The 115,343-nt window shown below is 73.2% G+C and carries 86 protein-coding genes, 1 tRNA gene and 7 pseudogenes (2 of these 94 cut by a window edge); 46 read left to right on the top strand and 48 right to left on the bottom strand.

Going from position 1 to position 115,343, the window contains the following annotated elements:
• Window positions 1-378: the end of an aspartate-semialdehyde dehydrogenase gene (locus tag QC282_RS09370; protein WP_279548787.1), read on the top strand. 639 nt of this gene lie to the left of the window's left edge; the window shows 378 of its 1,017 coding nt (coding positions 640-1,017); its start codon lies off the left edge, out of view; its stop codon occupies window positions 376-378.
• A gap of 233 nt (window positions 379-611) precedes the next feature.
• Window positions 612-3,179 carry an aminopeptidase N gene (pepN, locus tag QC282_RS09365; protein ID WP_279548786.1) on the top strand — a complete coding sequence of 856 codons (2,568 nt, stop codon included), beginning with the start codon at window positions 612-614 and terminating at the stop codon, window positions 3,177-3,179.
• 90 nt (window positions 3,180-3,269) lie between these two features.
• On the opposite strand, the gene QC282_RS09360 is transcribed toward pepN, so the two are convergent.
• Window positions 3,270-4,799, bottom strand: a complete 1,530-nt coding sequence (locus QC282_RS09360; RefSeq protein WP_279548785.1) for a PQQ-dependent sugar dehydrogenase — start codon at window positions 4,797-4,799, stop codon at window positions 3,270-3,272.
• A 332-nt stretch (window positions 4,800-5,131) separates the two neighbouring features.
• Here QC282_RS09360 and QC282_RS09355 point away from each other — a divergent pair, with 332 nt between their 5' ends.
• Window positions 5,132-5,758, top strand: coding sequence for an NADPH-dependent F420 reductase (locus tag QC282_RS09355; RefSeq protein WP_279548784.1), 627 nt, complete (start codon window positions 5,132-5,134; stop codon window positions 5,756-5,758).
• Window positions 5,759-5,806: 48 nt separating this feature from the next.
• On the opposite strand, the gene QC282_RS09350 is transcribed toward QC282_RS09355, so the two are convergent.
• The 3 genes and pseudogenes from QC282_RS09350 to QC282_RS09340 all read right to left on the bottom strand — a co-directional run.
• A complete protein-coding gene (locus QC282_RS09350) occupies window positions 5,807-6,712 on the bottom strand; it encodes a LysR family transcriptional regulator (protein ID WP_279548783.1) in 906 nt (301 codons plus the stop codon).
• A 9-nt stretch (window positions 6,713-6,721) separates the two neighbouring features.
• Window positions 6,722-7,666 (bottom strand): DMT family transporter, encoded by a 945-nt coding sequence (locus QC282_RS09345; protein ID WP_279548782.1) that lies wholly within the window; start codon window positions 7,664-7,666, stop codon window positions 6,722-6,724.
• A 173-nt stretch (window positions 7,667-7,839) separates the two neighbouring features.
• A pseudogene (locus QC282_RS09340) lies at window positions 7,840-8,688 on the bottom strand (EamA family transporter); the annotation flags it as partial.
• Window positions 8,689-8,897: 209 nt separating this feature from the next.
• Here QC282_RS09340 and QC282_RS09335 point away from each other — a divergent pair.
• Window positions 8,898-9,428 carry a MarR family winged helix-turn-helix transcriptional regulator gene (locus tag QC282_RS09335; RefSeq protein WP_279548781.1) on the top strand — a complete coding sequence of 177 codons (531 nt, stop codon included), beginning with the start codon at window positions 8,898-8,900 and terminating at the stop codon, window positions 9,426-9,428.
• Window positions 9,429-9,662: 234 nt separating this feature from the next.
• Here QC282_RS09335 and QC282_RS09330 read toward each other — a convergent pair whose 3' ends face one another.
• The 3 genes from QC282_RS09330 to QC282_RS09320 form a co-directional block, all read right to left on the bottom strand.
• On the bottom strand, window positions 9,663-9,920 hold the full coding sequence (locus QC282_RS09330) for a hypothetical protein (protein ID WP_279548780.1): 258 nt from the start codon (window positions 9,918-9,920) through the stop codon (window positions 9,663-9,665).
• A gap of 291 nt (window positions 9,921-10,211) precedes the next feature.
• Window positions 10,212-12,320 (bottom strand): 4-alpha-glucanotransferase, encoded by a 2,109-nt coding sequence (gene malQ / locus QC282_RS09325; RefSeq protein ID WP_279548779.1) that lies wholly within the window; start codon window positions 12,318-12,320, stop codon window positions 10,212-10,214.
• A complete protein-coding gene (locus QC282_RS09320) occupies window positions 12,321-12,623 on the bottom strand; it encodes a hypothetical protein (RefSeq protein WP_279548778.1) in 303 nt (100 codons plus the stop codon).
• A 295-nt stretch (window positions 12,624-12,918) separates the two neighbouring features.
• On the opposite strand from QC282_RS09320, the gene QC282_RS09315 reads away from it, so the two are divergent.
• From QC282_RS09315 to QC282_RS09300, 4 genes are all read left to right on the top strand, one after another.
• The gene (locus tag QC282_RS09315) at window positions 12,919-15,810 is read left to right on the top strand and encodes a beta-N-acetylglucosaminidase domain-containing protein (protein WP_279548777.1); all 2,892 of its coding nucleotides are present in this window, start codon (window positions 12,919-12,921) and stop codon (window positions 15,808-15,810) included.
• A 96-nt stretch (window positions 15,811-15,906) separates the two neighbouring features.
• Window positions 15,907-16,440, top strand: coding sequence for a PadR family transcriptional regulator (locus QC282_RS09310; protein ID WP_279548776.1), 534 nt, complete (start codon window positions 15,907-15,909; stop codon window positions 16,438-16,440).
• Entirely contained in the window at window positions 16,437-17,147 is a 711-nt protein-coding gene (locus tag QC282_RS09305) for an ABC transporter ATP-binding protein (protein WP_279548775.1), read from the top strand. The genes QC282_RS09310 and QC282_RS09305 overlap by 4 nt, the downstream gene beginning before the upstream one ends.
• Window positions 17,144-18,490 (top strand): FtsX-like permease family protein, encoded by a 1,347-nt coding sequence (locus tag QC282_RS09300; protein ID WP_279548774.1) that lies wholly within the window; start codon window positions 17,144-17,146, stop codon window positions 18,488-18,490. The genes QC282_RS09305 and QC282_RS09300 overlap by 4 nt, the downstream gene beginning before the upstream one ends.
• A gap of 93 nt (window positions 18,491-18,583) precedes the next feature.
• On the opposite strand, the gene QC282_RS09295 is transcribed toward QC282_RS09300, so the two are convergent.
• Window positions 18,584-19,120 (bottom strand): HNH endonuclease, encoded by a 537-nt coding sequence (locus QC282_RS09295; RefSeq protein WP_279548773.1) that lies wholly within the window; start codon window positions 19,118-19,120, stop codon window positions 18,584-18,586.
• A gap of 328 nt (window positions 19,121-19,448) precedes the next feature.
• Between QC282_RS09295 and QC282_RS09290 the strand changes: the two genes are divergently transcribed.
• The 9 genes and pseudogenes from QC282_RS09290 (at window position 19,449) to QC282_RS09250 (ending at window position 31,151) form a co-directional block, all read left to right on the top strand.
• Window positions 19,449-20,546 (top strand): mechanosensitive ion channel family protein, encoded by a 1,098-nt coding sequence (locus tag QC282_RS09290; protein WP_279548772.1) that lies wholly within the window; start codon window positions 19,449-19,451, stop codon window positions 20,544-20,546.
• Window positions 20,547-20,783: 237 nt separating this feature from the next.
• Complete coding sequence (locus QC282_RS09285) at window positions 20,784-21,995, top strand: ROK family transcriptional regulator (RefSeq protein ID WP_279548771.1); 1,212 nt, start codon at window positions 20,784-20,786, stop codon at window positions 21,993-21,995.
• A gap of 1 nt (window position 21,996) precedes the next feature.
• Window positions 21,997-22,186 (top strand): annotated as a pseudogene (locus tag QC282_RS09280) (carbohydrate ABC transporter permease); the annotation flags it as partial.
• A 7-nt stretch (window positions 22,187-22,193) separates the two neighbouring features.
• Complete coding sequence (locus QC282_RS09275; RefSeq protein WP_279548770.1) at window positions 22,194-23,459, top strand: 6-phospho-beta-glucosidase; 1,266 nt, start codon at window positions 22,194-22,196, stop codon at window positions 23,457-23,459.
• The gene (locus QC282_RS09270) at window positions 23,450-24,418 is read left to right on the top strand and encodes an N-acetylglucosamine kinase (RefSeq protein WP_279548769.1); all 969 of its coding nucleotides are present in this window, start codon (window positions 23,450-23,452) and stop codon (window positions 24,416-24,418) included. Before QC282_RS09275 ends, QC282_RS09270 begins: the two co-directional genes overlap by 10 nt.
• A gap of 218 nt (window positions 24,419-24,636) precedes the next feature.
• Window positions 24,637-26,088: a hypothetical protein gene (locus QC282_RS09265; RefSeq protein ID WP_279548768.1), complete on the top strand. Its 1,452-nt coding sequence runs from the start codon at window positions 24,637-24,639 to the stop codon at window positions 26,086-26,088.
• A 14-nt stretch (window positions 26,089-26,102) separates the two neighbouring features.
• Window positions 26,103-27,149, top strand: coding sequence for a glutamate ABC transporter substrate-binding protein (locus tag QC282_RS09260; protein ID WP_279548767.1), 1,047 nt, complete (start codon window positions 26,103-26,105; stop codon window positions 27,147-27,149).
• A 59-nt stretch (window positions 27,150-27,208) separates the two neighbouring features.
• Window positions 27,209-28,543, top strand: coding sequence for a hypothetical protein (locus QC282_RS09255; RefSeq protein ID WP_279548766.1), 1,335 nt, complete (start codon window positions 27,209-27,211; stop codon window positions 28,541-28,543).
• A gap of 22 nt (window positions 28,544-28,565) precedes the next feature.
• A complete protein-coding gene (locus QC282_RS09250; RefSeq protein WP_279548765.1) occupies window positions 28,566-31,151 on the top strand; it encodes a serine/threonine-protein kinase in 2,586 nt (861 codons plus the stop codon).
• Here the strand turns inward: QC282_RS09250 and QC282_RS09245 are convergent.
• Entirely contained in the window at window positions 31,127-31,306 is a 180-nt protein-coding gene (locus tag QC282_RS09245; protein ID WP_279548825.1) for a hypothetical protein, read from the bottom strand. The genes QC282_RS09250 and QC282_RS09245 overlap by 25 nt on opposite strands.
• Here QC282_RS09245 and QC282_RS09240 point away from each other — a divergent pair.
• The 3 genes from QC282_RS09240 (at window position 31,284) to QC282_RS09230 (ending at window position 36,032) form a co-directional block, all read left to right on the top strand.
• Window positions 31,284-32,783: a PP2C family protein-serine/threonine phosphatase gene (locus QC282_RS09240; RefSeq protein WP_279548822.1), complete on the top strand. Its 1,500-nt coding sequence runs from the start codon at window positions 31,284-31,286 to the stop codon at window positions 32,781-32,783. The genes QC282_RS09245 and QC282_RS09240 overlap by 23 nt on opposite strands.
• 120 nt (window positions 32,784-32,903) lie before the next feature.
• Window positions 32,904-34,250, top strand: a complete 1,347-nt coding sequence (locus tag QC282_RS09235) for a VWA domain-containing protein (protein ID WP_279548764.1) — start codon at window positions 32,904-32,906, stop codon at window positions 34,248-34,250.
• Window positions 34,251-34,391: 141 nt separating this feature from the next.
• Window positions 34,392-36,032: an FHA domain-containing protein gene (locus QC282_RS09230; protein WP_279548763.1), complete on the top strand. Its 1,641-nt coding sequence runs from the start codon at window positions 34,392-34,394 to the stop codon at window positions 36,030-36,032.
• Between the two features lie 33 nt (window positions 36,033-36,065).
• Here the strand turns inward: QC282_RS09230 and QC282_RS09225 are convergent, their stop codons facing one another.
• Window positions 36,066-37,061, bottom strand: coding sequence for a methyltransferase domain-containing protein (locus tag QC282_RS09225; RefSeq protein WP_279548762.1), 996 nt, complete (start codon window positions 37,059-37,061; stop codon window positions 36,066-36,068).
• A 110-nt stretch (window positions 37,062-37,171) separates the two neighbouring features.
• Here QC282_RS09225 and QC282_RS09220 point away from each other — a divergent pair, with 110 nt between their 5' ends.
• Window positions 37,172-37,585 carry a globin gene (locus tag QC282_RS09220; RefSeq protein WP_279548761.1) on the top strand — a complete coding sequence of 138 codons (414 nt, stop codon included), beginning with the start codon at window positions 37,172-37,174 and terminating at the stop codon, window positions 37,583-37,585.
• Window positions 37,586-37,635: 50 nt separating this feature from the next.
• Here QC282_RS09220 and QC282_RS09215 read toward each other — a convergent pair whose 3' ends face one another.
• Both QC282_RS09215 and QC282_RS09210 read right to left on the bottom strand, forming a co-directional pair.
• Window positions 37,636-38,271: a hypothetical protein gene (locus QC282_RS09215; protein ID WP_279548760.1), complete on the bottom strand. Its 636-nt coding sequence runs from the start codon at window positions 38,269-38,271 to the stop codon at window positions 37,636-37,638.
• Window positions 38,268-40,559 carry a hypothetical protein gene (locus tag QC282_RS09210; protein WP_279548759.1) on the bottom strand — a complete coding sequence of 764 codons (2,292 nt, stop codon included), beginning with the start codon at window positions 40,557-40,559 and terminating at the stop codon, window positions 38,268-38,270. Before QC282_RS09210 ends, QC282_RS09215 begins: the two co-directional genes overlap by 4 nt.
• A gap of 379 nt (window positions 40,560-40,938) precedes the next feature.
• Here QC282_RS09210 and QC282_RS09205 point away from each other — a divergent pair, with 379 nt between their 5' ends.
• The 3 genes from QC282_RS09205 (at window position 40,939) to QC282_RS09195 (ending at window position 48,281) form a co-directional block, all read left to right on the top strand.
• Window positions 40,939-44,202: an FtsX-like permease family protein gene (locus QC282_RS09205; protein WP_279548758.1), complete on the top strand. Its 3,264-nt coding sequence runs from the start codon at window positions 40,939-40,941 to the stop codon at window positions 44,200-44,202.
• A 1-nt stretch (window position 44,203) separates the two neighbouring features.
• The gene (locus QC282_RS09200; protein WP_279548757.1) at window positions 44,204-47,083 is read left to right on the top strand and encodes an FtsX-like permease family protein; all 2,880 of its coding nucleotides are present in this window, start codon (window positions 44,204-44,206) and stop codon (window positions 47,081-47,083) included.
• A 244-nt stretch (window positions 47,084-47,327) separates the two neighbouring features.
• Window positions 47,328-48,281 (top strand): ABC transporter ATP-binding protein, encoded by a 954-nt coding sequence (locus QC282_RS09195; protein WP_279548756.1) that lies wholly within the window; start codon window positions 47,328-47,330, stop codon window positions 48,279-48,281.
• Between the two features lie 32 nt (window positions 48,282-48,313).
• On the opposite strand, the gene QC282_RS09190 is transcribed toward QC282_RS09195, so the two are convergent.
• From QC282_RS09190 to QC282_RS09155, 8 genes are all read right to left on the bottom strand, one after another.
• Window positions 48,314-48,994 (bottom strand): hypothetical protein, encoded by a 681-nt coding sequence (locus tag QC282_RS09190; RefSeq protein ID WP_279548755.1) that lies wholly within the window; start codon window positions 48,992-48,994, stop codon window positions 48,314-48,316.
• Window positions 48,991-49,401 carry a thioesterase family protein gene (locus QC282_RS09185; protein ID WP_279548754.1) on the bottom strand — a complete coding sequence of 137 codons (411 nt, stop codon included), beginning with the start codon at window positions 49,399-49,401 and terminating at the stop codon, window positions 48,991-48,993. Before QC282_RS09185 ends, QC282_RS09190 begins: the two co-directional genes overlap by 4 nt.
• Before the next feature lie 4 nt (window positions 49,402-49,405).
• On the bottom strand, window positions 49,406-51,070 hold the full coding sequence (gene ettA, locus QC282_RS09180) for an energy-dependent translational throttle protein EttA (protein ID WP_279548753.1): 1,665 nt from the start codon (window positions 51,068-51,070) through the stop codon (window positions 49,406-49,408).
• 137 nt (window positions 51,071-51,207) lie between these two features.
• Window positions 51,208-51,552, bottom strand: coding sequence for an SCO4225 family membrane protein (locus QC282_RS09175; protein WP_279548752.1), 345 nt, complete (start codon window positions 51,550-51,552; stop codon window positions 51,208-51,210).
• Window positions 51,553-52,014: 462 nt separating this feature from the next.
• Complete coding sequence (locus QC282_RS09170; RefSeq protein ID WP_279548751.1) at window positions 52,015-53,424, bottom strand: Cys-Gln thioester bond-forming surface protein; 1,410 nt, start codon at window positions 53,422-53,424, stop codon at window positions 52,015-52,017.
• A gap of 261 nt (window positions 53,425-53,685) precedes the next feature.
• A complete protein-coding gene (locus QC282_RS09165; protein WP_279548750.1) occupies window positions 53,686-54,171 on the bottom strand; it encodes a single-stranded DNA-binding protein in 486 nt (161 codons plus the stop codon).
• Window positions 54,172-54,429: 258 nt separating this feature from the next.
• Window positions 54,430-56,655, bottom strand: coding sequence for a YfjP family GTPase (locus tag QC282_RS09160; protein ID WP_279548749.1), 2,226 nt, complete (start codon window positions 56,653-56,655; stop codon window positions 54,430-54,432).
• Between the two features lie 3 nt (window positions 56,656-56,658).
• Window positions 56,659-58,260 (bottom strand): dynamin family protein, encoded by a 1,602-nt coding sequence (locus QC282_RS09155; RefSeq protein ID WP_279548748.1) that lies wholly within the window; start codon window positions 58,258-58,260, stop codon window positions 56,659-56,661.
• A 320-nt stretch (window positions 58,261-58,580) separates the two neighbouring features.
• Between QC282_RS09155 and QC282_RS09150 the strand changes: the two genes are divergently transcribed.
• The 3 genes and pseudogenes from QC282_RS09150 to QC282_RS09140 all read left to right on the top strand — a co-directional run bounded on the left by QC282_RS09150 (window position 58,581) and on the right by QC282_RS09140 (window position 60,645).
• A tRNA-Arg gene (locus QC282_RS09150) sits at window positions 58,581-58,653 on the top strand.
• Window positions 58,654-59,246: 593 nt separating this feature from the next.
• A pseudogene (locus tag QC282_RS09145) lies at window positions 59,247-60,132 on the top strand (transposase).
• A 294-nt stretch (window positions 60,133-60,426) separates the two neighbouring features.
• On the top strand, window positions 60,427-60,645 hold the full coding sequence (locus QC282_RS09140; protein ID WP_279548747.1) for a hypothetical protein: 219 nt from the start codon (window positions 60,427-60,429) through the stop codon (window positions 60,643-60,645).
• Between the two features lie 270 nt (window positions 60,646-60,915).
• On the opposite strand, the gene QC282_RS09135 is transcribed toward QC282_RS09140, so the two are convergent.
• The 10 genes and pseudogenes from QC282_RS09135 to QC282_RS09090 all read right to left on the bottom strand — a co-directional run.
• The gene (locus QC282_RS09135) at window positions 60,916-61,197 is read right to left on the bottom strand and encodes a hypothetical protein (RefSeq protein WP_279548746.1); all 282 of its coding nucleotides are present in this window, start codon (window positions 61,195-61,197) and stop codon (window positions 60,916-60,918) included.
• 283 nt (window positions 61,198-61,480) lie between these two features.
• Window positions 61,481-61,762: a hypothetical protein gene (locus QC282_RS09130; RefSeq protein WP_279548745.1), complete on the bottom strand. Its 282-nt coding sequence runs from the start codon at window positions 61,760-61,762 to the stop codon at window positions 61,481-61,483.
• 317 nt (window positions 61,763-62,079) lie between these two features.
• The gene (locus QC282_RS09125) at window positions 62,080-62,361 is read right to left on the bottom strand and encodes a hypothetical protein (protein ID WP_279548744.1); all 282 of its coding nucleotides are present in this window, start codon (window positions 62,359-62,361) and stop codon (window positions 62,080-62,082) included.
• 786 nt (window positions 62,362-63,147) lie between these two features.
• Window positions 63,148-63,651 (bottom strand): DUF5949 family protein, encoded by a 504-nt coding sequence (locus QC282_RS09120; protein ID WP_279548743.1) that lies wholly within the window; start codon window positions 63,649-63,651, stop codon window positions 63,148-63,150.
• Between the two features lie 303 nt (window positions 63,652-63,954).
• A pseudogene (locus QC282_RS09115) lies at window positions 63,955-65,152 on the bottom strand (IS110 family transposase).
• 706 nt (window positions 65,153-65,858) lie between these two features.
• Window positions 65,859-66,476, bottom strand: a complete 618-nt coding sequence (locus tag QC282_RS09110) for a vitamin K epoxide reductase family protein (protein ID WP_279548742.1) — start codon at window positions 66,474-66,476, stop codon at window positions 65,859-65,861.
• On the bottom strand, window positions 66,476-66,976 hold the full coding sequence (locus tag QC282_RS09105) for a DUF5949 family protein (RefSeq protein WP_279548741.1): 501 nt from the start codon (window positions 66,974-66,976) through the stop codon (window positions 66,476-66,478). The genes QC282_RS09110 and QC282_RS09105 overlap by 1 nt, the downstream gene beginning before the upstream one ends.
• Window positions 66,977-67,103: 127 nt before the next feature.
• Window positions 67,104-67,388 carry a hypothetical protein gene (locus QC282_RS09100; protein ID WP_279548740.1) on the bottom strand — a complete coding sequence of 95 codons (285 nt, stop codon included), beginning with the start codon at window positions 67,386-67,388 and terminating at the stop codon, window positions 67,104-67,106.
• A gap of 185 nt (window positions 67,389-67,573) precedes the next feature.
• Complete coding sequence (locus QC282_RS09095) at window positions 67,574-68,248, bottom strand: hypothetical protein (RefSeq protein WP_279548739.1); 675 nt, start codon at window positions 68,246-68,248, stop codon at window positions 67,574-67,576.
• Between the two features lie 251 nt (window positions 68,249-68,499).
• Window positions 68,500-68,670 (bottom strand): annotated as a pseudogene (locus tag QC282_RS09090) (chaplin); the annotation flags it as partial.
• Window positions 68,671-68,885: 215 nt separating this feature from the next.
• Between QC282_RS09090 and QC282_RS09085 the strand changes: the two are divergent.
• From QC282_RS09085 to QC282_RS09050, 8 genes are read left to right on the top strand one after another with little or no spacing between them, the layout of a single operon-like run.
• Window positions 68,886-70,085 (top strand): glycosyltransferase family 4 protein, encoded by a 1,200-nt coding sequence (locus QC282_RS09085; protein ID WP_279548738.1) that lies wholly within the window; start codon window positions 68,886-68,888, stop codon window positions 70,083-70,085.
• Complete coding sequence (locus QC282_RS09080; RefSeq protein WP_279548737.1) at window positions 70,082-71,503, top strand: sugar transferase; 1,422 nt, start codon at window positions 70,082-70,084, stop codon at window positions 71,501-71,503. The genes QC282_RS09085 and QC282_RS09080 overlap by 4 nt, the downstream gene beginning before the upstream one ends.
• A 3-nt stretch (window positions 71,504-71,506) precedes the next feature.
• Complete coding sequence (locus tag QC282_RS09075) at window positions 71,507-72,856, top strand: O-antigen ligase family protein (RefSeq protein ID WP_279548736.1); 1,350 nt, start codon at window positions 71,507-71,509, stop codon at window positions 72,854-72,856.
• The gene (murJ, locus tag QC282_RS09070; RefSeq protein WP_279548735.1) at window positions 72,853-74,805 is read left to right on the top strand and encodes a murein biosynthesis integral membrane protein MurJ; all 1,953 of its coding nucleotides are present in this window, start codon (window positions 72,853-72,855) and stop codon (window positions 74,803-74,805) included. The genes QC282_RS09075 and murJ overlap by 4 nt, the downstream gene beginning before the upstream one ends.
• Entirely contained in the window at window positions 74,789-75,565 is a 777-nt protein-coding gene (locus QC282_RS09065) for a polysaccharide deacetylase family protein (RefSeq protein WP_279548734.1), read from the top strand. The genes murJ and QC282_RS09065 overlap by 17 nt, the downstream gene beginning before the upstream one ends.
• Window positions 75,562-76,713 (top strand): glycosyltransferase, encoded by a 1,152-nt coding sequence (locus QC282_RS09060; RefSeq protein WP_279548733.1) that lies wholly within the window; start codon window positions 75,562-75,564, stop codon window positions 76,711-76,713. Before QC282_RS09065 ends, QC282_RS09060 begins: the two co-directional genes overlap by 4 nt.
• Window positions 76,710-77,366, top strand: coding sequence for a lipopolysaccharide biosynthesis protein (locus QC282_RS09055; protein ID WP_279548732.1), 657 nt, complete (start codon window positions 76,710-76,712; stop codon window positions 77,364-77,366). The genes QC282_RS09060 and QC282_RS09055 overlap by 4 nt, the downstream gene beginning before the upstream one ends.
• A complete protein-coding gene (locus QC282_RS09050) occupies window positions 77,363-78,469 on the top strand; it encodes a GNAT family N-acetyltransferase (RefSeq protein ID WP_279548731.1) in 1,107 nt (368 codons plus the stop codon). Before QC282_RS09055 ends, QC282_RS09050 begins: the two co-directional genes overlap by 4 nt.
• 1 nt (window position 78,470) lies before the next feature.
• Here QC282_RS09050 and QC282_RS09045 read toward each other — a convergent pair whose 3' ends face one another.
• The gene (locus QC282_RS09045) at window positions 78,471-79,751 is read right to left on the bottom strand and encodes a glycoside hydrolase family 26 protein (RefSeq protein ID WP_279548730.1); all 1,281 of its coding nucleotides are present in this window, start codon (window positions 79,749-79,751) and stop codon (window positions 78,471-78,473) included.
• Between the two features lie 129 nt (window positions 79,752-79,880).
• Here QC282_RS09045 and QC282_RS09040 point away from each other — a divergent pair, with 129 nt between their 5' ends.
• Window positions 79,881-81,161, top strand: a complete 1,281-nt coding sequence (locus QC282_RS09040; protein WP_279548729.1) for an ATP-grasp domain-containing protein — start codon at window positions 79,881-79,883, stop codon at window positions 81,159-81,161.
• 201 nt (window positions 81,162-81,362) lie between these two features.
• Here the strand turns inward: QC282_RS09040 and QC282_RS09035 are convergent, their stop codons facing one another.
• From QC282_RS09035 to QC282_RS09010, 6 genes are all read right to left on the bottom strand, one after another.
• Entirely contained in the window at window positions 81,363-82,259 is an 897-nt protein-coding gene (locus tag QC282_RS09035) for a chaplin (RefSeq protein WP_279548728.1), read from the bottom strand.
• Between the two features lie 321 nt (window positions 82,260-82,580).
• Window positions 82,581-84,506, bottom strand: coding sequence for an AMP-dependent synthetase/ligase (locus QC282_RS09030; protein ID WP_279548727.1), 1,926 nt, complete (start codon window positions 84,504-84,506; stop codon window positions 82,581-82,583).
• Between the two features lie 126 nt (window positions 84,507-84,632).
• Window positions 84,633-86,129 carry a VWA domain-containing protein gene (locus QC282_RS09025; RefSeq protein WP_279548726.1) on the bottom strand — a complete coding sequence of 499 codons (1,497 nt, stop codon included), beginning with the start codon at window positions 86,127-86,129 and terminating at the stop codon, window positions 84,633-84,635.
• A 167-nt stretch (window positions 86,130-86,296) separates the two neighbouring features.
• Window positions 86,297-87,178, bottom strand: a complete 882-nt coding sequence (locus QC282_RS09020) for an ABC transporter permease (protein ID WP_279548725.1) — start codon at window positions 87,176-87,178, stop codon at window positions 86,297-86,299.
• Complete coding sequence (locus QC282_RS09015) at window positions 87,175-89,826, bottom strand: CocE/NonD family hydrolase (protein WP_279548724.1); 2,652 nt, start codon at window positions 89,824-89,826, stop codon at window positions 87,175-87,177. The genes QC282_RS09020 and QC282_RS09015 overlap by 4 nt, the downstream gene beginning before the upstream one ends.
• A gap of 122 nt (window positions 89,827-89,948) precedes the next feature.
• Window positions 89,949-91,349, bottom strand: a complete 1,401-nt coding sequence (locus QC282_RS09010; protein WP_279548723.1) for an APC family permease — start codon at window positions 91,347-91,349, stop codon at window positions 89,949-89,951.
• Between the two features lie 455 nt (window positions 91,350-91,804).
• Here QC282_RS09010 and QC282_RS09005 point away from each other — a divergent pair, with 455 nt between their 5' ends.
• Entirely contained in the window at window positions 91,805-91,981 is a 177-nt protein-coding gene (locus QC282_RS09005) for a hypothetical protein (RefSeq protein WP_279548722.1), read from the top strand.
• Between the two features lie 50 nt (window positions 91,982-92,031).
• Here QC282_RS09005 and mmsA read toward each other — a convergent pair whose 3' ends face one another.
• The 3 genes and pseudogenes from mmsA to QC282_RS08990 form a co-directional block, all read right to left on the bottom strand.
• Window positions 92,032-93,534, bottom strand: a complete 1,503-nt coding sequence (gene mmsA / locus QC282_RS09000; protein ID WP_279548721.1) for a CoA-acylating methylmalonate-semialdehyde dehydrogenase — start codon at window positions 93,532-93,534, stop codon at window positions 92,032-92,034.
• Window positions 93,531-93,719: pseudogene (locus QC282_RS08995) on the bottom strand (hypothetical protein); the annotation flags it as partial. The pseudogene QC282_RS08995 and the gene mmsA, both read right to left, overlap by 4 nt.
• A 26-nt stretch (window positions 93,720-93,745) precedes the next feature.
• Window positions 93,746-93,854, bottom strand: a pseudogene (locus tag QC282_RS08990) (5-deoxy-glucuronate isomerase); the annotation flags it as partial.
• A gap of 475 nt (window positions 93,855-94,329) precedes the next feature.
• Between QC282_RS08990 and QC282_RS08985 the strand changes: the two are divergent.
• Window positions 94,330-94,530, top strand: coding sequence for a MerR family transcriptional regulator (locus QC282_RS08985; protein ID WP_279548720.1), 201 nt, complete (start codon window positions 94,330-94,332; stop codon window positions 94,528-94,530).
• A gap of 78 nt (window positions 94,531-94,608) precedes the next feature.
• On the opposite strand, the gene QC282_RS08980 is transcribed toward QC282_RS08985, so the two are convergent.
• Together QC282_RS08980 and QC282_RS08975 are read right to left on the bottom strand one after the other, a co-directional pair.
• Window positions 94,609-95,652: a zinc-dependent alcohol dehydrogenase family protein gene (locus tag QC282_RS08980; RefSeq protein WP_279548719.1), complete on the bottom strand. Its 1,044-nt coding sequence runs from the start codon at window positions 95,650-95,652 to the stop codon at window positions 94,609-94,611.
• A 265-nt stretch (window positions 95,653-95,917) separates the two neighbouring features.
• Complete coding sequence (locus QC282_RS08975) at window positions 95,918-98,137, bottom strand: MMPL family transporter (protein WP_279548718.1); 2,220 nt, start codon at window positions 98,135-98,137, stop codon at window positions 95,918-95,920.
• Between the two features lie 187 nt (window positions 98,138-98,324).
• Between QC282_RS08975 and QC282_RS08970 the strand changes: the two genes are divergently transcribed.
• The 3 genes from QC282_RS08970 (at window position 98,325) to QC282_RS08960 (ending at window position 101,728) form a co-directional block, all read left to right on the top strand.
• Window positions 98,325-98,999 carry a TetR/AcrR family transcriptional regulator gene (locus QC282_RS08970; RefSeq protein WP_279548717.1) on the top strand — a complete coding sequence of 225 codons (675 nt, stop codon included), beginning with the start codon at window positions 98,325-98,327 and terminating at the stop codon, window positions 98,997-98,999.
• A 102-nt stretch (window positions 99,000-99,101) separates the two neighbouring features.
• Window positions 99,102-99,341, top strand: a complete 240-nt coding sequence (locus QC282_RS08965; protein WP_279548716.1) for a heavy-metal-associated domain-containing protein — start codon at window positions 99,102-99,104, stop codon at window positions 99,339-99,341.
• Between the two features lie 122 nt (window positions 99,342-99,463).
• Entirely contained in the window at window positions 99,464-101,728 is a 2,265-nt protein-coding gene (locus tag QC282_RS08960; RefSeq protein ID WP_279548715.1) for a heavy metal translocating P-type ATPase, read from the top strand.
• A 584-nt stretch (window positions 101,729-102,312) separates the two neighbouring features.
• Here the strand turns inward: QC282_RS08960 and QC282_RS08955 are convergent.
• The 3 genes from QC282_RS08955 to QC282_RS08945 form a co-directional block, all read right to left on the bottom strand.
• Window positions 102,313-103,602 carry a citrate synthase gene (locus QC282_RS08955; protein WP_279548714.1) on the bottom strand — a complete coding sequence of 430 codons (1,290 nt, stop codon included), beginning with the start codon at window positions 103,600-103,602 and terminating at the stop codon, window positions 102,313-102,315.
• A gap of 219 nt (window positions 103,603-103,821) precedes the next feature.
• Window positions 103,822-106,089 (bottom strand): ATP-dependent RecD-like DNA helicase, encoded by a 2,268-nt coding sequence (locus QC282_RS08950; RefSeq protein ID WP_279548713.1) that lies wholly within the window; start codon window positions 106,087-106,089, stop codon window positions 103,822-103,824.
• Between the two features lie 85 nt (window positions 106,090-106,174).
• Window positions 106,175-106,390 (bottom strand): hypothetical protein, encoded by a 216-nt coding sequence (locus tag QC282_RS08945; protein ID WP_279548824.1) that lies wholly within the window; start codon window positions 106,388-106,390, stop codon window positions 106,175-106,177.
• 98 nt (window positions 106,391-106,488) lie between these two features.
• On the opposite strand from QC282_RS08945, the gene QC282_RS08940 reads away from it, so the two are divergent.
• From QC282_RS08940 to rbsD, 5 genes are all read left to right on the top strand, one after another.
• Window positions 106,489-107,550: a LacI family DNA-binding transcriptional regulator gene (locus QC282_RS08940; RefSeq protein ID WP_279548712.1), complete on the top strand. Its 1,062-nt coding sequence runs from the start codon at window positions 106,489-106,491 to the stop codon at window positions 107,548-107,550.
• Window positions 107,547-109,136 (top strand): sugar ABC transporter ATP-binding protein, encoded by a 1,590-nt coding sequence (locus QC282_RS08935; RefSeq protein ID WP_279548711.1) that lies wholly within the window; start codon window positions 107,547-107,549, stop codon window positions 109,134-109,136. The genes QC282_RS08940 and QC282_RS08935 overlap by 4 nt, the downstream gene beginning before the upstream one ends.
• The gene (locus QC282_RS08930) at window positions 109,126-111,081 is read left to right on the top strand and encodes a substrate-binding domain-containing protein (RefSeq protein WP_279548710.1); all 1,956 of its coding nucleotides are present in this window, start codon (window positions 109,126-109,128) and stop codon (window positions 111,079-111,081) included. Before QC282_RS08935 ends, QC282_RS08930 begins: the two co-directional genes overlap by 11 nt.
• A gap of 73 nt (window positions 111,082-111,154) precedes the next feature.
• On the top strand, window positions 111,155-112,057 hold the full coding sequence (locus tag QC282_RS08925; RefSeq protein ID WP_279548709.1) for a ribokinase: 903 nt from the start codon (window positions 111,155-111,157) through the stop codon (window positions 112,055-112,057).
• The gene (gene rbsD / locus QC282_RS08920) at window positions 112,054-112,443 is read left to right on the top strand and encodes a D-ribose pyranase (protein WP_279548708.1); all 390 of its coding nucleotides are present in this window, start codon (window positions 112,054-112,056) and stop codon (window positions 112,441-112,443) included. The genes QC282_RS08925 and rbsD overlap by 4 nt, the downstream gene beginning before the upstream one ends.
• 336 nt (window positions 112,444-112,779) lie before the next feature.
• Here rbsD and QC282_RS08915 read toward each other — a convergent pair whose 3' ends face one another.
• The 3 genes in view from QC282_RS08915 to QC282_RS08905 are tightly spaced (at most 29 nt apart) and all read right to left on the bottom strand, a layout consistent with a single transcriptional unit that may run on beyond the window.
• Window positions 112,780-113,577, bottom strand: coding sequence for a sugar phosphate isomerase/epimerase (locus QC282_RS08915; RefSeq protein WP_279548821.1), 798 nt, complete (start codon window positions 113,575-113,577; stop codon window positions 112,780-112,782).
• A gap of 29 nt (window positions 113,578-113,606) precedes the next feature.
• Complete coding sequence (locus QC282_RS08910; RefSeq protein ID WP_279548707.1) at window positions 113,607-114,761, bottom strand: dihydrodipicolinate synthase family protein; 1,155 nt, start codon at window positions 114,759-114,761, stop codon at window positions 113,607-113,609.
• Window positions 114,758-115,343 carry the 3' portion of a Gfo/Idh/MocA family oxidoreductase gene (locus QC282_RS08905; RefSeq protein WP_279548706.1) on the bottom strand. Its footprint extends 566 nt past the window's final position, so only the last 586 of its 1,152 coding nucleotides appear in the window; its start codon lies beyond the right edge, outside the window; it ends in the stop codon at window positions 114,758-114,760. Before QC282_RS08905 ends, QC282_RS08910 begins: the two co-directional genes overlap by 4 nt.

Here is a 115,343-nt window from a genome sequence, read left to right as displayed (position 1 = left end):
GAGACGGACGAGGAGCAGAAGCTCCGCCACGAGTCCCGCAAGATCCTGGAGATCCCGGGCCTGAAGGTGTCCGGCACCTGTGTGCGCGTGCCGGTCTTCACCGGTCACTCCCTCCAGGTCAACGCCCGCTTCGCCCGGCCGATCAGCGCCGAGCGCGCGAAGGAGCTGCTGGCCGGCGCACCCGGCGTGGCCCTGACCGACGTGCCGACCCCGCTGCAGGCCGCCGGCCAGGACGCGTCGTACGTCGGCCGCATCCGCGAGGACGAGACCGTGGACAACGGCCTCGCCCTGTTCGTCTCCAACGACAACCTCCGCAAGGGCGCGGCCCTGAACGCGGTGCAGATCGCGGAGCTGGTGGCGGCCGAGCTCAAGAAGTAGAACCGCCGCACACATCGCAGGGGCGCCCACCGGCTGACGGTGGGCGCCCTTCTTCGCGCTCCGAGGGCCAGGTGCCGCCCGCAGTGCCGAGTCGATCCCGCCATGCGCCGGCGCGGGACCGAGCCGACCTGGAACGGGTGGAACCGGGCCCTGGTCCGACCGATGTGGCCACCCCGGTCGGCCCGCGTACATGGAAGGATGTCCGAACCCACACATAACGAGGAGATGACCGCGTGCCTGGCACAAACCTGACTCGCGAAGAGGCGCAGCAGCGGGCGAAGCTGCTCGCCGTTGACTCGTACGAGATCGATCTCGACCTCTCCGGCGCGCAGGAGGGCGGTACCTACAGGTCCGTGACCACGGTGCGCTTCGACGTCGCGGAGGACGGGGCCGAGTCCTTCATCGACCTGGTCGCCCCGGCCGTCCACGAGGTGGTCCTGAACGGCGACGCCCTCGACCCCGCCGACGTCTTCAAGGACTCGCGGATCGCGCTTCCCGGCCTGCTCCGGGGCCGCAACGTGCTGCGCGTGGTCGCGGACTGCGCGTACACCAACACCGGCGAGGGCCTGCACCGCTTCGTCGACCCGGTCGACGACCAGGCGTACCTCTACACCCAGTTCGAAGTGCCCGACGCCCGCCGGGTGTTCGCGAGCTTCGAGCAGCCCGACCTGAAGGCGACGTTCCGGTTCACCGTGCGCGCGCCGGAGGGCTGGACCGTCGTCTCCAACTCGCCGACGCCCGAACCGCGCGACTGCGTCTGGGAGTTCGCGCCGACGCCGCGGATGTCGACGTACGTCACGGCACTGATCGTCGGCCCCTACCACTCGGTGCACAGCGTGTACGAGAAGGACGGCCAGTCCGTGCCGCTCGGCATCTACTGCCGGCCCTCCCTCGCCGAGCACCTCGACTCGGACGCCATCTTCGAGGTCACCCGGCAGGGCTTCGACTGGTTCCAGGAGAAGTTCGACTACGCGTACCCGTTCGAGAAGTACGACCAGCTGTTCGTGCCGGAGTTCAACGCGGGCGCGATGGAGAACGCGGGCGCGGTGACCATCCGCGACCAGTACGTCTTCCGGTCGAAGGTGACGGACGCGGCGTACGAGACGCGCGCCGAGACCATCCTGCACGAGCTGGCCCACATGTGGTTCGGCGACCTCGTGACCATGGAGTGGTGGAACGACCTGTGGCTGAACGAGTCGTTCGCCACCTACACCTCCATCGCCTGCCAGGCCGCCGCGCCCGGCTCGCGCTGGCCGCACTCGTGGACCACGTTCGCCAACTCGATGAAGACGTGGGCCTACCGCCAGGACCAGCTGCCGTCCACGCACCCGATCATGGCGGACATCCGCGACCTGGACGACGTGCTCGTCAACTTCGACGGCATCACGTACGCCAAGGGCGCCTCCGTGCTGAAGCAGCTCGTCGCCTACGTCGGCGAGGACGAGTTCTTCCGGGGCGTGCAGGCGTACTTCAAGCGGCACGCGTTCGGCAACACGCGCCTGTCCGACCTGCTGGGCGCCCTGGAGGAGACCTCCGGCCGCGACCTGAGGACGTGGTCGGAGAAGTGGCTGGAGACGGCGGGCATCAACGTCCTGCGCCCGCGGATCGAGACCGACGGGGCCGGTCTCATCACCTCCTTCGCCGTCCGCCAGGAGGCCCCGGCGCTCCCGGCCGGCGCGAAGGGCGAACCGACGCTGCGCCCGCACCGCATCGCGATCGGCTGCTACGACCTCGACGCGGGCGGCAAGCTGGTGCGCGGCGAGCGCGTCGAGCTGGACGTGGACGGCGAACTGACGTCCGTGCCGCAGCTGGTGGGCAAGCCCCGCCCGGCCGTGGTCCTGCTCAACGACGACGACCTGTCGTACGCGAAGGTCCGCCTGGACGAGCAGTCGCTGGCCTTCGTCACCGAGCACCTGGGCGACTTCACGGAGTCCCTGCCCCGGGCCCTGTGCTGGGCGTCGGCCTGGGACATGACGCGGGACGCGGAACTCGCCACGCGCGACTACCTCTCCCTCGTCCTGTCGGGCATCGGCAAGGAGTCCGACATCGGTGTCGTGCAGTCGCTGCACCGCCAGGTGAAGCTGGCGATCGACCTGTACGCCGACCCGGCCGCCCGCGAGACGCTGCTCACCCGCTGGACGGACGCCACGCTCGCCCACCTGCGGACGGCGGACGCCGGCAGCGACCAGCAGCTGGCGTGGGCCCGCGCGTTCGCGGCGACGGCCCGTACGCCGGAGCAGCTGGACCTGCTGGAGGCGCTGCTGGACGGCTCGCAGACGATCGAGGGCCTGGCCGTCGACACGGAGCTGCGCGGGGCGTTCGTGCAGCGGCTCGCGGCGGTCGGCCGGTTCGACGAGGCGGAGATCGCCGCCGAGTACGAGCGGGACAGGACGGCCGCCGGTGAGCGCCACGCGGCGAGCGCGCGCGCCGCCCGCCCGACGCCGGAGGCCAAGGCGGAGGCGTGGGCGTCGGTCGTCGAGTCCGACAAGCTGCCGAACGCCGTCCAGGAGGCCGTCATCGCCGGCTTCGTCCAGACGGACCAGCGCGAACTCCTGGCCCCGTACGCGGAGCGGTACTTCGAGGTGGTCAAGGACATCTGGGACTCCCGCTCCTACGAGATGGCCCAGCAGATCGCGGTCGGCCTCTACCCGTCGATCCAGGTCTCCGAGGACACCCTGGACCGCACGGACGCCTGGCTCACGTCGGCCAACCCGAACGCGGCCCTGCGCCGCCTGGTCTCGGAATCCCGCTCGGGCGTGGAACGCGCACTGCACGCCCAGTCGGCCGACGCGGGGGCCTGACCGGCAGTCGAACACGAGAAGGGGCGCCCGGCGGCGAATACGCCGGGCGCCTCTGCGGTTCCCTCGGTCACGGGTCCGCCGTGCCCCCGCTCAGCGGCCCACCGCGCACGCGTCCCCGTTCAGCATGAAGCGCGGCGGCGGCGACGTGTCGCCCGTGTGTTCGGCGAGGTAGCCGAGGGTGATGCTCGCGCCGGGAGCGATCGTCGCGTTGTGCGAGGCGTTGGTCGCCGTGATCACGTTGCTCAACTGGGTGAGGTCCGTGTTCCAGTCGGAGACGATCGTCTGGCCGAAGGCGATCGGGAATTCCAGGGTCCAGCCGTTCACCGGGGTGCTGCCGGTGTTGGTGACGGTGAGGTCGACCGTCTGGCCGGTGCCCCAGGTCTTCACGGTGCGGTCCACCCGGCAGGTGGGTTCCTCCTTCGCGAACGACACCCGGTGCAGTCCGCCCGGCAGGTCGTTGACCACGTAGAACTCCCCGGCGGCGGTCGTGCCGATCGTCGTCACCTGGGTGGGCATCCTGCCGATCTCGGCCTGCTCGTAACCGCCGTTGCCGTCGGGGCGCAGCGCCCAGACCGTGGACGAGCAGTAGTCGGTGGCGATGTACGTGCCGCCGACCAGGTCGGCGTACTGCCGGCCCCGGTAGACGTGGCCGCCGATGACCGAACAGCCGCCGGTGTACGGCGAGTAGGTGAAGACCGGCTTCGTGTACGTCTCACCGGGCACGCAGTCGCCGCCCTCGAACTTCTCCAGGCCCTCGTAGCAGGACCAGCCGAGGTTCAGCCCGCCCCGTCCGGGTGCGATGTGGTCGACCTCCTCCCAGTGCCCCTGGCCCACGTCGCCGATCCACATCGAGCCGTCGGCCGCGTCGAAGGAGAACCGCCACGGGTTGCGCAGCCCGTACAGCCAGATCTCCTCGCGGGCGCCGGCCTTGCCCACGAAGGGGTTGTCGGCGGGGACGCAGTACGGCAGCGGGTCGCAGCGGCGGCTGACGTCGATGCGCATGATCTTGCCCAGCAGCGTGTCGAGACGCTGCCCGGCGTCGAAGGGGTCGCCGGAGCCGCCGCCGTCGCCGATGCTCCAGTAGAGCTTGCCGTCGGGGCCGAAGGCGAGCTGGCCGCCGTTGTGGTTGCTGTACTGGGCGTGCTCCTGGGAGAGCAGAACTTCGAGGCGGGACTCGTCCAGCCGGTAGCGGGCGAGCGTGACCGCGCCGTCGGGCCGTGCCGTGTACGCCAGGTACAGGTCCTGGCTCTCGGCGAAGTCGGGCGGCAGCGCGATGCCGAGCAGGCCGCGCTCGTTGCCCGACTCGTCCACGGCCGAGGTGATGTCGGCCAGCGGGGTCGAGGCCAGGCCGGTGTCCGGGTGGTAGACGCGTACGGTGCCGGGCTTCTCGGTGATGAACAGCCGGTCCGTGCCGTCGTCCGGGGCGACCAGGGCGGTGGGTCGTTTCAGCCCGGAGGCGACCTGGGTGGTGGTCGCGGTGAGCGACGGCAGGGGCGTGGTCGCCGCGGCGGAGGACGCGGTGGCGGTCTCGGCGGAGGTCTCGGTCGCGGCGGCGGGCAGTGGGGAGAGGGCGGTCAGCAGGAGGGCGAGCAGGGGACCGATCCAGCGGCGTCGTGGCATGTCGGCTCCAGAACAGAACGAGGACGCTTGCGTGGCGGTGTGCTTGCGGGGCGGTCGCATGAGGGCAATCGTCTTGAGGGCGGTCGTCTTGAGGGGGCCGGCGGGCTGCGCGAGCAGCTTTATGGCATGACTATGACAAACACCCCATGGGAGCGCTCCCGCGTCTCCAGGCTGCGCGCCGCGCACCCGGGCGGCAACGGTTGAACGCGCCACTTTCGCGCCGCATGGCGCGAACGATGCGATCACCGACCTCCGGCCTAGGTCTCAGGTGCCGGTCCGTGCGGGCCCGTGGCCCGATCCGCCGGGCGCCCGCCCGCGGTTAGCGTCGCGGCATGCGCATAGGAATCCTTGGCACCGGCAATGTCGCCCGAGCACTGGCCCACGGCTGGAAGGGCGCGGGGCACGACGTACTCCTCGGCTCCCGCCATCCGGAGGACCGGGCGGACCTCGGCCTCCCCGTCGCGGGCCTGAGCGAAACGGCGGCCCAGGCGGAGGTCCTGGTCAACGCGACCCCGGGCACCGTGTCCGTGGAGCTGCTGCACTCCATCGGGGCCCCGGCCCTGGCCGGCATCCCCCTGATCGACGTGGGCGTCGGCCTCTCCGACGACTACACCGAGCTCTCCCACCCCAACAGCAGCCTCGGCGAACAGATCCAGGAGGCGTTCCCGCTGACCCCCGTCGTCAAGACGCTGTGCACGATGGACTCCACGGTGATGATCGCCCCGAACGATCTGGCGGGCCCGAGCACCGTCTTCCTGTCCGGCGACGACCCCGGGGCCAAGCGCACCGCCGGCCGGCTGCTCACCGACCTCGGCTGGCCCCCGGAGTCCCAGCTGGACATCGGCGGCATCACCACCGCGCGCGGCCAGGAGCACTTCGCCCTGCTGTTCATGGGCATCGCGGGCGGTCTGGGCGCCCACGCGTTCAACATCAACGTGGTCACGCGGCCGTCGGCCTAGGGTCCGGGAGCGGTCAGGGCAGGTCGGTCAGGGCGGACGCCACCGCTGTCACCCACCGGTCCGCCCCGCGGCCGTCCGCAGCGCCGCCAGCACCCTCGCCGCGGCCGTACCCTCCTCCGCGCCCCTGCGCACGGCCGCGACGACGTGCCGGACGGGGCGGTCCCGCCTCAACTCCCGCATGACCACGCCCTCCCGGCGCTCCGCCGCCATGCGCGGGACCAGCGCGACGCCCATGCCCGCCTCCACCATGGCCAGGATCGCCGTCCAGCCGGCCGCCGCGTGTCCCTGGTGGGGACGGAAACCGGCCGCCTCGCACGCCCCGCGCGTGATGTCGGACCAGGGCCCGCTGCCCCCGAAGATCCACGGTTCGCCGGCGAGGTCGGCCAGGCGGAGTTCGGCCGCGCCGGCCAGCCGGTGGTCGTGGGGAAGCGCGACATCGAGGGGGTCCGCGAACAGCGGGAGCCGGGTGAAGCGCGCATCCGCCGCGGTCGGGGCCTGCGCCGCCAGCGACAGGGCGAGGTCCGTCTCCCCGGTCGCCAGCAGCTCGTACGCCTCCTGTGCCTCGGCCTCCCGCACCCGCACGGTGATCCCGGGGTGCGTCGCCCGCAGTGCCGTCACCGCCGGTACGACGAGGGCGGGGACGGCGGTGGAGAAGGCACCAACCCGGACCTCGCCGGCCTCGCCGTGCACGTAGGCCGCCAACTCGGCGTCAGCACGCTCCAGTTGCTCGAACACCGCCTCGGCGTGCCGCAGCACCAGTCGCGCCGCGTCCGTGAGCCTGACCCGGCGTCCGTGCGCCTCCAGCAGGGGCACCCCGAGCTGCTTGGACAGGTTCGTCAGCTGCTGGGACACCGCCGACGGCGTCATGCGCAGCGCCTCGGCCGTCGCGGTCACCGTGCCCCGCTCCCGCAGTGTCCGCAGGATGTGCAGCTTCCGGATGTCCCACTCGGCCATGGCGGCAACTTATCGGCGGGGCGCCCGCCTCACCGGCGCGCCCCCCGCGCCGAGCATGACCCCGCCCAGGATCAGCGTCATGCACAGGGCCTGTGTCCAGCCGGTCGGCTCGGCCAGCAGCGCCCAGGACAGCAGGGCCACGCACACGGGCTGGAGGTAGTAGACGATGCCGGCGCGGGTCGGGCCGATCAGGGCGATCGCCTTGTTCCAGGCGAAGAAGGCGACCGCGGAGGAGGCGATGCCGACGTAGAGCAACGGACCGACCGTCCCCGGCGTCGGTGTGAAGCCGCCCTGAACGGCGAGGCTCAGGGCCTGCGCGGGCAGCAGCAGGACCGTTCCCACCAGAAAGGCCGTGAAGAGGAACGCGACGCCGTCCAGGCCGGCCGGCCTGTGCCGCAGCAGCGCGCTGTAGCCGCCGAAGCAGCAGGCCGCGGCGATCATCCACAGGTCGCCGGCGCCCACGGCCGTCGCTCCTCCGCCGACCAGCAGCACCACGCCCGCGCACGCGATGAGCAGTCCCGCGACGCGCCGGGCGCCCAGCCGTACGCCGCCCACCCGTTCATGGACCGCCATCAGCACCGGCGACGCCGCCATGATCATGCCCATGTTGGCGGCGGGGGTGGTGAGGCCCGCCTGGTTGACGAAAGTGTTGTAGGCGGTGACGCCGAGCAGCGAGGCCGGCAGCACGAAGCCGAGGTGACGGCGGATCACCGCGCGCCGTCGCCAGGCCCGCCGGGCACCGAAGGGGGCGACGACGGCGAGCGCCACGACCCAGCGCCAGAAGGCGTGCTGGACCGGCGGGACGCTGTCGGCTAGGGCGCGTGAGGTGACGAAGCTGCCGGACCAGACGAGCGTGGCGAGTGCGGCGAGCAGGATCCCGAGGGCGGCGCCGTTCGTCGCCCCCGGGGCGGGGGTGGAGGTGGGGCGTGTCCGGCTGTCGGCGGCTGCGGCCACTGAGGTCCTTTCGCTGGTCGGTTGGCCCGGGAGCCCGGGAACCTACCGTCGCAGCGCCGGAACCGTGAGGTCCATCGAATCTTTTCGACCGTTCTTTTCAGGAGAAGTGAACGGTTTTCCGGCCTTCGGCGACCCGGGGGCGGCAGCGTCCGCCCTCGTCCCCCACCCGGCCCCAGCTGACCGAACACCGTCGCCCCGAACGCCACCGCCATCCCCGCCAGCTGAACCGGCGTCAGCGCCTGCCCCAGGGCCGCCCAGCCCACGGTCGCCGCGGTGAGCGGGGAGAGCGGGCCGAGGAAGGTGACCTGGGTGGCGGTGAGGCGGCCGATGCCGCGGAACCAGAGCCAGTACGCCACCGCCGTGTTGGCCAGCGCCAGGTACAGGTAGCCGCCGACCGCCCCGCCGTCGAGCTCGGGCGGCGCGCCCTCGACGAGGAGGGCCAGCGGGGCGATCAGGAGGCCGCCCGCGGTCAACTGCCAGCCGGTCAGGGCCAGTGGGCCCACGCCGTCGGGACGGCCCCAGCGCTTGGTGAGGACCGTGCCGGTGGACATGGACGCCGTGGAGGCGAGGGCCGCGAGCACGCCGACCGCGTCCAGCGCGCCGGCCGCCTTCAGCACGACCAGGCTGACACCGAACGCGGCGGCGACACCCGTGAGCAGCGTCCGTACCGTCGGCCGCTCCCCCAGCAGCAGCGCGCCCAGCCCCGCGACGAACAGCGGCCCGATCGAGCCGACGACCGCGGCCATGCCGCCGGGCAGCCGGTACGCCGACAGGAACAGCAGCGGGAAGAACGCGCCGATGTTCAGCGCGCCGAGCACCGCGGCCTTCCACCACCAGGCGCCGCGCGGCAGCACCCGTGCGAGCGCGAGCAGCAGCAGACCGGCGGGCAGGGCGCGCAGGAGCCCGGTGAACAGGGGGCGGTCGGCGGGGAGGAACTCGGTGGTGACCGCGTAGGTGGTGCCCCAGGAGACCGGGGCGAGGGCAGTGAGGGCTATGAGGGCGGGGCGGCTGGTGGTGGCCATGGGACGCACCCTTCGAGGAAGGCCGCGGAGGCTGCCGCGGAGCAGGCCGGGAGCAGGCCCAGGCCCGGGAGCGGGCCGGGAGCAGGCGGTGGTCAGTAGGGTCAGGAGGAGTAGAGCAAGAGGGTCAGCAGTAAGTAGCTTAGCTCTAAGCTACTTACCGTCAAGCCGCTTTCTTGCGTGCGACCATTGCCGCGGCCGATACTCGGCACATGAGTGCACGTCCCGAGCGGCGCGAGGACCGGCGCCAGGACCCCGTCGACGCGATCGTCGGCCAGTGGGCGGCGGTGCGGCCCGATCTCGACACCCGCGCGATGGAGGTGTTCGGGCGGATCTTCCGCCTCTCCCGCGCGATGGGCGACCGCATGGAGAAGGCGTACGCCCCCTTCGGGATCTCGCGCGGCGAGTTCGACGTCCTGGCGACGCTGCGCCGCTCCGGCGAGCCGTACACGCTCTCGCCGCGGCAGCTCTCGGCGACGCTCATGCTCACCACCGGCGGGATGACGGGCCGCCTCGACAAGCTGGAGCGCGCGGGGCTGCTGCGCCGCTCCCCCGACCCGCACGACCGCCGCGGCCTCCAGGTGACGCTCACCGAGAAGGGCCTCGGCCTCATCGACCAGGCGGTCGGCGCCGGTCTCGCCGCGCAGACGGCCGCGCTGGCCACCCTCGACGACGAACAGGCCGGTCAACTGGCCGACCTGCTGCGGGCGTTGCTGACGGGTACGCCGGGCGCCGATCACTGAGGCAGCGGCGGCTCCGCGTCACCCCACGCGACCGCCGCCCCGGGCGCACCCCACGCGACCGCCGTCCCGGGCGCGCGCACGGCAAAGGCGCCGCCCTCGTCGTCGTACGGCGCGTTCCCGGCGCGATGGCGCGCAGGCGTGCGTACGGCGGCGAGGACGGCGCCCTCGGGCGGGTGTGCCGGGCCGCGGCGCGGTCCGGGCCGGGCCCCGGGCGGGTGCCGGGACCGGGCGGTGTCAGGCCTGGGCCTTGGCCTTCGGCTTGGTGTGGCGGATGGTCGACCGGTCCAGGACCATCACGGCGGCCGTGATGACCAGGAACAGCGCGATGGGGGCGACGACGAACCAGCCCAGCGTCTCGATGACGCTCAGGCCCGGCCCGGGGTCGTCACCGTCGTCGCGCGTGACAGCGAGCGCGGGGGACGACATGAGCAGCATCATCAGCGCCGTACCGGCTGCCAGGGCGCCGGCGCGCAGGGCGTTCTTCTTGTCCACGGTGCAAAAGTAGCGAACGCCCGAACGGGGCGCGCGCCCGGGGTGCCGTACGAGGCCGGCCCGGGGTTTTGCGAGCGGTTCCCCAGCCGGTTTCCGGGCCCCCGACCTGCCCCGTCGCGGCCCGCGGACCGCCGACCCGCCCCGTCGCCGCCCGCGGACCGCCGACCCGCCGACCCGCCCCGTCGCCGCCCGCGGCCCGCGGACCCGCCCCGTCGCGGCTCCGCCCCGTCGCGGCCCCGTCCCGTCGCGGCCCGGCGGGCAGCCGGGCCCGGGCCGCCGGGACGGCAGGCCTCACCGGGAGCGGTCCGGCCCGTCCGCGGACGCCCCTTCCCGCAGCACGTCCGTCAGCGCGTGCAGGCGGGGCGATGCCGCGAGTTCCTCCAGCGTCACCGGCCGCCCCTCGGAGTCGGCTATGGGCAGGCGCCAGTTCGGGTACTGGTCCCACGTGCCGGGCAGGTTCTGCGGGCGGCGGTCGCCCACGCCGTCCGGGAGCCAGACGCCGACCATGCGGGCCGGGGTGCGCAGCAGGAACCGGTGGACGGCCTGGATCTCGATCTCCTCCCGGGTGGTGCCGTGCCCGACGCCCGTGCCGCGCAGCAGCCCGAGTTCGGCGAGCCGGTCGAGCCACTCGCCGATGTCGGCCGCCGCCTCGGCGCGTTCCTCCTCGAAGGGGCGGGTGAGCAGGCCGAGCCGGTCGCGGAGTTCGACGTGCTCGCCGGTGAGGCGGGCGGCGGTGGGCGGCAGGTCGTGCGTGGTGGCGGTGGCGAGGCAGTCGGCGCGCCAGCGGTCGGGCGGCAGGGGGCGGCGGTCGCCGTCCCAGTCCCGCTCGAACCACAGCACCGACGTGCCGAGCACCCCGCGCTCGCGCAGCGCCTCGCGCACCCCGGGTTCAACGGTGCCGAGGTCCTCGCCGACGACGACGGCTCCGGCGCGGGAGGCCTCCAGGACGAGGACGGCGAGCATGGCCTCGGCGTCGTAGTGGACGTAGGTGCCCTCGGTGGGGGGCCGATCGTGCGGCACCCACCAGAGCCGGAACAGGCCCATGACGTGGTCGATGCGCAGCGCGCCGGCGTACCGGAACAGGGCGCGCAGCAGGCGGCGGAAGGGCTCGTAACCGGATGCGGCGAGCCGGTCCGGGCGCCAGGGCGGCAGACCCCAGTCCTGGCCGCGGGCGTTGAAGGCGTCCGGGGGCGCGCCGACGGACATGCCGGCCGCGAAGTGGTCCTGCTGGGCCCAGGCGTCGGCGCCGCCGGGGTGCACGCCGACGGCGAGGTCGTGCACGATCCCGACCGGCATGCCGGCCTCACGGGCGGTGCGCTGCGCGGCGGTGAGCTGGGCGTCGGTGAGCCAGGCGAGCCGGGAGTGGAAGTCGACGCGGTCCATCAGCTCGGCGCGGGCGCGCGCGGTGTCGGCGGAGCGGGGGTCGCGCAGTCCGGCGGGCCAGCGGTGCCAGTCGGGTCCGTGCACCTCGGCGAGGGCGTACCAGGTGGCGTGGTCCTCCAGGGCCTGGCCCTCCTCGGCGAGGAAGTCGCAGTAGGCGGCGCGCCGGCCGGGGCCGAGGGGCACGTCGCGGATCAGTTCCAGCGCCTCCCGCTTCAGCTCCCACACGGCGTCGCGGTCGATGAGGGCGCCCTTGCCGAGGACGGCCTCGCGCAGCCGGGCGGCGCGTTCCAGCAGGCCGCGCACCCGGTCGGGGTCGGCGACGTGGGCGAACTCGGGGACGTCCTCGACGCGCAGGTGCACCGGGTCGGGGAAGCGCCGGGAGGAGGGGCGGTACGGGGAGGGGTCGGTGGGGGCACCGGGCACGGCCGCGTGCAGCGGGTTGACCTGCACGAATCCGGCGCCGACGACGCGTCCGGCCCAGGCGGTCAGCTCGCCGAGGTCACCGAGGTCGCCCATGCCCCAGGAGCGGCGGGACAGCAGGGAGTACAGCTGGACGAGGAGCCCGTAGCAGCGGCCCCGGGGCGTGGGCAGCCGGGGCGGGGCGGCGATCAGGTGGGCGGTGGCGGTGCGCCCGTCGGGGGCGGTGGCGGTCAGCCGGTGGACGCCGGGCGGGAGGTGGTCGGCGGCGGCGCGGGTCTCGCCCTGTTCGGTCTCGATGCGCAGCCGGGTGCCGTCGGGCAGCGCGGCCAGGGCGGCCGGTGCCGCGGTGCCCCAGCACACCACGGTCGGCGGCAGCAGCCGTCCGCGCAGTTCCCGTTCCCGGTCGGCGAGCGCGGCGCGCACGGCCGCGGGGCCGCTCGCGTCGACGCCGAGGGCGCCGAGCGCGGCCGTGAGCGCGGTGGCCGAGGCGGTGACCGTACGGTCCGGGGAGGGGCTGTAGGAGGTGGCGACGCCGTGCAGGTCGGCGAGCCGGGACAGTTCCTCGGCGGGGGGCTCGGCCGGCTGGGGCGCGGTCATCTAGGGCTCCGGGCGGAAGAGGTCCGGGGTGTCGGGGAAGTCCTGGTAGTCGTGGCCCGGGTAGTCCGGGTACGACGCCGCCGGGTAGGTGTCGGGTTCGCTGGCCAGCGGGGCGACGTCGGCCAGGGGCGGCTCACTGGTGAGGGGTTCGGCGTCGGGCAGCGGCGGCTCGCTGGTCAGCGGGGCCTCGGCGCAGGTTCCCTCCGCGCTGAACACGCACAGGCGTGCGGTGTCGGGTTCGGCGGACGACTCCGCCACGGGTTTGGACGGGGCGGGAATCGGAACGTGTACCGGTACAGCCACGGGGGCCTCCTTGTGGGGCACGGCGCGTGTGCGGGGTCGATGCAGCCCTACCCAGTGCGCGCGAAGGCAGGCACGTTGAGACGGACATCGTGTTCCTGGTCACATCCTTCAGCCTTGCCCACCTCGCAGGCCGGGGCAAACAACCCACAACGGCCACTGTCGTTGACACCTTCACCGCGCGGATGGTGGGCTCGGTGCTCTGTGTCCCTGTGAGTGCTCTCTGTGACGCGGACACGTACGTCGAGGTGACGCGGACACGCACGTCGGGCAACGTAGAGCGACCAGGAGGGGGCCCGTGCAGTTCGGACGCAGGAAGAGGGCCGCCGCCCTCGCGTTCGCCGTCGTCGCGGGCGCTCTAGGTGCGACGCCCGCCGCCGTCGCGGCGCCGCCGGCGCCCGGTACGGCCACGTCCTCTCCTGACTCGGCCGGGCCGGATGTCGCGGTGTGGCCGCGTCCCCAGTCGCTGCGGGCGAACGGCGCGCCGGTCGCGGTCACCGAGGAGGTCGCGCTGGTCGCGGACGGGACGGCGGACCCGTACGCCGTCGAGGCGCTGCGGGCGCTGCTGCGGGAGGCGGGCGCGCGCCGGATCACGGCCGTCGCCGCGGGCGAGCCGCTGCCCGCGGGCGCGCTGGTGGTGCGGGCGGGCCGGGAGAGGTCCCGCGGGGACGCGCGGCACGAGCTGCCGTCCGGGGGCTACCGGCTGACCGTCGGCAGCGGCGGCGTCATGCTGTCGGGGGCCGGTCCTGACGGGTTGTTCCACGCCGTGCAGACGCTGCGTCAGCTGGTGCGCGAGGACGGCACGATCTCGGCCGTCGAGGTGCGCGACTGGCCGGGCACCGCCGTGCGCGGCATCACGGAGGGCTTCTACGGCACCCCGTGGACGCACGCGCAGCGCCTGGCGCAGCTGGACTTCATGGGCCGCACGAAGCAGAACCGGTATCTGTACGCCCCCGGCGACGACCCGCACCGGCAGGCGCGCTGGCGTGAGCCGTACCCGACACAGCGGCGCGCGGAGTTCCGGGAACTGGCCGAGCGGGCCCGCAGCAATCACGTGACGCTGGGCTGGGCGGTGGCGCCGGGGCAGGCGATGTGCTTCGCGTCGGACGAGGACGTGCGGGCGCTGACGCGCAAGCTGGACGCGATGTGGGCGCTGGGCTTCCGCGCCTTCCAGCTGCAGTTCCAGGACGTCAGCTACAGCGAGTGGCACTGTGACGCGGACGCCGGGACGTTCGGGTCGGGGCCGCGGGCGGCGGCGCGGGCGCAGGCGCGGGTGGCGAACGCGGTCGCCCGGCACCTGGCGGACCGTCACCCGGAGGCGGCGGCCCTGTCCTTGATGCCGACGGAGTACTACGAGGACGGCGCGACGCCGTACCGGAACGCGCTGGCCGGGGAGCTGGCGGCGGGCGTCGAGGTGGCGTGGACCGGCGTGGGCGTGGTGCCGCGGACCATCACGGGTCGCGAACTGGCCGAGGCGCGGCGGGTGTTCGGCCGGCATCCGCTGGTCACGATGGACAACTACCCGGTCAACGACTACGCGCCCGGCCGGGTGTTCCTGGGCCCCTACCAGGGCCGCGAGCCCGCTGTCGCGACCGGTTCGGCCGCCGTGCTGGCCAATGCGATGGAGCAGCCGGAGGCGTCCCGCATCCCGCTGTTCACGGCCGCCGACTACGCCTGGAACCCGCGCGCCTACCGGCCGCAGGAGTCCTGGCGGGCGGCGATCGACGACCTGTCGGCGGGCGACGACCGCCGCGAGGAGGCCCTGGCGGCGCTGGCCGGGAACGACGCGTCGTCGGTGCTGGGCGCGGACGAGTCGGCGTATCTGCGTCCGCTGATGGCGGCGTACTGGCAGGCGCGCGCACAGGCGGCGGACCGCGCGGGCACCCCCGAGGAGCGCCGTCTGCGGGATACCTTCGGCGTGCTGCGGGACCTACCCGAGCGGCTCTCCGGCACGGCCCTGGGCCGGGAGGTCGCGCCGTGGGCCGAGCAGTTGGCCCGGTACGGCGAGGCCGGCACGACGGCGCTGGACATGCTGCGGGCGCAGCGCTCCGGGGACGCGGCGGCGGCCTGGACGGCGTACCGGAGGCTCGGGGAGCTGCGGGAGCGGCTGGGCTCGGCCCGGGTGACGGTCGGCAAGGGCGTGCTGGACCCGTTCCTCGCCCGCGCGCAGAAGGCGTACCGGACGTGGACGGGCATCGACCGCGAGCCGGTGACGACGGCGGGCGACGCGGCGGACGCGCACACGGTCCGTTTCCCGCAGGCCCGGTCCCTGTCGGCGGTGACGGTGCTGGCCGAGCCGGGCACCGAGGGCGACGTCGAGATCCATGTGCCGGGCGAGGGCTGGCGCCGGGTGGGCCGGCTGGACGGGGCGGGCGCCACCGAGGCGTCGGCGGGGCTGCGCGCCGACGCGGTCCGGGTGACCGGCACCGGCCCCGGCGGCGTGCGGCACGTGGTCCCGTGGTTCGACGACTCCCCGGACGCGGCGCTGGAGCTGACGCGGGAGCGGGCGGACGTGGAGATCGGCGGCGGGGAGCGGCTGACGGCGCGTCTGAGGTCGCTGCGTCCGGCCGACGTGCGCGGCAGGCTCACCGCCGAGGCGCCCGAGGGCGTCCGGGTGCGGCTTCCCGAGGACCCGTTGACGCTGCCGCGCGGCACGACCGTGGACGTCCCGGTCGAGGTGAGTGTGGCGGCGGGGACACCGGCCCGGTCGTACGACGTCCGGATCGGGTTCGGCGGGGTGACCCGCACGCTCACCGTGCGGGCGTTCCCGCGCACCGGGGGGCCGGACCTGGCGCGCACCGGCACGGCGCGTTCGTCGGGCGACGAGACGCCGGACTTCCCGGCGTCGGCGGCGAACGACGGCGATTTCGGGACGCGTTGGTCGTCGCCGGTGGAGGACGGTGCCTGGTGGCAGCTGGAGCTGCCCCGCCCGGTGCGGCTCGGCCGGGTGGTGCTGCACTGGCAGGACGCGTACGCCGCCGCGTACCGCGTCCAGGTGTCCGCCGACGGCCGCCGCTGGCGCACGGCGGCGACCGTGCGGGACGGCCGCGGCGGCCGGGAGTCGGTCCGGATGGACGAGCGGGACGTGCGGTACGTACGCGTGCAGGGCGACAGGCGAGCCACCGAGTACGGGTACTCGCTGTGGTCGGTGGAGGCGTACGCCGTCGCCGAGCAGCCCGCGGCCGACTGAGGCCCACACCCCGGGGAGCCATCGCGGGACTTTCTCGCCGACTTTCTCGCCGCCGACTATTCACTCAGTACATGTACTCAGTACATACTGATCTTCATGAGCACCCGCCACATCCTGCTGGGGCTGCTCGCCTCGGGGCCGAGCCATGGCTACGACCTGAAGCGACGGCACGACGAACGCTTTCCGCAGGCCCGCCCGCTGGCCTACGGGCAGGTCTACACGACCCTGCAACGCCTGGTCCGGGACGGCCTCGCCGAGGTCGACGGCACCGACTCCGACGGCGGCCCGGAGCGGACGGTGTACCGGCCGACGCCCGACGGCGCCCGCGAACTCGCCCGCTGGGCCGCCGAGATCGCGCCGCCCGCGCCCTTCGTGACGAACGAGATCTTCGCCAAGGTCGTCGTCGCGATCCTCGGCGGCGGCGACCCCGCCGCCTACCTGCGGGCCCAGCGCGCCGCCCACATGGCGCGGATGCGCGAGCTCACGGCGGTCAAGACCGCGGGCGGCGCCGACCTGGCGACCGTGCTCTCGGCGGACTACGCCCTCAACCACCTCGACGCCGACCTCCGCTGGATGAACACCACGGCGGCCCGGCTGTCCACCCTGACCGCGGAGGTCGACGCAGCATGAACGACGTGGACACCAGGGAGCCGCTCCTCGCGGCCCGGGACCTGGTCAAGACGCACGGCAGGACGCAGGCCCTGCGCGGCGCCTCGGCCGACCTGCGGGCGGGCGAGGTCCTCGCCGTCACCGGCGCCAGCGGCAGCGGGAAGTCGACGCTGCTGCACTGCCTCGCCGGCATCGTCCGCCCGGACGGCGGCTCGGTGACGTACGACGGGCAGCGCCTCGACACGCTGCCGGAGAAGCGGCTGAGCGAGCTGCGCCGCACCGAGTTCGGGGTGGTCTTCCAGTTCGGGCAGCTCATCCCCGAGCTGACCGCCCTCGACAACGTGGCCCTGCCGCTGATGCTGGCCGGCACCTCCCGGGCGCGGGCGCGGGAGCGGGCCGGTGAGTGGCTGGAGCGGTTCGGGGTGCGCGGGCAGGGGGACCTGCGGCCGGGCGAGATGAGCGGCGGTCAGGCGCAGCGTGCGGCGCTGGCGCGGGCCCTGGTGACCGGCCCGAGGGTGGTGTTCGCGGACGAGCCGACGGGCGCCCTGGACTCGCTGGCGGGCGAGCAGGTGATGACGGCGCTGGTGCGCACGGCCCGGGAGGCGGGCACGGCGGTGCTGCTGATCACGCACGACGCGCAGGTGGCGGCGTACGCGGACCGTGAGGTGTCGCTCATGGACGGCACGGTCGTGGCCGAGGGCGCGGCGGCGACGGGGGTGACCCGGTGACGGCGGACCTGCGGCTGGCCTGGCAGCTGGTGCTGGGCTCCGACCGGCGCGAGTGGTGGCGCATCACGCTCACGGGGGTGGGCGCGCTGCTCGCGACGGGGTTCGCGCTGGCGGCCGTGGCGGTCGCCTCGCTGCGCGGGTATCACCCGGTCCCCTTCGCGAGCGGTCTGCTGGACCGGCCGGGCGAGCGGCGGGGCGTGGTCGCGGCGCTGCTGCTCCTGCTGGTGCCGGTGCTCGGTTTCCTCGGCCAGTGCGCCCGGATCGGGGCCGTCCACCGGGACCGGCGGCTGGCCGGGCTGCGGCTGGCGGGGGCCACGCCCTGGCAGGTGCGGCGGATCGCCGCCGCCGAGGCGGGACTGACCTGCCTGGCGGGCTCGGCCCTCGCGACGGTGTTCTGCGCGGTGCTCCTGCTGCGCCTGTGGGACGAGGCGCCCGGCACCGCGTGGGCGGGATTCGCGGCGGTGCTGGTGGCGGTGCCGGTGCTCGGCGCGCTGGTGAGCGTCCTGGCGCTGCGCCGGGTGGTCGCCTCGCCGCTGGGCCGGGTGCTGCGGCAGCGGTCGCGGCGTCCGGGACGGGCGTTCCTGTGGGCGGTGCTGATGTTCCTGGCCCTGTCGGCCCTCGCCTACGCCGTGACGCACAGCGGTCCGCGGGAGCCCGGGCCCGGCTCGGCGCCGGTGCTGGTGGTCCCCGTGATCGTCCTGACGGGGGCCCTCGCGCTGTGGCTGGTGGGCGCGACGGCCCGGCTGACCGGCGGGGTGCTGGCCCGGCGGACGGGCGATCCGGCGGTGCTGATCGCGGCGGAGCGGCTGCGCGACGACCCCTGGGCGCCGGCCCGCACGCACGCGGCGGTGCTGCTGGTGACGATCGTCGGAACCGGTTTCGCCGGCGTCCGGCAGGTGCTGCTGGAGGTGCTGCACTCGGACAAGCACCTGGCGGAGAGCCGGTCCTTCTACACCACCGGCATCGATCTGACGGCCGCGGCGATCGTCGTCGCCCTCGCGATCACGCTGTCCGGTCTCGCCGTCGGCACCGCCGAGTCGCTGGCCACCCGCCGCCGGGGCCTGGCCGCGCAGGCCGCGGCCGGGGTGCCGCGCGCGGTGCTGGGCCGGGCACTGCTGCTGGAGACGGCGTTGCCGCTGGCTCCGGCGGTGCTGGTGGCGGGCGCCGGAGGCATGGCGATCGGCACCGGCTACGCCACGCTCGCCGACGGCGGCGGCTGGTCGATGCCGTGGGCCGCGCTGCTGGTCCCGGTCGCGGTGTACGCCGCCTGTCTGCTGGCCGCGGCGACCGCGCTGCCCCTGCTGCGCAGGTCGGTGCGGCCGGCGGAGCTGCGCCACGCGTGAGGGCGTGACGGCGCGGCCCCGGGGGCACGGGGGACCCCCGGGGCCGCGGCGGGCGTCGGGCACGCCGCGGCAGTACGAAGGCCCGGATCGTCGTCAGGCGGAAATGCCGTCGATCCGGGCCAGGGCGTCGTCCGCGCCGAACGGCTGCAAGTACGGCAGCCAGCGCGGGTCCCTGTGGCCCGTTCCGATGATGCGCCAGGCCAGGCCCGTGGGCGGGGCGGGTTTGTGGCGCAGCCGCCAGCCCAGCTCGAAGAGGTGCCGGTCGGCCTTCACGTGGTTGCAGCGGCGGCAGGACGCCACCACGTTGTCCCAGACGTGTTTGCCCCCGCGGCTGCGCGGGATGACGTGGTCGACGCTGGTTGCGACGCCACCGCAGTACATGCACCGGCCCCCGTCGCGGGCGAACAGCGCCCGACGGGTCAGAGGAACGGGCCCCCGGTAGGGAACCCGGACGAATCGCTTGAGCCGGACCACGCTGGGTGCGGGGACTGTGACGGTCGCGCTGTGCAGGTAGGCGCCGGACTCTTCAAGGCATACGGCCTTGTTCTCCAGGACGAGGACGAGCGCGCGGCGGAGCGGTACGACGCCGAGCGGCTCGTACGACGCGTTGAGGACCAGGACATGCGGCACGGATGCCTCCTTGTACGCCGGCGGCGCGTGGCTCGCGCCGGGACGATTTCGTAGTCAGTCTCCCCTCATGCCTGGTGGAAGCGCCACCATGTCCCGGTAACGGGCTGGGAGTGTTTTCGACCACACCTGATGCATCCCCAGGTTCACGTGGTTTTCATCCCGCCTGTTCATCCCGCGGATGGGCACGGACCGTCCCCGGAACATGACGGGGATTCGCACACGATGCCCCGTTAGTGTGGTGAACCTGCCCTCTCGGTGACCTTTCCGTGACCTGGACCACCGTGGCCCCCCCCGCGCCGGAGGCAGACCGCACCTGGAGGTACCCGCCGTGTCCCTGTCCGCCGTCCTGTCGGCCGCCGGTTCTTCGCCGTCGCCGTCCCCGTCCCCGTCCGAGAGCTCGACACCGGCGGTGCCCTCGTTCCAGGACGCCCAGGAGAGCGCGACGAACGCCGCGAGCTGGGTCGAGCAGAACTGGTCGACGTGGCTGGCGATCGGCCTGCGGGTGGTGCTGATCATGGCGATCGCGGCGGTGCTGCGCGTGATGGTGCGGCGCGCGATCACCAAGCTGATAGACCGCATGAACCGCACGGTGCAGGCGGTGGACGGCACGGCGCTCGGCGGTCTGCTGGTGAACGCCGAGCGGCGCCGGCAGCGCTCGCAGGCCATCGGTTCGGTGCTGCGCTCGGTCGCCAGCTTCGTGATCATGGGTACGGCCGCGCTGATGGTGCTGGGCACGTTCCAGATCAACCTCGCGCCCCTGCTGGCGTCGGCGGGTGTCGCGGGCGTGGCGATCGGTTTCGGCGCCCGGAACCTGGTCACGGACTTCCTCTCCGGCGTCTTCATGATCCTGGAGGACCAGTACGGGGTGGGCGACTCGATCGACGCGGGCGTGGCCTCCGGCGAGGTCATCGAGGTGGGCCTGCGCGTGACGAAGCTGCGCGGCGACAACGGCGAGATCTGGTACGTCCGCAACGGCGAGGTGAAGCGGATCGGCAACCTGTCGCAGGGCTGGGCGACGGCCGGCGTCGACGTGACGGTCCGCTCCGACGAGGACCTGGACAAGGTGACGGCCACGCTCACCGAGGTCGGCGGGACGCTGGCCAAGGAGGAGCCCTGGAACGAGCTGCTGTGGGGCCCGGTCGAGGTGCTCGGCCTGGACAGCGTGCTGCTGGACTCGATGGTGGTCCGGGTCTCCGCGAAGACCATGCCGGGCAAGTCCCTGACGGTGGAGCGGGAGCTGCGCTGGCGCATCAAGCGGGCGTTCGACGCGGCCGGCATCCGGATCGTGGGCGGGCCCACCGCGGTCGAGGACGCGGCCGCGGTCGACCCGACGGCCGGGATGGCGGCCCCGTCGGCCTACGCCAGCACGGTGTCGCCGCAGTCGGTGGCGGCGTCCCCGCTGACTCCGCCGAGCACGACGAAGTAGCCGACGCGCGCCCGAGGGGCGGCTCCCGGATCTCTCCCGGGAGCCGCCCCTCACGCGTGCGCGCCCCTTCCCCCTTGACGGCCCGTTCACGGCGGGCCTACGTTCCTCCCACCAACAGGAAAGTTTCCTAACAGAGCGATCCCTTGACGAGCACCGGGCGCCGCCCCGCACCCCGGTGGACGCACGGCCGATCACCCTGGAAAGCTGAGCAGCGGAAAGGCAGGTGGACAGACGGACATGGCAGGAACCGCCGGCACGCCGGGCACCCCGCGCGTCCTGCGCGCCATGAACGACCGTGCCGCCCTGGACCTCCTCCTGGAGCACGGCCCGCTCTCCCGCACCCGGATCGGCAAGCTCACCGGCCTGTCCAAGCCGACCGCCTCCCAGCTCCTGGCCCGCCTGGAGTCCGCCGGCCTCGTCCTCGCGTCCGGCACGAGCGAGGGCCGCCCCGGCCCCAGCGCCCAGCTGTACGAGGTCAACCCGGCCGCCGCGTACGCCGCCGGCCTCGACGTCACCCCGGAACGCATCGTCGCCGCCGTCGCCGACATCACCGGCCGCACGGTCGGCCGCCACGAGCTGGCCACCCCCCGCCGGCGCACCGGCACACCCGTCGTACGGCAGGTCACCGACGCCCTCGACGGCGCCGTCAAGGCCGCCGGACTGACCCGCGCCGACATCCACCGGCTCGTCATCGGCACGCCCGGCGCCTTCGACCCGAGCACCGGCCGGCTGCGCTACGCCTCGCACCTGCCGGGCTGGCACTCCCCCACGCTCCTCGGCGAACTCGCCGCCGCGCTGCCGATGCCGGTGGAGTACGAGAACGACGTGAACCTCGCCGCCGTCGCCGAGCAGCGCCTCGGCGCGGCACGCGGTCACGCGGACTTCGTCCTGCTGTGGAACCAGGAAGGCCTCGGCGCCGCCCTCGTCCTCGGCGGCCGGCTGCACCGCGGCTGGACCGGCGGCGCCGGCGAGGTCGGTTTCCTGCCCGTCCCCGGCGCGCCCCTGGTCCGCCAGGTCACGCGGGCCAACAGCGGCGGCTACCAGGAACTCGCCGGCTCGCAGGCCGTCCCGGCGCTGGCCCGCGAGCTCGGCATCGAGGACATCCCCAGGGGTTCGCACGCCGAGGTCGCCGCCGCCCTCGTCGAGCGGGCCGCCGGACGGGACGACGAGCGGCACCGGCAACTGCTGCGGACGTACGCGACGAGGCTCGCCACCGGTCTCGCCTCCCTCGTCTCCGTCCTCGACCCCGAACTCGTCGTCCTCGGCGGTGCCTGCCTCACCGCCGGCGGCGAGACGCTGCGCGATCTGATCCGGGCCGAACTGGAGGAGCTGGCCGCCTCCCGGCCCCGGCTCGTCGTCGGCGGCGTCGCCGCGGACCCCGTGCTGCGCGGGGCGCTGGAGAGCGCGCTGGCCGCCACCCGCGACGAGGTCTTCGACACCTCCCGCTGACGGCCCGCAGATCCACGCCTGCGAGCGTCCCGGCGCCTGGACGCTCCCCTACGGCCCGGAGTCGTCCAAGGGCGCCCGCCACACCGACTGACCATGGCCGCGACCGTGCCGGTCATGACCCCCGTGATCCTCGTGTTCCTCTTCGCCAGAAGGCGTTCGTCGAGGGCGTCACGCTCACCCGAGTGAAGGGCCAGCGACATGAAACTCACCGTGGTCGGCGCAGGCTCGACCTACACCCCCGAACTCGTCGACGGCTTCGCCCGCCTGAGGGACACGCTGCCCGTCGAGGAACTGGTCCTGACCGACCCGGCGACGGACCGCCTGAACCTGATCGGAGCCTTCGCCCGCCGCATCCTGGCCCGCCAGGACCACCCGGCCGAGGTCACCACCACCTCCGACCTCGACGCGGCGGTCGACGGCGCGGACGCGGTGCTGCTCCAGCTGCGCGTGGGCGGCCAGACGGCCCGCCGGCAGGACGAGACCTGGCCCCTGGAATGCGGCTGCGTGGGCCAGGAGACGACGGGCGCGGGCGGCCTGGCGAAGGCGCTGCGCACGGTCCCGGTGGTCCTGGACATCGCCAAGCGGGTCCGCCGCCGCAACCCGGACGCCTGGATCATCGACTTCACCAACCCGGTCGGCATCGTCACCCGCGCCCTCCTGCGGGCCGGCCACCGGGCGGTCGGCCTGTGCAACGTGGCGATCGGCTTCCAGCGCAGGTTCGCCGCGCTCCTGGGCACCGACCCCGCCGACGTCCACCTCGACCACGTGGGCCTGAACCACCTCACCTGGGAGACGGGCGTCCGCCTGGGCGGCCCGGAGGGCGAGAACGTCCTGCCGGAGCTCCTGGCGGGACACGGCGACGCGATCGCGCGGGACCTGCACCTGCCGCGCGCGCTCCTGGACCGCCTGGGCACGGTCCCCTCGTACTACCTGCGCTACTACTACGCGCACGACGAGGTGGTGGAGGAACAGCGCACCAAGCCGTCGAGGGCGTCCGAAGTGGCCGCCATGGAACGGGAGTTGCTGACGCTGTACGCGGACCCGGCGCTGGACGAGAAGCCCGCGCTGCTCGCCCGGCGGGGCGGCGCCCACTACTCGGAGGCGGCGGTGGACCTGGCGGCCGCGCTGCTGGGCGGCGGCGGACCCCCGTACCAGGTGGTCAACACGTACAACCGGGGCACGCTGCCCTTCCTCCCGGACGACGCGGTGATCGAGGTGCAGGCGGCGGTGGGCCGCACGGGAGCGGCCCCGCTCCCCGTCGGCCGCGTGGACCCCCTGTACGCGGGTCTGATGGCGAGCGTCACCGCCTACGAGGACCTGGCCCTGGAGGCGGCGCTGCGCGGCGGCCGGGACCGCGTCTTCCGCGCGCTGCTGGCCCACCCGCTGATCGGCCAGTACACGTACGCGCAGACCCTGACGGACCGGCTGATCGCCCACAACCGGGAGCACCTGGCGTGGGCGTGACGCTCCTGGCGGTCGACGCGGGCAACAGCAAGACCGACGTGGCGGTCGTGCGGGGCGACGGCACGGTCCTGGCCACGGCGCGCGGAGGCGGCTTCCGTCCGCCGGCGGTCGGCGTGGAGAAGGCGGTGGACGCGCTCGCCGCCCCCGTCACCCGCGCCCTGGCCGCGGCCGGAGCCGCACGCGTCGACCACCTGTCGGCCTGCCTGGCGAACGCGGACTTCCCGGCCGAGGAGGAGGAACTCACCGCGGCCCTGCGGGCACGCGCGTGGGCGGAGACGGTGACGGTCCGCAACGACACGTTCGCCATACTCCGCGCCGGCATCCCCGAGCCCCGCGGCGTGGCGGTCGTCTGCGGCGCCGGCATCAACTGCGTCGGCATGCGCCCCGACGGCCGCACGGCCCGTTTCCCGGCGCTGGGCCGCATCTCCGGCGACTGGGGCGGAGGCTGGGGCCTCACCGAGGAAGCGCTGTGGCACGCCTCGCGGGCGGAGGACGGCAGGGGCGGGCGGACGCGCCTGGCCGAGACGCTCCCCGCCCACTTCTCCCTGCCGTCCGTGTACGCCCTCGTGGAGGCCCTGCACCTGAACCGCATCCCCGGCGCCCGCCGCCACGAGCTGACGCCGGTGCTGTTCGGCACGGCGGCGGAGGGCGACGAGGTGGCCCGCGGCCTGGTGGACCGGCTCGCCGACGAGGTGGTGACGATGGCCGCGGTGGCCCTGACCCGCCTCGATCTGCTGGACGAGGAGACGCCGGTCCTGCTGGGCGGCAGCATCCTGGCCGCCCGTCACCCCCTGCTGGACGACGGCATCACGGCCCGTCTCGCCGCGCGGGCCCCGAAGGCCACCCCCAGGGTCGTGGCCGAACCCCCGGTCCTGGGCGCGATCCTCCTGGGCCTGGACGACATGGGCGCGCCGGACCCGGCACGGGCCAGGGCGAGCGCGGCCTACGCGACCCCCTGACACCGCGCGCGCCGGCGGCCGGAGGAGGCCGGGCCGGACGTCGGCGCGGGTCCGCCGGTGGAACCGAACGGCTTCCCCCGGCGTATTCGTGACGGGGGCCCCACCGAATCCACGGGGGAACCGCGCTGCGATCCGCACAAGATCCAGTGAAGCCCGGTGCGGATGCCGGTCCCGGCAGCGATACTTGCCGCGACGGATGACCATGGGGGAGGTCAGCAGTGACGCAGCCGCCGACGAACGGCACGGCACCACCGGGCCCGGCACACCCGGACCGCGCCGCCGGCGCGCCCACCCTGCCGGCCGTCCCTCCCCAGCGCACCGGCACCCCGGGCGGCCACCTCACCCCCACCGCCCGCCGCCGCACCGCCTTCGTCGAGGGCGCGGACCGCCTCCGCGCGGCCGCGACCACCGAACCCGGCCGACTGCGCGTCATCGGCGCCGTGCTCGCCGTCCTCGTCGTCGCCTTCGGCGCGGTCACCGCCTGGCAGACCGACGACCGCGCCTCCGCCGCCGACGCCGTCCTCAACCGCAGCCAGCCCCTCAGCTCCGACGCGGCCGACATCTACCGCTCCCTCGCCGACGCCAACACCGCCGCCTCCAGCGGCTTCCTCGCCGGCGGCCAGGAGACCAAGGCCTCCCGCGACCGCTACGAGAAGGACATCCGCACGGCGGCCGACAAACTCGTGGGCGCCGCGGCGAACTCGGAGCCCGGCTCCCCCTCCGCGCGGACGATCGCCCGCCTCAACCGCCTCCTGCCCGAGTACAAGGGCCTCGTGGAGCGGGCCAGGACGTACAACCGCCAGGGCTTCCCGGTCGGCGGCGCCTACCTCCGGTACGCCAACGAGAAGATGCAGAAGCAGATGCTCCCGGCGGCGGAGGACCTCTACACGAGGGAGAACCAGCGCCTGCGGGCGGACTACGCGCACGCCACCCCCTACCCGTGGGCGGCGATCGGGCTCGGCGTGACCGCGCTGGCCGCCCTCGCCTGGGCCCAGCACCGCACCTACCGCCGCACCCACCGCGTCCTGAACCACGGCCTGGTCGCGGCCACGGCCACCGCGACGGTGGCCCTGCTGTGGCTGGTCGTCGGCCACACCGTCGCCCGTGCCTCCCTCGACGACTCCTACGACCACGGCGTCCGCTCCCTGAACGTGCTGCACGACGCCCGCATCGCCTCCCTCAAGGCCCGCGGCAACGAGAACCTGACGCTGGTGGCGCGCGGCGCGGAGACGGTCAGGGTCGGCGCGGAGACGTTCGACGCCTACGACCACGACTTCCGCACGGAGATGGGCGTCCTCGGCAAGGGCCTGGCCGAGGCGCGGCGCCTCGCGGACGACCGCTCGGGCGAACAGCCGGTGGCGACGGCCGTGGGCAACATGGCGGAGTGGCACAAGCGCCACGCCGCCGCCCGCGAGCAGGACGAGAACGGCAACTACGACGCGGCGCTGGACAAGGTGATCGGCGCGAAGGACGCGACCGGCGAGTGCTTCGACAGCGTGGACGCCAACCTCGCCCGGGCCCTCGGCCACGAGACGGAAGAGTTCAGGTCGGCGGCCGGTGACGGCCTGGACGCGCTGGCGGGCCTGCCGGTGGGCGCCGGCGCGCTCGCCGTGCTCGGCGCGGCGGGGGCCGTGCTGGGCATCGGCCGCAGGCTGTCGGAGTACCGGTGAAAGGGGGCGTGACGATGCGTGCGCGACGTCTGCGGGCCGGCCTCAAGGGCTGGGGCGGGGTGGGTGCGATGGCGGTCGTCTGCGCCCTGACGGTCGTCTTCGCGCTGCTGCTGCCGCACGTCGGGCGGACCGGCGAGGACGGCGGGACGGCCACCGGCGGTTCCGGCGTGGCCCACGGCAGCCGCATCCGGGCGGCGGACGACTGCACGGACCCGGAGAAGCAGACGCTGTCCCCGTCGGACGCGGACGGCCCGACGATCGACGCGATCAAGAACCGGCAGGGCGAGAAGCGCAAGCTGGTCGTCGGCGTCGACCAGAACAGCTACGGCTGGGGTTACCGCAACCCCAACCGGGGCAGGTCCGGCGACCTGGAGGGCTTCGACATCGACCTGGTGCACCGCATCGCGCGGGACATCCTCGGCGACGCCGACGCGGTGCAGTTCAAGGCCATACCGACGGACCAGCGCATCCCGGCGATCCAGGACGGCCGCGTCGACATGGTCGTGCGCACCATGACGATCAACTGCGCGCGCATCCAGGACGTCGCCTTCTCCGCGCCCTACTTCAAGACGGGCCAGCAGGTCCTGGCCCCCAGATCGTCGCCCGTCACGGGCTACGACGACTCGCTCGCGGGCCGCCGGATCTGCACGGCGGCGGGCTCCACCGCGTACTCGACGCTGGAGCAGGGGCGCGAGACGGGCGAGCTGCCGGCCTCCGCCGACATCTCCACCACCGTCCCCAACCAGCTGGACTGCCTGGTGCGGCTGCAACTCGGCGAGGCCGACGCGGTGGTGACCGACGGCGCGCTCGCGGCGAGCCAGGCGGCGCAGGACCCGACGGTGGAGCTGAAGGGCGACGCGTTCACCACCGAGTACTACGGCGTCGCGATGAAGAAGGACGCCGACGATCTGGTCCGCCGCGTCAACCAGATCCTCGTGGACTACCGCAAGGACACCTCGAACGGATGGCAGGCGTCCTACGACAGGTGGCTGTCGGCGACACTGGAGGAGGACTCGGCGAAGTCGGAACCGCCGGCCCCGCAGTACCGGCGTCCGAGCTGACGGCACGCCCACGGACCGAGGAACAACCGCCAGTCAACTACAGCAGCGAGAGGTGATCGATGGGCGTCACGGGACCCACCGGGCCGGTAATGGACCGGGACGAGGTGGACCGTGCGCTGGCGCGGCTCGGCGCGGAGCACGAGGCGATCGAGACCTCACTGCTCGCCCTCCAGGACCACGCGGGCCGCAGACTCCTCGAAGGAGCCGACCTCACCGGCGTCACCAAGGAACGCTGGGCGGCCACCGAGGCGGCCATCACGCTGCTGTGGACGTACTTCGACGCGTACGCGGGCGCGCTGCGCACCGCCCGTGAGATCCGCGCCCGCCGCCGCTGGTCCAGCCGCGAGGACCTGGCGGAGCTGACCGAGCTGCTGAGCGGCGAGTCGGTCACGCTCGCGGGCAGCGCCACGGCGACCGCCAACGCGCCCGCGCCGGACGGCGGTCCTGGCCGGCTCACCGAGCGGTACTCGCTCACCACGCTCGTGGACCGCATGAACGAGCTGTACGCGAGCTCCCTGGACATGGTCGTCGCCGCCGACGCGGTCTGGTCGGCGCTGCCGGCCCGGATCGATTTGCTCGCCGCCGAACTCCAGCGCACCCGGCAGCTCGCGCACTCCGTCGGCGTACGCCCCGGCGAGCACCCGGCGGGCGACGACCTGGAGCGCATCACGCGCACGCTGACGCGGCTGCGCGAGGAGGTGGTGTCGGACCCGCTGGCGTTCTGGAAGCCCGCCGAGGGCAGTTCGGCGCCGGGCGGCGGCAGGCCGGACACCACCGTGTACGACCGTGAGGCACGCGCGCTGGAGGACGTGCGCCGCGAGATCGACGCCGTGCTGGAGGTCCGCAAGGACGCGGAGGTGCGGATCGTACGGCTGCGGGACCTGCTGTCCCGCGCCGACCGCACGCTCGCCGAGGCCCGCACCGCGCGCGGCGAGGTCCTGGCGAAGATCGCCGCGACGGAGGTGCCGGTGGTGAGCGGCCCGCCGACGGTGCTCCAGGAGCAGCTGGCGACGGCCGCCGAGTACCGCAGGAACGCCCAGTGGCACCGCCTGTCGCCGCTGCTGGAGTCCCTGGAGGAGAAGGCGGAGGACGAACTGCTGCGCGCCCGCGAGTCGTTGACCGCGGTCACCGCGCCCCTGGCGATACGCGCCGAGCTGCGCGGCCGTCTCGACGCGTACAAGGCGAAGGTCGCCCGGCACGGCCTGGCGGAGGACCCCGAGCTGGTCGAGAAGTACGAGAAGGCCCGCCGCATGCTGTGGAGCGCGCCCTGCGACCTGCGGGTCGCCGAGCAGGCGGTGCTGCGCTACCAGCACGCGGCGGCCGATCTGCTCGGCGGTGCCGCGCGGGTGCCCGGTCAGGGCGGGTCCGAGGACCACAGGGGGGCGGGCGCGTGAGCGAGCAGGGGGAGGCGGCGGGATGAGCGGGGCGGGGAACCGGGCGGGGAGTCCGGCCGGGCAGAGCTGTCAACGGCCCGGCTGCGAGGGCGCGTACGAGGACGTGGGCGGCGGCGAGCTGTACTGCGACACGTGCGGTCTGGCGCCGGTGGTCTCCTCGACCGGCCTGGTGGGCTCGGCGCCGACCGGGGTCACGGTCGGTGCGCGGAACTCCAAGGGCTCCTCGGGCAGCGGCCGGTCACGCTCCGGCAGCCGCAGCTCCCGTACGTCGTCGCAGTCGTCGAGGTCGCGGCGTTCGGTGTCGGGCCGGCTGTCGCGTTCCCGGTCGGGGCGGTCGACCGGCCGTTCGGTGTCGGTGCGCAGCTCCGGTTCCGCGGCCGGTTCGTCCTCGCGGGGCCGGCTCGGCGCCGGTCTGGTGCAGGTGCCGCCGATCCCGCGGCCCGACCCGCGCGCGATGGTGCTGGACGACCCGGAGGTGCCCGAGCGCAAGCGGTTCTGCTCGCGTTCGGACTGCGGTGCGCCGGTCGGGCGGGCCCGTGGCGACCGGTCGGGGCGCACGGAGGGCTTCTGCACCAAGTGCGGCCACCCGTACTCGTTCGTGCCGAAGCTGCGGGCCGGTGACGTGGTGCACGGCCAGTACGAGGTGGTGGGCTGTCTCGCGCACGGCGGGCTCGGCTGGATCTACCTCGCCGTGGACCGCGCGGTCTCCGACCGGTGGGTGGTCCTCAAGGGCCTGCTCGACACCGGCGACCAGGACGCCATGGCGGCGGCGATCTCCGAGCGGCGGTTCCTCGCGGAGATCGAGCACGCCAACATCGTGCGGATCTACAACTTCGTGGAGCATCTCGACCAGCGCACCGGCTCCCTCGACGGCTACATCGTCATGGAGTACGTCGGCGGCAAGTCGCTGAAGGAGATCGCCAACGCCCGCCGCAGCCCGCAGGGCCGGCGCGACCCGCTGCCGGTGGAGCAGGCCTGCGCGTACGGCATCGAGGCCCTGGAGGCGCTCGGCCATCTGCACAGCCGCAACCTGCTGTACTGCGACTTCAAGGTCGACAACGCCATCCAGACCGAGGACCAGCTGAAGCTGATCGACATGGGCGCGGTGCGCAGGATGGACGACGACGAGTCGGCCATCTACGGCACGGTGGGCTACCAGGCGCCGGAGGTGGCGGAGGTCGGCCCGTCGGTGGCGTCCGACCTGTACACGGTGGGCCGCACGCTCGCCGTCCTCACCTTCGACTTCCAGGGCTGCACGAACGTCTTCGTCGACTCGCTGCCCGACCCGGACCACATCGAGGTCTTCCGGCAGTACGAGTCGTTCTACCGGCTGCTGGTGCGGGCCACGGACCCCGATCCGGCGCGCCGGTTCGCCTCCGCGCAGGAGATGGCCGAGCAGCTGACGGGTGTGCTGCGGGAGATCGTGTCCCTGCAGACGGGCCGCGCCCGGCCCGCGCTGTCGACGCTGTTCGGTCCCGAACTGAAGGTGACCGACAGCGAGTTGTTCCCAAAGCTGGACGGCGAGGTGTCCCGGCTGGGCGCGCGGACGACGAACGGCCGAGGCAGACGTGTAAGCAGAGGCAGAGGCAGAGGCAGGACGACGGTGTCCGCGCCGCCCGCTTCCGTGCCCGGCGGGGCCGCCGCGCCCGCGCCCGCCGCTGCCCCGAGCCTCGTCAAGCCCGTCGCCACGCCCGCCGCCGGGCTCGCGCTGCCGGTGCCGCGGGTCGACCCGTCCGACCCCAACGCCGGTTTCCTGGCGGGCCTGATGACGTCCGCGCCGGGCGAGCTGCTGGGCGCGCTGGCGGCGGCGCCGTCGCCGTCCGTCGAGACCCGCCTGCGGCAGATCCGCGCCTGGCTGGAGCACGGCGACTCCTACACCGCGCTGGAGGCCCTGCGGCACGTGGAGGAGGAACGGCCCGACGACTGGCGGGTCGTCTGGTACCGGGGCGTGGCCTCGCTGGTCACCGGCGACCACGAGGGCGCCGCGCTGGCCTTCGACGCGGTGTACGACGCCTTCCCGGGCGAGCCCGCGCCGAAGCTGGCCCTGGGCCTGTGCGCGGAGGTGCTGGGGCAGTTGGACAACGCCGCCGAGTACTACCGCCTGGTGTGGGCGACCGACCCGAGCTGTGTGAGCGCCGCGTTCGGCCTCGCGCGCGTGCGGCTCGCGGCCGGGGACCGGCGCGGCGCCGTGCGGACGCTGGAGTCGGTGCCGGAGTCGTCCATCCACTACACGGCGGCCCGGGTGGCGGCCGTGCGGGCCCGGCTGCGGCAACGGACGGCCACCGCCGGTGACGTACCGTTCCTGGACGACCTGTCGGCCGCCGCCGGGCAGGTCGAGGCGCTGGACGCGTACGGGCTCGACCCGGCGCGCCGCGAGCAGTTGTCGGTGGAAGTCCTCGGTTGCGCCCTGGACTGGGTACTCTCCGGTGGCCAGGGTTCCGCCCCGGCCGCCCGGCGAGTGCTGCTCGGCAGCGAGCTGGACGAGCGGGGCCTGCGCTTCGGTCTGGAGCGCTCGTACCGCATGCTGGCCCGGCTCGCGCGAGGCGGCGAGGAGAGGATCGACCTGGTGGAACGAGCCAACCGTTACCGCCCCCGGACGTGGGTGTAGTTGATGTCGCAGATGCCCCAGTTGTCCGCCTGCCCGAGCTGCGAGGAACCGCTCGAGTCGGGCGACCGTTTCTGCGGTGCGTGCGGATACGACCTGTCCGCCGTACCGACACGGCCGGACGACGACCCGACGGTGACCTTGAACAGCACGTCCACGCCGCCGGCGGCACCGGTGACTCCGCCGCCGGGCGCCGGCGCGTCGCCGGTTCCGCCGCCACCGCCGGGCGCGGCCCCCGTGGCCGCTGCGCCGGGTGCGGGTGCCGCATCGGTGCCGGGTGCCGCACCGGTGCCGGGTGCCGCACCGGTGCCGGGTGTGGGTCCTTCGGTCCCGCCTCCGCCGTCTCCGGTGCCGGGCGCCGGCCCCTCGGTCCCGCCTCCCCCGTCTCCGCCGCCGCCCGCGCCGTCGGTGACGCCGGGTGCCGCGCGGTCCGCGGCGCAGCCGGCCGCCGTGCCTCCGCCACCCGGGCCTCCCCCGGCGGCTCCCGCGGCCCCGGCTGCCCCGCCCCCGGCGGCTCCCGCGTCCGCCGCGTCTGCCGGTGGCGTCCGTTTCGACCGGCCGTCGGACGGCGGCGAGTCCGGCCCTCCGTCGGCCGCCGGGCAGGAAGGCGTGCCGCACGCCGGACCCGGTGACGCGGACACCCCCACCCCTCCCGACGAGTACGCGCTCCAGGCGCCCGATCCCCGGATCGCCGCCGACCTGGCCGCGCAGGCCCCGGCCGCCAAGGTGTGCGTGGCCTGCCGCGCCGGGCGGGTCGACAGCGACGGCTACTGCGAGAACTGCGGGCACGCCCAGCCCCGCGAGCGCGACCACATGGAGCAGGACGCCGGCCCGGTGGCCGCCGTGAGCGACCGGGGCCTGCGCCACCACCGCAACGAGGACGCCTTCGCGGTCGCGAGCACCGCGCTGCCCGACGGCTCCCCCGCCACCGTGGCGATCGTCTGCGACGGCGTCTCCTCGGCGACCCGCCCCGACGACGCCTCGCTCGCCGCGTCCCGCGCCGCGAGCGACGCGCTGCTCACCGCCCTGCCGCAGGGCACACACCCGCAGCAGGCCATGCACGAGGCGATCGTCGCCGCCTCACGCGCCGTCAACTCCCTCGCGGCGGAACCCGCGACGGCCCTGGAGCAGGGCCCGCACCAGAACGCCCCGGCCTGCACCCTGGTCGGCGCCGTGGTCACGCCCGGCCTCCTCGTCGTCGGCTGGGTCGGCGACAGCCGCGCCTACTGGGTCCCGGTGGACCGCGGCGCGCCCCCGGCCCGCCTCACCGAGGACGACTCGTGGGCCGCGCAGATGGTCGCCGCCGGCCTGATGAACGAGGCCGAGGCCTACGCCGACGAGCGCGCCCACGCGATCACGGGCTGGCTCGGCGCCGACGCGTACGAACTGGAGCCGCACACCGCTTCGTTCAAGCCGGACCGGCCGGGTGTCGTGGTGGTCTGCACGGACGGCCTGTGGAACTACGCGGAGGCCGCCGAGGACATGGCCCGGGTCGTCCCCCTCGACGCCGCGACCCGCCCGCTGCACAGCGCCCAGGTGCTGGTCGGTCACGCCCTGGACGGCGGGGGCCACGACAACGTAACAGTGGCCGTCGTGCCGTTCCCCGCCGTGCGGCAGGGGGCAGGATCGGCCTGAGGCCACTGCTTCCCGACGGGGGCGGGCTCGGCCTGCGAAGGCACAGGGGCCGGAGGGGACCGGTCCTGCGGACAGCCGTCGCCCCACCCGGTGGGGCGTTCTAGGGGGATCGGATCAGGCATGGCCAATTTCGCGAAGTCGAACGTGCCGCAGTTCTCGGTGGACGTGTACCAGAACGAGTACCTGCCGGAAGGCGGCCGCGAGGTCAACGCCATCGTCACCGTGACCGCCACCGGCGGCGGCACGGTCGGCGGCGCGGTCACCGGGCCGCACCTGTACGCGGCCGGCCGGGGCCCCTCGGCGGCCGTGGTGATCATGGTCGACTGCTCGGGTTCGATGGACTACCCGCCGACCAAGATGCGCAACGCCCGCGACGCGACGGCCGCCGCGATCGACACCCTGCGCGACGGCGTGCACTTCGCCGTCGTCGGCGGCACGCACGTCGCCCAGGAGGTCTACCCGGCCGGTGGCCGCCTCGCGGTCGCCGACGCCACGACCCGCGAGCAGGCCAAGCAGGCGCTGCGCAGGCTCAGCGCGGGCGGCGGCACGGCGATCGGCACCTGGCTGCGGCTCGCCGACCGCCTGCTGTCCTCGGCGGACGTCGCCATCCGGCACGGCATCCTGCTCACGGACGGCCGCAACGAGCACGAGTCGCCGCAGGATCTGCGCGCGGCGCTGGACGCGTGCGCCGGACGGTTCACGTGTGACGCACGCGGCGTGGGCACCGACTGGGAAGTGAAAGAAGTCACAGCGATCGCCTCGGCCCTGCTCGGCAGCGCGGACATCGTCGCCGACCCGGCCGGACTGGCCTCCGACTTCACGCAGTTGATGGAGACGGCGATGGGCAAGGAGGTCGCGGACGTCGCGCTGCGGCTGTGGACGCCCGTCGGCACGACCGTGGAGTTCGTCAAGCAGGTCGCGCCCACCGTCGAGGAGTTGACCGACCGCCGCACCGAGGCGGGTCCGCGGGCCGGTGACTATCCCACCGGCTCCTGGGGCGACGAGTCCCGTGACTACCACGTCTGCGTGCGGGTACCGCCCGCGGAGCTCGGCCAGGAGATGCTCGCGGCCCGGGTCTCGCTGGTGGTCCCGCAGCCCGACGGCGGCGTCCGCAACCTCGGCGCACAGGGTCTCGTACGGGCCGTCTGGACGGACGACATGGTCGCGTCCACGTCGATCAACCCCCAGGTCGCCCACTACACCGGGCAGGCAGAACTGGCGCAAGCCATCCAACAGGGCCTCGATCTTCGCAAAGTGGGCGATATGGGTGGAGCAACGGCCAAACTGGGCCGCGCCGTTCAGCTCGCGAGCGCCTCCGGAAACGCGGACACCGCCAAACTGCTCGCGAAGGTGGTGGACGTGGTCGATGCCGCGACGGGTACTGTGCGACTGAAGACGAAGGTCGAGGAGGCCGACGAGATGACTCTCGAGACTCGGTCGACCAAGACTGTTCGTGTAAAGAAGTGACGTAAGAAGACCCGGAGCCGGGTCCGGAAGAAGACTCCGGAGCCGGGGCCGGAAGAAGATCCGGACCACAGCGAGCCCGACCCCCTGGGGGTTGGAGAAATCCGGCCGTGCGGCCGGAAAAGGAGAGGGGGAAGCGCCGACATGCCGACCTGCCCGAACGGACATCAGTCGGGTTCCGACGACTGGTGCGAGGTCTGCGGTCACCGCATGGCCGGTGCCGTGCCTCCGCCCCCTCCGCCGCCCCCGCCCGGCGGCTACGGCTTCCCGCCGCCCGGCCCGCCGCCGCCCGGTGGCCACGGCGGTCCTGGTGGACCCGGCGGTCCTGGTGGACCCGGTGGCCCCGGTGGCCGGCCCCAGCCGGAGCTCTGCCCGCAGTGCCGCACGCCCCGTGAGGGCGGCGCGCCGTTCTGCGAGGAGTGCCGGTGGAACTTCCTCACGAACACGGCGACGTCGTACACCCCGGCCGCTCCGCCCCCGCCGGCATCCGGCCCGGGCGTGCGCTTCCAGCAGCAGCCGCCCGGTCCGTCGTACGGCGGCCACGACTCGTTCGACTACCAGGGCTCGCGCCCGTCGCAGATGAACCGCCCCGCCGAGCCGATTCCCCCGGGCCCGCCCTTCGGCGGCGACCCGTCGGGCCCCGGCGGCCACGGTGGCCCCGGCGGTCCGGGTGGCCCCGCGCGCCCCGGCGGCCCTGGTGGCCCCGGCGGACCGTCCGGCCCTGGTGGTCCCGGCGGACCGGGTGGCCCCATGGGTCCCGGTGGACCGGGCGGTCCCGGCGGACCCGTGCATCCCGGCCCCGGTGGCCCGGGCGGACCCGCGGGTCCGGGCGGCCCGGGTGGGCCCGGCGGTCCCGGTGGTCCCGGTGGCCATGACGGCCCTTCCGGTTTCGGTGGCCCGTCCGGCGTCGGCGGCGGACCGGGCGGCCCCGGCGGTCAGCAGGGCCACGGCGGTCCGGGCGGCCCCGGTGGTCAGCAGGGTCCCGGCGGTCCCGGTGCCCAGTCCGCCTTCGGCGGGCCGGGTGGGCAGGGTGGACCGGGTGCCCCGTCGCCCTTCGGCGACCCGTCGCGTCCCATGCCGCCCCCGCCCGGCCCCACTCCGCCCGCCGGTCCCGGTGGCGGCCCGGGTGGCCCTGGCGGTCCCGGCGGCGGCCCTCAGGCGTTCCAGCAGTCCGGCCCTCCGGCCCCGCCCGGCTTCCCGCAGGAGACGCACCGGCAGCAGCCGGGCGGCCCGGCGGGCGGCGGGGAGGACGACTGGACGCTGCCCCCTCCGTCGAACGGCCCCGGCGGCCCCGGCGGCCCGCAGGGCGGCGGCTACGGCTACCCGCCCCCCGGCGCGACCCAGGCACCGCCCGGCGGCCCGGCCTTCGGGCAGGGACCGACGACGTGGCTGGCGACCATCGGCCCGGACCGTGAGTACTTCATGGCGATGATGCAGCGCTCCGGCCCCGAGGCCGCGGGCCTGAACCTGCCCGCGTACTCCCCGGAGCAGCAGCGCACGCTCACCGGCAACCAGGTCACCATCGGCCGCCGCCGCCACTCCACCGGCGAGACCCCCGACATCGACCTGTCGGTGCCGCCGGAGGACCCGGGCGTCTCGCACCAGCACGCGGTGCTGGTGCAGCAGCCGGACGGCAGCTGGGCCGTGGTCGACCAGAACTCGACGAACGGTACGACGGTCAACGGCTCGGACGAGCCGATCCAGCCGTTCGTGCCCGTGCCGCTGCAGGACGGCGACCGGGTGCACGTCGGCGCGTGGACGACGATCACGGTCCGGCGCGGCTGAACCACGGCACCGGCTGCCTCGCGGGGCGGCCGGTCAGTCCGGGAGGGGCCAGGCGTACGGCCCCTCCGGGTCGTCCAGCCAGGCCCACTGGGACGCGCCGCCGCCGGTGACCGTGACCCCGTACCGCTCGCGCGGCGGCATGCCCTCACGTCGCCACAGCGCGTACGCCTCCTGCGGGTCGAGGCTGCCGCGGGTCAGGGCCAGCAGGAAATGGAACAGCTCGTCCTCGCGGGCGCCGCTGGGCAGACCGGCGAGCGGGGCTGCGGGCGGCGGCTCGGCCCGGCCGCTGCCGCGCAGCGGCACGAAGTAGGCGGGCGTGGCGAGGAAACGGCCCTCGGCGTGCCCGGCGTCGCGCACCGTGAGGACGACGAGCCCTGTGGCGAGCGGGGTGAGGATGCGGGCGCCGGGTCGGCACTGACCGAGCCAGGCGGCCGGCACGGACGGCAGGGCGCAGGTCGCGATGATCCGGTCGAAGGGGGCGCGTTCGGGCACGCCCAGCGCGCCGTCCCCGGTCACGACGACGGGGTGGTGGCCGGCGGCGGCCAGGTGCCGGCGGGCCGACTCGGTGATCTCCGGGTCGAGGTCGACGGTGGTGACCAGGGCGTCGTCGCCGAGGCGGTGGGCGAGCAGGGCCGCGTTGTAACCGGTGCCGGTGCCGATCTCCAGGACCCGGTCGCCGTCCTCGACGCCCAGTTCGGCGAGCATCGTCGCCATCAGGGACGGCTGGCTGCTGGAGGACAGCAGTTCGCCGTCGCGCAGCCGGGTGGCCAGCGGGGTGTCGGCGTAGGCGCCGCGCACCCAGCGTTCGCGTGCGACGGGGTCGGGACTGACGCCCCGGCGCCGCTCGTAGCCGCCGGCGACGGCGACGTAGTAGTAGGGGACGAAGAGGTGGCGCGGGACGGCCGCGAACGCCTCCCGCCACCGCGGGTCGGCCGCCCAGGCGCCGCTCAGGTCGATCTCGCGCACCAGGGCGGCCCGCGCCTCGGCGGCGAGGTCGTCCGCTTCCCTGCCCTCGGTGCGCCCGCCCATGCGTCCACTGTGCGGCCGGACGCCACGGGAAGCGAGCGCCGGACCGGTGCCGCGCCGGGCCCGTGCCGGGGGTCCTACGTCTTGAGTCCTCGGTCCCGCCGTCTGAGAGCATGGGGGACGTGAAAGAGATTCGGCGCGGCACGCTTCAGGAGCAGACCTTCTACGAGCAGGTCGGCGGGGAGGAGACCTTCCGCCGGCTCGTCCACCGTTTCTACGAGGGAGTCGCCGAGGACCCGATCCTGCGGCCCATGTACCCGGAGGAGGACCTGGGCCCGGCCGAGGAGCGGCTCACGCTGTTCCTGATCCAGTACTGGGGCGGCCCCACGACGTACAGCGAGAACCGCGGCCACCCCCGGCTGCGCATGCGGCACGCCCCCTTCGCCGTGGACCGCGCGGCGCACGACGCCTGGCTGAAGCACATGCGCGTCGCGGTGGACGAGCTGGGCCTGTCCGAGGAACACGAGCACACGCTCTGGAGCTACCTGACGTACGCGGCGGCCTCGATGGTGAACACGGCGGGCTGAGTCGGCGCTCCGCAGCACGGAGGCCCGCCTGCGCCGGCGGCGCAGGCGAGTCACTCGCGGATTGCCAAGTCGTCCGGAATGACCGGCTCGTTCGTGCATGCCACTTCGTCCCGCACTGCGCGAGCCAGTCTGACGGCCAATTCCTCGTGGAACGTCTGTGAGAACTCCGGGGACCCCACGTCCGAGACCCTGGCTTCGAGGAGTACCTGCGCCTGCTGCCCGTTGGAAGCGCCTCTGACCTCGCAACGGAAGACGAGATCAATAGTCCCCGCACTATTTGCCACGTAGAGGTCCGGACCCACTCGTTTCCAGCGCCCGGAGGACGACTGCACCTCCTTCAGGGACGCCGCGGCCCACGCCACGTCGGAACGGAACTGGGATCCGCCCGAGAGCCAACAGACGTCATATTCGTCGAAACCTTCGATTTCGTCGTAGGGCTCAAGGGCTTCTTCCGTGAGCCCTTTTCTGATCTTTTCGACGGAAAGAGGCCTGTTCGTGAATTCCAGATCGTCGGGTCCGAGGATGTCTCGCAGAGCGTCCATGTTCTTGGCGCCGAAGAGGGCGTCACAGGTCTTCCACTGCGTGGGGTACTTCTCACTCAGCGGTTGCTGCTCGCTCGAGCACCCCGTCGCCAGACCGAGCGCCGCAATCACCCCGCACCAAACAAGTCGCACTGAAGACTTCATGACGCCACCTTCTCCGCGTCCGAGATGGCGTCCTTCCCATCCCTGTAGGAATGCTCGATCTCCCGGTTGAGCACGTCCTTCTCGCTTTGGGACATACCGACGGCGTCGGCATAATTGGCGACAGGCACCCAGGCGCCGCGCTCGCCGACGTCTTCGAGCCCCTGGACCTCCTGAAGGGCCCGTGCGCCGTTCTTGTACTCGTTGTCCTCGAGGTACTGCAGCGTGTGGTTGCCGTAGGCCGTACTGACCGTCGAGGCACCCGACTCGAGCAGCACCGGGACAGCGGTGGCAGCGACGACGCCTGCGGCAGGCCCCAGCACCATTGCGGTTCCGCCGGCGGCGACCGCCGCAACGGCCCCGGACATCAGCGCCTTGCGCCACTCACCCTGCTTCTCCATCTCCAGGTTCCGGGCGGTCGAGTCGTCCTTGAAGTCCTCGCGGATCTGATGGGCACGTGACTCGTCGAGAATGCCGTTCACCTTGGCCGAGTTGTGGGCGAAGGAGAGTCCGTCGTCGCGGTTGCCCTCCAGCGACGACAGTCCGCTCGCCACGTAGACCTGTTGGGCTGAGGACAGGGTCTGATAGCCGTCCTCATCCGCAGCCACAAGCATCATGAAGTTCCGCGCCTCCTGCTCACCGAACGACGTACGGGTCGAACCGTCGCTGCTGTTCGCGAAGATCCGGTCACGACCGAGTTCGTCACCCGAACCACCAAAGTCCTTGATCGAGTAGTTGAGGTCGTCGATGTACGCCGCGCCCATGCGCGCCAGACTGTCCTTCATGACCTCGGGCGGGCCGTCCTCGACGGTGACGTTGTAGCGGTCGATGACCCGCTTCATGATGTCGGCCGTCTGTTCGTCCCGGTGCAACTGGGGAGGATCGGCATCCCAGGCCACACCTGTCGTCGCGGCTTCCAGGGCGTGCCCGAGGGCGTCAGGGCCCATCTCACGCACGTGCTTCGCCTCGTCACTGCCGGGGTGAGCGAGGCTGTCCGGGAGCCACTCGAAGTTCTTTTTGTTCAGCTCGTCGAAGTAGTCGTAATCGAGTGTGGCGTTCTTGTCGACCGTGCCGTCCTCCTTGTACACGGTCGGCTCGTCGGAGAAGAACTTCTTCGCGGCATCGGGGCTGTGCCCAAGCCCTTCCAGGACGCTCGTCAGCGGGTCGTACCCAGCGCCGGTCCTACCTGACGGGTTGAAGCCCCAGTCGAGGTCGGCCCCGCCGGTCATGGGCTTGTTGTCCATGAACCTGTACGGGTCCTTGTGATGAAGCTGTACGACGTGCTCAGCGATGGGGTTGATGAAGCGTGCGTCGTAATTGCCGTGACGCAGGATCCCGCCCAGCAACTGGTAGCCGTACGGAGACAGACCCGCTCCGGGATGGAGCTCGACGCTCTGGGTGCCAAGCTTGCGGAATTCCGCCGCCCAGGTCGAGGGCAGATGCGACGTGTTGTCCGGGTCGGTCGCCGACGCCAGGGCGACGCCCATGTTCTTTTGGAGCTGCCGGGTCAGGGCGAGCCGCTGCTTGTCGTCACCCACCGTGCCGTCCAGCGACATGCGGCCGTAAAACACCAACGCTTCCTTCGGACCACCGAACGACTGGTAAAAGTCAGCGGAGAAGTCCGCGTCCCTGGCATTGAACTTCATGATGGAGTTCAGCTCCATCAACTGCCTGTCGCTCAGTTTCGTTCCCAGTCCGGCCAGTTCGGCAGCGCGTTCGGCCTGAGCGTCGTCAAGGGACTCGTACGAGCTGTGACCGGCGTCGTGGGCGTCATTGCCGTGGCTCTTGTTCAGCGCGCGGGTTACTGAGGCGTCGATCTCGGCGGCGTGGGCGAGGATGCGGTTGATGCGTCCCTCCAACTCGTGGAGGGCGTCGAGCTGCTCCTGGGTGCGCTCGTCGCTGTCGCCCCGGACGTGGGGGTAGAAGCAGCGGACCGTACCGGCGCCGGCGTCCTCGACACGGATGCCGGAATCGGTCGCGTCCACTTCGACAGCGGTGCGCATCTGCTTCTGCAGCGAGGTGAGTTCGGTGTGGGCGTCCTCCAGGACCCGGAAAATGCTGTTCGCCTCGGAATGGAGGTCGGCGATCTCGTGCGCCGTCTTGGTGACGAAGTCGCGTGTCACCGTGGCGTTCACCCCGGCCCACCGCGCCTTGTCGGACTTGGCCCGCATGCCGTCCTGGGCGTTCTCCGCCGCGGTCTTCAGGCCGTTGACGGTTTTCTTCCAATCGGAGACGGCCGCGCCGAGCTTGCCCAGGTCGATCTCGATGAGATCCGTGTAAGTGATGGCCACCGACCCCTCCTACGGGGAGTACTTGATGAGAGCGGACACGCCATGCGCGGCTCCTCCCGTGCCGGTGACGCGCCTGGCTGTTCGTGCCGATCCAACGCCGCGACGCCCTCGCGCACTCGGAACAACCAGGTGAACGAAGGCCCACCAGGCACTACGACGAGCAATCGTGGCAGACCTCTTCGCTCATGCGCCGCGTCGAATGAGATCAAGCCATGGTTGTCGGGATCTCCGCCCCTCGCCTGTGCGGTTTCCGGTCAGCCCGTGCCGGATTACGATCACATTAGGGTCACGTCCGGTCGTCAAGCGCTTACCGGTGACGCGTGCCCTCTGACACCATCGCCCGGAGGTCTGGACAACACGGGGTGCGGCGGGGGGCCGGGTGACGGGGTTCGGGGGGATCGCGCGCTTCGTGCTGTCGCGGGCGCGGGCGCACCGGCCGCTGCTCGGCGCCGCGCTGCTCAGCGTCCTGCTCACCACGGCGGTCCTCGCCACGCTCACCGCCTACTCGGGCGCGATCGGCGACGCCGCGCTGCGTCACGCCCTGCGGGACTCCCGCAACGCCGCCGACACGGCACTGGTCGTCAGGGCCGACGTGCCGCCGGACCGGCGGGCGGCAGCGGGCGGTGCCGTGGCCGACGGGGCGCGTGAGGTCTTCGACGGGCTGCCGGTCACGCTGCGCGCCCTGACCCGCTCCGGCCCGTACGCCCTGCCCCGCTCCCTCCAGGCGCCCGACGCCCGGTCCGGCGACCCGGACCTGACGCACTTCGCGGCGCTGGACCGCACGCAGATCCGTGTGACGCAGGGCCGTGCGCCGCGCGCCGCGGGTTCCGGCGCGACCGAGGTCGCGGTGCCCGAGTCCGCGGCCCGTGCCCTCGGTCTGGAGGCGGGCGCGCGCCTCACGCTCAGCGACCGGCTCGGCGGGCCCGACGTGGAGATCCGCGTCACCGGCCGGTACCGGCCCGTCGACTCGGCCGCCCCGTACTGGCGGCTGGACGACCTGCGCGGGCGCGGCGTCGTCGAGGTCGCCTTCACGACGTACGGCCCTCTGCTCACCGACCCGGCCGTACTGGCCGGCGGCCGGGTGAGCGCCGGGCCGTCGGCGTGGCTGGCGTCGGCGGACTTCTCGGCGGTCACGGCCGCGCGGACGGACGCGCTGCGCGAGGCCGTGCGGGACGGCGGTGAGACGCTGCGCGGGGCGGCGGCGCTGGGCGGTTCGCCGGAGGTGAGCTGCGCCCTGCCGGCCGTGCTCGACCGCGTCGAACGTGCCTCGCTGGTGTCCCGCTCGACCCTGCTGATCGTGGCGTTCCAGCTCGCGCTGCTCGCGGGCTGCACGCTGCTGCTGGTGGCGCGCCTGCTGAGCGCCGAACGCGCGGGCGAGACCCGCCTGTTGCGGGCGCGCGGCGGCTCGCGCGGCCAGGTCGCCCGGCTCGCCGCCCTGGAGGCCCTGCTGCTGGCCGGGCCCGCCGCGGCCTGCGCCCCGCTGCTGGCGGGCCCGCTCACCGGCCTGCTGGCCGGGCAGGGCGCACCGGCCCGGATCGGGCTGCACCTGGACACCTCGGTGGCCTCCGTGGCCGGACGCGGCGCCGTGTGGCTGGTGGCGGCGGGCGTGGCCCTGGGGTGCTCGGCGGCCGTGGCGCTGCCGGCGCTGACCTCGGCGTTCACGGCCGGGCGGGCCCGGTCGCTGCCGGGCGTGGTGCGGGCCGGCGCGGACGTGGGGCTGCTGGTCGTCGCGGGCGTCGCGTACCTGCAGTTGGACCGTCGGCCCACGGGTGCCGTCGGCGGCGACCGGTCGGGTTCCCTCGGCGTCGACCCGCTGCTGGTGGTGGCGCCCGCGCTGGCCCTGCTCGCCGGCACGGTGCTCACCCTGCGGCTGCTGCCCCCGGCGGCCCGGCTCGCCGAACGCCGGGCGGCCCGCGGCCGTGGTCTGCCCGGGGCGCTGGCGGGCTGGCAGTTCAGCCGCCGTCCGGCGCGCGGCGCGGGCCCGGTGCTGCTGCTGGTGCTCGCGGTGGCGCTGGGCATGCTCGCGATCGGGCAGGGCTCCTCCTGGGACCGCTCGCAGGACGACCAGGCGGACTTCCGGGCCGGTGCGCCGGTGCGCGTGATGGGCACCGGGGAGAGCGAGTTGGGCCGTACGCAGGCCTACGCCGCCGTCCCGCACGTCGAGGAGGTGGCGCCCGCGGTCCGTACGACGCTGCCGATGTCGGCGGGCCGGACGGCGACCGTGCTCGCGCTGGACACCGCGCACGCGGCGGACACGCTGCTGATGCGCGGCGACCTGGCGCCCGGCGGGGCGGGCCCGCTGCTGTCGGCGCTGCGGCCCACGGGCGGTGCGGCCGGGGTGCGGGTGCCCGCCGGGACCGAGCGGCTGCGTCTGACGGCGGCGCTGCGCGGCGCGGGCCCGGGCACCACGGCCGAGGTCAGGGCGATCCTGCGGGACGCGTACGGGACGCCGTACAAGCCGGTGTTCGGGCAGCTTACGGCCGACGGCCGGACGCACGCGCTGACCCTCGAACTGGGCGCCGCCGGAACCGATCCCGGTCCGCTGACCCTCACCGCGTTCCAGCTGGACCTGCCGCAGCCCACCGACCGGGCCGAGCGGCACCGGTTCGTGGTGGGCGAGCTGACGGCGGACGGCGCGCGGCTCGCGTTCCCGGCCGGCTGGACCTTCGGCGCGAGCACCACCAGCACCGTCTCCTCGCCCGACGCGAGCACCACCCCGACCCGGCCGCGCCTGACGTCCTCGGCCCCGTTGACGGTCGCGTACGGCACCGGGTTCGTCCCGGACGGCCGCTTCTCGGAGCCCGCGCAGCTGACCGTGCGGATGCGGGTCGCCCAGCCCGCGGTGCCCGAGATCACCGCGGTCGCCACCGACCGGTTCCTCTCCTCGGCCGGCGCCCGCACCGGGCAGCGCGTGGACGTGACGTTCGCCGGTTCCACCGTCCCGGTGCGGATCGTGAAGGCGGTCCGGGCGCTGCCGACCACGCCGGTGGGCGGGGCGGCCGACGGGGGCGCGCTGCTGGTCGACCTGACCGCCGTCAACCGCGTGCTGGAGGCCCGGTACGGCGAGGGCGTGCCGCCCACCGAGTGGTGGCTGAGGACAGCGCCCGGCGAGACCGCGCAGGTGGCGGCGGCGCTGCGGGCCCGCCCGGACGCCGATCCGTCGCGGGTGCTCGTCCGCGACGAGATCGCCTCACAGCTGCGCCGCGACCCGTTCGGCGCCGGTCCGTCGGCCGGGTTCGGCGCGGCGGCCGTCGCGGCGGCGGCACTGACGGCGGTCGGCTTCGCGGTGAGCGCCGCCGGGTCGCTGCGGGAGCGCGGCGCCGAGTTCGCCGTACTGCGCGCGCTGGGCACCTCGCGGCGCCGGCTGGCCCGGGTGATCGTCATCGAGCACGGCGTGCTGGTCGGGCTGGGCCTGCTGGTCGGGGTGGTGCTGGGCGCGGCGCTGGCCCGCGCGGTGGTGCCGCTGATCCTGCTGACCTCGCAGGCCACGCGCCCGGTGCCGGAGACGCTCGTGCAGTTGCCGGTGGGCCGGGTGGCCGTCCTGCTGGCCGCCGTTGCCGCCGTACCGCTCGTCGTGACCGGGGTCCTGGCGGCCCGGCGGGCCGCTCCGGTCACATCGCTGCGGGACCAGGGAGGTGAGTGAGGTGGACGTGGGTCCGAAGGCGACCGCGCGGCCGGGGGCCGCCGCGCCCTGGGTACGGACCCGGCTGCGGGCGGCGCCCGGTGCGGCGTGCGCGCTGGCGCTGCTGGTGGCGCTGACCGCGTGCCTGGCCGCCGCGCTGCCCCGCGCCGTCGACCGGTACGGCGACGCCGGTCTGCGGCAGGCCGTCACGGCGGCGCGGCCCGACGACAGCACCGTCCGGCTGTACGCCCCGCAGCCCGACCTCGCGCTGTCGCAGCGGGAGCGGGAGGCCGCCCTGCGCGCCGACGCGCTGGACCGGCAGTACGCCGAGGTCCGCGCCGCCGCACGGGCGTTCCCCGCCGACCCCGGCCAGTCGTCGTACGGCGTGCGCACCGCCGAGGACCAGGAGGTCCCCGACCGCTGGCTGCCGAGGCCATACGGGCTGCCCGCGCGGGTCGTCCTCGCCGCCCAGGCCGGTCTCGCCGACCACGCCCGGCTGCGGGCGGGCCGGCTGCCGCGCACCGACGGCACGGTCACCGCGGCGAGCCCCGGGGTCGAGGCCGCCGTCACCGCCGAGACGGCGAAACACCTTAGGATCAAGGTGGGTTCGGTGATCCACGTGCCCGGCGTGCGGCGCGGCCCGCTCGCCGTCCGGATCACCGGCATCGTCGTCCCGCGCGAACGCGCCGGCGCCTACTGGTCCACGGACCCGGTGCTGCGCACCCCGTCCCTGCTGCGGGTCCCCGGCCCCGGCGATCCGCTCTACTACTGGCTCGGCGCGCTGCTGCTGCCGCCCGACGCCGCGCCCGCCATGCTCGGCACGGCCGGACAGCCCTGGCGGTACTGGCAGTTGGCGCCGTCCACCGACCGGCTGCGCGCCCACGACCTGCCCCGCCTGGCATCCGCCGTCGCCGACCTGGAGAACGGCCCGGCCCTGCGGCGCGTCCGCGAGGCCACCCACCCCGAGGCGTGGACGAGCACCGAACTCGACGAGATCCTCGCCGGCTACACGGGGCTGCGCTCCGCCATCGGCCCCCTCGTCGCGGTCGCCGCGCTCGGCACCGGGACGGTCGCCGTCGTCGTCCTGCTGATGGCGGGCGGCCTCGCCGCGGACCGCCGCCGCCCCGAACTCGCCCTGCTGCGCGCCCGCGGCGGCTCCCTGCCGGGCATCGCGGGCCGCCTGTTCGCCGAGACGGCGGTCGTCGCGGTGCCCGCGGGCGCGCTCGGCCTGACGGCCGCGCTCCTCGCCGTGCCCGGCGGCCGTCACCCGTACGCCGTGGCCGCCGCGCTCGCCGTCACCCTGACGGCCTGCGCGGCACTCCCCCTGCGCGCCGCCGCCGCACACCGCTCGGCGTCCGTGCACGGCGCACGCGGTGACCTGACGTCCGTACGCCCCTCCCGGCGCCGCACGGTCGCCGAACTGACGCTGCTGGTGCTGGCGACGGGCGCCGTCGTGGCCCTGCGCCGCAGGGGCACCGGCGGCGAGGGAACCGGTGCCGGTGGCGACGAACTCGTCTCGGCGGCGCCGGTGCTGGTGGGCGTGATCGCGGCGCTCGTCCTGGTCCGGCTGTATCCGCTGCCGCTGCGCGCGCTGGCCCGCCAGGCCGGGCGGCTGCGGGGCGCGGTGGCCCACCTGGCGCTGGCCCGCGCGGGCCGTACGTCCGTCTCGGCGGTCCTGCCGCTGCTGGCGCTGCTGACCTCCCTCACCACCGCCGCGTTCGGCGGCTCGGTCCTCACGGGCGTGTCCGAGGCCCGCGACCGGGCGGCCCTGCTCGCCGTGGGCGCCGACGCGCGCGTCGAGGCGTTCCACGCCCTGCCGGCGAACCTCCCCGACCGGCTGCGCCGCACACCGGGCGTACGGGACGTGACCCCGGTGAGCATCGCCTACCACGCCGCCCCGAACGACGGCCGGGTGTCGACCCCCCTGGTGGGGGTCGAACCGCGCGGCTACGCGGAGCTGGCGCGGCGGACGGGGCTGGGGGCGTTCGGGGAGTCGGTTCTGCGGGGGGCGACGGGGGCGACGGCGGGGCGGTCGCCGCACGGTACGTCGCAGGGCGCGTCTGAGGCGTCCGGTGACGGGCCGGCAGGGCCCGCCCGGTCCTCGCAAGGAACGCCGCGGGCATCCCGTGACGGGCAGGCCGCCGGGGCCGTTCCCGCCCTGGCCTCCCCGGCCGTCGCCGCGCGCTACGGCAGCCGCCCCTTCCCCGTACGCCTGGAGGACCGCTCCGTCGTCACCGTCCGCATCGTCCTGGTCCGGGACCGGACGCCGGCCCTCGTGGGCCAGGACTTCCTCCTCGTCGACCGGGCCGCGCTCAGCGCCCGCGCCGCCCTGCCCAACGCGCTGCTGCTGACCGGCGACGACCTCGACGGGGCCGCGCTGCGCGAGGCGGCCGGCGACGGACCGGGAGTGAAGCTCCGGGACGAGGAACGGGCCCGGTACGTCAACTCACCGCTCCAGTCCGGCGCCGAGCGCGTCTACACGGCGGCGGTCGCGGCCGGCGCCGGCTACACCGTTCTCGCCCTGCTGCTGACCCTGCTGCGCGCCGCACCCGAACGCGCCGCCCTCCTCGCCCGGCTGCGCACCATGGGCCTCACCCGCGCCCAGGGCCGCCGCCTGCTCGTCCTGGAGTCACTGCCGCAGGCCGTGCTCGCCGCGGCGGGCGGTGTCCTGACGGGCTGGGCCACCATCCGCCTGCTCTCCCCCGGAATCGACCTGACGACGATCGCGCTGGCGTCGGCACCGGCCACGGCGGAGCGGGCCGCGCTCCACACCGACCCGGTGTCCCTGGTCGTACCGGCGCTCGCGGTCGTCGTCCTGACCGTCGGCGTGGCGGCCGGCCAGGCCTGGTGGACGGGCCGCCGAGGCTCCGTACGGGAACTGCGGGCGGGAGACACGGGATGAGCGCGGTGATCAGGACGATCCGGACGCACCCCACGAGCCGCGAGCCGGTCAAGCCGCGCGGGCCGGTGGAGCCGGGTGAACCGGTGGAGGTGGGTGAACCGGTGGAGGTGGGTGAACCGGTGGAGCCAGGTGAACCGATGGAGCCAGGTGAAGCGATGAAGCCGACCGACCCGATGAACCGACCAAGCCCCACCGGGCCCCGCACCGGTCGGCCGCCGGCCGACTCCCGCCGAGGAGAGCCCCGATGACCGCGAACCCCACCCTCGCCGACCTGGCGCACCGCGCGAGCACCGCCCGTGAGCGGCCCGGCTACGGCCACGACGCCCTGATCACCTGCGACCGCCTGGTCCGCATCTTCACCGTGGACGGCGTAGAGGTCCAGGCGCTCCAGGGTCTCGACCTGCTCGTCCGCGAGGGCGAACTCGTGGCCCTGGTCGGCGCGTCCGGCAGCGGCAAGTCCACGCTCATGAACATCCTCGCCGGTCTCGACACCCCCACCGCAGGCGCCGCCCGCGTCGCCGGCCGCGACCTGCTGACCATGACCGCCCGGGACCGCCTCGCCTACCGCCGGGACGTCGTCGGCTTCGTCTGGCAGCAGACCGCCCGCAACCTGCTCCCCTATCTGACCGCCGCCCAGAACGTCGCGCTGCCCCTCCAGCTGGCCCGGACCCGGCGCCGCCGCCGCGCCCAGGCGGAACGCGCCCTGCAACTGCTGGAGTTGCTCGGCGTCGCCGACTGCCGCGACCGCCGCCCGCACGAGATGTCAGGCGGCCAGCAGCAGCGCGTCGCCATCGCCGTGGCCCTCGCCAACAACCCGGCGGTCCTGCTCGCCGACGAACCCACCGGCGAACTCGACTCCCACACCGCGCAGCAGATCTTCGCCGCCTTCCGCACCGCGAACGAGCAGCTCGGCACCACCATCGTGGTCGTCACCCACGACCAGGCGGTGGCGAGCGAGGTGCGCCGCACGGTCGCCATCCGCGACGGCCGCACCTCGACGGAGGTGCTGCGCCGCAGCGAGGTCGACGAGGCGACCGGCCACGAGAGGGTGGTGGCCCGCGAGTACGCCATCCTGGACCGCGCGGGCCGCCTCCAGCTCCCCGCCGAGTACCTCCGGGCCCTGGACATGCGCGACCGCGTCGCCCTGGAACTGGAACCGGACCACATCGCCGTACGCCCGGACGACGAACGGCACTGAGCGACCCGCGCGGATTTCCGCCCGGACGGCGCTCAGCGCACGCTGACGTCCAGCGCCCCGAGTCCCGCCCGTCGTACGGCGACCGACCCGTAGGGCGTCCGCAGCCGCAGCCACGCACCCGACGACAACAGCCCGGGCGCGCCGCCGGCCGAGGTGACGGGCCGGAGGAAGCCGAGGGACTGCGCGGCGTGCACGGCGCGCAAGGGCAGGCCGGTGTCGCCGACCGTGCGGGACCAGATCTCCCGCCCGATCCGGTCGAGTTCGGCACGGGTGCGCCGCTCGGGCGCCAACTCCTCGGTGCGGGAGCGGAACTCGGCGACGGAGGCGGCGACCGTCGCCCGGAGCACGTCCGGCGCGGGAAGGCCCGGCCGGGGCTGCCAGCCGCCGCGCGGCGGCAGTACGCCCGCCCACGGCGGACCGGTCACCGCGGCCGGCACGACGGCCGTGGCGGCCCGCTCGTCCACCGACTCCAGCAGCTCACCTGCGGAAACCGTCACGTCGAGCGTGACGTCGAGCCCGTTCTCGTAGGGCTTGGCGAGCCGCACCGCGCGGATCGCCAGCACCTCGAAGGAGGGCGGCCGTCCGAAGACGGCGAGTGCGGTGCCCGCCGCCTGGAGGCGCACCGCGGCTCCACGGTCGTAGTGGAGCAGCCGGGAGAGGAAGGCCGCGAGATCCGCCGCCTCCCCCTCGTCGGCGAGGTGGAGCACCGTCATGCGGCGACGGCCTCCTGGTCCTTGTCCATGTACTCCTCGAGGAACTCCCGCTCCTCCTCGGTGATCCGGCGCGGCCGCTGGTGCTCGAAGTCGAACGGCACGATCACCGTCGAGGCGCGGACGTAGACCCGGTCGCCGTCCTTCACCTCGTAGGTGAGGGTGAAGGAAGCGGCTCGTATCTCCGTGACCCACAGCTCGATGTCCACCGGCTCGTGCCGGTGGACGAGCTGCTGCTTGTAGTCGATCTCATGGCGCGCCACCACGGACCCCTGCTTGAAGTCCTTGTCCGGCCGGAACAGGAAGTTGATACGGGCTTCCTCCAGGTAGCGGAGGAAGACCACGTTGTTGACGTGGCCGTACGCGTCCATGTCCGCCCAGCGCAGCGGGCAGCGGTAGATGTGCCGCAAGAGATCAGCCCCGGGTCAGCTTCTTGTAGGTGGCGCGGTGCGGACGCGCGGCGTCCGCACCGAGTCGCTCGATCTTGTTCTTCTCGTACGACTCAAAGTTGCCCTCGAACCAGAACCACTTGGAGTCGCCCTCGTACGCCAGGATGTGCGTGGCGACGCGGTCCAGGAACCACCGGTCGTGGGAGACGACCACGGCGCAGCCGGGGAACTCGAGAAGGGCGTTCTCCAGGCTGCTGAGGGTCTCGACGTCGAGGTCGTTGGTCGGCTCGTCGAGGAGCAGCAGGTTGCCGCCCTGCTTGAGGGTGAGCGCCAGGTTGAGGCGGTTGCGCTCACCGCCGGACAGGACGCCGGCCGGCTTCTGCTGGTCCGGACCCTTGAAGCCGAAGGCGGAGACATACGCCCGCGAGGGCATCTCCACCTGACCCACATTGATGTAGTCGAGTTCGTCGGAGACGACGGCCCACAGGCTCTTCTTCGGGTCGATGTTCTCGCGGCTCTGGTCGACGTAGGAGATCTTGACCGTGTCGCCGACCTTGATCGAGCCGGAGTCGGGCTGCTCGAAGCCCTGGATCATCTTGAACAGCGTGGTCTTGCCCGCGCCGTTCGGGCCGATGACACCGACGATGCCGTTGCGCGGCAGGGTGAAGCTGAGGTCGTCGATGAGGACCTTGTCCCCGAACGCCTTGCTGAGGTTGTTGACCTCGACGACGACGTTGCCCAGACGCGGGCCCGGCGGGATCTGGATCTCCTCGAAGTCCAGCTTCCGCATCTTCTCGGCCTCGGCGGCCATCTCCTCGTAGCGGGCCAGACGCGCCTTGGACTTGGCCTGCCGCCCCTTGGCGTTCGACCGCACCCACTCCAGCTCGTCCTTGAGGCGCTTCTGCCGCTTGGCGTCCTTCTGCCCCTCGACCTTGAGGCGGGAGGCCTTGGTCTCCAGGTACTTGGAGTAGTTGCCCTCGTAGCCGTGCAGCCGGCCGCGGTCGACCTCGCAGATCCAGCCCGCGACGTTGTCCAGGAAGTACCGGTCGTGGGTGACGGCCACGACGGTGCCCTCGTACTTGGCGAGGTGCTGCTCCAGCCAGTTCACCGACTCGGCGTCGAGGTGGTTGGTGGGCTCGTCGAGCAGCAGCAGGTCGGGCTGCTCCAGCAGCAGCTTGCACAGCGCGACGCGGCGGCGCTCACCGCCGGAGAGGTTGGTGACGGGCCAGTCGCCGGGCGGGCAGCCGAGCGCGTCCATGGCCTGCTCGAGCTGGGCGTCGAGGTCCCAGGCGTTCGCGTGGTCCAGCTCTTCCTGGAGCTTGCCCATCTCCTCCAGCAGCGCGTCCGAGTAGTCGGTCGCCATCAGCTCGGCGATCTCGTTGAACCGGTCGAGCTTGCCCTTGACCTCGGCGACACCCTCCTGGACGTTCTCCAGGACGGTCTTCTCCTCGTTCAGCGGGGGCTCCTGGAGCAGGATGCCGACCGTGTAGCCGGGCGACAGGAACGCGTCCCCGTTCGACGGCTGCTCCAGCCCCGCCATGATCTTCAGTACGGTCGACTTACCGGCACCGTTCGGGCCGACGACGCCGATCTTGGCACCCGGAAGGAAGTTCAGGGTGACGTCGTCGAGGATCACCTTGTCGCCGTGCGCCTTGCGCGCCTTGCGCATGGTGTAAATGAACTCAGCCAAGAGAAACCGTCCGGCAGCTTGAAACTGGCAGTGGGCAGATACACCCCATCTTGCCGTACGGCCAGCCCTGGGCGGAAACGCGTATGCTGCGTCGGCGCTGACCTGGGGTTTCCCTAGCGGCAAGGCCGTCCTCTGCCTCACCCCCGCGACGGGTCCAGTCGGCGGCGGGGGCGGCGGAGGGCCGTCCAGGCCGCGCCCAGGGCCAGGGACTGGACCAGCGCGGCGACGATCACCCCGGCGATCAGGTACCACGTCGCCGTCTCCGCGCCGAACAGGGCCTCCCCGGCCAGCGCCACCAGGGCGAACGTCGGCAGGGTCAGCAACGCCGGCCACACCCAGATCAGCGATTCCAGGCCGTGGTCGGCGAAGAGCGGTTGGATCACGGCGACGGCCACGGCTAGGCCGACCACGCCGAGGTAGACCGCCGAGGCCGGGTTGGCGAACATCAGACGCCAGAGCGTGCGCTTCGGAGCACGTTTCATGGTTTCACCCCGTGACGTCGAGTACCTCCCGTCGTCGCCCGGAAACGGGGTGGAGTCGGAGGGCGTGATCACACCACGGCTCGCCGGGTCGTGCCGGGTCGGCCGGAGCCCTTGTCCGACCGGGCCGACGGCCCGCCTCCCCTTCAGACCTGCGCCCGCGTCTGATCAGACCCACGGCTCGGCGTGATCGCCTGCGGCCCCGCGTCTGATCAGACCCTCAGCCGGACGTGACCGCCTGCTGCCCCATGTCTGATCAGACCCACGGCCCGCGCGTGAGCACCCGCGGGCCCGCGCCGCATCCGACCCGCGCTCCAGTGCCCGTTCGAACCCGCGCCCAGCGCCCGGTCGAACCCCGCCCCACGTCCGGTCACACCCGCACCCGAGTCCCGCCAGCCTCCCGCCGACGCCGGTTCACACCGCACCCCTACATCCAGCCGGCGGGCCCTCGGCCCGCCGCCCCCGTCAGTCCTCCGCCCGGCCGTTCCGGCGGCGCGTGATCGTCATGGCCGCTCCGCCGAGGATCACCAGCGTCACCGCCAGGCCCGCGATGAGGGGGGTCATGTCGGACGAGCCCGTTTCGGCGAGGTTCGTGTCCGGGGCCGTGCCGCCCACCGTCGCGGGGCTCGGCTCGGTCAGGGTCTGGGTCGCGTCCCCGGCCTCGCTGCCCTGGGTCCGGCAGTCCAGCACGCCGGTGAACCGCTTCTCGAAGCCGCTCGGCCCCCGGATCGTGAAGTCGTACGCCTGGTCCTCGCGGAGCGGGATCGTCACCGTCCGGGACTCGCCCGCCGGGATCGAGTGCCGGACGCCCATCAGCTCGAAGGTGAACGCCTCGTCGCCCTCGTTGCCCGCGGTGATGACCACGCCGCCCTTGGCGCAGTCCTTGGCCGCGGACAGCGCGGGGATCGCGCCGGTCTTGGCCCATGTGGCGCTCGCCGTCGCCGAGACCGTCGACTCGCTGGAGCCGGCCAGGATCTGCGTCTGGCTCCGGCTCGCTGAGGTGAAGGCCCGGCCGACCGGCACCGTCGTCGAGGCTTGCACGGTCAGCGTCGCCGTGCCGTCGGCGGCGTCCTCGGGCACCTCGAAGTAGACCTCGCTGCCGTCCCTCGCGGACGTGATCTCCTTGCCGTCCCCACCGACGACGCGCACCCCGCTCACGGCGGCGTCCGCGGGCGGCGTCACCGTCACGCCGCCGGCGTCGGTCCGTACCGTGACCGGCCCGAGCCGCTCACCGGGGTGACCGGAGACGGCGGGCGGGTCCAGGGTCAGCGACGCCTGCGGCTCGGGCAGGTCGCCGGCGTTCTGCTGCAGGTAGTCGGCGAGCCGCTCGGCCTGCGGGTCGACGGCCTCGACGTCCGCCGCGTCCGAGTAGCGCCAGATGGCCACCTGCGTCCCGGCCGCGGCGTCCTGCTCGGTGAGGCCGCCCTTGACGCCGGCCTTCGCCGCGAGTGCCGCGAGGTCGTTCACCTGCGGGTAGGAGTTCTGCAGGATCCAGCGGATGCGGCCCGCGTCCTTGTTGGCGACCAGTGACGTGCCGCTCCACGGGGTCTCGTGGTACTTGGCGTCCTGCTGCGTGGGGTTGTGGATGTCGACGCAGTACGTCTGCAGTGTGCCGCCGCCCTCGACGGACATCTCGAACAGGCCCGCCGACACCTGCTGGTCGCCGGTGTCGCCGTGGATCACCGCGGCGCCGTGGGTCTTCAGTCCGCTCATGGTGGCGGTCGCCCCGCCCTGGTTCTGTGCCGTCTCGTCGGCGGCGGCCGGGCCCGCGCCGGTCAGTGAACCGGCGGCGACGAGCCCCGACAGCAGCGTCGCGGCGGCGAGGCGGGCCGCCCCTCGCCGCCGCGTGGACAGCGCAGAGAACGAAGCAAACACTCAAATCCCTTTCGAGCAGGACCCGTTGACGTGGGGGTACGGTCCCACCAGCAGAAATCAGAAGCCCCGGGAGCTATGCCCGGCATCCTAAGGAGGCCGCGGACCGCGCTTCGCGACGATGCCGTCCGACGACCGATCCGACTCGGAATCGTTATCGCGGACATCGCCTCCGAGCAGGGCTTATCGACAAATCGCCCGGTGTTGTTCGGTACGCATTCGCCGATAAGCCGCAGTTCGGTCAGTTGCCGTGCTGACGTGTCGTCATGTGGCCAAAGCCGGTTCCGCCGCGGCTCGTTGGGTGTCCGCGGCCACCGAATCCGGGGGTGCCGTGGGCGTCGGTGGTGTCTCCCAGTTGGGTTCCGGCCGGGGTGATGTGGTCGCCGTTTCCAGCCTGTTGGCGCGTCGGAAGGCGGCCGTGCCCCGGGTGAGGTCGTGGCCGATCGCGACGGCGTCGATGTCCGCCGACGTCCGGTTCTGCCCGTCGCGCACGTCCTCACGCACCTTCAGCCGGCCCTGCACGATGACCGGCTCGCCCACTGACAGCGACGCCGACACGTTGGTGGCGAGCTGCCGGTTGGCCCACACCGTGAAGAAGTTGGTGTGGCCGTCCGCCCAGGTGCCCTTCTCGCGGTCCCAGTAGCGCGCGGTGACCGCCAGCCGGAACCGGGCCGACGGGCCCGACGCCAGCTCCCGGTACACCGGTTGCGTCGCCACGTTCCCCACCGCGCACACCATCGTCTCGTTCACAGCGAACCCCTCCTCGCCCGGCCGCCGCACGCCGGGCCGACACGCGTACGGGCCCGTCCCGTACGGCTGCGGCTGCCGCGCCGGCCGCGGACACCTCGTCCGCCGCCCGCGCCGCGACGGTCTCGCCCGTCCCACGGGGCGCGATCGCCGCGATGCCAGACTGCCGCCGCCGGGCCGGGCCCGCAGGGCGCTGTGGACCGCCGGGCACCTGTGGAAAACTCCGCCGCCCGAACGGGTGACAGGGCGTCGTGAAGGGCCTCAGCCCACTCCGGCCCCGACCCCGATGACCTTGCCGTACTGCTCCCGCACCTCCCGGTACCGCAGCAGTTCCGCCGCCACCGGGTCGAGCACCCGGGCCCTGCCGCAGCCGGCCGCGGCCTCCCGCAATCGGCGTTCCGCCTCCTGCCCGTACCGCCGGGCCGGGCCGCGCGCCGCCATCCGGCAGCTCCACTCGATGAGCGGACCGCCGACGATGCCCGCCACCATGAGCAGCACCGGCACGCCGAGGTTCGGCGCCATGAACCCGATGATCTGCCCCAGCAGCCAGAGCCCGCCGACGACCTGGAGGATCGTCATGCACGCCTGCGCGACCACGGCCGCCGGCCACCACCCCGGACGGGGCGGCCGGCCCGGCGGCAGTCCGGCCCGGGCCGCGAGCTCGTCCAGCGCCTCCGGCAGCCCCTGCGCGCCGCGCGCGGCGGCCTCGCGCACCGCCTGCGCCCACGGCGCGGGCAGCCCCGCCGAGGCCCGGTCGGACACCGTGCGCACCGCGTGCTCGACGCGCTGCCGCGCCGTGGACTCCGCGTCGGCCTGGGCGCGCAGGGGCAGCCGGCCGGTGACGGGTTCGCGCCGGTCGTGGTACCAGCGCCACAGCCGCAGCCAGGGCGTTCCGCACGCGCGGTTGGCGTTGCGCAGCCACGCGCGTTCGGCGGCCTCGCCCGCCGCCGTCGCGCCCACGGCATCCGCGAGCCGCGCCGAGAACTCCTCGCGCGCCTCCTCGCTGAGCCCCGCCCGCTTCCCGGTGACGTAGACGGGCCGCAGCCGCCACGCCGCGGCGTCCACGTCGGCCGAGATACGGCGCGCCGGTGCGCCCCGCTCCGTCACGAACTGGCCGAGCGCGTCGCGCAGTTCCCCGACGCCCTCGCCGGTGAGCGCGGACAGCGCGAGGACGGTGGCGCCCGGTTCGCCGTACTCGCCCAGGGCGATGCCGTCCTCGTCGAGCAGCCGGCGCAGGTCGTCGAGGACCTGTTCGGCGGCCTCGCCGGGCAGCCGGTCAATCTGGTTGAGGACGACGAACATCACCTCCGCGTGCCCGGCCATGGGCCGCAGGTACCGCTCGTGGAGGATGGCGTCGGCGTACTTCTCGGGGTCCACGACCCACACGACCGCGTCGACCAGCGCGAGGATGCGGTCGACCTGTTCGCGGTGCTGCACGGCGGCCGAGTCGTGGTCGGGCAGGTCGATCAGGACGAGCCCGCGCAGCTGCGGATCGGCGTCCCCGCCGTGCAGCGGTCGGCGCCGCAGCCGGCCCGGGATGCCGAGGCGGTCGATGAGGGTGGCCGCGCCGTCGCTCCAGCTGCACGCGATGGGCGCGGCGGTGGTCGGCCGGCGCACGCCGGTCTCGGAGATGGTCACGCCGGCGAGCGCGTTGAACAGTTGGGACTTGCCGCTGCCGGTGGCGCCCGCGATGGCGACGACGGTGTGCTGCCCGGACAGCCTGCGCCGGGCGGCCGCCTCGTCCAGCACCCGGCCGGCCTCGGTGAGCGTCTTGCTGTCGAGCCGGGCGCGGGAGAGCCCCACGAGTTCCCGCAGGGCGTCCAGCCGCGACCGCAGCGGCCCGTCGTACGCCAGTGGCGCCGCGCTCTGCGTGGCGGCCGGGCGGCTCTCCGCGACGGCGAACTGCTCCGCGGGGGCGCTCTCGTTCACGCGCCGGGCGATCAGCCCGTCGTCCCAGGCGTCCTCGGAGTCCGCGAGGTCGTCGTCCGCTCCGGCGTCACCCCGGCGAGCGCCCTCGGCGTCCTCCGCGCGGTAACCGCCGGTCCGGGCGCCGCCGGAGCCCTCGCCGGAACCGGCACGGCCCCGCCGGGCGCCCCGCCGCTCCGGGCGCCCCTCGGCCCGCTCGTCTCCGTCCGCCTCCTCAGCTCCTCCGGCGCGCTCACCGTCCTCGCCCCGCGCCTCGGGGTCCTGGCGACGGCGCTCACGACGGCTGGAACCGCGCTCACCACGGTCCTGGTCGCCCTCCTCACGGCCCCGGCGGCCCTCGCCCCGGTCCTCGTGGCGCTCGCCGCGGTCCCCCTGGGGCGCGTCGCGGTCGTCCTGGCGCTCGTCGCGGTCGCCCCGGCGCTCACGCCGCTCGTCGCGGTCGCCCCGGCGCTCAAGTCGCTCGTCGCGGTCGTCGCGGCCGGACGGACGGCCGTCGCCGGATCCGGTGCCCTCCGGGCGGTCGGCGTGATCGGTGTGGTCCTGATCAGTGATGGCGGTCACCGGTCACCTCTCCTTCTGCAGTACGGACAGCGCGGCGATGAGTTCGGCCTGCGGCTCGGGCTGGACGTCCAGGGCGTCGAGCGGAGCGAGCCGCCGCTCGCGCTCGGCGTGGAGGACACGGTCCACGTGCTCGACGAGCAGCCGCCCGCCCCGGTCGCGCAGCCGCAGCGCCCCGTGCGCGCCGATCCGCTCGGCGATGCCCTCACCGGCGGACCGCGCCCGGCGTCCGCCGAGCAGCACCGTGGCGGCGAGGGCGGCGACGAGCTCGGGGTCGGGGGCCACGTTCCGGTCGAGCTCGGCGACCTCCTCCTCGGCGTACTCCTCCAGCTCGCGCCGCCAGCGCCGTACGGCGAGCCCGATGCGGTGCTCGGCGGTCTCCGCGGCGGGATCGCGGTCGAGCAGCCCGGCCGCGGCGGGTTCGCGCCGCCAGGCGTCGTCCACGCGTTCGTCGGCGGCGGTGACCGCGCACAGCAGGAGCGCGGCGAGGCTCTCCACGAGGGCGTCCAGGAGCTCGCCCGCGGTGCAGTCGAGGGGGAAGGCCCGCCAGCGCTTCAGGGCGTCCCCGGCGAGCACGGCACCGGCCTGCAGCCGGCCCCGCACGCGTGCGTGCTCGCTGTCGTACGCCGAGTCGACGGCGGAGGTGAGCCGCAGGGCGGCGGCGTACTGCGCGGCGGCGGCGCTCGCCAGCTCGGGCATCCGGGACTTGAGGGAGCCGAGGACGCCGTACGCGGTGCGGGCCATGGCGTGCTGCCGGGCCGCCGGGTCCTGCGCCTGGTGGACGAGCCAGGTCCGCAGCGCGGCCACGGCGGTGCCGGGCAGCAGGCCGCCGCCCCAGGCCGACTCGGGCAGCTCGGGCACCGTGAAGCGCGGTACGTCGCCGAGCCCGGCCTTGGTGAGCAGGGCGCCGTACTGCCGGGACACCTCGGAGACGACCTGGTGCGGCACCCGGTCGAGGACGGTGACGAGGGTGACGTCGTACTCCTTGGCGGTGCGCAGCAGGTGCCAGGGCACCGCGTCGGCGTAGCGGGAGGCCGTCGTGACCATCACCCAGATGTCGGCGGCGCACAGCAGCTCGGCGGCGAGCACGCGGTTGTCGGAGATCAGCGAGTCGATGTCGGGCGCGTCGAGGAGGGCGAGGCCGCGCGGCAGGGTGTCGGCGGTCTCGATGCGCAGCACGCGCGCGGGATTCTCGCCCGGGAGCAACAGGTCGTCGTCCGGGTCGCGCCGGGGCGCCCACACGCGTGTGAGGTCGGGCAGCACACGCATGCCGCTGAACCAGTGATGGTCCTCCGGATGACAGACCAGCACCGGCGTCCGAGTCGTCGGCCGCAGCACGCCCGCCTCGCTGACCCGCCGTCCCACGAGCGAGTTCACGAGCGTCGACTTCCCGGCCCCGGTGGAGCCCCCCACGACGGCCAGAAGGGGCGCTTCGGGCTCTCTCAGGCGGGGCACCAGGTAGTCGTCGAGCTGCGCGAGCAGTTCGTCGCGGTTGGCACGCGCGCGTGGGGCCCCCGCCAGGGGCAGCGGGAAGCGTGCGGCGGCGACACGGTCGCGCAGGGCGGAGAGTGCGTCGAGCAGCTGAGGCCGTACGTCCAAGGTCACCACATGCGAAGAATGCCCAATTTTAGGGGAATTCTGAAGCATATGAGCATGTCTGCGCGCCGACCGGACACAAGGGGCGCAAGGGACAAGCGGGGAGCAGGCGCACCCCAGGCATAACGAGTGCACAACACCCGATGCCCGAGAGGCCAAAAACGGTGCACGATTCGTACCCGCCTGCGATTATCGGGACCGCTTCACCGAACCTCCACATCGCGTCGCGGAGGCGAAGCAACAGGGGCAGGGATGCGGGAGCCCTATCCTTGTCCCCGGCAACGTCAGGTACCGGCCACGGCCGGGCGTCACGACAGAGGTCACCACACCAGGCCCCCGTAGCTCAGTGGATAGAGCAGGCGCCTTCTAAGCGCTTGGCCGCAGGTTCGAGTCCTGCCGGGGGCGCCCAACTTCCCGCCCTCCCATCAGGAGGGCGCCGACGCCTGTCATGTTCTTCGTGGCCGTGCGAGAGGACCGTCGGCTTCCGAACCTCGACGAACTCAGCGTGCCGACGGCGGTGCGAGGCGACGCAGGACCCACGAAAGGGTTACGCGCTACGCCGTCTGCCTCCCTCACCCGGCCTCGTCTGAAGGCCCGCTCGCGATCGTGTCTTGAGCCCCTTACCGGCTGGGGTTCAGCCGTTGAACGCGTGACTGCCGGTTGCCGCATCGTGGTGCGGTCGGGAACGAAGCCGGAGGCTGCCGCAATCTGGGGCGGCAAAGGCACCCTTGCTCCATCGACTCCTGCCCCGGTCGACGTCATCGGCCGACAGCGCCCGCGACCCGCACACCGCGTTCCACCGGCGGTGCACCAAGTCCTCACCGAACGCACGCTTTTCAGGATGGTGTCCCTCGAAGTGGTGCAGTCGGGCTGAGGCCCGGAACTCGCGGGTTTCTGCCCGGGGCGTGCAACCGCTGGCGGTGCATGATCCCTGAACACGGGCAGGCCATCGCGCAAGTCTCCCTGATGAACGAGCAGTCCAACCGGAGGAGCACGCGATGACCTTGTCCCAGTCTGAGCTGATGCGGCTGCAGGAGTCACTATGTCGGGCCGATGGAGTTGAAGCAATCAGGGTCGTGTGCCAGCGCATCTTGCGGGAACTCATCGAGGCCGAGGCCACCGACGTGATCGGCGCCGCCCCGCACGAGCACAGCGACAAGCGCACGACCTGACGAAACGGACACCGCGACCGGCTGCTGACCACGCAGGCCGGCGACCTGGACCTGAAGATCCCGAAAGTGCGGACCGGGTCGTTCTTCCCCTCCCTGCTGGAGCGTCGGCGGCGCATCGACCGGGCGTTGTTCGCCGTGGTGATGGAGGCATACGAGCACGGCGTGTCCACCCGCAGCGTGGATGACCTGGTCAAAGCACTCGGCGCGGACTCCGAGGTTTCCAAGTCCGAGGTCTCGCGAATCTGCGGTGAGCTGGATGAGGAACTGACCGCGTTCAAGGAACGGCGGGATCACACCGTCTTCCCCTACGTCTTCCTGGACGCCACCTACTGCAAGGCCCGCGTGAACCACCGGATCGCCTCACAGGCCGTGGTCATCGCGACCGGTATCTCGGCCACCAGGCACCGCGAGATTCTCCATCACAGCGTTCGCGGACTTCCCGTCGACGCACTGGAAGAGGATCTGTTCGACCAAACCGCTCGAGCGGCTGAACCGGGAGATCAAACGGCGGGCCGACGTCGTCCAGGTCTTCCCCAACCTCGCCGCCCTGGACCGGCTCGCCGCCGCCATCCTGGCCGAACTCCACGACGAGTGGCAGGTCTTCGACCGCCGCTACCTCTCCGAAGCCTCCATGGCCGAACTCTTCATCACCCAGCCGACCCCGCCCGAGCCGCAGATCACCCCACAACCGGGATCGAAGCAGCTGCCGTGACTACGCCACCCAGCGGGACATGACCCTTTCAGGCCACCCGGATTTCGCCGCCTGGGCCCCCACCGTCACGGTCACAGCAACGACCTACTTTGTTGGATTTGCGCAGCCTCGAGTCAGTTACGACGCCTGGCAATGGATCACGGGTTGCTGTATCAGCCACTTGGCCCGGAGCTCATCCCGGAAGAGTGAGTTTGAGTCCTTATTCGCTTGGCTGCTTTGCCGTCAGGGCTAGCATAACGGCGCAATCCTGTCCCATATACGGGGCGACCCAACCGTTCACCTTGGAGAGAGAACATGATCAAGAAATTCCTGACCTGCGCAGCTGTCGCTACGGCCACCTTGGCGCTGGGGGCCGGGTCTGCCGCCGCGGATGAGAACGGAATGGAAGACTACGACCGCCTTGTCGCCGCCCAGACGGGCGGTAAGAGCTTCGAAGCGCTCAAGACGTCCTCGGGTACCGGGATCTGGAACGGCTCGATGCACCACGGCGCCTTCGTGTCCCTCACGGACTGACAGCAGGATCACAAGACGCGTAACACGAAGAAGCCTGAGACTCCTGAATCAGCATGATCAGGAGTCTCAGGCTTCTCTGATGCATATCTCTGGGCGTCACAGAGAACATCAAACGCACCCCCATAATGCAGCACGGTGCGTAACGAACTGGCCGGCGAGACATCCGCCGACGCCCCGGGCCCTTCACACAGCCTCCAGAATTGAAGGTCGGGGCCGCTACTGAAGTAGCGGCCCCGACCTTCGCAGTAAGACCTGCGTCATCTACCTCGTTCAGTCGATGACAGCCCCGAGAATGGGAAGGGCCGGCGCCGCGGAGTCGTCCTTGACCTTCGAGTTCTGACGGATCTCGTTGCACTGGAAGGTGCGGGCCTCGTCCAGGACCTCGATGGTGAGGACGTCGATGTCCTGGATGGTCGGGCAGATGTCACGGATGATCTCGATGTTCTGCGAGTAGTGACCGTGCACCTCTTCGTCGGCCACGGCCGGAGAGACTGCCGCGCCGGTAGCAGCCAGCGTAAGCATCGAACCGGCGAGGACCTTCTTGGCGTTCATTTGCATTGCCTTCCTTGTGCCTGGTAGCTGCAGCACCAGTGGTGAGTGCCGACAGCCTACTAACCGACTGCCCACCCCTGAGGTTCCGGACGGTCATCCTGATTCATCCACTTGCAGTAATCATCGAGTCGAGGAAGGCGATTTCATGCGCTGCATCTGACGGACAGACGCGAGGACTTGTAAAAAAGATCGCCCCGAACAGTGCGGTGCGTCGCACAGTTCGGGGCGTCTATCGCCCTCGACGAGAGGACTTGAAGGACACCAGCGAATGGTGACCCAAGAATCAGTTCAGGACCTGCCCGAGGATCGGCAGCGCAGGAGCGGACGAACTGTCAATCACCTTCGACCCCTGGCGGATCTCGTTGCACTGGAAGGTGCGGGCCTGGTCCAGGACCTCGATGGTGAGGACGTCGATGTCCTGGATGGTCGGGCAGATGTCACGGATGATCTCGATGTTCTGCGAGTAGTGACCGTGCACCTCTTCGTCGGCCACGGCCGGAGAGACTGCCGCGCCGGTAGCAGCCAGCGTAAGCATCGAACCGGCGAGGACCTTCTTGGCGTTCATTTGCGTTGCCTTCCTTGTGCCTGATAGCTGCAGCACCAGTGTGAATACAGACAGCCTACTAACCGAATGCACGGCCCAGAGGTTCCGGGCAACCATCTGCATTCATCCACTTGCAGCAACGAACGACTCGACGGCCAGTTCTTACGATTAGCATGGTCTACACCTCGCACATCGGAGGTTCATTCATCCGCGGAAGGCAGCAGTCACAGCACAAGGCCCCGGGATTGTGCGGCTGAACGCACAATCCCGGGGCCCACGCGCCCTGGTACGTCCTCAACGAGGGCATACCAGGAAACCGAGTCGACGGTACTCCCCCTCTAGCCGACTACACGCCCGAGCACTGGCAGCGCGGGGGCGGACGACTCGTCGGTCACCTTCGACCCCTGGCGGATCTCGTTGCACTGGAAGGTGCGGGCCTCATCCAGCACCTCAACCGTGAGGACGTCGATGTCCTGGATAGTCGGGCAAATGTCACCGATGATCTGGACACTCTGCGAATAGTGGCCGTGCGCCTCCTCGTCGGCCGTTGCGGGTGTGACAGCGACCGCGGTAGCGGTCACGGTCAGCACGGACCCCGCAACAATCTTCTTCAGATTCATGATTTCTACCTTCCTCTGCGATACATGGGCTACGTCCACCGATGGAGACGGCAGCACCACGGCTAACAGGTTGCCCAAGGCGGACGTTTCCCCGAGAGACCCGACGTTCACCCAGATGCCGGAACGGATTGCGACAGCGAGTCGCTGCTCGGCGATTCACAAGGTACGGGTCAGAGCCTGCCGGAATTGACAGCAAGCGTCGGTCACGTCACGTGTACCAACTTGCCTGCTTCCGGGAGTACGGTTTGAGCGGTTGCGCCGACAGCGTCCGCAGCCGAGCTCGTCGGCGTGTGAGCCGCCCCATCAATCGCATCGCTCAGAGCTTCGGGGGAAACGGCCGGAATGACGCCCAGGGTGGATTCATCGGCAACGTCGATGGCTTGGGCGGTTCCTGCGGTTACCGTCGTCACAGCCGCTACCGCCACAGCACCTACAGCAAAGAATTGTCGCATGAGAGTCCTCGTGGATGAATGAACGTTGTCGCCCGACCCGCGATGGCCGGTCCACTCTTCGCTTACCGCTTGCCATATCGGAACGAGAGAGTCGGAGTCCGGTTACTGGGGCACTTCCTTCTCGCTCCGAGCGGCCGGTCACAGGCATCGGAGGTCCGACGGGCCGGCGGTGACGGCGTGGCCGACCCCTGAACTTCGATCACCGCGGCCCACCGCGATACATGGCCCTGAGGCAGCATTCCAGTTACGTTCGCAGTCCAAGTCGTACGCGTTCACGTCGGCGTGGTGCGGCTTGCTACCCGTTCATCCTGTGAACAAGCCTGAAACGATGACCTCAGCGACACACCCGAACGACGGGGACCAGGCAGCGGGCGCTGGCCGACCGGAGCTCGTCGTCGGTGAGGAAGCTGCGCAACTGTTCAGGGCCGATTGTCCCGCCGGGAGCGGCGTGCGGCCATGGGCGGGTCAGGCAGATCAGATGGACGTTACCGTTCTCGTGCGCGCCTTCCTGCCACTTCGGTGGTACAGGGCACTGCACCCGAAGGAAAGGCATGGTGAGCACGGCCTGTTGCGCCTCCACCAGCAAAGTGATGGACTTCTTCGCCATTCCTACGAGTTCGACCTGCTGGCCGGACACCGGCAGACCCAGTTTCTCCAGCTCGGCGCGCATCGCCTTCTCGCCGGCCTCGGGCCCGTCACGACCGTCACCGAGGGAGTAGACCGTGAGGAACGGCAGCCTGGGCGTGGTGGAAGACGGCTCACTGGACCAAGGGACGACAGTGAGAGTCCCCAGAAGGGAAGTTCGGGGCTTGTCACGCACGGGACTTGAAGATGTCATGCCGACGGATGCTAGCGGTGCGCCGGGAGCGCTTGCGGAGCACTTTCACCCGTTCGCCCCGTGACTGGGCCCACTTCACCAATCCGTGTCAGGACGACAAGCCGGCTGACCTCTTGAGCCGACTATCTGCCTTACATACGGGCCGCATTCGGGGAAACTCCCTCTGACATTGTCACGGCGCCAGGCCAGGCTTACGCAAGGCCGGCGTCGTCGACGGCACCGAAATTCGGGTGTATCCAGGGCAGTCAGCGGAGCACCGTCAAAGCCATGGAGCTCACAAGGGGGATGCCTCTATGTCCTTGGTCAAGCGATTCGTGGGCTCCTCGGCTCGTAGAAGGTTCCGACGCGGAGCATGGCGAACAGGACGCTGATGCGGTGGCGGGCGAGGCGGAGGAGGACCTGGGTGCCCATTTTGCCTCTGGCTCGGCAGCGGTCGTAGTAGCTGCGGGAGGCGGGGTCGTGGAGGGCTGCGAACGCGGAGAGGAACATCGCCCGTTTCAGTTGCCGGTTGCCGCCTCTGGGTGCGTGCTCGCCGTGGATCGACGTGCCGGACTGCCGGGTTGCCGGGGCGAGGCCAGCGTAGGAGGCCAGGTGGGCGGCGGCGGGAAAGCTGCTGCCGTCGCCGACGGTGGCCAGGAGTACTGCGGCGGTCCTGACCTCGATGCCGGGCATCGAGGTCAGGACCTGGAAAAGAGGGTAAGCCTCCAGCAGTGCCTCGATTGGTTTCCAGGGCCCGGCGTTGCTCGTGAACGGCGGCCAGCGACTTCACCAGCGGCGGGACGATGACGTCGAGGGTGCCGGTGCCCGGGACGACGACGGTCTGCTCGTCCGGTGCGGTGAAGATGTCGTCGGCCAGCCGCTCGGCCATGCGCGGCGCCCGGGGCCGTACGACCTCGACCAGCTTGAGACGGCCCGCTCTGCGGAGTGCTTGCGGGGACCCGTAACGCTCGAGGAGCCAAGTCACGGCCGGGTGGTCCAGGCGCGGGCCAAGACGCGCTCCGGGCTGGGGTGGAACTGGGTGAGCAGGCCGCGAATGCGGTTGCAGGTGCGGTTGGCCTCGCCTGCGAGGTCCTGATCGAAGTCGACCAGCATGGTCAGCTCCGCGGTGACTTCATCGACCAGGTCGAGGGTGCGCAGGGTGTGGGGCATGGTGCGGGCGGCGTCCGCGATGACGGCGGCGTCCTTCGCGTCGGTCTTGGCCTCGCCGGGGTAGAGCTCGGCGATCCTGCGCATGCCAGTCCGGGCAGGTAGGCGACCTGGCAGCCGGCGCCCCGGGCGACGGTCAATGGGAGGGCGCCGATGGAGCGGGCTGGTCCACGACCACCAGAACGGTGCCGAACTTGGCCGTGAGCTTGTCGAAGACAGTCCGCAGTTTCGTTTCGCTGTTCGGCAGCTGCTTGTCGAACACCTTCTTCCCGGCCGGGGTCAGGCCGTGGCCGTCATGCGTCTGCTTGCCGACGTCCAGGCCCAGGAAGACGCCCACCCCGTCGATACTGATCACCATGCCCCCACATGCGTCGATGCGTGTCGGCCTCAAGGTGAAAGCCGTTCTCGCGCATCCACGTTATGCAGACCTGCCGCTCGCGAGCGGCCGGGCACTGCGCCCAGCCCGGGCGGTGGCCGGACCTCTGATCAGCGTCTGTGACGGCACCCCTCGGACCCGGTGACACCACCCCCCAGGTCATCCCATCGACAGGGGGCAACAGTCATGCCGGGCCCGGAGGCCAGCGGCCCTCATGCAGGACCGCGAAAAAGATAACGGGGGAAAGGCCGGGTGTAGTTCTGCACTCCGACAGACCCGGCAGTTGCGCGGGACATCATCCACACTCGCCAGTCAGGGGTGCTGAGCTCCTGTTCGACGTCCTCGCCGTGGAGCTTTTCGCCGATGTCGGCTACCAAGGTCTGGACGCGGATCGACATACAAATCTCGTCATCGAATGCGCATGCCCGCCACTCCGCACTCGCTGGAACCCATCGACGAGATCACCGTCGAGCCGACCACGCTTGTCGCCCTCGGCCAGGCCCTCGCCGCCGAGGCCACCCGCGCCAGCAACCGCGTCGGCAACCTGCTCACCCCGTTCCACCGCCGGTCACAGCGTGTCCCCGGCCGGCGCGGCGCCGCACCGCCCGCCGCGCCGGGCGGCACCGCTTCTGTGTCCGTACCGCTGGAGGGCATCGAAAGCGGTTGGCGCCCGGCACGGACTCCGTCAGCTGGTCCAGAAGTCCCACCAGCGGGTCAGGATCAGCATCCCGACGATTCCGAGGTGCAGGACCGGGGGCAGCCAGGTGAACTCCCCGAGGAACGCGGCCAGCCAGCGGGGCGCGGGCAGGAACCCGTGCAGGACGCCGAAGGACGTGACGTACCAGAACAGGACGATGGTGGCGACCCACGCCAGGCAGCACCACAGGCACAGGGCGTTGATACGGTACAGCGACTCGAACTGGAGCCAGGACACGAATCCGACGCCGAAGAGGCATCCGGTGGCTAACGTCAGCCAGTACCAGCCGGGGAAGCGGGCGCCGGCCAGCAGGTTCACGCCGACGCAGATCACGATGCCGTAGGCGACCAGGCCGAGCATCGGGTTGGGGAAGCCGAACGCGGCGGCCTGGTCGCTCTCCATGACGCTGCCGCAGGACACCACCGGGTTCAGGCTGCAGCCCGGCGTGAAGTCCGGGTCCTGGAGGAGCTTGAACTTGTCGAGCGTGATGACCCAGGAGGCCAGCAGCCCCGCCACGCCGGTGACCACCAGCAGCAGGGCGAGGCCGCGTCCGGTGCCCGCCGTCCGGTGTTCCCGGCGGGCGTGCTGTGCCGTGGAGCCCGCCATCAGCCGCGGGGGCTGCCGGCGGGCAGGACGAGGTGCGCCGCGGCGTTCAGGGTCTCGTCGGCGCCGACGAAGTCGGCCAGCGCCTGCGGGGCGAGCGGCTTGCCGGGCACGGCCTCGGGCCACGGGCGGGTGGTGAACACGCAGTAGGCGTAGCCGCGGGCCTCCACCGCGGCGAGCCACTGGGGCGGCGGGGAGCACCGGGCGTTGAAGCCGGGCATGGTGACCACCGCCTGTTCCGACTCGACGACCATGCCGACCGGGAGATCCTGCCGGGCGTTGCCGTCGACGACGAGGTCCCCGCCGACGGGCAGACCGTTGCTCTCCAGCAGTTCGCGGATCGCGGCGGACGCGGCCTTCGGGCCGGCCGGGGCGTCCCCGAGGGAGTACGCGAGGAGGTAGGGCATGTCGCCGCCGGGGGCCTCGCCGCTCCAGGCCATCACGACGAGCGTGCCGAGGTCGGCAGGCCGGGAAGGAGTCGTTGCGCTAGTGCTTGAGGTCACCGCGCGACCTTATCGGCGTACCGGGACACACCCGGCCGTGTCATCACCCGACCGGGGGAAGGGCCGTCGGCCGGCCACACGAACGAGGGACGGCACTCGAACGGCGCCGGCGGCGACGCGGCCCGTGTCAGCGCTGCAGCGGCAGACCGCCGAGGAGTCCGCCGTTGGAGTTGAGCGTCTTGGTGACGCCCTTGACGGTGTGCAGCACCGAGTCCTTGTTCTCGGTGTCGAGGGCGCGCGACTGGCTCTGCAGCGGCATCAGGTCGCCGGGCGCCTTGGCGAGGACGGTCTCGACGCCGCCGTTGAGGCTGGTGGGCGTGAGGTCGGTGGCCTGGTTGGCGAACGCGGGCGCGGCGGCGCCCGCCAGGGCCAGGGAACCGGCAACGACGGCGGCGGCCTTCAGGGACTTCATCGGGGTCCTTTCGTCGGCGTCTCAGGTCATCTGAGCTGGACGGAGGGTTTCTGACGCCGTGCCTAACGACCGCCGTGCGCGGCGGAAACCCCGGCCCGGGGAAATTCCTGCGGGCATGGGAAATGCCGCTGTGCCGGTCGGTCGGACCGGCACAGCGGCACACGGGAGTCACATGACGGCCGGGGTCAGGAGACGGGCAGGTTTCCCGTCTGCGGGTTCCCGGCGGGGAGGTGCTGCGGGGACTGCGCCGGGGCGTTCTCGGTGGACTGCTGCGAGGACGGCAGCGCCGGGAGGGCCGGCAGGCCCGCCATGTCCGGCGCGGGCAGGCCGCTGCCGAGGAGTGTCGCGGTGACGAAGTTGACGAGGCTGGAGAGCACGCCGGTGACGCCCGGCTGGACCTGGCCGGAGTCGCCGGAGGTGGCCGACTTGAGCAGGGAGTCCACGGACTTCTGCAACTCGTTCAGCGAGGTGGCCTTCAGGTCGGGCGCGGGGGCCTTCGCGGTGGCGGGGGCGGGCAGCGTGGTGGCCGGGATGCCGGCCGGGGCCGCGGCGCCGGCCTTGGTGATGGCGTCCTTCACGGCGTCGGCGTGCTTGGCCGACTCCTGCGGGGTGAGCCGGCCGTTGTCCGCCTTGAGCACGGCCTCCAGCAGGTCGGTGGCCGGCTTCAGCGTGTGGCTCATGTCACCGAGGCTCCTGGTCTGCGCGAGGAGGGCCTTGGCGTCGGCAACGGGTGCCTGGGAGACCGCGGCGGGGCGTGACGACGTGTCGCTGCCGGCCGCCACGGCCGCGGGCCCGGTGACACCGAGCAGGAGGAAGGCGCTGAGCGTGGTGGTGGCCAGTCGCCGTGCGGGCAGACGCATGGGGGTTCCTTTCGATGTGCGTCGGATCTTGAGCCCACCGTGGAATCGGCCACCGCGCTCTGCAACCGTACGGGCACACCGGGTGGTCGCCCGCTGTCCCCCACCTGCGCGTCGCAGCAGGTGGGACGGCACGCCCGGTTCCGTCGGCCGTGGCAGCGCCCCCGGCCCCCATTCGGGGCACACGCAAACCGGCCGCCCTCCCGTGGCGGAACCAGCGGGAGGGCGGCCGGCGAAAGGACTGCGCGCGGACGTCAGTCGTTGACGCAGATGTTGCCGAAGGCCGGGTTCAGCAGGCCGATCACGTTCACGGTGTTGCCGCAGACGTTGATCGGGATGTGGATCGGAACCTGGACGACGTTGCCCGACAGAACGCCCGGCGAGTGGGCGGCAACGGCCTGAGCGCCGCTGTCGGCGGCGGCGACGGAGGTCGGGGCCAGGCCGTTTACGCCACGAAAAGACCTCTTCACCATTCCGACACACGTGGGTGATATTGCCGAATTAGCCCGTTTTGCGGCTAGTGTTGCGAATCGCTGGGACCACCGGTATGACACGCGCCCCGTGCACGCCCTCGACGACGGCCCCCTGCCACCGCCCAGGTCCACCTCCCGAGCGCCACCCGTGAGCGAGGAAGCCGCGCATGCACCTGCCACCGACCCACCCCCCGCCACGGGTCCTGCACCTCACCCAGCCCGTGGACGGCGGTGTCGCCCGCGTCGTGACGGACCTGACGCGGGCTCAGCTCGCCGCCGGACTGCGCGTCGCCGTGGCCTGCCCAGAGGGGCCGCTGGCGACCGGGCTGCGGGCCCTGGGCGCGGACGTACGCGGGTGGGCGGCGACGCGGTCGCCCGGTCCGGCGCTGGCCCGGGAGGTGCGGCGGCTCGCCCGGATCGTCGAGGACGTGCGGCCCGACGTGGTGCACGCGCACAGCGCGAAGGCCGGGCTGGCCGGACGGCTCGCGGTACGGGGGCGGATTCCCACGGTGTTCCAGCCGCACGCCTGGTCGTTCGAGGCGGTCGGCGGGGTCACCGCCGCGCTCGCGCTGGGCTGGGAGCGGTGGGCCGCGCGATGGGCCGGACGGGTCGGGTGCGTGAGCGAGGCCGAGCGGCTGCGGGGGGTGCGCGCCGGAGTCGGGGGCCGGTGGCGGGTCGTCCCGAACGGCATCGATCCCGGCCGTTTCCGCCCCGGTCCCGCGCAGTCGGTGCGGGGGCGCCTGCCGCTGGTCGCCGGCCTCGACCCGCGGGCGCCGCTGGTGGTGTGCGTGGGGCGGCTGTGCCGGCAGAAGGGGCAGGACGTCCTGCTGCGGGCCTGGCCCACGGTGCTCGGGCGGGTGCCCGCGGCGCGGCTGGTGTTCGTCGGTGACGGTCCCGACCGGGCCCGACTGGCCGCCCGCGCACCGGAGTCCGTGCTGTTCGCCGGGGCCGTCACCGAGGCCGCCCCCTGGTACCGGGCCGCCGATCTGGTCGTCCTGCCGTCCCGCTGGGAGGGCATGGCGCTGGCCCCGCTGGAGGCGATGGCCTGCGAACGGCCCGTGGTCGTCACCGACGTGGACGGCGCCCGGGAGAGCCTGCCGGACGCGCTCGCCGCGTCCTGCGTGGTCCCGCCGGACGACCCGGCGGCGCTGGCCGGGACCGTCACCGGGCTGCTGCTCGACCCGCCGCTGCGCGCGTCCCTGGGACGCCTGGGGCGCCGGCACGTCCTGTCCACGCACGACGTACGGCTCACGGCCGAGGCCGTCGCGGACGTCTACCGCGAACTCCTGGCCGCCGGGACCGCCGTGCCGGAACGGCCGGCAGAGCCCGTCGCGCCCTCCGAGTACAGGGAGTCCATCCACTCGTGACCGCGGAAAGCACCGTCCCCTCCCCCGCCGGGCAGCCACGGGACCTCGGATCGCCGCCCCTGACCGTCCTGCCGCCGCGCGACGACGCCGGGTTCCGCCACCCGGCCGCCCGGCCGTCGGCGCGCGCCGCGTCACCGCTTCCGCTGCTCGCCGCCGACGGCGCGGCCGCGCTGCTGGGCGCCCTGGCGCTGACCGGAGCCCAGCGCCGTCCGCTGCTCGTCGCGTCGCTGGTGGCGGCCTCGCTGCTACTGCGCCCGCACGTCACCCGCCGGATGCCGGGCGTCCTGGACGAACTGCCCGCCGTGTGCGGCCGGATCGCCGTGGCCTGGCTGGCCGTGGCGGCCGCCGTCGCGGCGTACGCGCCGCACCACGCGCTGTCCGCCCGCACCCTGCTGCTCGGCCTGGCCGTGCAGTCGGCGGCGGCCTGCGCGGGGCGCGGTGTCGTCCACTGGCGGCGGCGCGCGGCCCTGCTGCGCCGGCCGCGCGCCGCTCTCGTCGTCGGACCGGCCGCGACCGCGCAGCGCGTGGCCGCCGCCGTGCTGCGCCACCCCCGGTGCGGGGTGCGGCCGGTCGGCGTCGTCGCCGAACACCCGGACGGCACCGAGGGGTTGCCGGTGCTGACCACCGGCGAGGAGGTCGAACGGGCGCTCATCCAGAACGGTGTGCGCGAGGTGCTCACCGTGCACCCGGCGGTGCGCGCCGCGCAGGGGCCGCTGCTGCGCGCGCTCGCCGACTCCGGGTGCGCGGTGTGGGAGGTCGACGCGGACTGCCCGTCGTACGGGGGCCGGGACCGGATCGCCGGGTTCTCCTGCCGCCGCCTGGACCTGGGCGGCGGGCGGGACGGCGGCGCCGGCAAGCGGCTGCTGGACGTGGCGGTGTCCGGGGTGCTGCTGGTCGCGGTCAGTCCGCTGCTGCTGGTGTGCGCGGTGGCGCTGCGGATCGCCGACGGTCCCGGGGTGGTGTTCCGGCAGGAGCGCATCGGCAAGGACGGCAGGCCCTTCACGCTGCTGAAGTTCCGCACCCACCGCCCGGCCGACGAGCACGAGTCGGCGACCCGGTGGAGCGTCGCGGACGAGCGCCGGATGCCGTGGTTCTGCCGTTTCCTGCGCCGCACCTCGCTGGACGAGCTGCTCCAGCTGTGGAACGTCTTCCGGGGCGACATGAGCCTGGTCGGACCACGCCCCGAACGCCCGTATTTCGTGGGGAAGTTCAGCCAGACCTACCCCGGTTACGCGGCCCGGCACCGCATGCGGGCCGGCATCACGGGCCTGGCCCAGGTCAACGGGCTGCGCGGTGACACCTCCATCGAGGACCGGGCCCGGTTCGACAACGCCTACATCGACAACTGGTCGCTGTGGCAGGACGTCTGCATCCTGCTGCGCACCGCCGCCGCGCTGCTGCGGCCGACGGGGAGCTGACCGATGCGTCTCGCGCCCCCCCGCGCCGGGTCGCCGCCGCCGGTCCTGCCGGTGCTGGCGGTCGTCGCGCTGCTCGCCCTGCCGCTCGGCCCGGGCGGCGAGGGCGGCGCGGGTCCGGCCGACGCGGCCTCCGCGCTGGTGGTGCTGTACTGCGCGGTCCGTGTCGTACGGGACCGGCGGCGGCCCCTGCCGCGTACGGCGGCCGTGGTGTTCGGGCTGCCCGTGGCCGCGGTCGCCCTGGCGGCGCTCGGGGCGGTGTCCCCCGGGGCCGGGATCACCGGGTTCGGCCGCTATGTGCAGGTCTTCGTGCTGGTGCCGGCGGTGGTCCTGCTGCTGGTCCGCGACCGGCGCGACTTCCGCCTGCTGGCCTGGTCGATCGTGGCGCTGGCGGGGTGGCAGGGGGCGGTCGGCGTGCACCAGTACGTCACCGGCACCGGCGCCTCCTACCAGGGCGAGGCGGTCCGGGCCGTCGGCACGTTCGGGGCTCAGGACGTGATGGGGATGGCCACCGTCGTGTCCCTCGGCCTGGTGTGCGCGGTGGGACTGGCACTCGGCCGGGGCTCCGTACGGCACCGTGCGGTGGCCGCCGGGTGCGCGCTGCTGCTGGTCGTGCCGCTCGCGATGTCCTTCAGCCGCGGGGCGTGGATCGCGACGGCCCTGACGTGCGCGGCGCAACTGCTGCTCGCCGGACTGCGGCGGGCGCTGAGGGCGGGCGCGGCCGTGGTCGCCGCGGGGGTGGTGCTGGTCGGCGGGTTCGGGGTCGGCACGGCGCAGCTCCAGGAGCGGATCAGCAGCATCACGCAGGTCACCGCCGCGCCCGACCAGTCGGTCACCGACCGGTACACGATGTGGGCGGCGGCCGTCGGGATGTGGCGCGAGCACCCGCTGACCGGCGTGGGTCTGAAGGGCTTCCCGGAGTACCGGGACTCGCACGCCTCGCTGGCGCTGTCGTCGGGCAGCGACACGGAGGGCGCGGGCGCGGAGTTCCGCAGGCAGCCGCTGCTTTCGCCGCACAACATGTACTTGCTGGTGCTGGCCGAGCAGGGCCTGCTGGGTCTGCTGGCGCTGGCGGGCGGCTGGCTGGCGCTGCTGGTGTGCGCGCTGCGGGGGCTGCCGAAGGCGCGGCGCTCCGGGCGGGGCCTGGACTGCGGGCTGGTCGCCTGCGGGCTGCTGGTCTGGCTGCTGACCGACTTCGCGTACGCCGACATCGGCGGCTCCTCGACCGTGCTCACGGCGCTGTGCCTGGGCCTCGCGGCCCGGTGGGCGCTGGCCGGGGACAGCCCCGGCGGCGCGGCGCACGGGGACACGGGAGACGCCGCGGCCCGTACGGCCGAGGGGGCGGGCGCGCGATGACGGTCACGCCCGAACACTCCGACGCACACCCGGGCCTCACCGCCCCCGGGCACGGCGGGCACACGGCGACCGCTCCGCCCGTGAACGGCGCCCACCTGGACGCCGGTGTCCTGCACCCGGCTGGCGGCCTGCACGCCGGTGGCCTGCACGCGGCCGGTGGCCTGGACGCCGGTGGCCCGGACGTGGCTGCCGGACCCAACGCCGGTGGCCCGGACGCCACCGCCGGCCCGGACGCCAGCGGCCCACACGCGACCACCGGCCCGGACGCCACCGGCCTGCACGCGGCTACAGGCCCCGACGCCGGCGGCCCGCACGCCACCGCCGACCCGGACGCCCGTGGCGTCTCGTCGGCCCGTTCCGCGCCGCCCGCCGGGGACGGACTCACCCCCGTCACCGGCAGGTTCCTCGCCCGCGCCACCCTGCTCACCGCCGCGCTGTCCGTCGGCGGGGCGGTGCTGGGGCTGGGGCGGGACCAGGCGCTGGCGCGGCTGTTCGGGGCGGGCAGTGCGACGGACGCGTTCCTCGTCGCCTGGACCGTGCCGGAGTTCGCGGCCACGCTGCTCATCGAGGACGGGCTGGCGTTCGCGCTGATCCCGGTGTTCAGCCTGGCCCTGGCCCGCCGCGCGCAGGGCGGCCCCGGCGACCCGGTGCGCGCCCGGGTCGCCGCCACCCTGCCCCGGCTGACGCTCGCCTTCGCCGCCGTCGCCGCGCTGGTCGCCGTCGCCGCGCCGCAGCTCGTCGCGGCCCTCGCGCCCGGACTGCCCGACCCGCGACTCGCCGTCGACTGCACCCGGCTCACCGCGACCTGCGTGGTCAGCTTCGGGCTCGCCGGGTACTGCAGCGCCGCCCTGCGGGCCCACCGCCGGTTCCTCGCGCCCGCCGCCATCTACATCGCGTACAACACCGGCATCATCGTCACCATGGTCGCGCTCGGCGGCCGTTGGGGGGTGCGCGGCGCGGCGGCCGGGGTCGCGGCGGGCGGCTGCCTGATGGTCGTCGTCCAACTCCCGGCGCTGTGGCGGCAGGTGCGGCGGCGGGCCGCGCCGCCGGAGGCGTCCGGCGGGCCGGGCGGGCCGCCGATGGCGCTCGCGCTGCTGGCCGCCGTGCTGCTGTTCGCGCTGTGCCGGCAGTCCCAGGTCCTGGTCGAGCGCTTCCTCGCCTCCTCCCTGCCGGCCGGCGCCATCTCGCACCTGAACTACGCGCAGAAGGTCGCCCAGATCCCCATGACCCTGTCGCTGATGCTGTGCACGGTCACCTTCCCGCTGGTCGCGCGGGCCGTGGCCGAGGGCGACACCGAACGGGCCCGCGCCCGCGTGGAACGGGACGTCGCGCTGGCCGCCTGCGTGGTGCTGCTCGGCGCGGCCACGGTCGTCGCGTGCGCCCCGCAGATCATCGAACTCCTCTTCCAGCGCGGCGCGTTCACGTCCCGCGACACGGCCGCGACGGCGGGCGTGATGCGGGTGTACGCGCTCGGGCTGCTCGCGCAGACCCTGGTCGGGGCGCTGGTCCGCTCGTACTTCTCGACGAGCCGCCCCAGTTGGTACCCGCTCGGCGCAATGGCCGCGGGCATCGTCGTGACCGCCGGCGCGGGCGCCTGGGCGGTCGGCCCCTGGGGCGTCGCCGGGATCGCCGCCGCCAACGCCGCCGGCATCACCGTCACCGCCGCCCTCCTGCTGCACGGCATGGGCCCGCGCAGCGTCCCGGTCCGCACCCGCCGCGTGCTGGCCGAGCTGGGCAGGGCGCTGCTCGCCGCGGTGGCCGCGACACTCGCCGGCGCGTTCGCCGCCCGGCACGTCGCCGCGCCGCTGCCCGGGTTCGCCGCCGGGGCGTTCACCGTCACCGTCGTCTTCGTCCTGGCCGGCCGGGTGCTCGGCGCCCAGGGCCTCGCACCCGCATTCCGTTCCGTCCGCTCCGTGACCCGAAGGCTCGCACATGGCCGCTTCCGTTGATTCCGTCCCCGGCCGGGCCGCCCGGCCGGCCCCCGAGGTCCCGTGGGTGGCGATGTACCACTCCGTGGGCGACTGCTCGGACGACCCGTACCGCATCACCGTCACGCCCGAACGGCTGGACGAACAGCTCGACCGGCTCGGGCGGTGGGGGCTGCGGGGCGTGTCCGTCACCGACCTGCTCGCGGCCCGCGCCCGGGGCGAGGGCCACGACCTGGTCGGGCTCACCTTCGACGACGGGTACGCCGACTTCCTCGACCACGCGCTTCCCGTGCTGCGCCGCCGGGGCTGCGGCGCCACCCTGTTCGTGCTGCCGGGCCGGCTCGGCGGCGACAACGCCTGGGACCCGCTGGGCCCGCGCAAGCCCCTGCTCACCGCGGACGGCATCCGGCACGCGGCGGCCGAGGGCATCGAGATCGGCTCGCACGGGATGACCCACGTCGACCTCACCCGGGCCGACGAGACGGTGCTGCGGGCCGAGGTCGCCGACAGCAGAGCGGCGCTCACGGAGCTGACCGGTGTGCCGGTCGCCGGGTTCTGCTACCCGTACGGCACCGTCGACCGGCGCGCCGCCGACGCCGTGCGGGACGCCGGGTACGCGTACGCGTGCGCCATCGACCCCGGTGAACCGAGCGGGCGGTACGCGCTGCCCCGCGTGCACATCGGGCAGAACGACACCGCGGTGCGCCTGTTCCTCAAGCACCGGCTGCACCGGCTGCGCCGCCGGCCCGTGCCGGACCTGCGCGCGGAGGCACCGCGGTGAGGGCCCTGCACGTCATCACCGGCCTGGGCGTCGGCGGCGCCGAGCAGCAACTGCGCCTGCTGCTGCGGCATCTGCCCGTCGAGTGCGACGTCGTCACCCTCACCAACCCGGGCGCGGTCGCCGCCGGGCTGGCCGCCGACGGCGTGAAGGTCGTCCACCTCGGCATGGCCGGCAACCGCGACCTGGCCGCCCTGCCCCGCCTGGTCCGGGTGATCCGGTCCGGCCGCTACGACCTCGTGCACACCCACCTGTACCGGGCCTGCCTGTACGGCCGGCTCGCCGCCCGGATGGCGGGCGTCCGCGCGGTCGTCGCCACCGAACACTCCCTCGGCGACTCCCAGATGGAGGGCCGCCCCCTGTCGGCGGGCGTCCGCGCCCTCTACCTCGCGGGCGAACGCCTGGGCCGCACCACGGTCGCCGTCTCCCCCACGGTCGCCGCCCGCCTCACCCGCTGGGGCGTGCCCGCGCCGCGCATCGCGGTCGTCCCCAACGGCATCGACGTGGACCGCTTCCGCTTCGACCCCGCCGTGCGGCACCGCACCCGCCGCCGCCTCGGCCTGCCCCAGGACGCGTACGTCGTCGGCGCCATCGGACGGCTCACCGCGGGCAAACGCTTCGACACCGCCGTGCGCGCCCTGGCCCGGCTGCCCGGCGACTGCTGGCTGCTGCTGGTGGGCGGCGGCCCCGAGGAGAACGTCCTGCGCCGCGTCGCCCACGAGGCCGGCGTCGCCGACCGGGTGCTTCTCACCGGCGAGCGCCCCGGCCTGCCCGACGGGTCCCCCGGGCCCGACCTGCCCGCCCTCGCCTGCGCGATGGACGTCCTCGTCTCGCCGTGCCCGGAGGAGGCCTTCGGACTGGCGGTCGTCGAGGCGCTGGCCTGCGGACTGCCCGTGGTCTACGCGTCCTGCCCCGCCCTTGAGGACCTGCCCCCGCACGCGGCGCCCGCCGCCCGGCGCGTCACCGGCGGCCCCGACGCCTTCGCCCGCGCCCTCGCGGACGTACGGCGGCAGGGCCCGCGCCCGCGCGACGTGCCCGAGGCCGCCCGCCACTACTGCATCACCCGCAGCGCCGGCCGGCTCATGGACGTGTACGCGACGGCCCTCTCCAGCCCATCGTCCCCCTCCCGTCAGGAAGCCAGCACCTCATGACCGACAACACCGCGCACCAGCGCCGCCCGGGAAGCGTCCTGGCCCGTCTGCGGGCGCTGCCGCCCTGGTCCCCGCTCGCGGCCGGCGTCCTCGCCGGCGCACTGCTCGGCGGCGGGTACGGCCTGGTGAAGCCGCCCACCTACACGGCCACCAGTTACGTCGTCGCCGTGCCCACCGACAAGTCCGACCCGCCCACGGCACTCGGCTTCGCGCAGGCCTACGGCCGGGTCGCCACCCAGCTCGCGGTGCTCGGGGACGCCCAGGTGTGGGCGGGCGTGCCGGTGCGCACCCTCCGGGACAGCGTGCGCACGTCGACCTCGCCGGACGCGCCGATGGTCGCCGTGACGGCCGCCTCCTCGCGGCCCGACCTCGCGGCCGACATGGCCAACGCCGTCTCCCGCGCCCTGACCCGGCACGCCACCGACGCCGAGAACGACACCAACGTCGAACTCCAGCAGTTCGCCCGCGCCACGAAGCCCACCGAGCCGTCCTCGGCGTCCGCCGGGCTGACCGGCCTGGTCGGGGCGAGCGCGGGCGGGCTGCTCGGCGGGCTCGCGCTGCTGGTCCGGCCGCGCCGCACGGCGTCCGGCCCGGACCGGCCCGCCTCCGTGCCGGGCCCGGCCACCGCCGCCGACGTACACGGTCAGCTGTGACGTACACGTCCCGCACCGTCACCGACGAGGCCGCCTTCGCCGCGCTCGCCGCCGACTGGGGGCGGCTCTACCGGCGCTGCTCGACCGCCACCCCGTTCCAGAGCCACGCCTGGCTGCACTCCTGGTGGCTGTCGTACGGCGGGCGCGGCCGGCTGCGGCTGGTGCTGGTGCGCGACGGCGGCGGCGACCTCGTGGCGGCGGCGCCGCTGATGCGGGTGCGGCGGCCGGTCCCGGCGCTGGTGCCGCTCGGCGGGGCCATCTCCGACTACGGCGACGTCCTGGTGGACGACGAGCACGGCGAGGCGGCGGTCGCCGCGCTCACCGGCGCCCTGTCCGCCGCGGCCCGCACCGCGCTGATCGACCTGCGCGAGGTACGGCCGGGCGGCGCCGCCGAGCGGGTCTACGAACGCTGGCGCGGGCCGCGCCGCCGGGTGAGCGACTCGCTGTGCCTGGAGCTGCCGGCCGTGCCGATGCAGCAGCTGATCGCGCGGCTGCCGTCGGGGAAGAGCCAGCAGCGGGTGCGGGCCAAGCTGCGCAGGCTGGACGCGCTCGGCTTGGAGCGGCACGTCGTGAGCCCGGACGAGGCGGACGCGGCGCTGGGTCGGCTGCTGGAGCTGCACCGGTTGCAGTGGCAGGGGCGGAAGGTGACGTCCGAGCATCTGCGCGACCGGTTCCGTACCCATCTGGTGCGGGCGGTCGGGGCGATGGCCCGGTCCGGGGACGCGGTGGTCACCGAGTTCCGCCTGGCCGGTGACGTGGTCGCCGTGGACGTGACCCTGCTGTCGCCGCGCCTCGCGGGCGGCTACCTCTACGGCGCCCATCCCCGGCTGCGGGAACACAAGGCGGACGTGGCGGCGATGCTGCTCGACTCGTGCGCCACGCACACCAAGGACGGCACGTACGACACGCTGAGCCTGCTGCGCGGCAACGAGCCCTACAAGCGCCACTGGCGTCCCGAACCGGTCGTCAACCAGCGGCTGCTGCTGGCCCGGCACCGCACGGCACCGCTGATGTCGGCGGTGCTGTGCGACGTCGCCGCGCGGCGCCGGGGCAAGGAACTGCTGCGCCGTTACCGGGAGCGTGACGGTGGCGGCCGGACCTGACCTATCTGGTGCGCGACCACCAGTCGAAGCGCAGGCACAGCTTCCCGCCGAGCCAGTACTCGACCCAGTCCCCGAGGTCCAGCGGCGAGCAGCCGGCGGGCGGCACGGTGCCGGGCGGAGTCGGCTGCGGGGTCGGGGCGGGGCTGGCCGGCGGCTCGGCCGGGCCTCCGGTGCGGCCGGACAGGACGGACCGGTAGACCTCGGCGGCCCCGGGGTTCGCGGCACAGCTCCACACGCCGTGCGGGCAGTAGTCCGTGAGCGTGTTGTACAGCGGCTTGTGCTCGTCCATCCAGGCGAGCATGCGCCTCATGTACTCGGCGTTGTCGCCGTTGCGGAACAGCCCCCACTCCGGGTAGGAAATCGCCTTCCCGTGCGCCTTGGCGAATTCCACGTGCTCCTGGAGCCCGTACGGCTCTCTCACCTGTTCGTCGAACGGCATTCCGCGCGGCTGGTCGTACGCGTCCATTCCGACGATGTCGACGGTGTCGTCGCCCGGGTAGCACTGCGTCCAGGGAATGGCGTCCCGGCCCCGGCTCGGTGTGAAGTCGAACCGGAACTTCTGCCCCGGCACCGCCCGCATGGTGGTGACGATCCGCTGCCAGTACGCCTTCCAGGCCTCCGGGTCGGGTCCGCAGCGGTGGGTGTAGGTGGTGCCGTTCATCTCCCAGCCGAGCACCACGATCGTGTCCGGCACCTTCAGCGCGACCAGCCGCTCGGCCAGCGCGCGGAAGTGGTGGTCGAACTGCCCCGCCGCGCCCTGCCGCAGCAGCCGGCGGACCTCGTGGTCGGAGACGCCCGCCTCGTTGCGCTCCAGCATGGGCACGTTGAGGACGAACATGCGGTCGTCCCTCTCGTTGCGCCAGTCGGCCCAGGCCCGAAGGAAGTCCGGGGCGCCCTCGATGTTGCTCCAGCGGTCTCCCGGCAGATAGGTGTGGCCGACGCGCAGGTCGGCGCCGCCCAGCCAGCGGCTGAACTCGGCGATCCGGGCCACGCCGCGCTCTCCGTAGTGGAGGTAGGCGCCGAAGGCGGGGGTGTCGGCGGCCGGTGGCGGCGGCGTCCCGGTGACCTGCGGCGAGGCCTGCGGCGGCTGCGCGGTCTGGGGGGCCTCGGGGATCTCAGGGGCCTCAGGGGTTCCAGGGGCCTGGGGCGACGCCTCGGGGGACGGATCGGCGTCCGGGGCGACCCCCGCGGCCGGGCCGGACGCCAGGACGGCCGTCGCGGCGGCCGTCACCGCGGCGCATGCCAGCCGCCGGGTCCGTGCCCTTCGCTTGCGTGGGGTCATGCCCGCTCCTCTTCCGACCGGAAAGTCCGTACTGACACTGAGTCATGTGAATGGTCATCACGCCACCGCCGTTACGGCTTTCGAGTGCCCTGCTCGCCCGCACCGGTGACAACAGAAGGAATTGAGTCCGTGTCGCTGTTCGACACCCGCGTCCCCGCCGTACTTCTGCGGATCGACCGGAATCCCTTTCATCACGGCACCCTGGGCGCCGTGCGTTCGCTCGGCAGGGCGGGCGTGGACGTGCACGTCGTCGCCGACTCCACGAAAAGCCCCGTGCGCGCGTCCCGTTTCGTGACCGCGCTGCACACTCCGCCGGAACCGGGCGCCTCCCCTGCCGAGATCGCGGCCGTACTGCGCCGCGTGGCCGCCCGGCTCGCGCGGCCCGCCGTGCTGATCCCGATGGACGACGCGGGCGCCGTCGCGGTGGGCCGGCTGCGCGCGGAACTGGCGCCCGCCTATCTGCTGCCCGACCCGTCGGACGCGCGGCCCGAAGCGGTGGCCGACAAGGCGGAGCTGGCCCGGGTGTGCGCCGCGCTGGACCTGCCGCACCCGGTGACGCTCGTCCCGGACAGTCCCGCCGAGGCCGCCTCGGTCGCCTGGCGGCTCGGTCTGCCGGTGGTGGCGAAGTGGAGCAGGCCGTGGCTGCTGCCGCCGGGCAGCGGACTGCGCAGCACCGTACTGCTGCGGTCGGCGCGGGAGGCACGGGAGTTGTTCGCGCGCAGCGGGGAGGCGGGCAGCCGGCTGCTGCTCCAGGAGTTCCTGCCGCCGGGAGCCGACCGCGACTGGTTCTTCCACGGGTACGCCGACCGCACCGGCGCCCTGCGGGTCGGCGGCACCGGGCTCAAGCAGCGCTCCTGGCCGCGCGGGGCGGGCCTGACGGCCGTCGGCCTGTGGCGGCCCAACGCCAGGGTGCGGGAGCTCGCCGAGCGGCTCACCGGCGAGCTGGGCTACCGCGGCATCCTCGACCTGGACTTCCGGCGCCGCGGCGACACCGGCCGCTACCACCTGCTCGACTTCAACCCGCGTCCGGGCGCCCAGTTCCGCCTGTTCACCGACACCGCAGGCCTGGACGTCGTACGCGCCCAGCACCTCGACCTCACCCACCGTCCGCTGCCGCTCGGCGCGCCGCGGCCGGGGCGGGTGTTCGTGGTGGAGAACTACGCGCCGACGCGCCTGCCGCGCCCGGCGCCGGGCGGGCGGGAGCTGGCCTGGTACGCCGCCGACGACCGGGCGCCCGGCCGGGCGATGTGGGGTCTGTGGAGCCGGCACGTGGCCGGGCGGGTGTGGGCGCGCGTGCGCCGGGCCGGCGGCTCCGGGGGCAGGACCCGGCCCCCGGCGCGCGTGGTGCGGCAGGCGCCCGCGCCGCGCACCGAGGAGTCCGTCGGCGACGAGCGGGCGGGCAGCCGCTGACGCGGGGCGCCGGGGTGGCGCCCGTCGTCCGCCACCCCGGTGCGGTTCCCCCCTTGGCACGGGCGGCGGAAACACGAAGACCCCCGCACCGGGGTGTTCTGGTGCGGGGGTCGACAGGACTGCCGTTCCCCGGGCCGCGCGTACGGGGCCGGGGTCCGTGACTGCGGGTCCGGAGCGGTCGGCGGTCCGGCGCCCGCGGGGTCAGTGGCGGGCCGCCACCCGGGCCCTGCGGTACAGCACGGCGCCGGCCCCGATCAGGGCGGCGCTGGTGGCGGCGGTGCCGAACACGGCGTCGCCGCCGGTCTCCGCGAGCCCGGACCGGCCGCCCTCGGGCGACACCGGCGTGTACACGTCCGGGGTGTGCGGGTGGTGGCCGTCGACCGGGGGCGTCCGGTCGTCCGGGGCCGGCGGTGTGTGGCCGACGGGAGGCTTCGGGTTCTCGTGGCCCGGGTGGGGCGGCTTCGGCTTGCTCGGCGGGGTCTCGCCGTAGCCGCCGGAGTCGTTGACGCAGGTGTTGCCGAACGCCGGGTTGAGTACGGCGATGACGTCGAGGGTGTTGCCGCAGGCGTTCACCGGCACGTCGACCGGCACCTGGGCGTTGTTGCCGGAACCGACTCCCGGCGAACCGGCCGTGTGGCCCTCGGCGGAGGCGCCGGAGGTGTGGTGGCCGCCGCCGTGCCCGCTCCCGCCGTGGCCGCCGCCGTGGCCGCCGTCGTGACCGGAGCCGTGGTCGCCGCCGTGCGGGTTCTCCTGCGAGCCGTGTCCGGCGGAGCCGTCGTGGCCGGGGGCACCGTGGGAGCCGTCCTCCTGCCCGTGTCCCGGCTTGTGGTCGATGCGGTCGTGGTGGTGGTCGTCCGACACGTTGGCGCACGTGTTGCCGAACGCCGGGTTGAGGGCGGCGATCACGTCGAGGGTGTTGCCGCAGACGTTCACCGGCACGTTGACCGGGGCCTGGACGGCGTTGCCGGACACGGCGCCCGGCGAGCCCTTCGCGGCGCCGTCCGCCTGGGCGTCGGCGAAGGCGGTGCCACCGCACAGGGACAGCACTCCCGTCGCGGCCGCCGCCGCGACCATTCCCCTGCTCAGGGTTCGTCGCAATGTCGTTGTCTTCCTGTGTGAAGAGGAGTGGTGAGGCATGACATCGGTCATCCACTCGGGAAGGAACTACCGGGCGCGGCCGGGCCGCCCCTGACAAACCAACAGCTCGTAGCGACGCTCGCGTCGTACAGCCTCTCCAACCCGGCGTACGCGCTTTGGTTGCGCAGGTTCACCCTGTTGGCCCTCATGGCGATCCGGCAGCCTGGGCAAGCGGCCGTACAGGGACCTCCGGTTCGGTACGCGCGAGAAGGGGCGGGTCGCCGCCGGCTGTTTCCGGTAACCGCCCTCTGAACCGCGCTCGGTCGGTGAGTCTTTCGCGGGTCAGTTCCCCCGGGTGTACAGCGCTTCGATCTGTTCCGCGTACGCCTCCTGCGCCGCCTGCCGCTTGACCTTCAGGGACGGGGTGAGCAGGCCGTTCTCCTCGGTGAATCCGTCCTCGACGAGGGCGAAGGCGCGGATCGACTCGGCGCGGGAGACGGCCTCGTTGGCGTGGTCGACGGCCCTTTGCACGTCGGCGCGCAGCCGTTCGTCCCGGACCAGCTCGGACAGCGGCGTGTCCGTGGGCAGTCTGCGGACGGACAGCCAGTGGGCGACGGCCTCGGGGTCGAGGGCGATCAGGGCGGCGACGAAGGGGCGCTGGTCGCCGACGACGACGCACTGCCCGACCAGGGGGCGGCTGCGCAGCCGGTCCTCCAGGACGGCCGGGGAGACGTTCTTGCCGCCCGAGGTGACGATGATGTCCTTCTTGCGGCCGGTGATGGTGAGGTAGCCGTCCTCGTCGAGCGCGCCGAGGTCCCCCGTCGCGAACCAGCCGTCGTCGAGAACGGCGGCCGTGGCCTCGAGGTTGTTCCAGTACGAGCCGAAGACGATGCCGCCCTTGACGAGCACCTCGCCGTCGTCGGCGATGCGGACGGCCGTGCCGGGAACCGGGCGGCCGACGGTGCCGGGGCGGGGCCGCAGCGGCGGGACGATGGTGGCGGCGGCGGTGGTCTCGGTCAGGCCGTAGCCCTCGTAGACGATGATTCCCGCGGCGAAGAAGAACAGGTTGAGGTCGCGGTCGAGGGGTGAGCCGCCGCTGATGGCGTAGCGGACGCGGCCGCCGATCTCCTTGCGGATGCGCCGGTAGACCAGCAGGTCGTACAGTGCCCACGCGGCGTACAGGCCGGGGCCAGGGCCCTTGCCGCGGCCGAGGAACCTGTCCAGGTACGCCTCGCCGAAGCGGACGCCGACGCGGTGCGCGCGGTCGAAGGAGGCGCCGCGGCCGATCTTCTCGGCGGTCGCGCGTCCGGTGTCGTGGATCTTCTCGAAGAGGTACGGGACGCCGACCAGGAAGGTGGGGCGGAACGCCCGCAGCGCCGGGCGCAGTTCGTCGGGCTTGATGCCGGGGCAGTGGCCGATCTCGATGCGGGCCGCGAGGCAGGCGATCTGAAGGGTCCGGCCGAGGATGTGCGCGAGCGGGAGGAACAGGAGGGTGGCGGCGGTCTGGCCCGTGACCTCCTTGAAGATGGGGTGCAGCAGCTCGACCGTGTTGGCGGCCTCGGCGTGCAGGTTGGCGTGGGTGAGGACGCAGCCCTTGGGGCGGCCGGTGGTGCCGGAGGTGTAGCAGACGGTCGCCACGGTGTCCGGGCCCAGGGCCGTGCGGCGCTTGGTGACCTCCTCGTCGGGGATGTCCGCGCCGAGGGCGGTGAGGTCGTCGAGGGCGCCCGCGTCGAGCTGCCAGACGCGCGGCGCCTCGGGGTGGGCCGCGGTGCCGGTCAGGACGGTGGCCGCGTTGTCGGCGGTCTCGGTGACGACGTAGCGGGCGCCCGAGTCGCGCACGATCCAGTCCACCTGCTCGGCGGACGAGGTGGCGTAGACGGGGACGGTCTGGCCGCCCGCCGCCCAGATCGCGAAGTCCAGGACCGTCCACTCGTAGCGGGTGCGGGACATCACCGCGACCCGGCCGCCCGGTTGCAGACCGGCGGCGATCAGTCCCTTGGCGGCGGCGGCCACCTCGCGGGCGAAGGCCGCCGCCGTCACGGGCTGCCAGGTGCCGTTGCGTTCCCGGCGCAGCACCACGGCGTCCGGTGCCTCGGCCGCGTTGGTGAACGGGATGTCGGCGGTACTGCCGGTGGTGGGGCGCGGCGCGAGCGGCGCGCTGCGGGCCTCGCGGACGGTGCCGGCGGAGTCCCTGACCAGCTCGACCCGGTGGCGTTCCACCAGGCCGGTGCGCCGCTTCGCCCGTTTCAGATCCTTGCGTACGCCCATGACGGCTCCCGGTCGCGGTTCGAGCTGACGTGCCGTGGTCGTCGACCACCCGTACTTACTCGCAAGTCAACTTACTCATGCGTAGGGAAAGGTCAATGGGTGGCGCACGCCGGGCGGCCGGGCTCGTCAGGCTCCGTACCGGTCCGCCCGCTCGACGGCGTCGGCGAGGTCCCGCACCGCGTCGTCCTCCGTGGTGTGCGCCAACCGGGCCGCGCGCTTGGCGAGTTCACCGAGTGCCGGGGCACCCGGGAGGCGGCTGTGGCGGCTCTCGCGGCTGTCGCGGCTGTGGCTGTCGCGGCTGTGGCTGTCGCCCGAGCGGAGCGCGTCGGCGAAGTACGCGGCCACGGCCGTCACCTGGAAACGGGCGGGCGCGTCGGACACCGAACCGTGCAGGGAACCGGCCTCCAGTGCGCCCGACTCCTCGTGCGGGGCGCGGGTCTCCGGGTCGAGCCAGCGGACGGTGGCCGTCGCGAGGTGGCCGTCGGCGCCCGCCGCGGTGCGCACGGCGTACAGGGCGGTGACGGTGTGGCCGGGGCCGACCTCGCCGCCGTCCACGCGGTCGTCGCGGAAGTCCTCGTCGGCGACGGCCCGGTTGTCGTAGCCGATGAGACGGAACTCGCGCACGGTCTGCGGGTCGAAGGTGACCTGGGCCTTGGCGTCGCGGGCGGTCAGCTCGACGTTCTGCGGGAGCCGGTCGCAGAACACCTCGGCCGCGTCGTCCTCGTCGGAGACGTACTCGGTGTGGCCGTCGCCCTTGTCGGCGAGGCGCTCCATGAGGGCGTCGCCGTAGTCGCTGCCGACGCCGACGCCGAAGAGGGTGATGCCGTGCTCGCGGCGCTCGGTCGCGACGCGCTCCAGGATCGTGTCCGCGTCGGTGTCGCCGGTGTTGGCGAGGGCGTCGGAGACCAGGACGACCCGGTTGGTGGCGCCTTCGCGCAGGCCCTCGACGGCGGTCTCGTAGCCGGTCTCCACGCCCGCGCCGAGGTTGGTGGAGTCGGTGGGCTCCAGGGTGTCGATGGCGTCGTGGATCTCGCCCCGGTGGCCGGCCAGGCGGGTCATCGGCAGGACCGTCTCGGCCTCGTCGCTGAAGGTGACGATCGCGACCGAGTCGTCGTCGCGCAGCCGGTCCGTCATCACGCCGAGGGAGTGCCGGGCGAGGTCGAGGCGGCCCGGTTCGGCCATCGAGCCGGAGATGTCGATCACGAAGGTCAGCGCGGCCGGCGGCCGGTCCCCGCCGCGGTCGGCCGCCTTCGTGGCGAGGCCGACGCGGACCAGGGACCAGTTCTCGTCGCCGGTGCGGGCGCCGTCGACGGTGACGGAGAAGCCGTTGCCGTCGGGGCGTTCGTAGTCCTGGCGGAAGCTGTTGACGAACTCCTCCGGGCGGACCGTCGACGGGTCGGGCAGCCGGCCCTCGGCGAGCGTGCGCCGCGCGTAGCCGTACGACGCGGTGTCGACGTCCAGGGCGAACGTGGACCGCAGGTCGGGCGACGGGGCCACGTCGCTGTCCTGCGCGTGGCTCGTGTCGTCACTGCCGCCCGCTCCGCAGCCGCTGAGCAGCAGGCCGCCAGCTGCCGTGAGCGCCAGCAGCGCACCCCGCAGCCGCCGTGTCCGGTTTCGCACCATCGTCCGTGCCCCCTTGGTCCTTTGACGCCGGTTGTTGTGACTGTGACGTCACCGGCGGCCGGAACGTGCGGCACGAAGCGTTGCAGGTGTGTCTCGATGTGTCGCAGGTGTGTCTCGCTGCGGGCACGGACACGGCCCAGCGGCCCGGGCCGTGCCCGCGAGGGGCCCTAGGAGACGATGTCCTTGCGGGCGAAGCCCCGGAACGCCAGGGCGAACAGCACGAGCGCGTACGTTGCGGAGATCGCGGCGCCCTGGAGCATGCCGGACCACTCCAGGCGGGGCTGCACGGCGTCGGCCCAGGCGAACTGCCAGTGCGCGGGCAGGAAGTCGCGCCAGTGGCCGAGGGCCGTCACGGCGTCCAGGACGTTGCCCACGATGGTCAGGCCGACCGCGCCGCCCACCGCGCCGAGCGGGGCGTCCGTCTTGGTGGACAGCCAGAACGCGAGTGCGGCGGTGACCAGTTGGGACACGAAGATGTACGCCACGACCACCACGAGCCGCTGGGCCGCGATGCCCGGAGCTAGTTCGCCGCCGGTCGGAATGTGCAGCGGCCCCCAGCCGTAGGCGACCGTGCCGACGGCGAGAGCCACCAGCGGCAGCAGGACCATCGCGGCCAGGCTGAGACCGAGCCCGACGGCGAGCTTCGACGCCAGCAGCCGGGCGCGCGGCACGGGGGCGGCGAGGAGGTAGCGCAGGGAGGACCAGCTCGCCTCCGAGGCGACCGTGTCCCCGCAGAACAGCGCGACCGGGATCACCAGCAGGAAGCTCGCGGACACGAACAGGTTCACCGCGGCGAAGTTGGCGCCCGACGCCGTCGCCGTGTCCATGAGGGTGATGCGGTCGCCGCGTCCCTCCGGCTCGCCGCCGATCGCGAAGGCGACGACCAGCACGAACGGCAGGGCGGCGAGGATCGCGCCCATCACCAGCGTGCGCCGGCGCTTGAGCTGGCGGATCAGCTCGACCCGCGGCGGCAGGGTGCGGCCCGGACGGTAGCCGGAGGCGACCTCGTCCTGGCGACGGGGCGCGGCCCGCTCGGTGAGCGTGCTCATGCGGAGCCTCCGATCAGGGTGAGGAAGGCGTCTTCGAGGCGGCGGTGCGGGCCCACCGACTCCACGGGCACTTCGAGCCGGACCAGCTCGGCGACCAGCTGCCGGGCGCTGCCGCCGGTGTCGAGCCGGACCAGCAGCCCGTCGTCGGTGCGTACGGCGGAGGCCACGCCCGGCAGGGCGGCGACCTTCTCGGCGACCGGCTCGTCCACCGGGGTGCCGGTGCCGACGAGAAGGGTGTCGCCCGAGCCGATGATGTCGGCGACCGGGCCCGCCTGGACGAGCCGGCCGCGGTCCATGACCACGAGGTGGGTGCAGGACTGCTCGACCTCCGCCAGCAGGTGGCTGGAGACGATCACCGTGCGGCCGGCGGCCGCGTACCGGATCATCACCTCGCGCATCTCGCGTATCTGGGGCGGGTCGAGGCCGTTGGTCGGCTCGTCGAGGATGAGCAGGTCCGGCAGGCCGAGCATGGCCTGCGCGATGGCGAGGCGCTGGCGCATGCCCTGCGAGTAGGTGCGCACCGCGCGGGCGAGGGCGTCGCCGAGGCCGGCGATCTCCAGCGCCTCGTCCAGGTGGGCGTCCTCGGGCGGGCGGCCGGTCGCCCGCCAGTACAGCTCCAGGTTCTCACGGCCGGACAGGTGCGGCAGGAAGCCCGCGCCCTCGACGAAGGCGCCGACGCGGGACAGCACGGGGGCGCCGGGGCGGACGGCACGGCCGAAGACGCGGATCTCGCCCGCGTCCGGGGTGATGAGGCCCATCAGCATGCGCAGCGTCGTCGTCTTGCCGGCGCCGTTGGGACCGAGCAGGCCCAGCACCTGGCCGCGCTCCACGCGGAACGACAGGTCCCGTACCGCGTACCGGTCGGAGGACTTCGCGTACCGCTTGCTCAGGTCGGTGATCTGGAGCGGCACGTCGGCCAGTTCGGGGTCGGGGGCCGGTGCGGCCGTGCGGCGGCGGGCGGTCAGCAGCAGGGCCAGGGCGACGGCCGCGCCGGTGAGCGGCAGCCACCACACCCACGCGGGCAGCGGCGCGGCGGCCGTCCGCACTCCCGGTGCCGTGGGCACGGTCAGCTCGCTTTTCAGGGCGACCGTGTACGTGGCGGGGGCCGCGGGCGACGCGTAGCCCAGGTCGGTGGAGGCGAGGACCAGGCGGAGGCGGTGGCCCTTCTGCACCTCGTGGTCGACGGCGGGCAGGGTGACGGTGACGTCCTTGCCGGACTTGGCGCCCTCGACGCGCAGGGGGGTGACGAGTTGGGCGGGCAGCACCTGCTGGGTGCCGTCCGGGCCGACGTCGTAGACCTTGCCGAAGAGCACCGCGTCGTCGCGGGTCGAGGTGACGCGCACGGTGACCGTCGGCGATCCGGTGATGCGCAGGTCGCTCGAAAGGGGCGCGGACTCGAAGCGCGCGTACTGGCCGGGGAAGTCCAGGGAGATGCCGACGCCGAGGGACGAGAGCTGGGCGAGACCGCCGGCGCCGCCGAGGCCGGGCAGGGCGGAGACGGCGGGCGGGTTGGCGCCCGGCGGGTTGGTGAAGGTCTGCTCGCGGCCGCTCAGGGCGACCGGCCTGCGCCCGCTGTCCAGGCCGGGGTAGGTGTCGCCGCTCGCGCCCCTGAGCAGGGCGGCGCCGTCGGTGGAGTCGACGCCTCCGGTGCGGGAGACGCGGAAGGCGGGGCCGGTGCCGACGCTCTCGTCGTCCTTCAGGTGACGGTCGAACCAGGCACGCACGCGTGACCGCACGCGGTCCGTCTCCGGGTCGCCGCCGTCGTGCCCGCCGGCGATCCAGTCGACGTCGACCGGGGCGCCGTTGGCCCGGATCGCCGCGGCGGCGGCGTCGGCCTGGCCGAGCGGGAAGAGGGAGTCGGTCTGGCCCTGCACCAGCAGCGTGGGCACGTCGATGCGATCGCCGACGGCGGACGGCGACCGCTGTTCCAGCAGGGCGCGTGCCTCGGCGTCGGGGGTGCCTGACTCCGCGACGCGCTCGTACATCCGGCACAGCCGGGGCTCGAACTGGTCGCATCCGCCGCCGGTGCTGACGAAGATGCCCGCCCACAGCTTCTTGAAGACGCCGTTCGGGAACAGGGCGTCCGCCAGGTTCCAGTAGGTGACCGCCGGGGCAACGGCGTCCACCCGGTCGTCGTGCCCGGCGGTGAGCAGGGCGATCGCGCCGCCGTAGGAGCTGCCGGCCATGCCCACGCGGGGGTCGCCCGCCGCGTCGAGCCGGACCTGGGGCTGCCGGGCCAGCCAGTCGATGAGCCGGGAGACGTCCGCGACCTCGCCCTCCGGGTCGTTCAGCCCGATCCTTCCCGTGGACCTGCCGAAGCCGCGGGCCGACCACGTCAGCACCGCGTATCCGTCCCGGGCGAGTTGCTCGGCCTGCTGCCGGACGTCGGCCTTGCTGCCGCCGAAGCCGTGCCCCAGCAGGACGGCCGGGCGCCGGCCCGCGGGCCCGGAGGTGAAGTACGAGGTGTCGATGCGCACTCCGTCGCCCACGCCCATGACCCGGTCCGAGCGGTGCACCGGGGGCGCGTCGTCGGAGGCGACGGCCGTCCAGGTGCCGGCGCCGGCGAGCACGACGACGGCGGCCCCGGCGGCAAGCCACCGCCGGGGCCCCCGAAGCAGCCCTCGGAGCGCGGGCAGTCGAAGATCCATGCGTCAACAGTACGGGCCCCCTCCGACAGCCGGGGCAGCCTGTGGACCGAGCCCGCGGCCATCCGCCGGGAGTACGGCGGACCCGCCGCGTACCACGGACGCGGTACGCGGCGGCCCGGCGTTCAGGCCCGCGCGTCCTCCGGGATCGACACCAGCCAGCGGGTGTCGCGGCGCGGGCGGAGGTAGAGCGCCCAGTAGAGGGTGGCCACGGCCGTGATGCCGCCGGTCCACAGCAGGTGCGTGGTCTCCTGCCGGCTCAGCACGTAGGCGAGGACGGCGATCAGCAGGACCGGCATCGCGGGCCACAGCGGCATGCGCCACGCGGGCGTGTGCCGGTGGGCGCCGCGCCGGGAGAGCAGGGCGGCGACCGCGACGAGCAGGTACATGCCGGTGACGGAGACGCCCGTGACGCCGTACAGGGTGTCCAGGTCGACGAAGCACAGCACCGCGCCGGGCACGCCGACGGCGAGCGTGGAGACCCACGGGGAGCCGAACCGGCCGAGCTTGGCGAAGACCTTGTTGACGGGCTCGGGCCAGGCCTTGTCGCGGGCGGAGGCGAACAGGACGCGCGAGTTCTGGATGACCATCACGATGCCGGCGTTGACGATGGCGAGGGCCACGCAGAGGCTGACGAAGGTGCCGACCGCGGAGTTGGACCAGGCGGTGACCATGGCGCCGATGTCGCCGCCGGTCAGTTCCCGGAGGTCGGAGGCGCCCATGGTGATGGCGACGACCGGGACCAGGATGATCACGGCGGAGATGCCGAGGGTGGCGAGCACCGTGCGGGCGACGTTGCGGCGCGGGTTCTCCAGTTCCTCGGAGAGGTAGACGGCGGTGGAGAAGCCCTGCGTGACGAAGAGGGCGATGGCGAGGCCGGAGACGACCAGCACGGCGGTCACGGTGTCCGGGCCGCCGTCGGCTCCGGCGACCTCCATCGAGGCCAGGCTGCCGGGGCCGCGCTCGCTGTGCGCGAAGCCCAGGACGGCCACGACGGCCGCCGCGATGACCTCCAGGACCAGGAAGACGCCGGTGATCCAGGCGTTGGCGCGCAGGTCGAGCAGTCCGGCGAGGGTGGCGAGCAGCATGACGCCGGCGCCGGCCAGGGACGGGTCGAGGTCGACGATCGGGACGAGGTAGTCGGCGGTGCCCATCGCGATCACCGGCGGGACGATCATGACGACCAGCAGGGACAGCACGAACACCAGCCAGCCCGCGAGCCGTCCGGCCAGCGTCGACACCATGGCGTACTCGCCGCCCGCGCTGGGGATGAGGGTGCCCAGCTCGGAGTAGCAGAACGCCACGGCGACGCAGAGGAGGGAGCCGACGGCAATGGTGAGGGCGGTGGCGGTGCCGAGCGAGCCGAACAGGTCGGGGACGACCACGAACAGCGTGGAGGCGGGCGTCACGCACGACAGCGTCAGCAGGGTTCCGCCGACGACTCCGATGGAACGCTTGAGCTTGCGTTGACTGCTGTCCGGCGTGCTGGCGAGGGGGGTCTCGACAGGGCGGAGCGTGTCGGTCATGCGGCAGTTCCGATCGACTCGTGCGGCGTGGTTCGGGCGGGAGCGCTATCGCCTCCGGCGGCTTCGGTCGTACGTGCTTCTCGTCCGCTCCCGGCGCTGCATGGAATACCAACGAAAACCAGCACGTCAATGGGTGTTCACCTACGGAATCCGTTGATTGAGAGCCATCACGCACGTGAATACGGCACTTTCCGTTGAGGATTCCGCGCCCTTGAGGGCTGCGGGAACCGCAGGGCGGGCGGGGAAAAAACCTGCGGCCGTCCGGTATCCGGACGCTGTCAGTGGCCCCCGACAGTGTCGCGGCCACAGCTGAATCGCGGAAAGAGGGTGGGGGCTCATCCCCGTCGCCATGGACGGCACGCACTCCTGGGGCGACGGCTACGAGTTCGACGTCGAGATGGACACCAGGGCCGCCCAGATGCACCGGCGGCGACAAGGTCACCATGGACGTCCGGGTGGGTCCCAGGGACCTGCCGGTGCGCATAGTCCAGGAGTTCGGCGCCCTGAAGGTGAGCATGGACTTCGAGAAGTTCGGCGCCACCCGGGAGATACGGGTTCCGCCCGCCGCCCGGACCGGCGACCTCACCGAAGAGGTCCGCAAGGCCACCGAGCGGGAGGGCGGCCAGGGCTGAGCACGGCGGTGCCCCGCCCCTGACGGCAGGGGCGGGGCACCGTGCGGGGCTCAGTGGTTGCGCGGGAAGCCCAGGTCCACGCCGGACGGGGCGTCGGCCGGGTCCGGCCAGCGGGTCGTGACGACCTTGCCGCGGGTGTAGAAGTGCGTGCCGTCGTTGCCGTAGATGTGGTGGTCGCCGAAGAGCGAGTCCTTCCAGCCACCGAAGGAGTGGTAGCCGACGGGCACCGGGATCGGCACGTTCACGCCGACCATGCCCGCCTCGACCTCCAGCTGGAAGCGGCGGGCGGCGCCGCCGTCCCGGGTGAAGATCGCGGTGCCGTTGCCGAACGGCGAGGCGTTGATGAGCGCCACGCCCTGCTCGTAGGTGTCGGCGCGCAGCACGCACAGCACCGGGCCGAAGATCTCGTCCTGGTACGCCTTCGCCGTGGTCGGCACCTTGTCGAGCAGCGAGATGCCGATCCAGTGGCCGTTCTCGTGGCCGTCGACGGTGTAGCCGGTGCCGTCCAGGACCACCTCGGCGCCCTCGGCCGCCGCGCCCGTGACGTAGGAGGCCACCTTGTCGCGGTGCGCGGCGGTGATCAGGGGGCCCATCTCCGACGCCGGGTCGTTGCCGGGGCCGATCTTGATCTTCTCGGCGCGCTCGCGGATCTTCTCCACGAGGGTGTCGCCGATCGCGCCGACGGCCACCACGGCCGAGATCGCCATGCAGCGCTCGCCCGCCGAGCCGTACGCCGCCGACACCGCGGCGTCCGCCGCCGCGTCCAGGTCGGCGTCCGGCAGGACCAGCATGTGGTTCTTGGCGCCGCCGAGGGCCTGCACGCGCTTGCCGTTGGCCGAGGCGGTGGTGTGGATGTAGCGGGCGATCGGGGTGGAGCCGACGAAGGACACGGCCTTGACGTCCGGGTGCTCCAGGAGACGGTCGACGGCCACCTTGTCGCCGTGCACGACGTTGAAGACGCCGTCCGGCAGCCCCGCCTCGGCGAGCAGCTCGGCCAGCTTCAGGGACGCCGAGGGGTCCTTCTCGCTCGGCTTCAGCACGAAGGTGTTGCCGCAGGCGATGGCGATGGGGAACATCCACATCGGCACCATCGCCGGGAAGTTGAACGGGGTGATGCCCGCGACGACGCCGAGCGGCTGCCGGATCGAGGACACGTCCACGCGGCTGGCGACCTGCGTGGACAGCTCGCCCTTCAGCTGGACGCTGATGCCGCAGGCCAGGTCAACGATCTCCAGGCCGCGCGCGACCTCGCCGAGCGCGTCGGAGTGCACCTTGCCGTGCTCGGCGGTGATCAGCTCGGCGATCTCGTCGCGGTGGGCGTCCAGCAGCGCGCGGAACTTGAACAGGATCGAGGTCCGCTGCGCCAGCGACGACTGGCCCCACGTCGCGAACGCCTCCTTGGCCGCCGCGACCGCGGCGTCCACCTCGTCGACCGACGCGAACGCGACCTTCGTGGTGACCTCACCGGTCGCCGGATTCGTCACCGGCCCGTAGCTGCCCGATGCGCCTTCGACGGTCTTGCCGCCGATCCAGTGGTTGACGATCTTCGTCATGCCGGGGAACTCCTTCGCAGATGGCGGCGTCGGGTGGAGACGTGCCGTTCGTACAGCTCATGCGCCGTGACCGCCGACGGTCGGGTCGCGGTCTCGGCCACAGATACATCCCACCAGTCCCGAGCGGGAGACGCGCCCGACACAGTGTCTGCCGTTTCGGCCCTCACGTAGACACATGTGGGGGTCGGCGGCGGCGTCGGGACGGCCGGATCCGTTCGGTCGGCGGGACCTCCGGCGCGGGGCCGCGGCGGGCGGGGAGTCGTCGCTCGCGGTTCGCTCCTGCCAGGGCGAAAGCGGGCTCCCGCGCCGGAGGCGTTCTGTGCCGTCGCACGGCTGTCGACCGGCGTCGTACGGCTGTCACCGGTTTCTAGCCCCGCAGCGGGAGCACTGTCAATGTTTTGTCCGGACATTCGGACCAGACATGTCCGGGCTGCGTGTTGTTGCATCGCCGTTTACCCGCTTTCCCTGTTCCGTTCCGCCCCCCCGACCCGCCGCAGGTTCACTCCCCGCCCCCGCTCTCCTCTCCCTCGGTGCCCCCGGCCCTCCACCTCCGGGATGTCAACGCGCCATGCCGTCAGACCGACACATACCTTTGCTCCACTTGTGTCACAAACACCTCCCTCGTGTCACACATGTCGCGCCCGCGCGACTCCTCCGTCACACCCGCGCACGAGGGCTGACCGGTCGTCACGCTGCGTCGTTCGCCCGGTACAGGCTCTGTCGCCAGCGCAGCACCCGGCTCTCCCGGCGGCCGTCCCCGGCCGCCGCCGCGGTGTGCGCGGGGAGGTGCAACTCATGACCGACCAACGGCTCTGGTCCTACAAGGAGATCGCCGCACACATCCGCGTCCAGCCGGACACCGTCCGCTCGTACCGCAAGCACGGGCTGCTCCCACCGCCCGATCTGGTCGAGGCCGGCAAGCCCTTCTGGTACGCGGACACAGTCCGGGCCTGGGTGGCGTCCCGGCCACGCAACCGCGGTCGGGAGGAGACCTGACCCCGTCGGCCGTGACGCGGGCCCGTGCTCCGACGGGGGACGGACGGGGAGCACGGGCGTCGTCCGGGCGCGGCCCGCTCAGCTCCAGGGTTCGATGACCGTCACGCCCGCCCCCTGGGCCGTCCCCATCGCGGTCAGGGCGCCCGGGGCCGCGTCCAGGGGGATCGTCCACGTCACCAGCAGGTCGGGGCGCAGCGTGCCCGCCCGGACCAGTTCCAGCATCGGCGGGTAGGTGTGCGCGGCCATGCCGTGGCTGCCGAGCAGCTCCAGCTCCAGGGCGACCGCGCGGGCCATGGGCACCGGGGTCGTGCCGGTCGGGGAGGGGAGCAGGCCGACCTGGACGTGCCGGCCCCGGCGGCGCAGGCCGTTGACGGAGGCGGCGCAGGTGACGGGCGAGCCGAGGGCGTCGAGGGACAGGTGGGCGCCGCCGCCGGTCAGTTCCCGCACCGCAGAGGCCGTGTCCTCGGTGCGGGAGGCGTCCACGCAGTCCGCCGCGCCGAACTTCCGTGCCAGGTCGAGGGCGCCCGGCGACACGTCGACGGCGACGACGCGCGCGCCGGCGGCGGCCGCGATCATCACGGCGGACAGGCCGACGCCCCCGCAGCCGTGCACCGCGACCCACTCCCCCGCCGCGACCCGGCCCTGCTGGACGACCGCGCGGAACGCCGTGGCGAACCGGCAGCCGAGCCCGGCCGCCGTCGCGAACGACATGCCGTCGGGGACGGCGACGAGGTTGACGTCGGCCCGGTCGAGCGCGACGTACTGCGCGAAGGAGCCCCAGTGGGTGAACCCGGGCTGGGTCTGCCGCTCGCACACCTGCTGGTCCCCGGCGGCGCAGGCCGGGCAGGTCCCGCAGGCGCAGACGAACGGAACGGTGACCCGGTCGCCCGCACGCCAGTCGGTCACCCGGGTCCCCACCGCCTCGACCACACCGGCGAGTTCGTGTCCCGGCACGTGCGGCAGCGTGATGTCCGGGTCGTGTCCCTGCCAGCCGTGCCAGTCGCTGCGGCACAGCCCGGTCGCCTCGACCCGCACGACCACCCCGTGCTCCGCGGGTGCCGGATCCTCGACGCTTCGCACCTCGACCGGTCCACCGAACCGCTCGAACACCACCGCCCGCATCGCCGCCTCGCCTTCCGTGATCGCCGGGGCCGCCTCGCCGGGCCCTCTCGCGCATCCTCCGCGATCATCTCCCGCACGGCGGAGCACCAGGGCCCCCGGTCGCCTCGCCGCCTGCCCGGCGGCGATGCCCCGCCCGCACTCCCCCCGCCCCGGGCGCGGACCCGTGTCCGCCCGAGTACGGGGGCCTGCGCCGGGCACGCCGAGAGCCCGCGCCCGACGCCGCCGGGGTGCCCTTCCGGCCACGACGGGAAGGTGGCGACAGGGCCTAGCTCCGCGCCCCCACCGTGTCCCGGGCCGGTGCAGGCTCCTCGGTCGCGGGCGCCGGGGCCGCCTCCGCCTCGCTCAGGCCGAAGCGTCGGTGGAAGCGCCGGAGCGGGGCCGGGGCCCACCAGGTCGCCCGGCCGGTCAGGCGCATCACCGCGGGCACGAGCAGGCTGCGCACGATCATCGCGTCCATGAGGACCGCCAGGGCGATGCCCAGGCCGAGCATCTTGGTGTTGGTGACGCGGGAGGTTCCTATCGCGACCATCACCACCGCGAGGATGACGGCGGCGGCGGTGATCAGCCCGCCCGTGCGCCGCACGCCGTGCCGGACCGCCTGCTCGTGGTCGCCACTGTGGTCGTACTCCTCCTTGATGCGGGACAGCAGGAACACGCCGTAGTCCATGGAGAGGCCGAAGGCCACGCAGAACATCAGGACCGGGAGGGTCGTCTCTATGGAACCGGGGCTGGTGAAGCCGAGCAGGCCGGACAGGTGGCCGTCCTGGAAGACCCACACGACCGCCCCGAACATCGCCGTCAGGCTGAGCGCGTTGAGCAGCACCGCCTGGACGGGTATGAGCACGCTGCCGGTCAGGAGGAAGACCAGGAACAGGGTGACGACCGTGATGAAGAGGGCCGCCCACGGGAGGCGCTCGCCGATGGCGTCCTTGGAGTCGACCAGCACGGCCGCCGTGCCGGTCACCCGGGTGCCGAAGGGGGCCTTCGTGGCGCGCAGTTCGCCGACCAGGGCCTGGGCGGGTTCGTCGACGGCCTCGCCCCTCGGGAGCACCGTGAAGTAGGCGGAGTCGCCCTCGACCAGCGGGCCCGCCACGCTCCGCACGCCGGGCAGGGCGGCGATCCGCTCCTTGTAGGCGGCGTACTGGGCCTCGGTGGCACGGCCCTCGGCGAGGACTTCGAGGCCGCCGCCCGGGTTGCCCGGGAAGCCGTCGCGGATGTGCTGCTGCACGACGTGCGACTCGGCGCTCGCGGGCAGCTGGCGGTCGTCCGCGGTGCCGAACCTCACGCCCAGGAAGGGCAGTCCGAGCAGGACGAGGACGGCGGTGGTGCCCAGGGCGAAGAACGGGGCGCGGCGCATGACCAGCGTCGCCGTGCGCGCCCAGCCCCTGCCCTCCTCGGCGGGACCGGAGCGCTCGGGCCGGCCCCGGCGGAACAGGCGGCGCAGGTCCAGGGAGTTGACGCGGTGGCCGAGCAGGATCAGCGCGGCCGGCAGCAGGATCAGGGCGGCCGCGGCGGCCAGCAGCACCACGGCGATCCCGGCGTAGGCGAAGGAGCGCAGGAAGTACTGCGGGAAGAGCAGCATGGCCGCCAGCGACACCGCCACGGTGAGGGCGGAGAACAGGACCGTGCGCCCCGCCGTGCGCAGGGTGGTGGCCACGGCCGTCAACGGCTCGGCCCCGCCGGACAGTTCCTCACGGAAGCGGCGGACGATGAACAGGGCGTAGTCGATGGCGAGGCCCAGGCCGAGGGCCGTCGTCAGGTTCAGGGCGAAGACCGACACGTCGGTCAGTTCGGTGAGGCCGCGCAGCAGCGCGTTGGTGCCGAGGATGGCGACGATGCCGATGCCGAGCGGCAGCAGGGCGGCGACGGCGCTGCCGAAGACCATGACCAGCAGCACGAGCGTGACCGGCAGGGCGATGAGTTCGGCGCGGGTCAGGTCCTCCTGGATGATCGTCTGCATCTCGTGCCGGACGGCGACCGGGCCGCCGATCGTCACCTCCACCGCGCCGTGCGCGCCCCGGTAACGGGGTGCGATGCGGTCGAGGGTGTCGCCCGCCGCGCTCTCGTCGCCGGTGATGCGGGCGGCTATCAGCGCCTGGTGTCCGTCCTTCGCGCGCAGGGCGGGCGCGCCCGACTGCCAGTAGGAGCCGACGCCCGTGACGCCCCGCTCACCGGCCAGGCGGGCGGCGAGCCGCTCGGCCTCGGCGGCGACGGCCGGGTCGTCGACCGAGGCGGCGCCCGCGTCGACGAGGAGCAGGAGGTTGGGCTGGGAGCCGGGGAACTCGCGCTCCAGCGCCTTGGTCGCGTAGGTGGACTCGGCGGCCGGGTCCTCCCAGCCGCCGCTGCCGAGCCGGTCGGCGACCCCGCTGCCGGCCAGCACGGCGAGCACGGTGAGCACGAGGGCCGCGAGCAGCGACAGTCGTGGGCGGGCGGTCACGAATCGGGTCCAGCCTCCGACCCCCGGCGGCTTGTTGACTTCGGTCATCCCGCGGTGTCCCCTTCACCGTGAAATCCATCGTGAACCGGACCGTGCCCGACGCCTTCGCGCAGGCAGGCGGCATGGATCTGCCATTGCCATAGACTGGCAAACACGAGAGATCGCTCGCGTTTCCCTAGAATGCGAGCGGGCGCTCGTGTTTGTCAATCGCGTTCGACGAGCTGGGGATAACCGCGTGCCCGAGAACCCCGAGACCACCGAGAGGCCCGGCGGGGAGCAGCCGGCCGAGGCCAGGCCGCGCCGCCGCCAGGCCCGCGGCGAGCGCCGCGTCGCCCAACTGCTGGAGGCCGCCGCGTCCGTCTTCTGCACGACCGGGTACACGGCCGCGAGCACCAACGCCATCGCCCGCGAGGCGGGCGTCTCGCCGGGCACGCTCTACCAGTTCTTCCCGAACAAGGAGGCCATCGCGATCGAGCTGGGCGAGCGGCTCATGCACCAGATGCGGGAGACGTACGGCGAGGCGCTCGCCCCGGTGGACCCCGCGACACCGCTGGAGGAGGCCGTGGGCGCGGCGGTCGACCGGTTCATCGACTTCAACTGCCGCCATCCGGTGTTCTTCGCCCTGATGCACGGCCCCGACATCCCGGGCCGCATCGCCGAGGAGCACGACGCCCTGCACGTGACGCTGCTGTCGCGCGTCGAGACGCTGATCTCCTCGCTCCTGCCGGGCGCCCCCGCGGCCGACGTCACCCGCACCGCGCACGTCTGCCTCGGCATCTACAAGGCCGGCCTGGAACTGGTCCTGAGCCACGAGGGCGCCGAGCGGGAGGCGTACGTACGGGAGTTGAAGAACGTCCTGCTGCGGTACCTGAGACCACTGGTCGACGCGGACGGGCCGGCCTTTGATTAATACCCCCTAGGGGTATACAGTGGGTGCCGTGGGCGACACACGGACCCGTTCGGTCCCCGTCGGCCCCATATGCCCCCATACGCCTCGACGAGGAGTAACGACATGACCGCCCAGACCGACACCCCGGGTTCCGTCACCGCCGTCTACAAGGTGACCGGAATGAGCTGTGGCCACTGCGAGGGCTCCGTCTCCGCCGAGATCTCCGAGATCCCCGGCGTGCGCTCGGTCAAGGCCGTCGCCGCCGCCGGCGAGGTCACCGTCGTCTCCGACTCCCCGCTGGACGACGCGGCGGTCCGCGCCGCCGTGGACGAGGCGGGCTACGAGCTCGTCGGCAAGGCCTGACCCGTCCGGCGACGGACGCGCCCGCGGCCCCGGCCGCAGGCAGCACCACCCACCCGGACCGGGACGCACCGGCCAGTTCATACTGGCTCCGCACGGCCCGGTCCGTCGTCTGGAGTCCGGACATGACCAGCACCACCGAGAGAACCCCGAGCACCGCCGCGGGAGCCCCTGCCGACCCGCCCCCGGAGCGCTCCGAGGTCGAACTGCGCATCGGCGGGATGACCTGCGCCTCCTGCGCGGCCCGCGTCGAGAAGAAGCTCAACCGCATGGACGGCGTGACCGCCACGGTGAACTACGCCACGGAGAAGGCCAGGGTCGCCTATCCGGCGGGCGTCGAGGTCGCCGACCTGATCGCCACGGTCGTGAAGACCGGCTACACCGCCGAGGAACCGCCGCCGGAGCCCGAGCGGCAGGAGCTCCCCGCCGCCGAGGAGGACCCCGGGGCGGACGCGCTCCGCCTGCGCCTCACCGTCTGCGCCGCCCTCGCCGTCCCCGTCGTCGCGCTGTCGATGGTCCCGGCCCTGCAGTTCGACAACTGGCAGTGGCTCGCGCTCACCCTCGCCGCGCCCGTCGTCGTCTGGGGCGGCCTGCCGTTCCACCGCGCCGCCTGGACGAACGTCCGGCACGGCGCGGCCACCATGGACACGCTGGTCTCGGTCGGCACGCTCGCCGCGTTCGGCTGGTCCCTGTGGGCGCTGTTCCTCGGCGACGCGGGCCGGCCCGGCATGCGCGACGGCTTCGCCCTGACCGTCTCCCGCATGGACGGCGCCTCCGCGATCTACCTGGAGGTCGCCGCCGGGGTCACCACGTTCATCCTGCTCGGCCGCCACCTGGAGGCCCGCTCCAAGCGGCGCGCGGGAGCGGCGCTCAGGGCGCTCATGGAGCTGGGCGCCAAGGACGTGGCCGTCCTGCGGGACGGCACCGAGGTGCGCGTCCCGGTCGGGCGGCTGGCCGTCGGTGACCGGTTCGTCGTACGGCCCGGCGAGAAGATCGCCACCGACGGCACCGTCGTCGAGGGCGCCTCCGCCGTGGACGCCTCGATGCTGACCGGCGAGTCGGTGCCGGTGGACGTCACCGTCGGCGACACGGTCGCCGGGGCGACCGTCAACGCCGGCGGGCTGCTGGTCGTGCGGGCCACGCGGGTCGGCGCCGGCACCCAGCTCGCCCGGATGGCGAAGCTGGTCGAGGACGCGCAGAACGGCAAGGCCGAGGTGCAGCGGCTCGCCGACCGGATCTCCGCGGTCTTCGTGCCCGTGGTGCTGCTCATCGCGGCGGGCACCTTCGGCGGCTGGCTGGGCACCACCGGGGACACCGTCGCGGCGTTCACCGCGGCCGTCGCCGTCCTGATCATCGCCTGCCCGTGCGCGCTGGGCCTGGCCACGCCGACCGCGCTGATGGTCGGCACCGGGCGCGGCGCCCAGCTCGGCATCCTCATCAAGGGCCCGGAGGTCCTGGAGTCCACCCGCCGCGTCGACACGGTCGTCCTGGACAAGACGGGCACGGTCACCACCGGCCGCATGACGCTCCAGGAGGTGCACGTCGCCGACGGCGCCGACGAGGAGCGGGTGCTGCGGCTCGCGGGCGCCGTCGAGGACGCCTCCGAGCATCCCGTGGCCCGGGCGGTCGCCGCCGGGGCGCGGGAGCGGATCGGCCCGCTGCCCGGGGTGGAGCGCTTCGAGAACGTGCCCGGCAGGGGCGTACGGGCACGCGTGGAGGGCCACGAGGTGGCGGTGGGCCGCCTCTTCGACGAGTTGCCCGACGGCCTCGCACGCGCGCGTGCGGCGGCCGAGCGCGACGGGCGCACGGCGGTCGTCGTCGGCTGGGACGGCGCGGCGCGCGGCGTGCTGGCCGTCGCGGACGCCGTGAAGGAGACCAGCGCCGAGGCGGTGCGCGAGCTGCGCGCCCTGGGGCTCACGCCGGTCCTGCTGACCGGGGACAACCGGGCGGTCGCCGAGTCCGTCGCCCACACCGTGGGCATCGACGAGGTGATCGCCGAGGTGCTGCCCGAGGACAAGGTCGACGTCGTACGGCGGCTGCAGGCCGAGGGGCGGACGGTGGCCATGGTCGGTGACGGGGTCAACGACGCCGCCGCGCTCGCCGCCGCCGACCTGGGACTGGCGATGGGCACCGGGACGGACGCGGCGATCGAGGCGGGCGATCTGACGCTGGTGCGCGGGGACCTCAGGGTGGCCGCGGACGCGATCCGGCTGTCACGGCGGACGCTGGGCACGATCAAGGGCAATCTGGTGTGGGCCTTCGGTTACAACGTGGCCGCGCTGCCGCTGGCCGCCGCCGGACTGCTGAACCCGATGATCGCGGGTGCCGCGATGGCGTTCTCGTCGGTTTTCGTGGTGACGAACAGCCTGCGTCTGAGGCGATTTTCCTGACGACCGGACCTCACGGCCACTGGAGTACCGAGCCGGGCTCACATATCCTCTTCACAAGCCTCACGCATCTTCCTTACGCTTGGGTCCGTTCGACGGATCAGGGCTCTTGCTCACCTAACGGACATATGCAAGAGACGCAGATCACAGTGATACGAACGTAACCATCGAAGGGGTTCGAAGGTCTAAGTTGACGATGTCGGGAGCGTCTTGGGGGGCGCTCGCTGACATCTGGGGATTGTCTTGGGGGACTTTCCTCGGAAATGCGTTGCCGGGGCACGTACGCCGGGAAGCTTTGAGCGGCCCTCCCGGGCGTGCGCTGTCCCGGCAGAGCGCACCAGCAGCATCACCCCGTGCGCGTCGGGTCCGCCCGTCGCGCACAACAGCGATTCAGGCGCTGTCCTCACAAGCGCCCGGCCGGATCCCGTGGGGGGAATCCGCACCGGGACATGGGAAGGCGCCCTGGACGTCGGCCCGTGGGGGGACCGGCGCCGGGGCGCCTTCTGCTGTGTCCGGGCCCGCCCGGCACGCGGCGGGCTCCGCACCCGAGACGGATGCGGAGCCCGAGGAGAGCGTGACGCGAGGGCTCAGCGCTCCTCGACGGGAACGAAGTCGCGCTCGACGACGCCCGTGTAGATCTGGCGCGGACGGCCGATGCGGGAGCCCGGCTCCTTGATCATCTCGTGCCACTGGGCGATCCAGCCCGGCAGCCGGCCGAGGGCGAACAGGACCGTGAACATCTCGGTCGGGAAGCCCATGGCCCGGTAGATCAGGCCGGTGTAGAAGTCCACGTTCGGGTAGAGGCTGCGCGAGACGAAGTAGTCGTCGGAGAGCGCGTGCTCCTCCAGCTTCAGCGCGATGTCCAGCAGCTCGTCGGACTTGCCGAGGGCGGACAGCACGTCGTGCGCGGCGGCCTTGATGATCTTGGCGCGCGGGTCGAAGTTCTTGTAGACCCGGTGGCCGAAGCCCATCAGGCGGACGCCGTCCTCCTTGTTCTTCACCTTGCGGATGAAGGAGTCGACGTCGCCGCCGGAGTCGCGGATGCCCTCCAGCATCTCCAGCACCGACTGGTTGGCGCCGCCGTGCAGCGGGCCCCAGAGCGCGTTGATGCCGGCGGAGATCGAGGCGAACATGTTCGCCTGCGAGGAGCCGACCAGGCGGACCGTGGAGGTCGAGCAGTTCTGCTCGTGGTCCGCGTGCAGGATCAGCAGCTTGTCGAGGGCGGACACCACGATCGGGTCCAGGTCGTACTCCTGCGCCGGGACCGAGAAGGTCATCCGCAGGAAGTTCTCCACGTACCCGAGGTCGTTGCGCGGGTAGACGAACGGGTGGCCGATCGACTTCTTGTACGCGTAGGCCGCGATCGTCGGGAGCTTGGCGAGCAACCGGATGGTGGAGAGGTTGCGCTGCGTCTCGTCGAACGGGTTGTGGCTGTCCTGGTAGAACGTCGACAGCGCCGAGACCACGGACGACAGCATGGCCATCGGGTGGGCGTCGCGCGGGAAGCCACGGTAGAAGTTCTTGACGTCCTCGTGCAGCAGGGTGTGCTGCGTGATCTCGTTCTTGAACCCCGTGAGCTCGTCGACCGTCGGCAGCTCGCCGTTGATCAGCAGGTAGGCGACCTCCAGGAAGGTGGAGCGCTCGGCCAGCTGCTCGATCGGGTAGCCGCGGTACCGGAGGATGCCGGCCTCGCCGTCCAGATACGTAATGGCGGATTTGTAGGCGGCGGTGTTCCCGTAGCCGCTGTCCAGCGTCACCAGACCGGTCTGGGCGCGGAGCTTGCCGATGTCGAAGCCCTTGTCACCGACGGTGCTGTCGATCACCGGGTAGGTGTACTCGTTGCCGTCGTACCGCAGTACTACAGAGTTGTCGCTCACGTCTTCCCTCACCGACGTTGTGCCTCATCTTCGAGGTGCCCTGACTGTCTCTACCATCCCCCACTTGGCTCAGGAGAGTGCACTCGGGGTCGACCATCGGGCCTACTGACGGCACTCAGTGCCGCCAACTTGCTCATCCTGCCCCCTGTTTTCCGGTTCCGGAAGTGCCGTGTGACCTTTGCGACTCATTTGATCGATCATTTTTCGCTGTTCGCCACCCTAGGGGCGCGGTGAGGCCGACAGACGGTGGTCCAGGGCCGTGCAGCGGCGGCCCGCCGACACCGTGCGCACCGCCTGTCCGATCGCCTTGCGCGAACCGACCAGGACGACGAGTTTCTTCGCGCGCGTGACCGCCGTGTACAGCAGGTTCCGCTGGAGCATCATCCACGCGCCCGTGGTGACGGGGATGACCACGGCCGGGTACTCACTGCCCTGGGAGCGGTGGATCGTCACGGCGTAGGCGTGCGCCAGCTCGTCCAGTTCGTCGAATTCGTACGGCACCTCCTCGTCCTCGTCCGTCAGCACCGTGAGGCGCTGGTCGACCGGATCGAGTGAGGTGACCACGCCCACGGTGCCGTTGAAGACACCGTTCTTCCCCTTCTCGTAATTGTTGCGGATCTGGGTGACCTTGTCGCCGACGCGGAAGACCCGGCCGCCGAACCGCTTCTCCGGCAGGTCCGGGCGCGCGGGCGTCACCGCCTGCTGGAGCAGGCCGTTGAGCGTGCCGGCGCCCGCGGGTCCCCGGTGCATCGGCGCCAGCACCTGGACGTCACGGCGCGGGTCGAGGCCGAACCTGGCCGGAATACGACGTGCCGCCACGTCCACCGTGAGGCGCCCGGCCTCCTCCGTGTCGTCCTCGACGAAGAGGAAGAAGTCCTTCATGCCGTCCGTCAGCGGATGCTGCCCGGCGTTGATCCGGTGCGCGTTGGTGACCACGCCGGACTGCTGGGCCTGGCGGAACACGCGCGTGAGGCGGACGGCCGGGACCGGGCTGCCGTCGGCCAGCAGGTCCCGCAGCACCTCGCCCGCGCCGACGCTGGGCAGCTGGTCCACGTCGCCGACGAACAGCAGATGGGCGCCCGGCGGTACGGCCTTGACCAGCTTGTTGGCGAGCAGCAGGTCCAGCATGGACGCCTCGTCGACCACCACCAGGTCGGCGTCCAGCGGCCGGTCCTTGTCGTACGCCGCGTCGCCGCCTGGCTTCAGCTCCAGCAGGCGGTGGACGGTGGAGGCCTCGGCGCCGGTCAGCTCGGCCAGGCGCTTGGCGGCGCGACCGGTGGGGGCGGCGAGCACCACCTTGGCCTGCTTCGCGCGGGCCAGTTCCACGATCGAGCGGACCGTGAAGGACTTGCCGCAGCCGGGGCCGCCGGTGAGGACGGCGACCTTCTCCGTCAGCGCGAGTTTGACGGCCGCCTCCTGCTCGGGCGCGAGATCGGCGCCCGTACGGCCCTTCAGCCAGGCCAGCGCCTTGTCCCAGGCCACGTCCCGGAAGCCGGGCATCCGGTCCTCGTCGGTGCGCAGCAGGCGCAACAGCTGGGCGGCGAGGGAGAGTTCGGCGCGGTGGAAGGGGACGAGGTAGATCGCGGTGACGGGGGCGCCGCCGCCGTCCGGTCCCGGGACCTTCTCCCGTACGACACCGGGGTCGGAGCCGTCCTCCGGGGGCGCGGCCAGTTCGGCCAGGCACTCGATGACCAGGCCCGTGTCGACCTGGAGCAGCTTCACCGCGTCCTTGATCAGCTGCTCCTCGGGGAGATAGCAGTTGCCCTGGTCGGTGGCCTGGGACAGGGCGTACTGCAGGCCCGCCTTCACACGCTCCGGGCTGTCGTGCGGGATGCCGACGGACTGGGCGATCCTGTCGGCGGTGAGGAAGCCGATGCCCCAGACGTCGGAGGCCAGCCGGTAGGGCTGGTTCTTGACGACGGAGATCGAGGCGTCGCCGTACTTCTTGTAGATCCGGACGGCGATCGACGTGGACACCTCCACGGTCTGGAGGAAGAGCATGACCTCCTTGATCGCCTTCTGTTCCTCCCAGGCGTCGGCGATCTTCTTGGTGCGCTTGGGGCCGAGGCCGGGCACCTCGATCAGGCGCTTGGGCTCCTCCTCGATGACGCGGAGGGTGTCGGTGCCGAAGTGCTGCGTGATGCGGTCGGCGAAGACCGGTCCGATGCCCTTGACGAGGCCGGAGCCGAGATAGCGCCGGATGCCCTGGACGGTGGCCGGGAGGACGGTCGTGTAGTTCTCCACGTGGAACTGCTTGCCGTACTGCGGGTGGGACCCCCAGCGCCCCTCCATGCGCAGGGACTCCCCCACCTGCGCGCCGAGCAGCGCGCCGACGACCGTGAGGAGATCGCCGCCGCCCCTGCCGGTGTCGACCCGGGCGACCGTGTAGCCGTTCTCCTCGTTGGCGTACGTGATGCGCTCCAGAACCCCTTCGAGCACGGTCGTCCGCCGCTCACCGCCCGTGCCGGCGTCCGCCTGATTCGCCATGATCCGACGGTACCGGTGGGCACCGACATGGGCGGTGCCGGTCGGGAACGGATGCGCCCCGGGCCCCGAGACACGGCCCCGCCCCTTACCCCCCGGCCAAGTCCGCCGTCGTGCCGTCCCCCTCCAGCAGCAGCACCACCGCCTCCGCCCGCAGTCGTGCGGCCCGGTCGGCGTGGGCCGGTGCGGTCAGCCGGGCCGCGGCTGCCAGGCGTTCGTCGGCCTGGGCTCGCACGATGTCCCGCACGTCGTCCGTCGTGAGCGTGTCGCTCGACCGGCAGCGCAGCCGGTCGGAGCGGATCATCACGATCCGGTTTCAGGGGGCCGTTCAGGGGTTGTTTTCGGCCGTGTAATCGATTCCAATCCTCCGTGTAATCGATTCCACGAGGAGGTGGAACGGCGATGGCGAGCATCAAGGACGTCGCCGCGGCGGCCGGGTTGTCCGTGGCCACCGTGTCGCGTGTCCTGAACGACCATCCGTCGGTCAGCGCAGACGCGCGCACGCGTGTGCTGGCCGCCGTCGAGACGCTGGGCTACCGGCCGAACGCCGTCGCCCGTTCCCTGCGGACCGACCAGACCCGCACCCTCGGTCTCGTCATCAGCGACGTGCTCAACCCGTACTTCACCGCCCTCGCGCGGTCCGTGGAGGAGGAGGCGCGCTCGCTCGGGTACAGCGTGATCATCGGCAACGCCGACGAGCGGCCCGATCTCCAGGACCACCACGTGCGGACCCTGCTGGACCGGCGCATCGACGGACTGCTCGTCTCGCCCACCGACGGCGGCTCCCCGCTGATGCTGGACGCCGCGCGGGCCGGGACGCCGATGGTCTTCGTCGACCGGTGGATTCCCGGCGTGGACGTGCCCGTCGTCCGCTCGGACGGGCGGGCCGCCGTGCGGGATCTCGTCGCGCACCTGCACGGGCTCGGGCACCGGCGGCTCGCGATCATCGCGGGACCGGCGGCGACCACGACCGGACGCGAGCGCGTCGAGGCCTTCCGGGAGGCGCTGGGCGCGTACGGGCTCGACCTGCCCGCCGGTTACGTCGGCCAGGGCGACTTCCAGACCGAGAGCGGGCGGCGGGTCACCGAGGGGTTTCTCGCGCTGCCCGAGCCGCCCGAGGTCGTCTTCGCCGCCGACAACCTGATGGCGCTCGGCGCCCTCGACGCGATCCGGGCGCGGGGCATGCGGGTGCCCGACGACATCGGACTCGCCGCGTTCGACGACATCCCGTGGTTCGTGCACACCGATCCCCCGGTCACCGCCATTTCCCAGCCCACGGGCGAGCTGGGGCGTGCCGCCGTGCGCGCGCTGGTCGACCGCGTCGAGGGGCGGGCCGGCGCGTCCGTCACCCTCCCCGCCCGGCTCGTCGTGCGCCGCTCCTGCGGGGAGAACCCCGGCGCGCCCGCGTCCCCCGTGCCTCGGCCCCCCGAACCCCCGTCCCCCGTACGAAGGAGTACGTCGTGAGCGACCCGGACGAGTTGCTGCGCATCGAGGGCATCCGCAAGACCTTTCCCGGCGTGGTGGCGCTCGACGGCGTCGACTTCGAGCTGCGCCGGGGCGAGGTGCATGTGCTGCTCGGTGAGAACGGCGCCGGCAAGAGCACCCTCATCAAGATGCTCTCCGGCGCGTACACGCCCGACGCCGGGCGGATTCTCGTCGGCGGTCAGGAGGTGCGCATCAGTGGTGCGCAGGACTCCGAGCGCCTCGGGATCGCCACGATCTACCAGGAGTTCAACCTGGTTCCCGATCTGACCGTCGCCGAGAACATCTTCCTGGGCCGGCAGCCGCGCCGCTTCGGGATGATCGACCGGAAGCGGATGGAGGCCGAGGCCGCCGTCCTGCTGGAGCGGGTCGGGGTGAACGTGCCGCCACGCGCGCGCGTGCGTGAACTCGGCATCGCGCGGCTCCAGATGGTCGAGATCGCCAAGGCGCTCAGTCTGAACGCGCGTGTGCTGATCATGGACGAGCCGACCGCCGTGCTCACCTCCGAGGAGGTCGAGAAGCTGTTCGCCATCGTGCGCAAGCTGCGCGAGGACGGCGTCGGGATCGTCTTCATCACGCACCACCTGGAGGAGATCGCCGCTCTCGGCGACCGCGTCACCGTGATCCGGGACGGGCGCAGTGTCGGGCGGGTCCCCGCGACCGCGTCCGAGGACGAACTCGTACGGCTCATGGTGGGGCGGTCCATCGAGCAGCAGTACCCGCGGGAGCGGGCGGCTGCCGGTGAGGCGCTGCTGAAGGTGGACGGGCTGACGCGCGACGGCGTGTTCCACGACGTGAGTTTCGAGGTGCGGGCCGGTGAGGTCGTCGGCATCGCGGGGCTCGTGGGCGCCGGGCGCACGGAGGTCGTCCGGGCCGTGTTCGGCGCCGATCCCTACGACCGGGGTGCCGTGCGGGTCGGCGGCAGGCCGCTGCGGCGGCACGACGTGAACGCCGCGATGGCGGCCGGTGTCGGGCTCGTCCCCGAGGACCGCAAGGGCCAGGGGCTGGTGCTGGACGCGTCCGTCGAGGAGAACCTCGGTCTGGTGACGCTGCGTTCGGCCACGCGCGCGGGGCTCGTCGACCTGAAGGGCCAGCGGGAGGCGGCCGGGCGGATCGCCGGGCAGCTCGGGGTGCGGATGGCCGGGCTCGGTCAGCACGTGCGCACGCTGTCCGGCGGCAACCAGCAGAAGGTCGTCATCGGAAAATGGCTGCTGGCGGACACCCGGGTGCTCATCCTCGACGAGCCGACGCGCGGTATCGACGTCGGCGCCAAGGTCGAGATCTACCAGCTCGTCAACGAGCTGACGGCCGCCGGGGCCGCCGTCCTGATGATCTCCAGCGATCTGCCCGAGGTGCTCGGCATGAGCGACCGGGTGCTGGTGATGGCGCAGGGCCGGATCGCGGGTGAACTCGCCGCGGACGAGGCCACGCAGGACGCCGTGATGGCACTCGCCGTCAGCGCACCCGCCACCACGGCCGAAGAGGCCGGAGAAGCCGAAGAAACCGAAGAAGCCGAACAAACCGCAGTGACCGGAACGACGGAAGGGGAGGCCACCCGTGGCCACTGACACGCTCAAGAGCTCCGCGGGCGCGCGTGGCGCCTCGGGCGGCCTGCGCCGCCTGCTGCTCGACAACGGCGCGCTCACCGCGCTCATCGTCCTCGTCGTCGCGATGTCGGCGCTGTCCGGCGACTTCCTGACGGCGGACAACCTGCTCAACATCGGCGTCCAGGCCGCCGTGACGGCGATCCTCGCGTTCGGCGTCACCTTCGTGATCGTCTCGGCGGGCATCGACCTGTCGGTCGGCTCCGTCGCCGCCCTGTCGGCGACCGTCCTGGCGTGGAGCGCGACGTCGGCCGGGGTGCCGGTGGCGCTGGCGGTCGTCCTGGCCGTCGCCACGGGCATCGCCTGCGGCCTGGTCAACGGCTTCCTCGTGTCGTACGGCAAACTGCCGCCGTTCATCGCGACGCTGGCCATGCTGTCCGTGGCGCGCGGGCTGTCGCTGGTGATCTCGCAGGGCTCCCCGATCCCCTTCCCGGACTCCGTCTCGCACCTCGGCGACACGCTCGGCGGGTGGCTGCCGGTGCCGGTGCTCGTGATGGTCGCCCTCGGGCTGCTCACGGCGTTCGTGCTGGGCCGGACGTACATCGGGCGTTCGATGTACGCCATCGGCGGCAACGAGGAGGCGGCCCGGCTGTCCGGGCTGCGGGTGAAGAGGCAGAAGCTCGTCATCTACGCCCTGTCGGGTCTGTTCGCCGCCGCCGCGGGCATCGTGCTCGCCGCCCGGCTGTCCTCCGCGCAGCCGCAGGCCGCCCAGGGCTACGAGCTGGACGCGATCGCGGCCGTCGTCATCGGCGGTGCCTCGCTCGCGGGCGGCACCGGCAAGGCCTCGGGCACGCTGATCGGCGCGCTGATCCTGGCGGTGCTGCGCAACGGCCTCAACCTCCTTTCGGTGTCCGCGTTCTGGCAGCAGGTCGTCATCGGTGTGGTGATCGCCCTGGCGGTGCTGCTGGACACGGTGCGGCGCAAGGCCGGGGCCACTCCCGTGGCGGCCGGGGCGGGGACGCCGGGCGGCAAGGGGCGGCAGGCGGCGACGTACGTGATCGCGGCCGTGGTCGCGGTGGCCGTCGTCGGCGCGATGTCCTTCCTGCACAACGGCTCCTCGACGGCGAAGACCCAGAAGGTGGGCCTGTCCCTGTCGACGCTGAACAACCCGTTCTTCGTGCAGATCCGGGACGGCGCCGAGGCCGAGGCAAAGAGGCTGGGCGTGGACCTGACGGTGACGGACGCGCAGAACGACGCCTCGCAGCAGGCCAACCAGTTGCAGAACTTCACCAGCGGCGGCCTCTCCGCGATCGTCGTCAACCCGGTGGACTCGGACGCGGCGGGCCCCTCGGTGCGCTCCGCGAACAAGGCCGGCATCCCCGTCGTCGCCGTCGACCGGGGCGTCAACAAGGCCGACACGGCCGCCCTGGTCGCCTCCGACAACGTGGCGGGCGGCCGGCAGGGCGCCAGGGCGCTGGCCGAGAAGCTCGGCGGCAAGGGCACCATCGTCATCCTCCAGGGCCAGGCCGGCACCTCCGCCAGCCGGGAGCGCGGCGCGGGCTTCGCCGAAGGGCTGAAGGAGTACCCGGGCATCAAGGTCGTCGCCAGGCAGCCCGCGGACTTCGACCGCACCAAGGGCCTCGACGTGATGACGAACCTGCTCCAGGCCCACCCGCACGTCGACGGCGTCTTCGCGGAGAACGACGAGATGGCGCTCGGCGCGATCAAGGCCCTCGGTTCGAAGGCCGGCAGGTCGGTCCAGGTCGTCGGCTTCGACGGCACGCCTGACGGCCTCAAGGCGGTCGAGGCGGGCACGCTGTACGCGTCCGTCGCGCAGGTGCCGCGGGAGCTCGGCAGGATCGCCGTGGCCAACGCGCTGCGGGCGGCCGAGGACGAGAAGGTCGGCGAGACGGTCAAGGTGCCGGTGAAGGTGGTCACGAAGGAGAACGTGGCCGGGTTCGGCGGCTGACGACCGGTCAGCGGGCGGGCGGCCACGACGGTGTGGCCGCCCGCCACGGGTCACTCACGTGGGGAGCCAATTCATGTACGACTACGACCTCCTGGTCGTGGGGTCGGCCAACGCCGACCTGGTGATCGGCGTCGAGCGGCGCCCGGCGGCGGGCGAGACGGTGCTCGGCTCCGACCTGGCCGTCCACCCGGGCGGCAAGGGCGCGAACCAGGCGGTCGCCGCCGCCCGGCTGGGGGCCAGTACGGCCCTGCTGGCCCGGGTCGGCGACGACGCGCACGGCAGGCTGCTGCTGGACTCGCAGCGGGCGGCCGGCGTGGACACGGTGGGCGTCCTGGTCGGCGGTGCGCCGACCGGCGTGGCGCTGATCACGGTCGACCCGTCGGGCGACAACAGCATCGTCGTCTCGCCGGGCGCCAACGGCCGGCTCACGCCGGACGACGTACGGGCCGCCGGGAGCCTGTTCCACGCCTCGCGGGTGGTGTCGACGCAGCTGGAGATCCCGCTGGAGACGGTGCGGGAGGTGGTGCGGGCGCTGGCCCCGGGCAGCCGTTTCGTGCTGAACCCGTCGCCGCCGCGCCCGCTGCCGACGGAGGTGCTGGCGGCCTGCGACCCGCTGATCGTCAACGAGCACGAGGCGAAGGTCATCCTGGGCGGGGCCGCTGCCGGGGACACCCCGGAGGACTGGGCACGCGTCCTGCTGGCGAAGGGACCGCGCTCGGTGGTGGTGACGCTGGGCGCGCGGGGCGCTCTGGTGGCCGACGCGGGCGGCACGGCCCGGGTGCCGGCGGTGCCGGTGGAGGCGGTCGACACGACGGGCGCGGGTGACGCGTTCACGGCGGCGCTGGCCTGGCGGCTCGGGGCGGGCGCGTCCCTGGCCGACGCGGCGGCGTACGCGGCGCGGGTCGGGGCGGCGGCCGTGACGAAGCGGGGCGCGCAGGAGTCGTTCCCGACGGCGGCGGAGGTGGCGGCCGGGTGAAGCGGGCCGGGATACTCAACCGGCGTCTGGCCGGGGCGCTGGCCGGGCTGGGGCACGGCGACGGGGTGCTGGTGTGCGACGTCGGCATGCCCGTCCCGGACGGGCCGCACCTGGTGGACCTGGCGTTCCGGGCCGGGGTGCCGTCCTTCGCGGAGGTGCTGGACGGTCTGCTGGCGGAGCTGGTGGTGGAGGGGGCGACGGCGGCAACCGAGGTCCGCGCGGCGAACCCGGAGGCGGCGGCGCTGCTCGACGCCCGGCTGCCGGCGCTGGACCTCGTCCCGCACGAGCGCCTGAAGGAACTGTCGGCCGGCGCGCGCCTGATCGTCCGCACCGGCGAGGCGCGGCCGTACGCGAACGTCCTGCTCAGGTGCGGCGTGTTCTTCTGACACCCACGGGTCCGACCGCTGCCCGACCGGAGTCCGACCGCTGCCCGACCGGAGTCAGGTCGGAGGTCGTCCGGAGTCCGACCGGAGTCCGCGCAGGGCCCGGCGCGCAAGCCGAATGGGCCCGGTCGCGCGGGCCCGGTCGCGCGCAAGCCAAAAGAGCCCGGTCGCGAGACCGGGCCCTCCTGGCTTTCCCCTCCCTCAGAACCGCCTGGATCCCCCCAGATCTCCCCCGTCAGGGGTTCTGATGCCCTGTACGACCCACGATGCGCGGGAAGGGTTGCACGCTCGCCGGAAGTTTTTTCCAGCGGCCCCGATCCGCCCGCCGGCCTGCGGGTTTCAGGCCGCGTGCGCCACGAACCGCGCCGCCGTCTCTGCGAGGACCTCCCGGCCGTCCCGGGCCCACAGGTCGTCGTTGAAGAGTTCGACCTCGATGGCGCCGGTGTAGCCGGCCGCCTCCACGTAGCCCTTCCATTCGCGCATGTCGATCGCGCCGTCGCCGATCTGGCCGCGGCCGTTGAGGACACCCTCGGGCAGCGGGGTCGTCCAGTCGGCGAGCTGGAAGGTGTGGATGCGCCCGCCGGCGCCAGCGCGGGCGATCTGTTCCGGGGCCCGGTCGTCCCACCAGACGTGGTACGTGTCGACGGTGACGCCGACCTGCTCGGCCGGGAAGCGCTCGGCGAGGTCCAGGGCCTGGGCGAGGGTGGAGACCACGCAGCGGTCGGAGGCGAACATCGGGTGCAGCGGCTCGATGGCCAGCTTCACGCCGTGCCGCTGCGCGTAGGGCCCGAGCTCGGCCAGGGCGTCGGCGATGCGTTCCCGGGCACCGCGCAGGTCCCTGGACCCGGCCGGGAGGCCGCCCGAGACGAGGACCAGGGTGTCCGTGCCGAGCGTGGCCGCCTCGTCGACGGCCCGCCGGTTGTCGTCCAGGGCGCGTGCCCGCTCCCCGGGGTCGATCGCGGTGAGGAAGCCGCCCCGGCACAGCGTCGTGACGGTCAGACCGGCGTCCCGGACCAGTTTCGCCGTGGCCTCCAGGCCGTACGACTGGACCGGTTCGCGCCACAGGCCGACGTTGCGGACGCCCAGCCGGCCGCAGGCCTCGGCCAGTTCGGGCATCGACAGCTGCTTCACCGTCATCTGGTTGATCGAGAAGCGTTCGAGTCCGTTCACTGTGTCACTCCGTACAGGCCGAGCAGGTTCTTCATCCGTTCCTCGGCGAGCTTCGGGTCGGGGAACAGGCCCAGGCCGTCGGCGAGTTCGTAGGCGCGGGTGAAGTGCGGCAGGGAGCGGGCCGACTGCAGGCCGCCGACCATCGTGAAGTGCTCCTGGTGACCGGCGAGCCAGGCCAGGAAGACCACGCCGGTCTTGTAGAAGCGGGTGGGGGCCTGGAACAGGTGCCGGGAGAGCTCGACCGTGGGGTCGAGGAGCGCGCGGAAGCCCGGTGTGTCGCCGGTGTCGAGGACGCGGACCGCCTGTGCGGCCAGCGGGCCGAGCGGGTCGAAGATGCCGAGCAGGGCGTGGCTGAAGCCCCGGTCGTCGCCGGCGATCAGCTCGGGGTAGTTGAAGTCGTCGCCGGTGTAGCAGCGCACCCCCTCGGGGAGCCTGCGGCGCAGGTCCACCTCGCGCCGGGCGTCCAGCAGGGAGATCTTGACGCCGTCGACCTTGTCGGGGTGCGCGGCGATGACCTCCAGGAAGGTGCCGGTGGCCGCGTCCAGGTCGGCCGAGCCCCAGTAGCCCTCCAGCGCCGGGTCGAACATGGGGCCGAGCCAGTGCAGGATCACCGGTTCGGCGGCCTGGCGCAGCAGGTGGCCGTAGACCTCCAGGTAGTCCTCGGGGCCCCGGGCCGCGGCGGCGAGGGCGCGGGAGGCCATCAGGATGGCCTTGGCGCCGGACTCCTCGACGAGCGCGAGCTGCTCCTCGTAGGCGGCGCGGACCTCGGCGAGGGGCGCCGGGCCGGTCAGCTGGTCGGTGCCGACGCCGCAGGCGATCAGGCCGCCGACCGCCTTGGCCTCGGCGGCGCTGCGCCGGATGAGCTCGGCCGCGCCGGTCCAGTCCAGGCCCATGCCGCGCTGGGCGGTGTCCATGGCCTCGGCCACCCCGAGGCCGTGCGACCACAGGTGGCGGCGGAAGGCGAGGGTGGCGTCCCAGTCGACGGCGGCGGGCGAGTCGGGCGTGACGTCGGCGAATGGGTCGGCGACGACGTGCGCGGCGGAGTAGACCGTACGGGACGTGAAGCCGCTTCCCGGGGTGACGGCCAGGGGTTCGGTGCGGGGCTCGTAGGTCCGCAGGTCGCCGCTCGCGTCGGGCAGTCGGATCGTCACAGCGAGATCTCCGGTACGTCGAGGCGGCGGCCCTCGGCCGAGGACTTCAGGCCCAGTTCGGCGAGCTGGACGCCGCGGGCACCGGCGAGCAGGTCCCAGTGGTAGGGGGCGTCGGCGTAGACGTGCCTGAGGAACAGCTCCCACTGGGCCTTGAAGCCGTTGTCGAACTCGGCGTTGTCCGGGACCTCCTGCCACTGGTCGCGGAAGACCTCGGTGGCGGGGATGTCCGGGTTCCAGACCGGCTTGGGGGTGGCCGAGCGGTGCTGGACGCGGCAGTTGCGCAGGCCCGCGACGGCGGAGCCCTCGGTGCCGTCGACCTGGAACTCGACGAGTTCGTCTCGGTTGACGCGCACGGCCCAGGAGGAGTTGATCTGCGCGATCGCGCCGCCGTCGAGCTCGAAGACGCCGTAGGCGGCGTCGTCGGCGGTGGCGTCGTAGGGCTTGCCGTTCTCGTCCCAGCGCTGCGGGATGTGGGTGGCGGTGAGGGCCTGCACGGACTTCACGCGGCCGAACAGCTCGTGCAGCACGTACTCCCAGTGCGGGAACATGTCGACGACGATGCCGCCGCCGTCCTCCGCGCGG

The organism is Streptomyces sp. DH24, from assembly GCF_029813775.1.
Lineage (GTDB): Bacteria > Actinomycetota > Actinomycetes > Streptomycetales > Streptomycetaceae > Streptomyces.
This window is presented reverse-complemented; position numbering and strand designations above follow the sequence as displayed.

Excerpts from the sequence above, each read along its gene's own strand:
- QC282_RS09360 (WP_279548785.1), bottom strand. The coding sequence starts at position 4,799 with ATGCCACGACGCCGCTGGATCGGTCCCCTGCTCGCCCTCCTGCTGACC.
- QC282_RS09355 (WP_279548784.1), top strand. The coding sequence starts at position 5,132 with ATGCGCATAGGAATCCTTGGCACCGGCAATGTCGCCCGAGCACTGGCC.
- QC282_RS09350 (WP_279548783.1), bottom strand. The coding sequence starts at position 6,712 with ATGGCCGAGTGGGACATCCGGAAGCTGCACATCCTGCGGACACTGCGG.
- QC282_RS09335 (WP_279548781.1), top strand. The coding sequence starts at position 8,898 with ATGAGTGCACGTCCCGAGCGGCGCGAGGACCGGCGCCAGGACCCCGTC.
- malQ (WP_279548779.1), bottom strand. The coding sequence starts at position 12,320 with ATGACCGCGCCCCAGCCGGCCGAGCCCCCCGCCGAGGAACTGTCCCGG.
- QC282_RS09310 (WP_279548776.1), top strand. The coding sequence starts at position 15,907 with ATGAGCACCCGCCACATCCTGCTGGGGCTGCTCGCCTCGGGGCCGAGC.
- QC282_RS09305 (WP_279548775.1), top strand. The coding sequence starts at position 16,437 with ATGAACGACGTGGACACCAGGGAGCCGCTCCTCGCGGCCCGGGACCTG.
- QC282_RS09285 (WP_279548771.1), top strand. The coding sequence starts at position 20,784 with ATGGCAGGAACCGCCGGCACGCCGGGCACCCCGCGCGTCCTGCGCGCC.
- QC282_RS09275 (WP_279548770.1), top strand. The coding sequence starts at position 22,194 with ATGAAACTCACCGTGGTCGGCGCAGGCTCGACCTACACCCCCGAACTC.
- QC282_RS09260 (WP_279548767.1), top strand. The coding sequence starts at position 26,103 with ATGCGTGCGCGACGTCTGCGGGCCGGCCTCAAGGGCTGGGGCGGGGTG.
- QC282_RS09255 (WP_279548766.1), top strand. The coding sequence starts at position 27,209 with ATGGGCGTCACGGGACCCACCGGGCCGGTAATGGACCGGGACGAGGTG.
- QC282_RS09250 (WP_279548765.1), top strand. The coding sequence starts at position 28,566 with ATGAGCGGGGCGGGGAACCGGGCGGGGAGTCCGGCCGGGCAGAGCTGT.
- QC282_RS09235 (WP_279548764.1), top strand. The coding sequence starts at position 32,904 with ATGGCCAATTTCGCGAAGTCGAACGTGCCGCAGTTCTCGGTGGACGTG.
- QC282_RS09230 (WP_279548763.1), top strand. The coding sequence starts at position 34,392 with ATGCCGACCTGCCCGAACGGACATCAGTCGGGTTCCGACGACTGGTGC.
- QC282_RS09225 (WP_279548762.1), bottom strand. The coding sequence starts at position 37,061 with ATGGGCGGGCGCACCGAGGGCAGGGAAGCGGACGACCTCGCCGCCGAG.
- QC282_RS09220 (WP_279548761.1), top strand. The coding sequence starts at position 37,172 with ATGGGGGACGTGAAAGAGATTCGGCGCGGCACGCTTCAGGAGCAGACC.
- QC282_RS09215 (WP_279548760.1), bottom strand. The coding sequence starts at position 38,271 with ATGAAGTCTTCAGTGCGACTTGTTTGGTGCGGGGTGATTGCGGCGCTC.
- QC282_RS09195 (WP_279548756.1), top strand. The coding sequence starts at position 47,328 with ATGACCGCGAACCCCACCCTCGCCGACCTGGCGCACCGCGCGAGCACC.
- QC282_RS09190 (WP_279548755.1), bottom strand. The coding sequence starts at position 48,994 with ATGACGGTGCTCCACCTCGCCGACGAGGGGGAGGCGGCGGATCTCGCG.
- QC282_RS09175 (WP_279548752.1), bottom strand. The coding sequence starts at position 51,552 with ATGAAACGTGCTCCGAAGCGCACGCTCTGGCGTCTGATGTTCGCCAAC.
- QC282_RS09140 (WP_279548747.1), top strand. The coding sequence starts at position 60,427 with ATGATCAAGAAATTCCTGACCTGCGCAGCTGTCGCTACGGCCACCTTG.
- QC282_RS09135 (WP_279548746.1), bottom strand. The coding sequence starts at position 61,197 with ATGAACGCCAAGAAGGTCCTCGCCGGTTCGATGCTTACGCTGGCTGCT.
- QC282_RS09130 (WP_279548745.1), bottom strand. The coding sequence starts at position 61,762 with ATGAACGCCAAGAAGGTCCTCGCCGGTTCGATGCTTACGCTGGCTGCT.
- QC282_RS09125 (WP_279548744.1), bottom strand. The coding sequence starts at position 62,361 with ATGAATCTGAAGAAGATTGTTGCGGGGTCCGTGCTGACCGTGACCGCT.
- QC282_RS09120 (WP_279548743.1), bottom strand. The coding sequence starts at position 63,651 with ATGACATCTTCAAGTCCCGTGCGTGACAAGCCCCGAACTTCCCTTCTG.
- QC282_RS09110 (WP_279548742.1), bottom strand. The coding sequence starts at position 66,476 with ATGGCGGGCTCCACGGCACAGCACGCCCGCCGGGAACACCGGACGGCG.
- QC282_RS09100 (WP_279548740.1), bottom strand. The coding sequence starts at position 67,388 with ATGAAGTCCCTGAAGGCCGCCGCCGTCGTTGCCGGTTCCCTGGCCCTG.
- QC282_RS09095 (WP_279548739.1), bottom strand. The coding sequence starts at position 68,248 with ATGCGTCTGCCCGCACGGCGACTGGCCACCACCACGCTCAGCGCCTTC.
- QC282_RS09085 (WP_279548738.1), top strand. The coding sequence starts at position 68,886 with ATGCACCTGCCACCGACCCACCCCCCGCCACGGGTCCTGCACCTCACC.
- QC282_RS09075 (WP_279548736.1), top strand. The coding sequence starts at position 71,507 with ATGCGTCTCGCGCCCCCCCGCGCCGGGTCGCCGCCGCCGGTCCTGCCG.
- murJ (WP_279548735.1), top strand. The coding sequence starts at position 72,853 with ATGACGGTCACGCCCGAACACTCCGACGCACACCCGGGCCTCACCGCC.
- QC282_RS09065 (WP_279548734.1), top strand. The coding sequence starts at position 74,789 with ATGGCCGCTTCCGTTGATTCCGTCCCCGGCCGGGCCGCCCGGCCGGCC.
- QC282_RS09055 (WP_279548732.1), top strand. The coding sequence starts at position 76,710 with ATGACCGACAACACCGCGCACCAGCGCCGCCCGGGAAGCGTCCTGGCC.
- QC282_RS09045 (WP_279548730.1), bottom strand. The coding sequence starts at position 79,751 with ATGACCCCACGCAAGCGAAGGGCACGGACCCGGCGGCTGGCATGCGCC.
- QC282_RS09030 (WP_279548727.1), bottom strand. The coding sequence starts at position 84,506 with ATGGGCGTACGCAAGGATCTGAAACGGGCGAAGCGGCGCACCGGCCTG.
- QC282_RS09025 (WP_279548726.1), bottom strand. The coding sequence starts at position 86,129 with ATGGTGCGAAACCGGACACGGCGGCTGCGGGGTGCGCTGCTGGCGCTC.
- QC282_RS09020 (WP_279548725.1), bottom strand. The coding sequence starts at position 87,178 with ATGAGCACGCTCACCGAGCGGGCCGCGCCCCGTCGCCAGGACGAGGTC.
- QC282_RS09015 (WP_279548724.1), bottom strand. The coding sequence starts at position 89,826 with ATGGATCTTCGACTGCCCGCGCTCCGAGGGCTGCTTCGGGGGCCCCGG.
- QC282_RS09010 (WP_279548723.1), bottom strand. The coding sequence starts at position 91,349 with ATGACCGACACGCTCCGCCCTGTCGAGACCCCCCTCGCCAGCACGCCG.
- mmsA (WP_279548721.1), bottom strand. The coding sequence starts at position 93,534 with ATGACGAAGATCGTCAACCACTGGATCGGCGGCAAGACCGTCGAAGGC.
- QC282_RS08985 (WP_279548720.1), top strand. The coding sequence starts at position 94,330 with ATGACCGACCAACGGCTCTGGTCCTACAAGGAGATCGCCGCACACATC.
- QC282_RS08980 (WP_279548719.1), bottom strand. The coding sequence starts at position 95,652 with ATGCGGGCGGTGGTGTTCGAGCGGTTCGGTGGACCGGTCGAGGTGCGA.
- QC282_RS08975 (WP_279548718.1), bottom strand. The coding sequence starts at position 98,137 with ATGACCGAAGTCAACAAGCCGCCGGGGGTCGGAGGCTGGACCCGATTC.
- QC282_RS08965 (WP_279548716.1), top strand. The coding sequence starts at position 99,102 with ATGACCGCCCAGACCGACACCCCGGGTTCCGTCACCGCCGTCTACAAG.
- QC282_RS08960 (WP_279548715.1), top strand. The coding sequence starts at position 99,464 with ATGACCAGCACCACCGAGAGAACCCCGAGCACCGCCGCGGGAGCCCCT.
- QC282_RS08950 (WP_279548713.1), bottom strand. The coding sequence starts at position 106,089 with ATGGCGAATCAGGCGGACGCCGGCACGGGCGGTGAGCGGCGGACGACC.
- QC282_RS08945 (WP_279548824.1), bottom strand. The coding sequence starts at position 106,390 with ATGATCCGCTCCGACCGGCTGCGCTGCCGGTCGAGCGACACGCTCACG.
- QC282_RS08940 (WP_279548712.1), top strand. The coding sequence starts at position 106,489 with ATGGCGAGCATCAAGGACGTCGCCGCGGCGGCCGGGTTGTCCGTGGCC.
- QC282_RS08925 (WP_279548709.1), top strand. The coding sequence starts at position 111,155 with ATGTACGACTACGACCTCCTGGTCGTGGGGTCGGCCAACGCCGACCTG.
- QC282_RS08915 (WP_279548821.1), bottom strand. The coding sequence starts at position 113,577 with ATGACGGTGAAGCAGCTGTCGATGCCCGAACTGGCCGAGGCCTGCGGC.